102 protein-coding genes and 1 tRNA gene (2 of these 103 cut by a window edge) are annotated in these 115,343 nt (G+C 30.9%); 59 read left to right on the forward strand and 44 right to left on the reverse strand.

All coding sequences use genetic code 11. The annotated features are described in order from the left end of the window. The 9 genes from MED152_RS05120 to MED152_RS05160 all read right to left on the reverse strand — a co-directional run. On the reverse strand, positions 1-1,052 hold the 5' portion of the coding sequence (locus MED152_RS05120; RefSeq protein WP_015480795.1) for a VCBS repeat-containing protein. Its footprint begins 2,212 nt before the window's first position; the window shows 1,052 of its 3,264 coding nt (coding positions 1-1,052); it begins with the start codon at positions 1,050-1,052; the stop codon falls past the left edge of the window. 191 nt (positions 1,053-1,243) lie between these two features. Beyond that, complete coding sequence (locus MED152_RS05125; protein ID WP_015480796.1) at positions 1,244-2,851, reverse strand: RagB/SusD family nutrient uptake outer membrane protein; 1,608 nt, start codon at positions 2,849-2,851, stop codon at positions 1,244-1,246. Positions 2,852-2,863: 12 nt separating this feature from the next. Next, on the reverse strand, positions 2,864-5,848 hold the full coding sequence (locus MED152_RS05130) for a SusC/RagA family TonB-linked outer membrane protein (protein ID WP_015480797.1): 2,985 nt from the start codon (positions 5,846-5,848) through the stop codon (positions 2,864-2,866). A 164-nt stretch (positions 5,849-6,012) separates the two neighbouring features. Then, positions 6,013-6,795, reverse strand: a complete 783-nt coding sequence (locus MED152_RS05135; protein WP_015480798.1) for a DUF1080 domain-containing protein — start codon at positions 6,793-6,795, stop codon at positions 6,013-6,015. A gap of 25 nt (positions 6,796-6,820) precedes the next feature. Continuing rightward, complete coding sequence (locus MED152_RS05140; RefSeq protein ID WP_015480799.1) at positions 6,821-7,879, reverse strand: sugar phosphate isomerase/epimerase; 1,059 nt, start codon at positions 7,877-7,879, stop codon at positions 6,821-6,823. A gap of 20 nt (positions 7,880-7,899) precedes the next feature. Next, positions 7,900-9,042, reverse strand: a complete 1,143-nt coding sequence (locus MED152_RS05145; RefSeq protein ID WP_148284799.1) for a Gfo/Idh/MocA family protein — start codon at positions 9,040-9,042, stop codon at positions 7,900-7,902. 3 nt (positions 9,043-9,045) lie between these two features. Then, a complete protein-coding gene (locus MED152_RS05150; RefSeq protein WP_015480801.1) occupies positions 9,046-10,275 on the reverse strand; it encodes a nucleoside permease in 1,230 nt (409 codons plus the stop codon). Between the two features lie 17 nt (positions 10,276-10,292). Beyond that, entirely contained in the window at positions 10,293-11,288 is a 996-nt protein-coding gene (locus MED152_RS05155; protein WP_015480802.1) for a sugar phosphate isomerase/epimerase, read from the reverse strand. 84 nt (positions 11,289-11,372) lie between these two features. Beyond that, positions 11,373-12,392: an AraC family transcriptional regulator gene (locus MED152_RS05160; protein WP_015480803.1), complete on the reverse strand. Its 1,020-nt coding sequence runs from the start codon at positions 12,390-12,392 to the stop codon at positions 11,373-11,375. Positions 12,393-12,510: 118 nt separating this feature from the next. Here MED152_RS05160 and MED152_RS05165 point away from each other — a divergent pair, with 118 nt between their 5' ends. Genes MED152_RS05165 through MED152_RS05175 form a run of 3 tightly spaced genes read left to right on the forward strand, consistent with a single transcriptional unit; the run spans position 12,511 to position 15,672 of the window. After that, positions 12,511-14,226 (forward strand): GMC oxidoreductase, encoded by a 1,716-nt coding sequence (locus MED152_RS05165; RefSeq protein WP_015480804.1) that lies wholly within the window; start codon positions 12,511-12,513, stop codon positions 14,224-14,226. A gap of 10 nt (positions 14,227-14,236) precedes the next feature. Then, positions 14,237-14,833 carry a gluconate 2-dehydrogenase subunit 3 family protein gene (locus MED152_RS05170; protein ID WP_015480805.1) on the forward strand — a complete coding sequence of 199 codons (597 nt, stop codon included), beginning with the start codon at positions 14,237-14,239 and terminating at the stop codon, positions 14,831-14,833. A gap of 47 nt (positions 14,834-14,880) precedes the next feature. Next, positions 14,881-15,672 carry a DUF1080 domain-containing protein gene (locus MED152_RS05175; protein WP_015480806.1) on the forward strand — a complete coding sequence of 264 codons (792 nt, stop codon included), beginning with the start codon at positions 14,881-14,883 and terminating at the stop codon, positions 15,670-15,672. 14 nt (positions 15,673-15,686) lie between these two features. On the opposite strand, the gene azu is transcribed toward MED152_RS05175, so the two are convergent. Continuing rightward, positions 15,687-16,223, reverse strand: coding sequence for an azurin (azu, locus tag MED152_RS05180; protein WP_015480807.1), 537 nt, complete (start codon positions 16,221-16,223; stop codon positions 15,687-15,689). A 120-nt stretch (positions 16,224-16,343) separates the two neighbouring features. Here azu and MED152_RS05185 point away from each other — a divergent pair, with 120 nt between their 5' ends. The 4 genes from MED152_RS05185 (at position 16,344) to MED152_RS05195 (ending at position 18,892) form a co-directional block, all read left to right on the forward strand. Then, positions 16,344-17,387: a LacI family DNA-binding transcriptional regulator gene (locus MED152_RS05185; protein WP_015480808.1), complete on the forward strand. Its 1,044-nt coding sequence runs from the start codon at positions 16,344-16,346 to the stop codon at positions 17,385-17,387. Positions 17,388-17,463: 76 nt separating this feature from the next. After that, a complete protein-coding gene (locus MED152_RS13720; RefSeq protein WP_015480809.1) occupies positions 17,464-17,625 on the forward strand; it encodes a hypothetical protein in 162 nt (53 codons plus the stop codon). Then, positions 17,622-18,410 carry an SGNH/GDSL hydrolase family protein gene (locus tag MED152_RS05190; RefSeq protein ID WP_015480810.1) on the forward strand — a complete coding sequence of 263 codons (789 nt, stop codon included), beginning with the start codon at positions 17,622-17,624 and terminating at the stop codon, positions 18,408-18,410. The genes MED152_RS13720 and MED152_RS05190 overlap by 4 nt, the downstream gene beginning before the upstream one ends. Continuing rightward, complete coding sequence (locus tag MED152_RS05195; protein ID WP_015480811.1) at positions 18,392-18,892, forward strand: cupin domain-containing protein; 501 nt, start codon at positions 18,392-18,394, stop codon at positions 18,890-18,892. Before MED152_RS05190 ends, MED152_RS05195 begins: the two co-directional genes overlap by 19 nt. Before the next feature lie 59 nt (positions 18,893-18,951). On the opposite strand, the gene MED152_RS05200 is transcribed toward MED152_RS05195, so the two are convergent. The 3 genes from MED152_RS05200 to MED152_RS05210 all read right to left on the reverse strand — a co-directional run bounded on the left by MED152_RS05200 (position 18,952) and on the right by MED152_RS05210 (position 20,225). Further along, positions 18,952-19,209 (reverse strand): hypothetical protein, encoded by a 258-nt coding sequence (locus MED152_RS05200; protein WP_015480812.1) that lies wholly within the window; start codon positions 19,207-19,209, stop codon positions 18,952-18,954. Between the two features lie 3 nt (positions 19,210-19,212). Next, positions 19,213-19,521 carry a co-chaperone YbbN gene (locus tag MED152_RS05205; protein ID WP_015480813.1) on the reverse strand — a complete coding sequence of 103 codons (309 nt, stop codon included), beginning with the start codon at positions 19,519-19,521 and terminating at the stop codon, positions 19,213-19,215. A gap of 62 nt (positions 19,522-19,583) precedes the next feature. Then, positions 19,584-20,225, reverse strand: a complete 642-nt coding sequence (locus MED152_RS05210) for a peroxiredoxin (RefSeq protein ID WP_015480814.1) — start codon at positions 20,223-20,225, stop codon at positions 19,584-19,586. Between the two features lie 231 nt (positions 20,226-20,456). On the opposite strand from MED152_RS05210, the gene katG reads away from it, so the two are divergent. Continuing rightward, positions 20,457-22,661, forward strand: a complete 2,205-nt coding sequence (gene katG / locus MED152_RS05215) for a catalase/peroxidase HPI (RefSeq protein ID WP_015480815.1) — start codon at positions 20,457-20,459, stop codon at positions 22,659-22,661. Positions 22,662-22,716: 55 nt separating this feature from the next. Here the strand turns inward: katG and MED152_RS05220 are convergent, their stop codons facing one another. Genes MED152_RS05220 through MED152_RS05245 form a run of 6 tightly spaced genes read right to left on the reverse strand, consistent with a single transcriptional unit; the run spans position 22,717 to position 28,439 of the window. Next, positions 22,717-23,271, reverse strand: a complete 555-nt coding sequence (locus MED152_RS05220; RefSeq protein WP_015480816.1) for a hypothetical protein — start codon at positions 23,269-23,271, stop codon at positions 22,717-22,719. After that, on the reverse strand, positions 23,271-24,434 hold the full coding sequence (locus tag MED152_RS05225) for a sigma-54 dependent transcriptional regulator (RefSeq protein WP_015480817.1): 1,164 nt from the start codon (positions 24,432-24,434) through the stop codon (positions 23,271-23,273). Before MED152_RS05225 ends, MED152_RS05220 begins: the two co-directional genes overlap by 1 nt. Then, entirely contained in the window at positions 24,435-25,307 is an 873-nt protein-coding gene (locus MED152_RS05230; protein ID WP_015480818.1) for a DUF6268 family outer membrane beta-barrel protein, read from the reverse strand. 5 nt (positions 25,308-25,312) lie between these two features. After that, positions 25,313-26,179, reverse strand: coding sequence for a mechanosensitive ion channel family protein (locus MED152_RS05235; RefSeq protein WP_015480819.1), 867 nt, complete (start codon positions 26,177-26,179; stop codon positions 25,313-25,315). Next, the gene (locus MED152_RS05240; protein ID WP_015480820.1) at positions 26,180-27,505 is read right to left on the reverse strand and encodes an ABC transporter permease; all 1,326 of its coding nucleotides are present in this window, start codon (positions 27,503-27,505) and stop codon (positions 26,180-26,182) included. It abuts the gene before it with no gap. Between the two features lie 4 nt (positions 27,506-27,509). Next, positions 27,510-28,439 carry an ABC transporter ATP-binding protein gene (locus tag MED152_RS05245; RefSeq protein WP_015480821.1) on the reverse strand — a complete coding sequence of 310 codons (930 nt, stop codon included), beginning with the start codon at positions 28,437-28,439 and terminating at the stop codon, positions 27,510-27,512. A gap of 178 nt (positions 28,440-28,617) precedes the next feature. Here MED152_RS05245 and MED152_RS05250 point away from each other — a divergent pair, with 178 nt between their 5' ends. From MED152_RS05250 to MED152_RS05280, 7 genes are all read left to right on the forward strand, one after another. Next, positions 28,618-29,073, forward strand: a complete 456-nt coding sequence (locus MED152_RS05250; RefSeq protein ID WP_015480822.1) for a MarR family winged helix-turn-helix transcriptional regulator — start codon at positions 28,618-28,620, stop codon at positions 29,071-29,073. 17 nt (positions 29,074-29,090) lie between these two features. Then, on the forward strand, positions 29,091-31,496 hold the full coding sequence (locus MED152_RS05255) for a 3-hydroxyacyl-CoA dehydrogenase/enoyl-CoA hydratase family protein (protein ID WP_015480823.1): 2,406 nt from the start codon (positions 29,091-29,093) through the stop codon (positions 31,494-31,496). A 4-nt stretch (positions 31,497-31,500) separates the two neighbouring features. Beyond that, positions 31,501-32,691 carry an acetyl-CoA C-acyltransferase gene (locus MED152_RS05260; protein ID WP_015480824.1) on the forward strand — a complete coding sequence of 397 codons (1,191 nt, stop codon included), beginning with the start codon at positions 31,501-31,503 and terminating at the stop codon, positions 32,689-32,691. Positions 32,692-32,712: 21 nt separating this feature from the next. Then, positions 32,713-34,521 carry an acyl-CoA dehydrogenase family protein gene (locus MED152_RS05265; RefSeq protein ID WP_015480825.1) on the forward strand — a complete coding sequence of 603 codons (1,809 nt, stop codon included), beginning with the start codon at positions 32,713-32,715 and terminating at the stop codon, positions 34,519-34,521. 104 nt (positions 34,522-34,625) lie between these two features. Beyond that, positions 34,626-35,597, forward strand: coding sequence for a M20/M25/M40 family metallo-hydrolase (locus tag MED152_RS05270; RefSeq protein WP_041383886.1), 972 nt, complete (start codon positions 34,626-34,628; stop codon positions 35,595-35,597). A 132-nt stretch (positions 35,598-35,729) separates the two neighbouring features. Next, positions 35,730-36,176 (forward strand): KTSC domain-containing protein, encoded by a 447-nt coding sequence (locus MED152_RS05275; protein WP_015480827.1) that lies wholly within the window; start codon positions 35,730-35,732, stop codon positions 36,174-36,176. A 111-nt stretch (positions 36,177-36,287) separates the two neighbouring features. Beyond that, entirely contained in the window at positions 36,288-37,196 is a 909-nt protein-coding gene (locus MED152_RS05280) for a hypothetical protein (protein ID WP_015480828.1), read from the forward strand. A 55-nt stretch (positions 37,197-37,251) separates the two neighbouring features. Here the strand turns inward: MED152_RS05280 and trxB are convergent, their stop codons facing one another. Together trxB and MED152_RS05290 are read right to left on the reverse strand one after the other, a co-directional pair. Next, positions 37,252-38,199 carry a thioredoxin-disulfide reductase gene (gene trxB, locus MED152_RS05285; RefSeq protein WP_015480829.1) on the reverse strand — a complete coding sequence of 316 codons (948 nt, stop codon included), beginning with the start codon at positions 38,197-38,199 and terminating at the stop codon, positions 37,252-37,254. A 119-nt stretch (positions 38,200-38,318) separates the two neighbouring features. Then, positions 38,319-39,401 carry a PQQ-dependent sugar dehydrogenase gene (locus tag MED152_RS05290; protein WP_015480830.1) on the reverse strand — a complete coding sequence of 361 codons (1,083 nt, stop codon included), beginning with the start codon at positions 39,399-39,401 and terminating at the stop codon, positions 38,319-38,321. Between the two features lie 79 nt (positions 39,402-39,480). Between MED152_RS05290 and MED152_RS05295 the strand changes: the two genes are divergently transcribed. The 36 genes from MED152_RS05295 to MED152_RS05465 all read left to right on the forward strand — a co-directional run bounded on the left by MED152_RS05295 (position 39,481) and on the right by MED152_RS05465 (position 73,751). After that, a tRNA-Pro gene (locus MED152_RS05295) sits at positions 39,481-39,555 on the forward strand. 134 nt (positions 39,556-39,689) lie between these two features. Continuing rightward, positions 39,690-40,316, forward strand: coding sequence for a flavin reductase family protein (locus tag MED152_RS05300; protein WP_015480831.1), 627 nt, complete (start codon positions 39,690-39,692; stop codon positions 40,314-40,316). Between the two features lie 2 nt (positions 40,317-40,318). After that, the gene (locus MED152_RS05305; protein WP_015480832.1) at positions 40,319-41,743 is read left to right on the forward strand and encodes an SDR family oxidoreductase; all 1,425 of its coding nucleotides are present in this window, start codon (positions 40,319-40,321) and stop codon (positions 41,741-41,743) included. A 4-nt stretch (positions 41,744-41,747) separates the two neighbouring features. Then, on the forward strand, positions 41,748-41,888 hold the full coding sequence (locus MED152_RS13510) for a DUF2256 domain-containing protein (RefSeq protein ID WP_083903265.1): 141 nt from the start codon (positions 41,748-41,750) through the stop codon (positions 41,886-41,888). Further along, on the forward strand, positions 41,858-43,168 hold the full coding sequence (locus tag MED152_RS05310; protein WP_015480833.1) for a DASH family cryptochrome: 1,311 nt from the start codon (positions 41,858-41,860) through the stop codon (positions 43,166-43,168). The genes MED152_RS13510 and MED152_RS05310 overlap by 31 nt, the downstream gene beginning before the upstream one ends. Before the next feature lies 1 nt (position 43,169). Next, a complete protein-coding gene (locus tag MED152_RS05315; protein WP_015480834.1) occupies positions 43,170-44,702 on the forward strand; it encodes a cryptochrome/photolyase family protein in 1,533 nt (510 codons plus the stop codon). Then, positions 44,692-46,182: a cryptochrome/deoxyribodipyrimidine photo-lyase family protein gene (locus MED152_RS05320; RefSeq protein WP_015480835.1), complete on the forward strand. Its 1,491-nt coding sequence runs from the start codon at positions 44,692-44,694 to the stop codon at positions 46,180-46,182. The genes MED152_RS05315 and MED152_RS05320 overlap by 11 nt, the downstream gene beginning before the upstream one ends. 96 nt (positions 46,183-46,278) lie before the next feature. Then, positions 46,279-46,710 carry a hypothetical protein gene (locus MED152_RS05325; RefSeq protein WP_015480836.1) on the forward strand — a complete coding sequence of 144 codons (432 nt, stop codon included), beginning with the start codon at positions 46,279-46,281 and terminating at the stop codon, positions 46,708-46,710. Between the two features lie 7 nt (positions 46,711-46,717). Beyond that, positions 46,718-46,993, forward strand: coding sequence for a TIGR03643 family protein (locus MED152_RS05330; protein WP_015480837.1), 276 nt, complete (start codon positions 46,718-46,720; stop codon positions 46,991-46,993). A gap of 62 nt (positions 46,994-47,055) precedes the next feature. After that, positions 47,056-47,754, forward strand: a complete 699-nt coding sequence (folE, locus tag MED152_RS05335; RefSeq protein ID WP_015480838.1) for a GTP cyclohydrolase I FolE — start codon at positions 47,056-47,058, stop codon at positions 47,752-47,754. A gap of 2 nt (positions 47,755-47,756) precedes the next feature. Beyond that, positions 47,757-47,984, forward strand: coding sequence for a hypothetical protein (locus MED152_RS05340; protein WP_015480839.1), 228 nt, complete (start codon positions 47,757-47,759; stop codon positions 47,982-47,984). A 74-nt stretch (positions 47,985-48,058) separates the two neighbouring features. After that, on the forward strand, positions 48,059-48,274 hold the full coding sequence (locus tag MED152_RS05345) for a hypothetical protein (protein ID WP_015480840.1): 216 nt from the start codon (positions 48,059-48,061) through the stop codon (positions 48,272-48,274). Positions 48,275-48,278: 4 nt separating this feature from the next. Continuing rightward, positions 48,279-48,962 carry an SDR family NAD(P)-dependent oxidoreductase gene (locus MED152_RS05350; RefSeq protein WP_015480841.1) on the forward strand — a complete coding sequence of 228 codons (684 nt, stop codon included), beginning with the start codon at positions 48,279-48,281 and terminating at the stop codon, positions 48,960-48,962. Positions 48,963-48,975: 13 nt separating this feature from the next. Then, positions 48,976-49,449 (forward strand): glutathione peroxidase, encoded by a 474-nt coding sequence (locus MED152_RS05355; protein WP_015480842.1) that lies wholly within the window; start codon positions 48,976-48,978, stop codon positions 49,447-49,449. Between the two features lie 2 nt (positions 49,450-49,451). Beyond that, on the forward strand, positions 49,452-49,619 hold the full coding sequence (locus MED152_RS13675) for a Lacal_2735 family protein (protein ID WP_015480843.1): 168 nt from the start codon (positions 49,452-49,454) through the stop codon (positions 49,617-49,619). Positions 49,620-49,777: 158 nt separating this feature from the next. Then, positions 49,778-50,560 carry a DUF3050 domain-containing protein gene (locus MED152_RS05365; RefSeq protein ID WP_015480844.1) on the forward strand — a complete coding sequence of 261 codons (783 nt, stop codon included), beginning with the start codon at positions 49,778-49,780 and terminating at the stop codon, positions 50,558-50,560. Between the two features lie 8 nt (positions 50,561-50,568). Next, entirely contained in the window at positions 50,569-51,033 is a 465-nt protein-coding gene (locus tag MED152_RS05370) for an SRPBCC family protein (RefSeq protein ID WP_015480845.1), read from the forward strand. Positions 51,034-51,035: 2 nt separating this feature from the next. Next, positions 51,036-52,340, forward strand: coding sequence for a deoxyribodipyrimidine photo-lyase (locus MED152_RS05375; RefSeq protein ID WP_015480846.1), 1,305 nt, complete (start codon positions 51,036-51,038; stop codon positions 52,338-52,340). 170 nt (positions 52,341-52,510) lie between these two features. Further along, complete coding sequence (locus MED152_RS05380; protein ID WP_015480847.1) at positions 52,511-54,349, forward strand: wax ester/triacylglycerol synthase family O-acyltransferase; 1,839 nt, start codon at positions 52,511-52,513, stop codon at positions 54,347-54,349. Next, positions 54,349-55,290, forward strand: coding sequence for an alpha/beta hydrolase (locus MED152_RS05385; RefSeq protein ID WP_015480848.1), 942 nt, complete (start codon positions 54,349-54,351; stop codon positions 55,288-55,290). Before MED152_RS05380 ends, MED152_RS05385 begins: the two co-directional genes overlap by 1 nt. A gap of 3 nt (positions 55,291-55,293) precedes the next feature. Then, positions 55,294-56,454 carry an alpha/beta fold hydrolase gene (locus MED152_RS05390; protein ID WP_015480849.1) on the forward strand — a complete coding sequence of 387 codons (1,161 nt, stop codon included), beginning with the start codon at positions 55,294-55,296 and terminating at the stop codon, positions 56,452-56,454. Positions 56,455-56,456: 2 nt separating this feature from the next. Beyond that, positions 56,457-59,696: an HAD-IB family hydrolase gene (locus tag MED152_RS05395; protein ID WP_015480850.1), complete on the forward strand. Its 3,240-nt coding sequence runs from the start codon at positions 56,457-56,459 to the stop codon at positions 59,694-59,696. Positions 59,697-59,713: 17 nt separating this feature from the next. Then, on the forward strand, positions 59,714-60,715 hold the full coding sequence (locus MED152_RS05400; protein WP_015480851.1) for an NAD(P)H-dependent glycerol-3-phosphate dehydrogenase: 1,002 nt from the start codon (positions 59,714-59,716) through the stop codon (positions 60,713-60,715). Between the two features lie 10 nt (positions 60,716-60,725). Further along, positions 60,726-61,238, forward strand: coding sequence for a hypothetical protein (locus MED152_RS05405; RefSeq protein ID WP_015480852.1), 513 nt, complete (start codon positions 60,726-60,728; stop codon positions 61,236-61,238). Between the two features lie 6 nt (positions 61,239-61,244). Next, positions 61,245-62,048, forward strand: a complete 804-nt coding sequence (locus MED152_RS05410) for a bacterial transcriptional activator domain-containing protein (protein WP_015480853.1) — start codon at positions 61,245-61,247, stop codon at positions 62,046-62,048. Positions 62,049-62,228: 180 nt separating this feature from the next. After that, positions 62,229-63,074: a hypothetical protein gene (locus tag MED152_RS05415; protein ID WP_015480854.1), complete on the forward strand. Its 846-nt coding sequence runs from the start codon at positions 62,229-62,231 to the stop codon at positions 63,072-63,074. 18 nt (positions 63,075-63,092) lie between these two features. Next, entirely contained in the window at positions 63,093-63,383 is a 291-nt protein-coding gene (locus MED152_RS05420; RefSeq protein WP_015480855.1) for a hypothetical protein, read from the forward strand. Positions 63,384-63,502: 119 nt separating this feature from the next. Beyond that, positions 63,503-64,165: a TetR family transcriptional regulator C-terminal domain-containing protein gene (locus MED152_RS05425; protein WP_041383890.1), complete on the forward strand. Its 663-nt coding sequence runs from the start codon at positions 63,503-63,505 to the stop codon at positions 64,163-64,165. Positions 64,166-64,168: 3 nt separating this feature from the next. Continuing rightward, the gene (locus MED152_RS05430; protein ID WP_015480857.1) at positions 64,169-65,479 is read left to right on the forward strand and encodes an AarF/ABC1/UbiB kinase family protein; all 1,311 of its coding nucleotides are present in this window, start codon (positions 64,169-64,171) and stop codon (positions 65,477-65,479) included. Positions 65,480-65,527: 48 nt separating this feature from the next. Continuing rightward, complete coding sequence (udk, locus tag MED152_RS05435) at positions 65,528-66,133, forward strand: uridine kinase (RefSeq protein ID WP_015480858.1); 606 nt, start codon at positions 65,528-65,530, stop codon at positions 66,131-66,133. After that, on the forward strand, positions 66,134-66,454 hold the full coding sequence (locus MED152_RS05440; protein WP_015480859.1) for a septum formation initiator family protein: 321 nt from the start codon (positions 66,134-66,136) through the stop codon (positions 66,452-66,454). After that, a complete protein-coding gene (locus MED152_RS05445) occupies positions 66,454-67,800 on the forward strand; it encodes a methylmalonyl-CoA mutase subunit beta (RefSeq protein ID WP_015480860.1) in 1,347 nt (448 codons plus the stop codon). Before MED152_RS05440 ends, MED152_RS05445 begins: the two co-directional genes overlap by 1 nt. After that, a complete protein-coding gene (scpA, locus tag MED152_RS05450; protein ID WP_015480861.1) occupies positions 67,793-69,856 on the forward strand; it encodes a methylmalonyl-CoA mutase in 2,064 nt (687 codons plus the stop codon). The genes MED152_RS05445 and scpA overlap by 8 nt, the downstream gene beginning before the upstream one ends. A gap of 86 nt (positions 69,857-69,942) precedes the next feature. Continuing rightward, positions 69,943-71,463: a GH3 auxin-responsive promoter family protein gene (locus tag MED152_RS05455; protein ID WP_015480862.1), complete on the forward strand. Its 1,521-nt coding sequence runs from the start codon at positions 69,943-69,945 to the stop codon at positions 71,461-71,463. A 248-nt stretch (positions 71,464-71,711) separates the two neighbouring features. Continuing rightward, on the forward strand, positions 71,712-72,974 hold the full coding sequence (locus tag MED152_RS05460) for a putative DNA modification/repair radical SAM protein (RefSeq protein WP_015480863.1): 1,263 nt from the start codon (positions 71,712-71,714) through the stop codon (positions 72,972-72,974). Then, positions 72,975-73,751, forward strand: a complete 777-nt coding sequence (locus tag MED152_RS05465; RefSeq protein WP_015480864.1) for a TIGR03915 family putative DNA repair protein — start codon at positions 72,975-72,977, stop codon at positions 73,749-73,751. It abuts the gene before it with no gap. Here MED152_RS05465 and MED152_RS05470 read toward each other — a convergent pair. After that, positions 73,746-75,467: an FAD/NAD(P)-binding protein gene (locus tag MED152_RS05470; protein ID WP_015480865.1), complete on the reverse strand. Its 1,722-nt coding sequence runs from the start codon at positions 75,465-75,467 to the stop codon at positions 73,746-73,748. The two genes, MED152_RS05465 and MED152_RS05470, sit on opposite strands and share 6 nt — an antisense overlap. A 190-nt stretch (positions 75,468-75,657) precedes the next feature. Between MED152_RS05470 and MED152_RS05475 the strand changes: the two genes are divergently transcribed. Both MED152_RS05475 and MED152_RS05480 read left to right on the forward strand, forming a co-directional pair. Continuing rightward, positions 75,658-77,313, forward strand: a complete 1,656-nt coding sequence (locus MED152_RS05475) for an acetolactate synthase large subunit (protein ID WP_238559161.1) — start codon at positions 75,658-75,660, stop codon at positions 77,311-77,313. Between the two features lie 4 nt (positions 77,314-77,317). Then, positions 77,318-78,685: an NAD-dependent succinate-semialdehyde dehydrogenase gene (locus MED152_RS05480; RefSeq protein WP_015480867.1), complete on the forward strand. Its 1,368-nt coding sequence runs from the start codon at positions 77,318-77,320 to the stop codon at positions 78,683-78,685. Between the two features lie 59 nt (positions 78,686-78,744). On the opposite strand, the gene MED152_RS05485 is transcribed toward MED152_RS05480, so the two are convergent. Further along, positions 78,745-79,320, reverse strand: a complete 576-nt coding sequence (locus tag MED152_RS05485) for a hypothetical protein (RefSeq protein WP_015480868.1) — start codon at positions 79,318-79,320, stop codon at positions 78,745-78,747. 102 nt (positions 79,321-79,422) lie between these two features. Between MED152_RS05485 and ccsA the strand changes: the two genes are divergently transcribed. Together ccsA and MED152_RS05495 are read left to right on the forward strand one after the other, a co-directional pair. Continuing rightward, positions 79,423-82,626 (forward strand): cytochrome c biogenesis protein CcsA, encoded by a 3,204-nt coding sequence (gene ccsA, locus MED152_RS05490; protein ID WP_015480869.1) that lies wholly within the window; start codon positions 79,423-79,425, stop codon positions 82,624-82,626. Between the two features lie 58 nt (positions 82,627-82,684). After that, positions 82,685-83,200 carry a hypothetical protein gene (locus MED152_RS05495; RefSeq protein WP_015480870.1) on the forward strand — a complete coding sequence of 172 codons (516 nt, stop codon included), beginning with the start codon at positions 82,685-82,687 and terminating at the stop codon, positions 83,198-83,200. Between the two features lie 67 nt (positions 83,201-83,267). Here MED152_RS05495 and MED152_RS05500 read toward each other — a convergent pair whose 3' ends face one another. The 7 genes from MED152_RS05500 to porU form a co-directional block, all read right to left on the reverse strand. Continuing rightward, a complete protein-coding gene (locus MED152_RS05500; protein WP_238559162.1) occupies positions 83,268-84,776 on the reverse strand; it encodes a LysM domain-containing protein in 1,509 nt (502 codons plus the stop codon). A gap of 110 nt (positions 84,777-84,886) precedes the next feature. Then, complete coding sequence (gene guaA / locus MED152_RS05505; protein WP_015480872.1) at positions 84,887-86,422, reverse strand: glutamine-hydrolyzing GMP synthase; 1,536 nt, start codon at positions 86,420-86,422, stop codon at positions 84,887-84,889. Positions 86,423-86,505: 83 nt separating this feature from the next. Next, on the reverse strand, positions 86,506-87,570 hold the full coding sequence (locus tag MED152_RS05510) for a 3-oxoacyl-ACP synthase III family protein (protein WP_015480873.1): 1,065 nt from the start codon (positions 87,568-87,570) through the stop codon (positions 86,506-86,508). A gap of 124 nt (positions 87,571-87,694) precedes the next feature. Then, positions 87,695-88,075, reverse strand: a complete 381-nt coding sequence (locus MED152_RS05515; protein WP_015480874.1) for a group III truncated hemoglobin — start codon at positions 88,073-88,075, stop codon at positions 87,695-87,697. Next, a complete protein-coding gene (gene cdd, locus MED152_RS05520; RefSeq protein WP_015480875.1) occupies positions 88,075-88,557 on the reverse strand; it encodes a cytidine deaminase in 483 nt (160 codons plus the stop codon). Before cdd ends, MED152_RS05515 begins: the two co-directional genes overlap by 1 nt. A 75-nt stretch (positions 88,558-88,632) precedes the next feature. After that, complete coding sequence (porV, locus tag MED152_RS05525; protein ID WP_015480876.1) at positions 88,633-89,760, reverse strand: type IX secretion system outer membrane channel protein PorV; 1,128 nt, start codon at positions 89,758-89,760, stop codon at positions 88,633-88,635. Positions 89,761-89,797: 37 nt separating this feature from the next. Then, entirely contained in the window at positions 89,798-93,154 is a 3,357-nt protein-coding gene (gene porU, locus MED152_RS05530; RefSeq protein WP_238559163.1) for a type IX secretion system sortase PorU, read from the reverse strand. 244 nt (positions 93,155-93,398) lie between these two features. On the opposite strand from porU, the gene gldJ reads away from it, so the two are divergent. Both gldJ and murF read left to right on the forward strand, forming a co-directional pair. Then, positions 93,399-95,081, forward strand: a complete 1,683-nt coding sequence (gene gldJ / locus MED152_RS05535) for a gliding motility lipoprotein GldJ (protein ID WP_015480878.1) — start codon at positions 93,399-93,401, stop codon at positions 95,079-95,081. Positions 95,082-95,149: 68 nt separating this feature from the next. Then, positions 95,150-96,406 carry a UDP-N-acetylmuramoyl-tripeptide--D-alanyl-D-alanine ligase gene (murF, locus tag MED152_RS05540; RefSeq protein ID WP_015480879.1) on the forward strand — a complete coding sequence of 419 codons (1,257 nt, stop codon included), beginning with the start codon at positions 95,150-95,152 and terminating at the stop codon, positions 96,404-96,406. Here the strand turns inward: murF and MED152_RS05545 are convergent. After that, positions 96,399-97,250 (reverse strand): hypothetical protein, encoded by an 852-nt coding sequence (locus MED152_RS05545; RefSeq protein ID WP_015480880.1) that lies wholly within the window; start codon positions 97,248-97,250, stop codon positions 96,399-96,401. The genes murF and MED152_RS05545 overlap by 8 nt on opposite strands. 136 nt (positions 97,251-97,386) lie before the next feature. Between MED152_RS05545 and MED152_RS05550 the strand changes: the two genes are divergently transcribed. Both MED152_RS05550 and MED152_RS05555 read left to right on the forward strand, forming a co-directional pair. Beyond that, positions 97,387-98,127, forward strand: a complete 741-nt coding sequence (locus tag MED152_RS05550; protein ID WP_041383406.1) for a tyrosine-protein phosphatase — start codon at positions 97,387-97,389, stop codon at positions 98,125-98,127. 239 nt (positions 98,128-98,366) lie between these two features. Next, on the forward strand, positions 98,367-98,609 hold the full coding sequence (locus tag MED152_RS05555) for a GIY-YIG nuclease family protein (RefSeq protein ID WP_015480882.1): 243 nt from the start codon (positions 98,367-98,369) through the stop codon (positions 98,607-98,609). Between the two features lie 1,261 nt (positions 98,610-99,870). On the opposite strand, the gene MED152_RS05560 is transcribed toward MED152_RS05555, so the two are convergent. From MED152_RS05560 to MED152_RS05620, 13 genes are all read right to left on the reverse strand, one after another. Next, the gene (locus tag MED152_RS05560) at positions 99,871-102,243 is read right to left on the reverse strand and encodes a polysaccharide biosynthesis tyrosine autokinase (protein WP_015480883.1); all 2,373 of its coding nucleotides are present in this window, start codon (positions 102,241-102,243) and stop codon (positions 99,871-99,873) included. 1 nt (position 102,244) lies between these two features. After that, positions 102,245-103,009, reverse strand: coding sequence for a polysaccharide biosynthesis/export family protein (locus tag MED152_RS05565; RefSeq protein WP_015480884.1), 765 nt, complete (start codon positions 103,007-103,009; stop codon positions 102,245-102,247). Between the two features lie 43 nt (positions 103,010-103,052). Continuing rightward, on the reverse strand, positions 103,053-104,942 hold the full coding sequence (locus tag MED152_RS05570) for a nucleoside-diphosphate sugar epimerase/dehydratase (protein WP_015480885.1): 1,890 nt from the start codon (positions 104,940-104,942) through the stop codon (positions 103,053-103,055). Between the two features lie 77 nt (positions 104,943-105,019). Then, positions 105,020-105,979 (reverse strand): glycosyltransferase family 4 protein, encoded by a 960-nt coding sequence (locus tag MED152_RS05575; protein ID WP_015480886.1) that lies wholly within the window; start codon positions 105,977-105,979, stop codon positions 105,020-105,022. A gap of 2 nt (positions 105,980-105,981) precedes the next feature. Next, positions 105,982-106,866 carry an NAD(P)-dependent oxidoreductase gene (locus tag MED152_RS05580; RefSeq protein WP_015480887.1) on the reverse strand — a complete coding sequence of 295 codons (885 nt, stop codon included), beginning with the start codon at positions 106,864-106,866 and terminating at the stop codon, positions 105,982-105,984. Further along, positions 106,866-107,612, reverse strand: coding sequence for a glycosyltransferase family 2 protein (locus tag MED152_RS05585; RefSeq protein WP_015480888.1), 747 nt, complete (start codon positions 107,610-107,612; stop codon positions 106,866-106,868). The genes MED152_RS05580 and MED152_RS05585 overlap by 1 nt, the downstream gene beginning before the upstream one ends. Before the next feature lie 42 nt (positions 107,613-107,654). Then, positions 107,655-108,269, reverse strand: a complete 615-nt coding sequence (locus MED152_RS05590) for an HAD family hydrolase (protein WP_015480889.1) — start codon at positions 108,267-108,269, stop codon at positions 107,655-107,657. Further along, entirely contained in the window at positions 108,266-109,018 is a 753-nt protein-coding gene (locus tag MED152_RS05595) for a 3-deoxy-manno-octulosonate cytidylyltransferase (protein ID WP_015480890.1), read from the reverse strand. Before MED152_RS05595 ends, MED152_RS05590 begins: the two co-directional genes overlap by 4 nt. Beyond that, entirely contained in the window at positions 109,015-110,565 is a 1,551-nt protein-coding gene (locus MED152_RS05600; protein WP_015480891.1) for an aldolase catalytic domain-containing protein, read from the reverse strand. Before MED152_RS05600 ends, MED152_RS05595 begins: the two co-directional genes overlap by 4 nt. Next, positions 110,558-111,940, reverse strand: a complete 1,383-nt coding sequence (locus MED152_RS05605) for a hypothetical protein (protein ID WP_015480892.1) — start codon at positions 111,938-111,940, stop codon at positions 110,558-110,560. Before MED152_RS05605 ends, MED152_RS05600 begins: the two co-directional genes overlap by 8 nt. Further along, positions 111,937-113,172, reverse strand: a complete 1,236-nt coding sequence (locus tag MED152_RS05610) for a lipopolysaccharide biosynthesis protein (protein WP_015480893.1) — start codon at positions 113,170-113,172, stop codon at positions 111,937-111,939. The genes MED152_RS05605 and MED152_RS05610 overlap by 4 nt, the downstream gene beginning before the upstream one ends. Next, the gene (locus MED152_RS05615; protein WP_015480894.1) at positions 113,162-114,697 is read right to left on the reverse strand and encodes a hypothetical protein; all 1,536 of its coding nucleotides are present in this window, start codon (positions 114,695-114,697) and stop codon (positions 113,162-113,164) included. The genes MED152_RS05610 and MED152_RS05615 overlap by 11 nt, the downstream gene beginning before the upstream one ends. 5 nt (positions 114,698-114,702) lie before the next feature. Beyond that, positions 114,703-115,343: the 3' portion of an O-antigen polymerase gene (locus tag MED152_RS05620; RefSeq protein WP_238559164.1), read on the reverse strand. The gene runs 535 nt beyond the window's last position; the window shows 641 of its 1,176 coding nt (coding positions 536-1,176); its start codon lies beyond the right edge, outside the window; the stop codon is at positions 114,703-114,705.

The raw sequence follows: 115,343 nt of genomic DNA on the forward strand, positions 1-115,343 counted from the left end.
TGATGTAAGGCATTTCTACTAAACTGTTGATGATAGCCATTTTTTACAGCTGCATCATATTTGTTCCAAGACTCAAAAATTGTTTTGGTACGTTGTCTTTCTAAATTTTTAGGCAACATTTCTGTAACCATAATATCTATGAAAGAATCATTATTTAAATCTGCAGCGTCTGCACCCATAGAACCCATAGAAATAGATTCCATTTGATTGGTTAATTCTTCTTTAAATTTTCCGTTTTTTTGGTTGATATATAAATAATCGCGCTCAAAGAAATCATTAGAAATGAAAATATCAGGCCAAGAATCATTGTTATAATCGCTTACAGTAATTCCTAAACCAAAACCAATTGCACTTGAATAAATGTTAGATTCCTTAGTAACATCTGTAAAAAAACCATCATCATTTCTTAAAAGTTTATTCCCATTTGCAGAAGGTATATTTCGTTGGTTTTTAATTAAATCATAATTACCCACAGAACGAATTGAGTTATTTAACAAATAACAGTCTAAATCACCATCTTTATCATAATCAAAAAAATTGGCTTGTACAGCTAAACCTGTAATATCTAATCCATATTTTGCAGACTGCTCTGTAAAAGTTAAATCGCCATTATTAATATACAGTTCATTATGTCTATTTTGTTCTCTTGGAGGCCCAGCTTTACAAACATAAATATCTAGAAAGCCATCATTATTAATGTCTACAAAACTTACACCTGAGCACCAACTATCTTTAGAATTAACTTTAGCTATATCAGTAATATTTTCGAATTTAAAATTACCTTTATTTAAGTATAGTTGATTATCAACCAAGTTACCTGTAAAAAAAACATCTTCTAAACCGTCATTATTAATATCTCCTAAAGCAACTCCACCTCCATTGTAAAAATTCTTATAAGTATATGGATTTAAAGCTTCTGTAACCTTTAAATCATTAAAAAAAGTAATGCCAGAATTGGTTTGCTCTAAAAAGAGCGATTTATCATTTTTAACATCTTTACAAGAGGCAAAAATTATTAGAAGTATTAGATAAATTCTATAATTAATAGTCATTAAATGATAAAAATAAATTGATATATGAAAGATATAAAAATCGATTATTTGATTGAAATATAAAAATATGACGAGGGTAAATTTTAGATAATTTCAGCTTTTTGTTACCAAAAATTTAGAATTATAAAAAAGTAAAACGGGTTGCTAATAATTAAGCAACCCGTTCTTGATATTAAACAAAGTTTAGTAAATTAATATCCAGGATTTTGAGTTAAAGTTCCTCCACTTGCATCAATCTGCTCTTGTGGAATTGGGAACAATGTTTTGTGAGCATCGCTATTGGTTTTCTCCCACCAAGAATCTCCCCATTTTCCAAAACGGATTAAATCTTGACGACGAGTAACCTCCATAAACATCTCTCTACCTCTTTCTGCTAAAAATTCATCAGCAGTTAAAGAACCTAAAGGAGTTGTTAAACCAGCTCTATTTCTTATTGTATTTACATCTGGTAAAGCCATGTTCCAGTCTCCTGCAGCTCTTGCTAAACCTTCTGCTCTAATTAAATATAAATCACCTAAACGAATAATTGGGTAATCGTTATCCATGTTATCTTGTCCTCCTTGTCTGAAGCTAAACTTACCTAAACGTGCACCACCTTCTCTAGAAGCATTTGGCTCTAATTCATTTATTTCTGCAGTATATGTCAACTCTAAATCAGAAGATTCTGCATAATCTACAATTACTGAACCTTGGTAATCTAATTGAGTACCAATAATAAAGTTTGCTTTCTTACGAACATCAGAATCATCATAAGAATTATAAAATTCTTCTAAAGCTGAATACCCATTCCAAGGCTGAGATGATAAGTTGTAAGTAAACTGATTTGCATAGTGCAAAGTCATACGTGCAAAGTTCATATTTGGACCTGAAACATTGTCATAAGGAATAGACCAAACCATTTCTGGATTGCTTTCGTTGTTTGGAGCAAATATTGTTGCATAACCACTTAACATATCTGGGTCTGATGCTACTGCAGGTCTTTTACCAGGGTTTTCTACTTGATAACCACTATCTACTAACATATAACCACCATTGTCAATTACATAACCTGCAGCCATTGCAGCTTCTGAATATCTTGGAGTACCTGTGTAAACTTCTGCATTTAAGTATAATTTAGCTAATAAACCTAAAGCCGCAAATTGGTTAATTCTATAAACCTCTTGATTTGTAGTTAACGGACTTGCTGATAAATCCATACTAGAAGTAATTGAAGGCACACCTAAAGCAGCTAACAATTCTGTTTCTACGAAATTGAAAACTTGTGCTCTAGTTGATTGAGGAGCATCTACACCTGGAGTTGTAACAATTTTTACGTTACCCCACATATCTAATAATCTGTAGTAGAAAAATGCTCTTAATGCTCTAACTTGAGCAGTTTGATTAGCATCTAAACTACCTGCTAATAGGTTATTACACTCACCAATTGCACTATACTGCTGACCCCATGCACCGTTAATTGGTCCATTAGTAGAAGTATACGTATGTCTGTGCATGTCTATCCAAATTCCACCATCAAACCAGTCACCACCTTTTTGTGTAATAGCCATTTCATCTGAAGATACAGATTGTACTGACCAATATCCACCATGGTTTGCAGATCCTGATTCTCTCAATTGAGCGAAAGCTGAATTTATTGCGTCTGAAGGTCCTGCACCTCCACCATCAAAACTACCAAAAGATGGTTCTGAGCCGTTAAATGATTCTGTTTGTTCACCAACGAGTACCTCATCTAAATCTGTACAAGCGTTGAATGATATCAGAACACAAGAAACTGTAAATAATAAAAGTATTTTTTTCATTTTTATGTGTTGTTAAAAATTAATGTTAATTCCTAATGTAACTGTTCTAGAAGCAAAGTAATTATATCTTCTATCAATACCAGGAGTTAATGGATCTGCACCAGCAGTTAAGAAACCTCCATTGTCAACTGAACCTCTATCCGTAAATGCAGGTTCTGGATCTGCACCTGAATAGTTAGTGATCGTAAATAAATTTTGTCCTGTTAAAGATACTCTAATATCTTTAAAATATTTGCTATCTTCAGAGATATCGAATGAATATCCTAAAGAAATGTTATCTAATTTAAGGAAATCTGCTTTCTCAACATATAAAGAACTAAACTTCGCATTTGTGATGTTTGGATCTGCATATTCTGTGTTGATAAAGTTATAAGAACCTTGAGAACCAACTCTTGGCTCATAAAACACCCTAAAGTTGTTTACTAAACTGTGACCAAATGCTCCTCTAAAGAATGCGTTTAAATCCCAATTTTTATATCTAACAGTGTGTGTCCATCCTAATTCGAAATCTGGAATACCTTTACCTAATTTCGTTAAATCTCCGTCAATAACTCCATCTCCATCAGAATCAACTGCATTACCAAATTCTTGGTTTACATCGATACTACCATCTCCATTTACATCAACAAAGTTCTGGCTACCATTAGTCACAGTACCATCCCATAAAGCTCCATAAATTTGACCAATTTCTTGACCTTCTGCAACTAAGATTACATTAGTATCATTTTGTCCTGGTGCTCCTAAATTACCTCTTAAACCAGGAAGGTTATAAGAATCTAAAGTAGTTTTGTAGCTAGATAAGATTATTCCTGAATTATAAGTTAAATCGTTGTTTTTAATGATATCATAGTTTACTGCTAATTCAAAACCATTAGTAGATAAATCTCCTCCATTTTCAACTCTTCTTCCTGAAGGATATACAGCAATATCTACTGCTCTTTCTAAAATAAAGTCAGATACTTTTCTTGTATATAAATCTAAAGTAGCATTTAATCTACCAGACGTAAATTCAAAACCTAAGTTAGTTTCTGCTTTTTCTTCCCATTTTAAATCTGGGTTAGCATCTGTTAATCTTTGGTTACTTAATAAATCTGAAGTTGGCTCAAATTTAGAGTAAGCTAAACCATAATCAGATGGTAAAGATCCTGTAACCCCATAACCTAAACGTACTTTGAATAAATCTACGTTGTCTAACTGTAAATATTTATTAAGATCTGCACCAATACCTAATGCTGGGAATAAACCCCATTTGTTGTTTTCTCCTAACTTACTAGATCCTTCTCTTCTTATAGAAGCATTAAAATAAATAGCGTCATCAAAAGTTACATTTAGTCTTGTAAAGAATGCTATAATCTTCTGATCTGGAGATTTGTTACTATTAACTTCAATAAAACCACCATTTAATTGATCTTGAGACCATTCTAAAGCGTTGATATACGCTAAATCATCATTTGGAAAATCTCCTGCAGCTAAGAAATAGTTAAAGAAATTTTCTTGTTGCCAAGAGTAACCAGCAGTAAGTTTAAAGTCTAATTTGTCTGTTGGCTTAAAATTATAGTCTCCATAAACTTCAAATAATTTAAAGTCTCTGTCTTCTGTATATAATCTTGCTAAACCTTTACGAAATGGGTTATCTGCACCACCTCTAAACAAAGAAGTAGTTTTATAGTACTCACCATTTGTTAAGTTTGTTGATTGTTGAGAGTATAATGCATTTAAGCTAATATCATCTGTAACAGTATATTTGAAGTTTGCAGAATAAGTAAACTCACTTCTCTCTCCATAATTCTGATTTTGATCTTGAATTGATACTGGATTAAAACTATCAAATAAACCTAAAGTTTCGAAGTAACCTCCATAAGGATCTCCATTATAAGGATAAGGTGAATCTGCACCTAAAACTGGAGCAGTTGGATTATACAATACTGCATATCTTAAAGCTTCATTAAATCCGAAATCAGATTCTCTTTGCGTATAAGATGCATTAAAATCAACTTTTAATTTATCATTTAATAATTTTGTACTTGCTTGAAATCTAGTGTTAAATTGATCGAAGCCAGAATTCTTTAAAATACCTTCTGCATTTCTAAAGTTAGCCGAAACTCTAAAACTAGTATCATCATAACCACCAGTAATAGCAACATTATTTACTGTAGTTACAGCATTTCTTGTTACTAAGTCTAACCAGTCTGTTCTACTTCCTAAATCTGTACCACCTGCAGCAACAAATTCATCACCAGTCATATTCTGAACTTGATTTTGAATTGATGACATTGCAACAGATCCATTATAAGAAACTTGTGTTTCACCTGCTCTACCTCTTTTAGTAGTTACAATAATTACACCACTTGAACCACGAGAACCGTAGATTGCAGCAGCAGAACCATCTTTTAACACTGTCATACTAGCAATATCACTTGGATCGATATTGTTTAAAGAAGCACCAATAACACCATCAATAACAATTAATGGTTGTGAGTTAGAACCTACAGTAGAAATACCTCTTAATCGAATAACTGCGTCTGTGTTTGGGTCTCCACCTTTATTATAGATACTTAAACCAGATACCTTACCTTGAAGTAATTCTGAAGCACTGTTTACAGTACCCTTGTTAAAAGACTCTTCATCTACCTTAGTAACCGAAGATGTAATTTCTTTTTTGGTAGTACTACCATAACCAACAACGATAATTTCGTCTAATTGGTTACTTTCTTCTACCATTGTTAAATTAATTGTTGAAGATGTACCAACTGTTCTCTCTTCAGTTTTGAATCCTAAAGATCTAAAAACTAACACATCTCCTTGATTTGCTTTAATAGAATATTTTCCATCAAAGTCTGTCTGAGTACCTGTGCTAGTGCCTTTTATATTTACACTTACACCAGGTAAACCACCTGTGGCATCAGAAACAACACCAGTAATAGTTTGACCATACATAATACCACCAACCAAAAAGAGGAATGGTAGAATTAATTTTTTAAGTAACTTGTTTTTCATTTAAAGATTGGGTTTTAGTTAATTTTTTTCAAAAACTACATATTATGCTATTGATGAAAACTGATTAAATTTAATGTAATATTAACAAATTTTTATGATTACGTTATGAAATTAATAAAATTTTACCGAAAAAATTATCTAAAACGTTTTCGGCAATGTGGTTTTTAGAGTCTTCTTACCCATATATTTCTATAGCTAACACCACTATTATCTTGATGATCCTGCAATTTTATAGGTTGCTCACCATGAGCATTATACTTAGGCCAGCCAATATATTCTGTTGTACCCTCTAATGTAAAATTATCTTGAACTAGAACTCCATTATGCAAAACTGTAATTGTTGCTTTTTGCTCAATTTGACCATTTTTATCGAAAATGGGTTGATGATAAATAATATCATAGGTATTCCAGTTTCCTGTTTTTGATGAAGCTTTAACTAACGGAATTGATTGCTTATAAATGGAACCAACTTGACCATTTACATAGGTTTCGTTATCATTATTATCTAGTATTTGAACTTCGTATCTATTTTGAAGAAAAACGCCACTATTGCTCCTATTTTGCCCATCTGCTCTAACCTCTTCAGAAGATTTCCATTCTAAATGCAATTGTACAGAACCAAAGTTTTGTTTTGTTTGAATATCACCCGCTTTATTTTTAACGGTCATACTTTTATCTTCATTCAAAATCCATTGTACCTCTGTAGAATCTTTAGAGGAAATCCATTCGTTGAAATCTGAACCGTCAAAAAGAATTATAGCATCTGAAGGTATTCCAGTTTCAGAATCTACACTTACAGTTGGTGGTTTAGGTTCCCAAATTTCTGTTTCTTCTGGCTTGGTTGGTTCTTCTACTTGTTGCTCTAATATTGCTGGTTCTTTTTCTGTACTTTGCTTACAACTAAGCACAAAAAACCCTATTGAAAAAAGTAATATGATTTTTTTCATTCTATTTTATTTATAAATTTTGTTTTTAAATTCCTAAAATTCTATTCAAGTGATTTTGATCAATTTCATCTTTACTACCAGCAAAATCATCAAATCTTTTGGTAGTAACTTCTATAATATGATCTTTTATAAACTGTACACCTTCTCTTGCTCCTTGTTCTGGACTTTTAATGATACATTCCCATTCCAACACAGCCCATAAATCACATCCATACTCAGTAAGCTTAGAGAAAACTTTCTTAAAATCGACCTGACCATCTCCTGGAGACCTATATCTACCTGCTCTATCCTTCCAATCATTATAACCACCAAACATTCCTTTTTTGCCTGAAGGATTAAACTCTGAGTCTTTAACATGAAAGGCCTTAATAAATTCATGGTAATGATCTATATACCTTATGTAATCTAACTGTTGTAACACAAAGTGAGAAGGATCATATAAAATATTTACAGCTGAATGATTATTTGTAGCTGCTAAAAATCGCTCAAAAGTATCACCATCATGAATATCTTCTACAGGATGTACTTCATAGCAAACATTTACATCATTGTCTTTAAAAGTATCCAAAATAGGTAGCCATCTGTTAGCTAATTCTTTAAAACCTGTTTCTACTAAACCTTTAGGTTGTTGTGGCCAAGGATGCATTACTGGCCATAATAAAGATCCTGAAAAAGTTGCATGGTTATTTAGACCTAATCTTCTGCTCACAATACCTGCTTTTTTCAATTGATCAATTGCCCACAAAGTTCTTTCTTTAGGTTTGCCTTGCAATTCTTTAGGTGCAAAGACATCAAACATTAAATCATGTGCTGGATGCACTGCCACTAATTGGCCTTGAATATGGGTTGATAATTCTGTAATTTCTAAACCAAAAGAATTTATTTTCCCTTTAAATTCATCACAGTAAGTCTGACTTTCTGCTGCTACATCTAAATCTATAATAGACTTGTCTAATGTAGGTATCTGTATACCTTTATAACCTAAGTTGGCAGCCCATTTGCACAAGCCCTCTAAAGAATTAAATGGTTCGTTATCTCCCATAAACTGCGCTAAGAAAACTGCAGGTCCTTTAATTGTAGTCATATTTCTAAATAGCTTACTTATTAATAATTATGGATATCTACCCAAACATTTCCTTTTTTATGAGATTCTACGGCTTTTTCAATAAAGCTCATGCCTCTTACACCATCTATAATTGTTGGGAACTCAGCTGAATCATAAGACTCTTTTAAAATTGCTTTAGCCACACCCTTATAAATATTACCCATAGAATCAAATATTCCTTCAGGATGACCTGGAGGCAATTTTGTACCATCTAAAGACAAATCTGAATTGTAATCATGGCCAGGCTTTAGTACCTGCAAAGGTTTACCATCTTGCATTAAATACAAGTAATTTGGGTTTTCTTGCTCCCATTTTAAACCTGCCTTCTTTCCGTAAACCTTAACCACAAAACTATTTTCTTCTCCTGTTGCAATTTGGCTAGCGCAGATTACTCCTTTTACATTATTTGAACATCTTAATAAAACTGTTCCATCAATATCCATTTGATTGTCTGAATATAGGTAATTTAAATCGGCTAAAATGGATTCTATTTTTAATCCTGACACATATTCTAACATGTCAAAAGCATGCGTTCCAATATCTCCTATACAACAACTAATACCTGATTTCTCTGGATTTAACCTCCAAGTTGAAGACCTTTGCTCCTTATCATGAATAATTGGATTGATCCAACCTTGATAATATTGTGCATCTACTTTTTGTATTTCTCCTAGCTCTCCATTTTTGATCATCTGTTTCATTTGACGAATCATAGGATAACCTGTATACGTATAGGTTACTGCAAAAACAGTTTGTGCTTTTTTTAATGTTTGATATAATATTTCAGCTTCTGCAAAAGTGGTAGTCATTGGTTTTTCACAGATAACATTAAAACCATTTTCCAAAAGACTTTTAGCCATTGGGAAATGCAAAAAATTAGGAGTTAATATCGAAATTACCTGCATTCTTTCAGCCTCTGGCAAAGCCAACTCTTGCTCAATTAGCGTATCTAAATCTTTATATACTCTATTTGATGATAAATCTAATTGCTCAGCAAACTTTAAGTTTTCTTGATAATCTGCATTAAAAACACCGCCAATTAACTCAAACTTATCAAACATTGATGATGCTACTCTGTGCAAAACACCAATTAATGAGTCTGAACCTCCTCCTAGGATACCTAATTTAATTTTACCCATTATTTATTAAGATTTATATTCTACTTTCTCGTTTTTGAATAAAAAACCAAATATTAGCATCACTACAACAGCAAAAATTGCTGGGAACATCCAAATATTCTGCCATCCATGAACGCCATCAGCAATAATGTTTTGATCTACAATTTTACCTGCAACCCAAAAACCGACTAACATTCCTACTCCATAAGTTGCTAAGGTTATTAAACCTTGAGCTGCACTTTTAATTTTATCACCAGCTTTAGAATCTGTATAAATTTGACCAGAAACAAAGAAGAAATCATAACATATACCATGTAATGCAATTCCAATAATCAGCATAAAAAATAAATCGCCACTATTACCATAAGCAAACAGTAAGTAACGAATTACCCAAGCCAACATTCCAAACAGAACCGTTTTTTTAAAGCCGTATTTTTTGAAAAAGAAAGGCAATAATAACATAAATGCAACTTCTGATATTTGACCCAAAGAAGCCCAAGCTGTAGAATTATCAACCTTATATTCTGTTAAGAACAAACTAATATTTTGATAATAAAAAGCTAGTGGAATACATATTAAAAACGATGAGATAAAAAACACAAAGAAGTTTTTGTCTTTAAATAATTTTAAAGCTTCTAAACCTAGAATATCTGATAAAGATGCTTTTTCATCTTTATTAGCAGAAGGTGGCGTTTTTGGTAAAGAGAAACTAAATACACCTAAAATTGCTGATGCAATAGCAACCATCAAAAAAGTATTCGACAACATTCCTGCTGCAATATTTGCTTCAGAATCCCATTTAAAGACAAAGCTAATAGCCAAACCTGCAATAATCCAACCAATTGTACCCCAAACTCTAACCATTGGAAACTGTTTTGCTGGATCTTTCATTTGATTAAATGAAACCGAATTTACTAAAGCTAATGTTGGCATGTAAGCTATCATATACCCTAAAACATAAGGGTAAAAGACTGCAAATTCTGTAGCTTGCGCCATTAAATACATTAATGCTGCGCCTATTAAATGAAGAATTGCTAAAATCTTTTCTGCATTGATATACCTATCTGCAATTAAACCAATTATAAAAGGTGCTATAATTGCTCCCCAAGATTGGGTAGAATAAGCCATACCTGTTTCTGCACCAGTAGCACCTAAATTATTTCCTAAGAATGTACCCATAGTTACAAACCATCCTCCCCAAATAAAAAACTCGAGGAACATCATAAATGATAGTTGATATTGAATTGATTTTTTCATTATTATCTTTTTCTTTTTTAATTCTTAAGTTGCGTTGATGCTTTTAACAATAAATCCTTAATAGCAATTATTCCCTCTTTTTCAGACAATCTATCACCTTCATATTCCACACCTATAAAACCAGAATAACCAGCATTCTTAACATTATTTAAGATCCTTACAAAATCTAGAGTCGTTTCATTTCCATTTTCATCAAAATCATAAGCTTTAGCACTAACAGCTTTGGCCTCTGGCATCATTAGCTCAATTCCTTTGTATTTATCTTTATACTCCTCTTCGCATTCACCCCATTTTGCACCATCCTTTCTTTTTACACACCAATTACCAAAATCAGGCAATGTTCCGCAATTTTCCATGTTTACCTCATTAATAGCTTCCATTAATAAATCTGCATCCGAAGATAACCAGCCATGATTTTCACAAAGTACATTTATGTTTTTTGTTGCAGCATAAGCTGACAATTTTTTCAAACCATCTACAACAGCGTTTTTCCAAATTGCAGGGTCATTGGTACCAAATGTATTTACACGTATTGAATGGCAACCAAGTTTTGCAGCAGCATCAATCCATTTTTTATGACTCTCTACAGCCATGTTTCTTACATCTTCACTTGGATCTGCTAAATCACCTTCACCATCTACCATAATTAGCACATTCTCTACTGCATATTTTTTGCTTAACGTATTTAACGAATCTATAACAGCATCAAAACCCATTTCTTGAATTTGATTCATGTATAAATGGTTCACATACTCTAAACCTTCAAAACCCATGTTTTTAGACATTTCTGCAAACTTAAAAGGACTCACACCTTCATCATTAAAAGTTCTATGCAAAGACCATTGAGCTAAAGACAATTTAAAAAATGGCTCTGAGCTTTCATTAGTTGAAGTAATTCCACTTTCGACATCTTTTAAACCTTTCTTTGCTTCATTTTTACAACTGAAAAAGAATAAAGAAAATACAATGAGTAAAATTGGAAATTTTAATTTTTTAGTGAAAATAATGTTCATTTTCTAGGATATTTTTGGTTGATTGAGAACTAAAATTATAAAACTGAGTTTATTTTAGTGTCTATAATTATTCAGTGAAAAATTTTAAACACTTTCTAAAACCCTTTTTCTAAAGATTATTGGCGTGCATTTTTCCTGTTTTTTAAACATAGTTGCAAAGTACTGACTTGTAGAAAATCCGCATAAATATGCAACGTCACTTATATTGATATCAGGCTGCTCAATTAAGATATTTTTAGACATTTCTATACGCTTTAGCATTAAAAATTTCATAGGAGTTAAATTGGTTAATTGCTTGCAATGATGTGTAAATCTTGTTAAACCAACTCCAGATGATCTTGCCATTTTTTCAACAGTCCAATTCTCTGTTAGGTTTAACTCTAACTCCTTTAAAAACAACTTTACACTTCTTGAACTATTGGTTAAATTTTCGTTTAAAGATACTTCATCAACAATTAAAAGATCTAATAAAAGCAAGAGTAAATTATTAACCAAAATTCTAATTTTAGAAGCCTTATCTCCTTCATTATCAGAATCTACAGCTTTCCCTATTTTCTGAAAACACTCACGAATTCTCTTATCTGCTTTCCAACAAATCTTTTCATTGTGCCTTAAAATAGTAGTTAATTTCTCTAAATCTTTATCAGCTAAACATATCCAGTCTGGCCATTTCCAATTTTGATGTGGCCTTCTAACATTCAAATCTAAAATTAGCCAATAGAATTTACCCATACCAATAGCTGGGCTGCCTACTTTGTGCATTTCCCAAGGCCTAGTAATGGTTAAACTGTTTGGTACCAACTCCATTTCCTCTCCTTGTTGAGCATAAGGCATTGTACCAGATTCAAGGAAATGAATTTCTATGCCTTCGTTTCTATGCCAATCTAAACCCCAATCTTGTGGCTTATTAGCATCCCAATAACCAATACTATTTATACCTAATGTATCGTCTGTTAATCGATCTCCAGGATAGGTATATCTAGCTAATGCTTTAAACTTTAATTTATTTCTATTTACGGCATCTATTAAAGGTAAACAAGTGTCTGCATGATACTCAATTTCACCTACTTTAAATGGTGTTATATTTTGTACATTTAATTTCATTGAAAAATATTGAACATTATAAAAGTGCAAAATAAGTAATATTGAATTATGAATTATTAAAATTTCTTAATTTTAATTTTTGAAATTCATAATTAATCAACGTAAAAAGCTATATATCATGAATGATAACAATAAGAATTTGGAAGATCAGCAATATGATGCCATTGTAGTTGGTACTGGAATTTCTGGTGGCTGGGCTGCTAAAGAACTTTGTGAAAATGGTTTAAAGACATTAGTTTTAGAAAGAGGAAGAATGGTAGAACATGGAGATTATCCTACTGCTTATTTAGATCCATGGGATATGCCAAATGGAGGTAAAGCTACTCAAGAAATTATAAATCGTAAACCAAAACAACATAGAACAGGCTACACCACTCAAGCTGCTAGAGAACACTTTTTTGTTGATGATGTAAAACATCCATATAATGAAGATAAAAGATTTGATTGGATAAGAGGATATCATGTTGGAGGAAGATCTTTAATGTGGGGTAGACAAAGTTATAGGTTAAGCGATATTGATTTTGAAGCAAATAAAAAAGACGGAGTTGCTGTAGATTGGCCAGTTCGTTATAAAGATATAGAGCCTTGGTACGATAAGGTTGAAGAGTTTATAGGTGTTAGTGGACAAAACTTAGGCCTTAAACAATTGCCAGACCAAAAGCTTTTAAAGCCAATGAATTTGAATTGTGTAGAACAACACCTACAAGCAAAAATTGAAGAAAATTTTGATGATGATAGGGTTTTAACCATTGGTAGAACTGCACATATCACAGAAGGAACTAAAGAAGGAATGGGTAGAAGTACCTGCCAATTCAGAAATCGATGCATGAGAGGATGTCCTTTTGGTGCTTATTTTAGTAGTAACTCATCTACTTTACCAACTGCAGCTGCAACTGGTAATATGACACTTAGACCAAACTCAATTGTACACGAAGTTATTTATGATGATGTTACAAAGAAAGCCACTGGAGTAAGAGTTATTGATGCAGAAACTAAAGAAACACACGTATATAATGCTAAGGTTATCTTTTTATGTGCTTCTGCTATTGCATCAGCCTCAATCTTATTGCAATCAAAATCAGAACGTTTTCCAAATGGTTTAGGGAATGATAGTGGAGAATTAGGCCATAATATTATGGATCATCATTTTCATGTTGGAGCCTCTGCAAAAGTTGATGGTTTTGAAGATAAATACGTTAAAGGTAGAAGACCTAATGGTTTATATATTCCAAGATTTAGAAATTTGGGAGGGAAAACAAATGTAGATTCCTTTATTAGAGGTTATGGTTATCAAGGTGGAGCAAGCAGATCTTCTACTTCAGAAATGGTAGCAGAATTAAAGTATGGACCTAAATTAGCAGAAGAAATTTTAAAGCCTGGAGAATGGAGAGTTAACCTTTTAGCTTTTGGAGAAACTTTACCAGATCATAAAAATAGAATGTATTTAGATGAGAGCAAAAAAGATGAATGGGGCTTACCAACTATAACTTTTGATGCTGAATTTGGTAAGAATGAATTTGCAATGCGTAAAGACATGCAAGAGCAAGCAATAAAAATGTTAGAATCTGCAGGCTACAAAGATGTTCAAGGTTATGATAATGGTGGAATGGCTATGGGATTAGGTATTCATGAAATGGGAACTGCAAGAATGGGGAGAGACCCAAAGACCTCAGTATTGAATGAAAATAATCAAATTCATGCCTGTACAAATGTATATGTTACAGATGGTGCATTTATGACTTCTTCTGGTTGTCAAAACCCTTCTTTAACTTATATGGCTTTTACAGCAAGAGCAGCAAATCATGCAGCTAACGAATTAAAAAAGAACTCATAAAACTAGAAATATGAAACGTAGAGAAGCCATAAAGAATATAGGATTTGCAGCTGGATTTGCAGTAATTGCTCCGAGTTTTTTGAGTATGTTACAAAGCTGTACTACAGAAAAACTTTGGACACCTAAATTTCTAAAGGAAGATGAACAAAAAGCATTAATTAATATTGTAGATATTATTCTGCCTAAAACAGAAAATACACCTTCTGCAACAGAAATGAATGTACCTCAATTTATAGATAAATATATTGATGAAGTTCTAGAATTAGAAGATCAAGAAATTACAAGAGCTGGCTTTGCCAACATTATTTCAAAATCAAAAAGCAATCCAGAAGACTCTATAGATGATGTAACTACTGAACAATACACAGCATTACTAGATAAATACATTCTTCTAAAAGGAGAAGATGATGCTGAAAGATTGGCTAATCCAGAAGGTGAATTGATGACAACATCTGAATTTTTAGGACAAATAAAGTGGATGACGATCAATGCCTTTTTGACTTCTGAATATGTAGGAGAAAACATTTTGGTTTACGAACCAATACCTACTGCATATTATTGTGGAGATCTTCAAGAATTAACAGGAGGAAAATCGTACTCTTTATAAGACACAAAACAAAAAAATCAACTAACCATTATTTTTTACAGCAAGAAATGAAACAACATTATCTATTAATATTCGTTTTATTTTTTGCTGTTTTTTTTAGCTGTAAAAATCAAAAAGCAACTTCAGAAAAAGCTGAATGGAAATCTATTTTTAACGGTAAAAATCTAGATGGGTGGACACCTAAGATAGCAGGCTATGCATTAGGTAACAATTATAAAAATACCTTTAGAGTTGAAAACGGAATTTTAAAAGTTTCCTATGATAATTACGACACGTTTACCAAGCAATTTGGCCATCTATTTTATGAAAAATCGTATCAAAACTATAGACTAAAACTTCAATATCGATTTGCGGGCAAGCAAGTTAATGGTGGCGAATCTTGGGCCACAAAAAACAGTGGAATAATGTTGTATTGCCAAGAACCAAAAACCATGCTTTTGCAGCAGGAATTCCCTATTTCTTTGGAAGCACAATTGTTAGGTGGCACTAACGTAAATATTAAAAGACCTTCAGGAAACCTTTGCACGCCAGGAACTCATGTAGAAATCAATAATGAAAAAATTATAGATCATTGTATAATTTCTGATAGTGAAACTTTTTATGATGATAAATGGATAGATGCAGAAATAATAGTAACAGATACTATCATTGAGCATTACATCAATAATAAATTGGTAATTTCTTACAACAACCCCACTATTGGTGGCCAGTTTTTAGAAACAGCATCAAACGATATTCAAGCTAGAAGTGGTGAAAAATTAAAAGGTGGCTTCATCTCTTTACAAAGCGAAAGCCACCCAATTGAATTTAAAAATATTCAAATTATGGAATTGCAATAATTCCAATTTCTAATTTACTTCACAATAAACTTACCTTTCATCATTGCAAAATGTGCAGGAAAACTGCAAATAAAATCGTACTCTCCAGCTGCTGGTGCTGTAAATTCTATAGTTGTAGATTCACCTCCACCAATCATTTTAGTATGTACAATAACATCATCAGAAGATTCAGGAATATAATCATTTTCTTTAGAGGCTGCTGCAGCTGCTGCAAAAGTAGACATTTTTACACCTTGTTTTAAAATCACCACATTATGACCCATTATTTTTTTATCTAATTTACCTGTATGGGTTAAGGTTAATTTTACTTTTTGATTCGGTTTTACATTAATTTCTTTAGTACTAAATTTCATTTTATCACTCGTAGAAATAAATACATTTGCAACACCATTTTCATCTACAATTACGGTTGGTTTTTTCTCTTTCTTTTGCTTCTTTACCACTGTCTTTTTTGTAACCTTTTTTTCTGCAGATTTCTCTTCTTCTTTCTTACTTTCTCCACAACTAAAAAAGAGGGTAGCTCCTATTAATACTAGTAAAATTCGTTTCATTCTATGTTAATTTGATTATTTAATAAATATATAAATTTTTGTCCTAAAAGCATATAGTTTACGCTCTAAATTTTTCTAAATAAAGAATAAAAATGGTACCTTTCTAAAAAGTTTTAAAAGATGCATAAGACTAATTTAAAAGAGATTGCAAAAACGCTTGGATTTTCTGTTGCTACAGTTTCTAAAGCATTAAATGGCTACTCTGATGTTAGTGAAAAAACGAAAAAACTAGTCTTAGATTTAGCTGAAGAATTAAATTATACACCAAATTCTTTTGCTGTTAATTTAAGAACTAATGAATCTAAAACCATTGGTGTTATTATACCAACAATGGTGCATTATTTTTTTTCTAATATTATAGATAGTATTTTAAAAGAATGTGAAGAGCGAGGTTACATGGTTATTATCATGCAATCGAATGAAAATTATGAACTTGAAAAAAAACAAGTAGATCTATTATTAAGTAAGGGTGTAGATGGTATTTTAATTTCTTTATCTAATAAAACAAGAGATACTTCTCACTTAAAAAAAATCAAAAATTCAGGAATTCCACTTATTCTTTTTGATAAAATTGATAAAACTGTACAATGTTCTAAAATTATAAATGACGATAGAAAAGCGGCGTATGAAGCTGTAAGTCATTTAATTAAAAATGGAAATAAAAGGATTGCACATTTTAGAGGAGCATTGAATCCTCAAAATTCTATAGATCGATTTTTGGGTTACAAAAAAGCCTTAACAGATCATAATATTGAATATGATCCTTCTTTAGTATATGAATGCAAGAACAACAATAGAGATGATTTTGTTGAAGGTGCAGAAATTGCAAAGCAATTAATGGAAGATCATAAAAATAATGTAGATGCAATTTTTACTGTAAACGATCTAATTTCTATTGGAACCTTAAACTATTTTAACAAAAACAACATTAAAGTGCCTGATGAAATTGAACTTTTTGGTTTTAGTAATTGGTTTATGACCAATGTTACAACACCATCAATCTCATCAGTAGAACAAAACGCAAACAAAATAGGTAAAAAGGCTGCAGAAATTCTATTTAGAGAGTTAGAACAAAAAGCTAAGGAAGAAGAAATTACCTACGAAACACATATTATAGAAACTGAATTAATTTTTAGAGATTCAACCAGTAATAAAATAAAATAAATTACTTTAGAAGTTTAAAATCAGTTGGGAAACCGATTTTTTAAACGCAGCTTGTCCCTACCAAAACCTAAGAAATATGCCAAAAAAAGGGAAAGAAAAAAACACTCTTAATAAAGCAAAACATTCTAAACTGATGCAACAAAAAATCAGTAAAGTGAAGTTAAAAAAACAACTTCATAAAGAACGTTTAAAAGCTATTATTCAAAAAGTTAATCAAGAAAAGAAGAGCGAAGAATGAGTTTAAAATATTACTTAGGTAGTATTGTTTCTCTACCGCTTTTACCCATTTTAATTTTTCAAGGAAAAAAAATTAGAGCATCTGTACCAAAACTACCAGAAGCAAAAAATCCTAAAGGATATATTAAAAAAACATCGTCAAAAACATTAAAAATGTTAGTTATTGGCGAAAGTACAATTGCAGGAGTTGGAGTTGATTTTCATGAAAATGGATTTACAGGAATTTTAGCAAAAACACTTGCTGGTCAAAATGAGGTTTCTGTTTTATGGCGTGTTTATGCAAAAAGTGGTTACACTGCAAAAATGGTTAGAAGAAGACTTCTACCAAAAATAGAAGACACTACAGCAGATTTAATTGTAATTGGTTTGGGTGGTAATGATGCGTTTAAATTAAATTCACCCGATGTTTGGATTATTCAAATTAATAAACTGATTAAAGATTTAAAGAGAAAATACCCTAAAACTCCTATTTATTTCACGAATATGCCTCCAATAAAGGAGTTTCCTGCCTTTACAAAAACCATAAAATTTATTATTGGTAATTTGGGTGAACTGCTTGGAAAACGTTTGCACAATAGAGTTAAAAACAAGGAAAACGTTTACTATAATAACGAATTAATCACCTTAGAAAGTTGGCAAAAAAAATACAATCTAGGAGATGATGTAACTGCTTTTTTTAGTGATGGTGTGCATCCTTCGAAACTAACTTATCAACTTTGGGGAAAAGATATGGCTAATTTTATCATGAAAACCAAAAGCTTTCAAACATGGTTGCAAAAGAAATAATTAAACATTTTCAATTACAAGAACATCCAGAAGGTGGCTTTTATAAAGAAACGTATAGAAGTGATATTATAGCAAAATCAAAAAACTTGGCTAATGAATTTGATGGAGATAGAAATTTATGTACCAGCATTTTATTCTTATTGACATCAGAAAAATTCTCTGCTTTCCATAAAATTAAACAAGATGAAATCTGGCATTTTTATAAAGGAACTACACTAAAACTGCATCTAATTTCTCCTGAAGGAAATTACAGTTTTCAACTTATTGGAACAAATTTTAACTTGGGTGAAATACCACAATTTACAGTGCCAGCTCATTGGTATTTTGCTGCAGAAGTTTTACAACAAAATTCATTTTCGTTTGTAGGTTGCACAGTTTCACCTGGTTTCGATTTTAGAGACTTTACTTTACCTTCTTGCAAAGAATTAGTAAAAGAATTTCCTCAGCACCAATCAATTATTAAAAAACTTACACATCATTAAAATAAAAAAGCTCTGAATTATAATAATTCAGAGCTTTTTTATTGATAGATTTTAGGATTCTATTTATCTATAGACCCCAAAACACGTTTCATAAAATTATTCAATGCATCTTTTTTTGGAGTACCTTCCTTTATCATTTTATCAACTTCAATAGCTCCATACATATTAGAAATTAATTCACCAATAACATCTAATTCTTCATCTTTTAAAGAAGGAACTTCTGTTAAAGCTTCTAAGGTTTCAATAGTTTCTAAGACGTAGTCTTGATCGTTTTCTTCAATAAAACTAGTTAAATGTTTAATTACTGGTAATTTCATAACTTATTGAATTTCAGAAACTAATTCTTTTAAAACATCAAACTTATTGGTTTGTGTTTGATTTTTTTTCTCTCCACCTACAAAAGTTGCAAAAGTTGGTAAGTTGCTTACATCTGCTAATTTTCTACTTTCAGGAAATTTTTCAGCATCTACCATTACAAATTTTATATTGTCATTTTCATTAGCCAATTTTTTAAATTTTGGCTTCATAATTCTACAGTTACCACACCAAGTAGCAGAATACTGTACAATTACTTTTTCATTACCTTCTACAATAATTTGTAAATTATCTTCTGTTAATTCTTGTACCATAATAATTTTGTTAGAATTATGGGTTGTAGAATAAATTCTACAACCCACAACTTATATTAAATTTAGTGACTAGCTAAATACTCTTTTGTTCCTTTCGCATTTGCTTGCATTGCATCTTTACCTTCTTCCCAGTTTGCAGGACAAACTTCTCCGTTTTTCTGTACGTGAGAATAAGCATCAATTAAACGTAAGAACTCATTTACATTTCTACCTACTGGCATGTGGTTAATACCTTCATGAAATACTGTACCTTCTTCATCGATTAAATATGTAGCTCTGTAAGTTACATTATCACCCTCTACCTGTACTGTACCAGTTTCTTCATCGTATACTTCGTTAGAAATGTCTAAAATTCCTAATATTGAAGATAAATTTCTATTACTATCTGCTAAAATTGGGTAAGTAACACCTTCTATACCTCCATTATCTTTAGAAGTACTTAACCAAGCAAAGTGAACTTCTGCAGTATCACAAGATGCACCAATTACTACAGTGTTTCTTTTTTCAAATTCTGGTAATGCCTCTTGAAAAGCATGTAACTCTGTAGGACATACAAAAGTAAAGTCTTTTGGATACCAAAATAACAATACCTTCTTGTTATTGTTTACTGCCTCTTCTAATACATTTAATTTAAATGTATCACCCAAATCATTCATTGCGTTTACATGAAGATCTGGAAATTTTTTACCAACTGCTGTTGCCATATTAATTATTGTTTATAATTATTCTATTTTACAGGCGCAAAGATATTTGGATTATTCTCATTTTAAATGGCATCCTGAATTAATTAATTTATAGTAGAATAAGCTTTGATTATTTTGTTTTTTACAAAACATCACCATCATTTATTCTTATGATAAAATAATAATTATAGATAAAAATTATTTAAAAAAATATTGTAGCTTTGAACTATCAAATTTTAAAAACCAAATCTTATGAGCAACACAGACAATTTTGATATTAATAAAGATACTGGTAAATGCCCTTTTTTACATGGTACACCAACAAAAACTGCTGGAGGTGGAACTACGAATCGTGATTGGTGGCCAAATGAATTAAAATTAAACGTTTTACGTCAGCATGCTTCTAAATCCAATCCTTTAGGTGAAGATTTTGATTATGCAGCTGCTTTTAATAGCTTAGATTTTAACGAGTTAAAGCAAGATGTACTTAATTTAATGACAGACTCACAAGATTGGTGGCCTGCAGATTATGGACATTATGGAGGATTTATGATCAGAATGGCTTGGCATAGTGCAGGTACCTATAGAGTAATTGATGGTAGAGGTGGGGCAGGCTCTGGAACACAAAGATTTGCTCCTTTAAATAGCTGGCCTGATAATGGTAACTTAGATAAAGCAAGATTATTACTATGGCCAATAAAACAGAAATATGGCAATAAAATTTCTTGGGCAGATTTAATGATTTTAGCCGGAAATTGCGCGTTGGAATCAATGGGTTTTCCTACAAAAGGTTTTGCTGGTGGTAGAGAAGATGTTTGGGAACCTGAACAAGATATTTATTGGGGAAGTGAGACAGAATGGGGTGCAAATGAAAAAAGATATGAAGATGGTGAATTAGAATCTCCTTTAGGGGCTGTTATGATGGGTTGGATTTACGTAAATCCAGAAGGTCCTAATGGTAATCCTGATCCTTTAGGTTCTGCCAAAAATGTAAGAGAAACATTTGAGAGAATGGCTATGAATGATGAAGAAACTGTAGCTTTAGTTGCAGGAGGTCATACTTTTGGAAAAGCGCATGGGGCAGCAGACCCAGATAAATATGTAGGTAACGAACCTCATAGAGGTAAAATTGAAGAAATGAGTACTGGATGGAAAAACTCTTTTAAATCTGGAGTTTTAGATGATACCATTACCAGTGGTATAGAAGGTGCCTGGACACCAAATCCTACTCAATGGGATGCTGACTATTTTGATGTGTTATTAAACTATGAATGGGAATTAACTAAAAGTCCTGCAGGTGCTTATCAATGGACACCAACAGCAGAGTCTAAAGCTAAAATGGCTCCAACTGCTGGAGATCCTAATAAGAAACAGGCGTTAATGATGACTACTGCAGATATTGCACTAAGAATGGACCCTAAATACTTAGAAATTTCCCAACGTTTTCATAAAGACCATAAAGCATTTGAAGAAGCTTTTGCAAATGCATGGTACAAACTAACTCATAGAGATATGGGACCTACAGATCGTTATTTAGGCCCAGAAGTACCTAGTGAGGAATTATTGTGGCAAGACCCAATACCTAAAGTAAATTACACATTATCAGATGATGACATTAACACCTTAAAAGCCCTTATTTCAGAAAGTGGTTTAACTGTTTCTGAATTAGTAAAAACGGCTTGGGCATCTGCATCGACTTTTAGAGGTTCAGATAAACGTGGAGGAGCTAATGGAGGTAGAATTCGATTAGAGCCTCAAAGAAATTGGGAAGTAAATAATCCTGAAGAATTAGAAAAAGTTTTAACAACTTATAAAGCAATTCAGAAAAAATTTGAGGGTGAAATTTCAATAGCAGATTTAATTGTTTTAGGAGGTTCTGTTGGTGTAGAAAAAGCAGTTAAAAATGCTGGATACAATTTTAATGTAGCTTTTACAGAAGGAAGAGGAGATGCAACTCAAGAACAAACAGACTTAAAATCATTTAGCTATTTAGAACCAATTGCAGACGGATTCAGAAACTATATAAATTCTGATTTAAAAATGGCTGCTGAAGATTTATTGATTGATAAAGCAAACTTACTAACGTTATCAATACCTGAAATGACTGTCTTGGTTGGTGGGTTACGTATGTTAAGTGCAAATTATGATGGATCTAATCATGGAGTTTTTACTGATAAGAAAGAGACTTTAAGTAACGATTTCTTTAAGAACATTTTAGACTTCTCATATACTTGGAAAGCCACAAATTCAGATGAAAAAGAATTTATTGGTAGGGATAGAAAAACCAATGCCTTGAAGTTTACAGGAACTAGAGCTGATTTAATTTTTGGATCTAATACTGAACTTAGAGCAGTTTGCGAAGTTTATGGTGCAGCAGATGCTGAAGAAAAATTTGTTAAAGATTTTATTGCTGCTTGGACGAAAGTGATGAACTTAGATCGTTTTGATTTAAAATAGAAACCAATTATTATAAAGTTAAAAAGAGGAAATATTTTAAATATTTCCTCTTTTTTTATTCTTCATTTTGTTCATCATCACTTTGAATTAAAGGATGATCCTCTATATCTAAACCTACCACTTTAATAATACTAACTACAGCATTAAACAGCATTAAAACAACGCTAATCAATCCTCCACTTAAAATTGATGAAATAATTAAAGTAGCGTAATAAATATAGGTATACCATTCACTAGGAACATTATCTGCCTCAGTAACTGGTAAATTAAAAAACTGGAATATAATCATAGCTGCCACAAATACAACTGTATCAATCTTAGCAATTAGAATTATATGCTTATAATGACTTTTATTCAACTTAGATTTAGACCCAGAACTCACACTAATTAATGTTAGTAAAAGCGCTAAAATTGTAGCTGATGCTAAAACAATAGTATTACAAAGCGTATTAAAACCTGGTAAGGATGATCGTATTAATTCCTTTGCTTCATAACCGCTTAAATTACCTAATGCAAAAGCACCAATTCCTGTAAAAATAGTAGCAATTACACCACCTATTAAAGCGCGTTTATTGTAATTTGAAAGATTTAAGAACTTAAATACAGCCATTACTTACTAGCAAATAATTTAATATCATTTGCAGAAACCTCTTTTTCACCTAAAATAATTAAACGTTCTACAACATTTCTAAGTTCTCTAATATTACCTGTCCAATCGTATTTCTGTAACAAGACAATTGCTTCTTCAGAAAAAACTTTTCTTGGGGTACCTTGTTCTTCAGAAATTTTTGTTGCAAAAAAGTCTACCAATAAAGGGATGTCTTCCCTCCTATCATTCAAAGCTGGTACTTGAATTAAAATTACAGCCAATCTATGATACAAATCTTCTCTAAATCTGCCCTCTGCAATTTCTTTTTTTAAGTTTTTATTGGTTGCTGCAACTACTCTTACATTAACCTTAATGTCTTTATCTGAACCTACTCTACTAATTTTATTTTCTTGCAGAGCACGTAATACTTTTGCTTGTGCAGACAAACTCATATCCCCTATTTCATCTAAGAAAATGGTTCCTCCATTTGCAGCTTCAAACTTACCTGCCCTATCCTTATTCGCGCCTGTAAAAGAACCTTTTACATGACCAAACAGTTCGCTCTCTATTAATTCAGAAGGAATTGCAGCACAATTAACTTCGATCATCTGCGCTTTAGAACGTGAAGATTTTTCATGCAACCAATGTGCAACTAGTTCTTTACCTGTACCATTAGGCCCAGTAATTAGAACTCTAGCATCTGTATCAGCCACCTTTTCTATAATATCTTTTATGTGAGAAATTGCATCACTCTCACCCACCATTTCATAATTCTTGCTTACCTTTTTCTTAAGCCTTTTATTTTCTACAACTAAAACTTTTTTATCTAAAGCATTTCTTACTGTATTTAAAAGACGGTTTAAATCTGGTGGTTTAGAAATATAATCAAATGCGCCTAAACGCATTGTATTTACTGCTGTATCTAAATCTCCATGACCAGAAATCATTACAATAGGTACTTCTGGTTTTATCTTTTTTGCTTTTTCTAAAACCTCAACACCATCCATTTTTGGCATTTTAATATCACAAAGAACTAAATCATAATCATTATTCTTAATCATTTCCATTCCTTGTAAACCATCTTCTGCCTCTTCTACATTATATGCATCATTTTCTTCAGAAATAATTTTCTTTAGTACTCTGCGAATTGCAGCTTCATCTTCTATAATTAATATTTTTGACATCTATATTTTAAATTTTATTCCTGTTCTTAAATAAAAGGCATTTACTCTATCTAAAGTAAATACATTCTCTCTGTCTTTATCTCTTAAAACATTGTTCATTCTAAGAGTATACCCTGTATAGGCGTACAAAACTAAATGCTTGTTTAGTAAATATTCATAACCTAAACCAGAAACCACAACCGATAAAGAAACATTATCTACTTGCTTATTTAACACTGCAGTAGGCCTTTGTAAATGGGCAAAATAACCATCTATGCTTACAAATGCTTGTACTGTATTTTTTTCTTTAAAGTAATATTTTACATTCGATTTTGGAACCCCTGCATTAAAAGACCAAGATTTATTTACTTGCCTAAAGTAACTTACAAATGGTAATGGAAAAGGTATACCTGTTGTTGTGTTATAGGTTAAACCTAAAATTAGTCTGTAAGGTCTTTTTATAGTTGTGGCCTTTGTTCTATCATTCACAAAAAATATACCACCATTTAAAAAAAGATCATCTCCTGATATTTTTTCTGTTAAAGTTGATGCTAATCTTGGTGTAATTTTAAAACCTGTTCTCCACCTTTCATTAATTTTAAAAGTGTATCCTAAATTAATATCTAGTACAGTTAATGTTTCTAAAAGTGATTTATCAAAAGGATAACTATCATTTAAATTTAAAAAAATTCTATTGTATTCTGCACCAACAAAAATATACCTATCTTTTTTTAATTCTATAGGATAATTAAGTAGTGCTCTAATTCTAGTGTATTGATCTTCTGAATTACTTTTAGGAATAAAAGAGTATTCTAGCCTTGCTAAATCTGTTAACTGGGCATTAGTAATACCTGCTGATAATACAAACAGCAGCACTAAAAAACTCTTTTTCATAGTTCTTATTTTTCGCTAAACATATGCACATCTCTTTGAGGAAAAGGAATGGTTATGTTGTTTTCTCTAAAAGCTTTATCAATTTCAAAACGAATATTGCTTTGGGTAAATCTTACTTCGAAACTATTATTTAATGTAAATGCAACTTTAAAATTTAGACTACTGTCTGCAAAATCTGTAAATAATACCACTGGTGCAGGATTTTCTAAAACAGTAGGTTGTGCCTCTGCAACCTCTAGCAATATTTTTTTCACCAACTGAACATCTGAGCCATAGGCTACTCCAACATCAACACTTTCTCTAGTTTCTGTTCCGTTTTCTGTCCAATTAAATAAAATGTTGGTTAAATATAAATGATTTGGAATTACTAGTACCTTATTGTCTATGGTTACAGCTCTAGTAGTACGTAATCTAATATCTAAAACACGCCCAACTTTACCCTCTAACTCTATAATATCACCTACATGAACAGATTGATCTACTAAAATTATAATTCCAGAAAAAATGTCTTGAAACAACGTTTGCAAAGCCAAACCAACACCAATTAAAAGTGCTGCTGACGCTGCAAAAACAGCAGTAACATTTACTCCTGAAGTATGCATTGCAATTAAGAAAATAATTAAAAAGACAATCCATCTAATATAGCCAAACACACTAACAAACTTCAGCTTGTCATTATTAGGCATTTTTCTAGTAATAAATTTTCTAATCAAGTTTAGAATAAATGAGGTAACCAATAAGGCCACTACCACAAATAACAAACCTCTTACTGTAATACTTATCTCATCACTAAAAACAAATGTAAAGTCTAAAATTGAGGTGGTCTCATCTACAATTGTATCCTTAACTTTTTCTAACGTTTCTTGCTGCATTTATCCTTTATATTTTAACCATTTGTATAAATCTTTATAAGTTGGTTTCTTACCATACATTAAAATACCTACTCTGTAAATTTTTGCAGCTAACCAAACCATAAAAACAAATGTAACTAAAAGTAGGGTCATAGAAATTGCCAATTCATACCAAGAAACTCCAAAAGGAACTCTCATTAACATTACAATAGGACTAGTTAATGGTATGTATGAAAAGGCTACTGAAATTGGACCATGGGGATCGCTTATTACTGTCGCAAAACCAACGTAAACCGCCAAAATTAAAGGCAACATAATTGGTAACATAAATTGCTGAGTATCTGTTTCATTATCGACAGCTGCTCCAACTGCCGCAAATAATGAACTGTAAAGCATGTAACCCCCTAAGAAGTAAAAGATAAATAATAGAAATAATTTTAAAATTGGTAATCTTAAGATTTCTTGAACTACTACTTGCATTTTGTCTGCTCCTGCAGCCTGTTTAGCAGCCTCTAATTGTTCTGGGGATATATTTTCGGTTTGCATTTCAACCATATCTACACCGAATATAGAAGAAGCTACAGTTGTAATTATAAAAATTATGATACCCCAAATAAAGAATTGCAATAAACCTGCAGAGGCATTACCTATAATTTTACCCAGCATTAACTGAAAAGGTTTTACAGAGGAAACTATAACTTCTATAATTCTACTTGTTTTTTCTTCAATTACACTTCTCATTACAGAAGTACCATAAACCATTACAAAAACCATGAGTAAATAACCTGCAATAGCTCCTACTCCAATTTTTAAACCGTTAATTAATTTAGAAGATTCTTCACCCGAAAAATTATACATCTTAATATCCGATTGCACTCTTGATGCATTAATCTTGTCAATATCAATACCAAAGTTATTTAATTTTTCATTTCGAATTTTAGATTCTACCTTGCTTTCTAAGGAATTCATTACAGACATTCCTGGTGAATCTTTTGAGTAAAATTCAATAGATTTGGCAAGTATTTCTAAACTGTCTTGCTGTGGAATAATTAATGCTCCGTAAAAATCACCCTCTTCAACTTTCTTTTTGGTTTCCTCTATACCATAAGATGTAAAATCTTTATAGTGTAATGTTTTGGTATTTTTAAAATCATCTTGAGAGAACAAACCAGAATTATCTACATAAACAATTTGTTTCACTTTTTCATCGTTCTTTTTCATTAAGAAAAAGACCAAAGCACCCATCCCTACCATAATTAGAGGACTTAAAAAAGTCATCACTATAAACGATTTATTACGAACCTTAGCAATAAATTCTCTTTGTATAATTAGTTTTAACTTGCTCATTTTCTTATTGATTTTTGCTTACAGCTTGAATAAAAATATCGTTTGCACTAGGTATTAACTCAACAAAGTGTTGCACTTGACCTTTGCTTGTTAAAAATGATAATAAATCATTAGAAGTATCACTGGCTCCTAATTTTACATTCATAGTAAGTTCATTACCTAACAGTTTAAAATCTGCAGGAAATACTGTGAAATTTTCTTTTAAACTTGCCTCTACTTCTTTTGGATTAGCAGTATGCAAACCCACTTGAAAGGTATTAGTTCTAAATTCACGTTTTATATCAGATAGTTTACCATCTAATATTTTATTAGATCTATTAATAAGTGCGATTTCATCACACATCTCCTCTACAGATTCCATTCTATGCGTCGAAAAAATAATAGTAGCACCTTCATCTCTTAATTGCAAAATTTCTTTGGCTATAATTTGAGCGTTTATAGGATCGAATCCAGAAAAAGGTTCATCAAAAATCAACAACTTAGGATTGTGCATTACAGTAACAATAAATTGTACTTTTTGAGCCATACCTTTAGAAAGTTCTTCAATTTTCTTATTCCACCAAGCCATAATATCAAACTTCTCAAACCAATATTTTAAGCGTTTTTTGGCTTCAGCTTTACTCAAACCTTTTAATTGAGCTAAATACAAAGCTTGTTCACCTACTTTCATAGATTTATACAAACCACGTTCTTCTGGCAAATAACCAATATCTGCTGTATGTTTTGGTGCCAAAAGCTCACCATCTAAATAAACAGAACCAGAATCTGCCATAGTAATTTGGTTAATAATTCTAATTAAAGAGGTTTTACCAGCTCCATTTGGTCCTAATAAACCATAAACACTTCCTTTAGGTATGTGGAGAGACACATCATTTAATGCTCTAAAATCCCCATAATTTTTTACAACATTATTAATTTCTAATAAATTACTCATTGGCTTTTTTATTAATTGTATTTCAAAATAAGAACGCTTCTTACAAACTTACATATTTTAATTAGTAAAGAAAACATAGATAATGTTACAAATAAATAAAATGTTAAATTTACTATGCATGCATAACTTTTTTTAAATTTACTATGCATGCATAGTAAATTTTTATATCTTTGATGTCATGGATAAAAATAAATCTATAGATCATCAATTAAGAGCAACTTGGCAAGCAGTTGCAAAAATGTATAACGAACAAGCTACAAATTACAGTAGCACAATGTCTATGGCATTTGTTCTACTTACTATAGATAAAGAAAAAGGCACACCAAGTACTGCTTTAGGCCCTTTAATGGGGATGGAACCTACTAGTCTTTCTAGAATATTAAAATCTATGGAAGAAAAAGGGGCTATCTCCAGAGAAAAAAACCCTGAAGATGGTAGAAGTGTAATTATTAAGCTTACAGATTATGGTTTAGAAATGCGTAAATTTTCTAAAAGCCATGTGTACCAATTTAATAATGTAGTAAGAGAATATGTTACAGAAGACGAATTAGAATCTTTCTTTAAAGTTATGGTTACTATCAACAAACTTATTGCTGAAAAGAAAATTTTTGAACCTATAAATCAAGATAAATAAAATCAAACTATAAACAAATGACAAGAAGAATTAAAAAAGTAGCCATTATTGGATCTGGAATTATGGGATCTGGTATTGCATGTCACTTTGCGAATATTGGTGTAGAAGTTCTTTTATTGGATATTGTTCCAAGAGAATTAACTGATAAAGAAAAAGCGAAGGGACTTACGTTAGAAGACAAAGTAGTTCGTAATCGTTTAGTAAATGATGCTTTAGCAGCTTCTTTAAAATCAAAACCATCACCTATTTATAGTCAGAAATTTGCAAGTAGAATTACTACTGGTAATATTGATGATGATTTACATTTAGTTAAAGATGTAGATTGGGTAATGGAAGTTGTTGTAGAACGATTAGATATTAAAAAATCTGTTTTTGAAAAAATTGAAGAGCACAGAACACCTGGTACTTTAATTACTTCAAATACTTCTGGTATTCCTATCAAATTTATGAATGAAGGCAGAAGTGAAGATTTTCAAAAACACTTTGCTGTAACTCACTTTTTTAATCCACCAAGATATTTAAAACTTTTCGAGGTTGTTCCTGGTCCTAATTGTAAACAAGAAGTTACAGACTTCTTAATGATGTATGGTGATAAGTTTTTGGGTAAAACATCTGTTTTAGCAAAAGATACTCCAGCATTCATTGGAAATAGAATTGGTATTTTCGGTATTATGAGTTTATTTCATGTAGTTAAAGAAATGGACTTAACTATAGAAGAAGTAGATAAATTGACAGGTCCAGTAATTGGGCGTCCAAAATCTGCAACTTTTAGAACTATAGATGTTGTTGGTTTAGATACTTTGGTGCATACTGCAAACGGAGTGAAAGACAATTGTCCTGAGGATGAAATGAGAGACCAGTTTGTTATTCCTGATTTTGTTAATCATATGATGGAAAACAAAATGTTAGGTAGTAAAACCAAACAAGGTTTTTATAAAATGACAAAAGACGCTAATGGTAAAAAGAACATTTTATCATTAGACTTAAATACGTTAGAATACAGAGAAAAGAAACGTGCAAAGTTTGCAACTCTTGAGTTAACCAAAACCATAGATAATGTTGCTGATCGTTTTAAAGTACTTGTAGCAGGTAAAGATAAAGCTGGTGAATTCTACAGAAAATCATTTGCAGCAATGTTTGCCTACGTACAAAACAGAATTCCTGAAATCTCTGACGAATTGTATAGAATAGATGATGGTTTAAGAGCAGGTTTTGGTTGGGAGCATGGACCATTCCAAATTTGGGATGCTATTGGTGTAGCCAAAGGTGTAGAAATCATGAAAGCAGAAGGTTATGAAATTGCATCTTGGGTAGAAGAAATGTTATTAAACAATAACGATGCTTTCTATACAGTAAAAGATGGAGCAACATATTACTATGATGTTGTTACTAAAACGCAAACTAAAAAGCCAGGTCAAGATTCATTCATCATTCTAGATAACATTAGAAAATCAAACGAGGTTTGGAAAAACTCAGGTGCTGTAATTGAAGATTTAGGAGATGGAATTTTAAATTTAGAATTCCAATCTAAAATGAATACAATTGGTGGCGATGTTTTAGCTGCAGTAAATAAAGCAATAGACTTAGCTGAAAAAAATTACCAAGGCTTAGTAGTTGGTAATCAAGCAGCAAACTTTTCTGTTGGTGCCAACATTGGTATGATTTTTATGATGGCTGCAGAACAAGAATATGATGAGCTTAATATGGCTATCAAATATTTCCAAGACACAATGATGCGTATGCGTTATTCTGCAATTCCAACTATTTCTGCTCCTCATGGAATGGCTTTAGGTGGTGGTTGTGAAATTTCTTTACATGCAGATAAAGTTGTTGCAGCTGCAGAAACTTACATGGGTCTTGTAGAGTTTGGAGTTGGAGTAATTCCTGGTGGAGGTGGTTCTAAAGAAATGGCTTTAAGAGCTTCTGATAAGTTTGATAAAGGTGATGTACAATTAAACGTACTGCAAGAGCACTTTTTAACTATTGGTATGGCTAAAGTAGCAACCTCTGCTTATGAAGCTTTCGATTTAGGATTATTACAAAAAGGAAAAGATGTAGTTGTTGTAAACAAAGACAGACAAATTGCACAAGCTAAAAAGCACGCAGTATTAATGGCTGAAGCTGGTTATACACAACCTGTAAAACGTAAAGATGTTTTAGTTTTAGGTAAGCAAGCATTAGGAATGTTCTTAGTAGGTACAGATTCTATGGAAGCAAGCAACTACATTTCTGCTCACGATCAAAAAATAGCTAACAAATTAGCTTATGTAATGGCTGGTGGAGATTTATCTGAACCAACTAAAGTATCAGAGCAATATTTATTAGACATCGAACGTGAAGCATTCTTAAGTTTATGTACAGAGCGTAAAACTTTAGAAAGAATCCAACACATGTTAAAAACAGGTAAACCTTTAAGAAACTAAGAAAATGAAAACAGCATATATAGTAAAAGCATATAGAACAGCAGTTGGTAAAGCACCAAAAGGACTGTTTAGATTTAAAAGAGCAGATGAATTAGCTGCAGAAACCATTCAATATATGATGAATGAACTGCCTGATTTTGATAAAAAAAGAATTGATGATGTAATTGTAGGTAATGCAATGCCAGAAGGTTCTCAAGGTTTAAATATGGCACGTTTAATTTCTTTAATGGGGTTAGATATTGTTGATGTACCTGGAGTAACTGTAAATCGTTTTTGTTCTTCAGGATTAGAAACAATTGGTATGGCTGTTGCAAAAATTCAAGCAGGAATGGCCGACTGTATTATTGCAGGTGGTGCAGAGAGCATGAGTTCAGTTCCTATGACAGGTTTTAAACCAGAATTAAACTATGATACAGTTGCATCTGGTCATGAAGAATATTATTGGGGTATGGGTAATACTGCAGAAGCAGTTGCCAATGAATTTAATGTTTCTAGAAAAGATCAAGATGAATTTGCTTTAAACTCACATTTAAAAGCTTTAAGAGCCTTAGAGGAAAATAGATTCCAAGATCAAATTGTACCTATTGATGTAGAGCAAACTTATGTTGATGCTAATGGTAAAAAAGCAACTAAAAAGTATACAGTAAACAAAGACGAAGGTCCACGTAAGGGTTCAAACATTGAAGGTTTAGCTAGATTACGTCCTGTTTTTGCAGCAAATGGTAGTGTAACTGCAGGTAACTCATCTCAAATGAGTGATGGTGCTGCTTTTGCCATGATTATGAGCGAAGACATGGTTAAAGAACTAAATCTAGAACCAATTGCAAGAATGGTAAGTTATGCTGCTGCAGGTGTACCTCCAAGAATTATGGGTATTGGTCCTGTTGCTGCAATTCCGAAAGCATTAAAACAAGCAGGCTTAAATCAAAATGATATAGGGCTTATTGAATTGAATGAAGCTTTTGCTTCTCAATCTTTAGCTGTAATTCGTGAATTAGGCTTAGATAAAGACATCATTAATGTAAATGGTGGTGCAATTGCTTTAGGACATCCTTTAGGTTGTACAGGTGCAAAATTATCTGTTCAATTATTTGATGAAATGCGTAAAAGAGAAATGAATAACAAATACGGAATGGTAACCATGTGTGTTGGAACAGGACAAGGTGCAGCAGGTATTTTTGAATTTTTAAATTAAACTTCCCAAAAAAACAAAATTATGGAAACAACAAATAAAGAAATTTTAAGAGGAGGTCAATTCCTTGTAAAAGAATCAAAGTGCGAAGACATATTTACTCCAGAAGATTTTTCTGAAGAGCAAATAATGATGAAAGAAGCTGTAAAAGAATTTACAGATAGAGAAATTGTAGCTCACAGAGATCGTTTTGAAGCTAAAGATTATGCTTTAACAGAAGAAGTGATGAAAAAAGCTGGAGAACTTGGCTTTTTAGGTGTAGCTGTTCCTGAAGAATATGGAGGAATGGGTATGGGCTTTGTATCTACTATGATTACTTGTGAATACATTTCTAGTGGAAATGGTTCTTTAAGTACTGCTTTTGGTGCGCATACAGGTATTGGTACTATGCCAATTACATTATATGGTACAGAAGAGCAAAAACAAAAATACGTACCTAAATTAGCTTCTGGTGAGTGGATGGGTGCCTACTGTTTAACTGAACCAGGTGCTGGTTCTGATGCAAACTCTGGTAAAACTACTGCTGAGTTATCAGAAGATGGTAAATCGTATAAGATTAACGGACAAAAAATGTGGATTTCAAATGCAGGTTTCTGTAATTTGATGATTGTTTTTGCACGTATTGAAGATGATAAAAACATTACTGGTTTTATTGTGGAATATGATGCAGCAAATCCAAATGGAATTACCTTAGGTGAAGAAGAGCACAAATTAGGTATTAGAGCAAGTTCTACAAGACAAGTATTTTTTAACGATACTGTTGTACCAGCAGAAAATATGTTATCTGTTAGAGGTGGTGGATTCAAGATTGCTGTAAATGCATTAAACGTTGGTCGTATTAAATTGGCTGCAGCTTGTATTGATTCTCAAAGAAGAGTATTAACAACTGCCTTACAATATGCTAACGAAAGAAAACAATTTAAAACTCCTATTGCAGACTTTGGAGCTATAAAAGCAAAATTAGCAGAAATGGCTACTAACTGTTACGCAGGTGAATCTGCCAGTTATAGAGCTGCTAAAGATATAGAAGACAGAATCGAAATGAGAATGGCTGCAGGTAACTCTCATCAAGAAGCAGAATTAAAAGGTGTAGAAGAATATGCAATTGAATGTTCTATCTTAAAAGTTACTGTATCTGAAGATGTTCAAGCCTGTGCAGATGAAGGTATCCAAATTTTTGGAGGAATGGGATTCTCTGAAGAAACACCTATGGAAGCTGCTTGGAGAGATGCAAGAATTGCTCGTATTTACGAAGGTACAAACGAAATTAACAGAATGCTTTCAGTAGGAATGTTAATTAAAAAAGCAATGAAAGGTCATGTAGATTTATTAGGCCCTGCAACTGCAGTTGCTGATGAATTAATGGGAATACCATCTTTTGATACTCCAGATTATTCTGAATTATTTGCAGAAGAAAAAGAAATGATTGCTAAACTTAAGAAAGTATTTTTAATGGTTGCAGGTTCTGCAATTCAAAAATACGGACCAGATTTAGAACAACATCAACAGTTATTATTAGCTGCTGCTGAAATTTTAAATGAAGTGTATATGGCAGAATCAACTTTATTACGTACAGAGAAAAATGCTAAACGTTTTGGAGAAGATGCACAAGCAGGACAAATTGCAATGGCTAAATTATACTTATACAATGCAGTAGAAATTGTTGCTAAAAATGGTAGAGAAGGTATTGTTTCTTTTGCTGAAGGAGATGAACAACGTATGTTATTGATGGGATTAAAGCGTTTTACTAAATACGCAAACTATCCTAATGTAGTTGCTCTACGTAACCAAATAGCAGACATTATGAAAGCTGAAAACAAATATTCTTTTTAAATAAAATTCAAATTATTTACTTGCTAAAAAGGCCATTTTTATTAATGGTCTTTTTTATTATATTTGCAAGGATTTTCCCCGATTTTATTAGAGTCATGAAGCCAATGAAAACAAAACTATTTACTGTTTTTACTATTATTATTCTATTAATGGGTTGTAGCGAACCTAGAGTTATAGATATTGATAGTGATAAATTATTATCTGATTTAAAAATCTTAGCAGATGATTCTCTACAAGGAAGAGCATTTTCTAAGGAAGGGAATCTGAAAACTCAAAAAATCATTATAGACGAATTTAATAAAATTGGTTTGCAGCCAGTTATTGGTGGTAACTTATTACACAAATTCGATCATAATTTTACAGGTAAAGTTAGGCAAGAAGTTTTTCCTATAGAAAAACCATTAGAAGACTTATCTAACGTAAAAGACACTGTTGTATCTGGAGCAAACATTGTTGGTATGCTTAAAGGGCAAACCAATAAAACTTTTGTTATTACTGCTCACTATGATCATTTAGGTGTTAGGAAAGGCAGAATTTACAATGGCGCAGATGATAATGCATCTGGTACTGCTGCTCTTTTTACAATTGCCAAATATTTTAAAGACAAACCAACAAAGCATAATTTAATTTTTGCTGCTGTAGATGGTGAAGAAATTGGCTCTATTGGAGCAGAATACTTTTTAAAAGATTATCTAAATAAAGATAAAATTAGCTTAAACATCAATATGGATATGATTGCACATAGCGATTACGATCCTGAGTTATTTGCAAGTGGTTTACACCATTATCCAGATTTAAGAGATCCATTAGAGGAAATTGAATCTGAAAAGATTATTTTATTATTTGGGCATGATGATCCTGATAATAAGGAACAATCAGATTGGACCTTTTCTTCTGATCATAGGGTTTTTCATAGAGAAAAAATTCCTTTTATATACTTTGGTGTTCCAGATCATAGAGACTATCACAGACACACAGATACCTATGGTACTATAAACCAAGAATTTTATATAGAAGCTGTTAAGATAGTGATACAAGCTATTGAAAACTTTGATGAAGAATTAGCTGAAGACTAAAATTTAAAAAAGGTTACAATTTGTAATCTTTTTTTTGCTTTATAAATCTCCTTTCTTAAAAATAAAGATTCGAAAACAAATCTCTTTAATTCATTTATTATGAATACTTTTGCGCGAAATTTGAAACAATAAATGAAACGAATTAAAGAATATAAAAAACTTTTTAATGTAGAAGGTGAAATAGACCTTAAAGAATTAAAAAGCACCTATAGAGGATTGGTCAAAGAATGGCATCCTGATAAATTTACAGATCCTGAAAAAAAAGCTGAAGCTGAAATTATAAGTACCAGAATTATTGATGGTTATCATTTCTTGGTTAGTATAGCTCCAGAAACAAAAGAAGCGAACTTAGAAGCTTATAAAACTACCATTACTGAATACCAAGTTGCAGACTGGCACCATAAAAGTATGTTGTTAGAAGTTACTTTTACAGATGGCAATACTTATGAATATTTTGGAGTTAATAAAATTTTGTTTGGCAAGTTTATCAATGCAAAATCTATCAACAACTTTGGTAAAAGAAACATTTTTAACAAGTTCCTATACAGAAAGTCTAAAAAGGCTGCAGCTATGGCCTAAAAAAATTTTTATATTATAATTAAAGAGATTACTATTCCAAGTAATCTCTTTTTTTATGCCAAGAACTTCACTTTAAAAAGTTGTAAATTAGTGCTTATTAAATTGATTTAAATGAAGAAATTTATGAACTTTTACACTCCAATTATCCTTAGTTTATTTTTTGTGTTTTGCTCTGAGACCAAAAATTCAAAAAAAGAAGAAGTTAATACTACTATAAAAGTTGTTCAGAAGAACAAAAACTTTAATAACTATTGGTATCAAGGAAAAGCAGAAATCACTTCTTATAAACTTTTGCAAGCAAGATATGGTGAATTACATGAAGGCACTGCTGTACTAATTTTTGTAACGGAAGATTTTCTACCTGAAAAACAAGTAAAAGCAGACTATAAAAATGATAAAAATGTACCTATATTAAAACTAAATAGTACCAAGAAATTTACAACAGGTATTTATCCATATTCATTAATGACAAGTACTTTTACACCTATTGATTTAGAGAAAGAAACTATCAAAATCTCTTTTTCAGCCCAAGAATGGTGTGGAAATACATTTGTACAACTGAATAATAGATCGAACTACGAAATTAAATTTTTCTCATATTTTGAAAGCGATGCTGATAAAGAAATAACCTTAGAAAAAAACAAGTTGGAAAATGAAATTTGGAATACCTTAAGAATAAATCCTAATGCTATTAAAACAGGAAATTACAAAATGATACCTTCTTTTGATTATTTAGCTTTAAAACATAAGAAGATTAAAGCTTATGATGCTATTGTAAACCTAAATTCGTCTGACGGTTTTATCTTTTGTACCATAAATTATCCTTCTTTAAACAGAAAATTATCTATACAACTTACCAAAGATTTCCCATATACTATTGAAGGTTGGGAAGAAACCATTTTAGAAAGAGGTAAAAAACTAACTACCACTGCTCAAAAAATAAAAACAATACAATCTGCTTATTGGAGTAAAAATGGTAAAGCAGATACACAAGAGCGTAGGGCACTAGGATTAGATTAATAAAAAAAGGAGATTTCTACATAGAAATCTCCTTTTTTATTATTTTGAATTTTTGTTATTCTAATGCACCTAAATAACGTTCTGCATCTAAAGCAGCCATACATCCAGTACCTGCAGCTGTTACAGCCTGTCTGTATTCTTTATCCTGTATGTCTCCAGCAGCAAAAACACCTGGCATATTTGTTTTAGTGGTTTTACCTTGAGTAATTAAATACCCTGTTTCATCCATATCTAAAACACCTTTAAATAAATCTGAGTTTGGTGTATGTCCAATAGCTATAAAAACTCCTGTAACCGGAATTTCTTTAGTCTCTTTTGTTTGATTATTAATAGCCTTTACTCCTGTTACCACATTTGTACCTAAAACCTCTTCTACTTCTGTATTATACAGAACTTCAATATTTTCAGTTTTATCTACTCTATGTTGCATTGCTTTAGAAGCTTTCATGTAGTCTTTACGAACTAAAAGATACACTTTAGAACAAATATTAGCTAAATAAGTAGCCTCTTCAGCTGCAGTATCTCCACCACCTACTACAACAACTTCTTGACCTTTATAGAAAAAACCATCACATGTTGCACAAGCAGAAACACCTCCACCAATTAATCTCATTTCGCTCTCTAAACCTAAATATTTAGCAGTTGCTCCTGTAGAAATGATAATTGTATTTGCTTCAATTTCCTTATCCTCGTCAATAGTAACTTTATGTATACCACCAACTTCGTTACTTAAATTAACTGCAGTTACCATACCAAATCTTACATCTGTTCCAAATCTTTCAGATTGCTTTTTAAGATCTTCCATCATTGCAGTACCATCTGTTCCTTCTGGATATCCAGGAAAATTATCAACCTCTGTAGTTGTTGTAAGCTGACCTCCCATTTGCATTCCAGTATACATTACTGGTTTCATATCTGCTCTTGCTGCATATATAGCTGCAGTATAACCTGCAGGACCAGATCCTATAATTAAACATTTTATTCTCTCAGTAGTTTCTGACATAATTAAATTCTCTTTTTTGAACAGTAAAAATATAGATTTTTATCACCTTATATAATGATTGTTTATAAGTTTTAATAATGAAAAAATAGAGGTTTAAAATAGCTATTCATTAACCAAATCTATTGTGGTAAAAGTTTTATAATTCCTAAATTTTCTACGCCCACATAAATAAAACCATCTAAGCCTTGTTCTATAGATCGAACTCTACCTATGCCTTCTAAAAGCTTAACTTCTTTAAAAACTTTATCTTTCTTTACTATACATCTACTCAAATATTGAAATTTTAAAGAACCAACCAATAAATTACCTTTCCAATTACCATAAACATCACTATTAATAAAGGCCATACCACTTGGAGCGATTGAAGGAGTCCAATAATGAATAGGGCTTTCCATACCTTTCATATAAGTTTTATCTGTAAATTTTGTACCACTATAATTTACACCATAACTTACTTTTGGCCAACCGTAATTTTTAGCTTTATTAATTATGTTGATTTCATCTCCTCCTTTTGGTCCATGCTCATGAGACCATATTTCATTGGTAAAAGGATTCATGACTAAGCCTTGAGGATTCCTGTGTCCATAACTATAAATTGCTTTTTTAGCATTTTTTACTGAAACAAATGGGTTATCTGAAGGAATACTTCCATCATCCTTTAAGCGATAAATCTTTCCACAATCTCTGGTCAAGTCTTGAGGATTTACATCTCTATTTCCCCTATCTCCAACACTAAAATAAACGTGATTGTCTGAGTCAAAAACAATTCTTGACCCAAAATGCTGACCTCTGTTTGAGTTAGGAGAAGCCTTGTAAAGCACTTCTTGGTTGATTAAAGCAAAATCTTTAAGTTGTGCTCTCATTAAAGTTGTATTACCTCCTCTACCTTCACCAATACTCGAAGCGTATGTAAAATAGATCCATCCGTTTTCGGTAAAATTTGGATGTAATTCAATATCTAATAAACCTCCTTGCCCTCTCAAGTAAATTTCTGGCCCATTTTTAATTGTAGTTTTTACGCCATTTTTAAAATGAATAATTTTTCCAGATTTTTCGTTGATAAGCATTGAATTATCTGGTAAGAATACAAAACCCCAAGGATTTTTTAATTCGGGCACAATTACCTCATATTCCTTACTCTGAGCACTTAAAGCAATTGAAATAATACAAGAAATAATTACAAGTGATTTTTTTAAAAACATATCTAGAAATTTCAAGAATTTTAAATACAATATATAAATATTATTCTATATTTGCAGTCCTAAATTGATGACTAAGTTTCGGGGTGTAGCGTAGCCCGGTCATCGCGCCTCGTTTGGGACGAGGAGGTCGCAGGTTCGAATCCTGCCACCCCGACTTTTAAGCCTTTAGATATATTCTAGAGGCTTTTTTTTGTGCCTGAAACAAACTTTAACGTAAGTTTTTGTTTAACTTAAATTAAAATCCTTTAAACAATTTGTATCTTTGTTTAAATCAACTAAAACAAAGTAATGCAAGTATTTAATCAAGAAGATATATTTAAACTGAATAAAATCTACAGAATCAATTTAATTAACAGTTGTTCTGGTTTTAAATCAGCTAATTTATTAGGAACAATTTCTGAAGAAGGCATCACAAATGTGGCTGTATTTAGTTCAGTTACTCACCTAGGTTCTAGCCCTCCAACCTTAGGTTTTATTTTAAGACCAACAACGGTTCCAAGAAATACACACAAAAATTTAAAAGATTTAGGGTATTTCACCATAAACCATATCTGGGAAGATGTTATTGAAGACGCACACCATACGTCTGCTAAATATCCTGATGAAGTTTCAGAATTTGACATGACTGATTTAGAACCCGAATTTAAAGGAGACTTTAAAGCTCCGTTTGTTAAAGGAGCTCCTGTACAAATGAGTATGAAATTCATAGAGGAAATCTATGTACCCTCTAATGATGTTATGTTAATCGTAGCACAAATTCAAGAATTATATGTACAAGATGAATTATTAGAAAGTGATGGGTTAATCAATTTATCTAAAGGAAATGTTGCCACAATAAATGGATTAGACACGTATGCTATTCCTAAATTTAAGAAGCAACTTAGCTACCAAAGACCTAAAGAAACAAAACTATAAAAATGAAAATATTAGTAACAGGCGCAACTGGTTATATTGGCAAACGTTTAATTCCGTTATTATTAAACGATGGTCATAAAATCGTGTGTCCTGTTCGTGATAAAATTAGAGCAGAAAACTACTATAAAGATCAAACTAATGTTGAATTAATTGAGGCTGATTTTCTAAACAGACATACACTAGAAGCAATACCTAAAGATATTGATGCTGCCTACTATTTAATTCATTCCATGTCTAATTCTGCAAGAGAGTTTCACATATTAGAAGAGAAGTGTGCAACCAATTTTAAAACTTTTGCAGAAACTACTTCTATTAAACAAGTTATTTATTTAAGTGGAATTACCAACGACACTAAACTGTCTAAACATTTATTATCTAGAAAAAATGTTGAAAAAACTTTAGCTTCTGGAAATTACGCATTAACCACATTTAAAGCAGGAATTATAGTTGGTTCTGGAAGTTCATCTTTCGAAATTATAAGAGACTTGGTAGAAAAACTACCAGTAATGGTTGCTCCTAAATGGTTAAATACAAAAACACAACCTCTATCAATAAGAGATGTGCTTTCATTTTTATACAAGGCACTAGGTAAAAAAGAATTATTTAATACTTCTTATGACATTTTTGGACCTGAAGTTTTAACCTACAAAACAATGCTTTTGCAATTTGCAGAAGTTAGAAAACTTAAAAGAAGTATTCTTACAGTTCCAGTAATGACTCCAAAACTATCATCTTATTGGCTTTATTTTGTAACCTCTACTTCTTACAAACTTGCAAGTTCATTGGTAAATTCTATGGGCGTTGAAGTTATTGGAGAAAAAAGCGACATCAACAAAATACTTGATGTAAACCCAATGTCCTATAAAGATGCTGTAAAACTAGCTTTTAAAAAGATAGAGCAAAACAGTATTATTTCTAGTTGGAAAGACTCGTACATAAGCAGTGGAAAGTTAAAAAACTATGTGCACGAATTTATAAATGTACCTGAGTATGGTTGCTTTAAAGATTATAAAAAAAGAAAAATTACCAATCGTGAAAAAGCCTTAAATAAAATTTGGGCAATTGGTGGGGAAACAGGTTGGTATTATGGAACTGTTTTATGGAAAATAAGAGGATTTATAGATCAGTTTTTTGGTGGAGCAGGTTTGCGAAGAGGAAGAAGACACCCAACCGAACTAAATGCGGGTGATGCCCTTGACTTTTGGAGAGTTATTTATGCTGATAAAGAAAAAGGTAAACTTTTACTCTATGCTGAAATGATTTTACCTGGAGAAGCTTGGCTAGAATTTAAAATTAAAGACGGCACATTATACCAAACAGCAACATTTAGACCTCATGGAATTGCAGGTAGATTATATTGGTACTCAGTAGTTCCTTTTCATTGGTTTATTTTTAATGGAATGATAAATAAAATTGCTAAAGTTTAAACTTTTGAAAAAACAACAGTTACCCACAAAAGATTGCCCTGTTTGTAATAGACCATTTACTTGGCGCAAAAAATGGGAGAAAAACTGGGCAAACGTAAAATATTGTAGCGAAAAATGCAGAAGAAACAAAACACAACAGGCTTAATATGGTTTCGTAATAATTTACGAACTCAAGACAATACATCAATTCAAAAAGCAATACAAAATCACGATAAGGTAATTGCAATCTATTTTTTTGACCCAAAATATTTTAAAGAAGATGAATTTGGGTTTCAAAAAACTGCAAAATTCAGAGCACAGTTTTTATTAGAAACTATAACTGATTTAAAACAGCAACTAAAAGATTTAAACATAACACTTCTTACCTATTTTGATGCTCCTGAAAATCAGTTGTTAAATATTACAGAAACTTATAAAGTTGATACAATTTACACCCAAAAAGAATGGACAAAAGAAGAATTAGATACCAATAAATTAGTTTTAAAAACAATGTCGGATACTGTAAATTTTGTTGAAGACTATGATCAATTTTTATACCATCCAGAAACTGTTTCAAATAACTTTAGTAACATTCCAAATGTATTTACTCAGTTTAGAAAAAAGCTAGAGAAATACGTAAAAATTCAAGAAGAAATTTTAATAGACAAGCATGACGATTCTAATTTAATACATAATCCTACAGAAATACCTTCGCTTAAAGAGTTAGGCTTTAATGATTTTGTCATGCCTAAAAAATCAGCATTTCCTTTTAAAGGAGGAGAAACTGCTGCTTTAGAACGATTAAATTATTACCTTTTTGAAAGTAAAAAAGTAGGTTTCTACAAGAAAACAAGAAATGGTTTGGTAGGCACAGATTACTCAACAAAATTCTCTCCTTGGTTAGCAAATGGCAGCTTATCTGCTAGAACTATATATTATCAAATTAAAAAATACGAAGCTGAATTTGGATCAAATCAATCTACGTATTGGGTAATTTTTGAATTAATCTGGAGAGATTATTTCAAGTACATTTCTTTAAAATATGGTTATGAAATATTTAAAATAGGTGGAATTTTAGAAAGAAATTATCAATGGAATGTAGATAAGAATTGTATACAAGATTGGATCAATGGAAACACAAAAGATGATTTTGTGAATGCTAACATGATTGAGTTAAAAGAAACTGGATGGATGAGTAACAGAGGTAGGCAAAATGTTGCTTCTTACTTTGCCAAAGAATTATTACAAGACTGGAGAATTGGAGCTGCCTATTTCGAATCACTTTTACTAGATTATGATGTGCATAGTAACTATGGTAATTGGATGTATGTTGCTGGTGTTGGAAACGATCCTAGAGATAGAAAATTCAATACTCAATTACAGGCAGAAAGATATGACGCAAACCATAAATTCAGAAAATTGTGGTTAGAAAAAACCTTATTTTAAGATGAAGACCTTACGTTTAATTTTAGGAGATCAACTAAACAGCAAGCATTCTTGGTTTACAAACGATGATGACAATAGTACTTATTGTTTATTTGAAATGCGTCAAGAAACCGATTATGTAAAACATCATATTCAAAAGGTAGCAGGTTTTTTTGCTGCCATGAGAAATTTTGCAGAAGAGCTTAATACTCAAAACAAAAAGGTTATCTATTTTAAATTAAATGATGAATTAAATACTCAAAATTTAACTGAAAATATTAATTACTTACTTGAGCAACATCACTTCGAAAAATTTGAATATTTAACCCCAGATGAATACAGATTAGATCATCAACTTAAAGAATTCTGTGATTTATTAACCATAGAAAGCAAAGTATATACTACTGAACATTTTTATACTGACAGGAATGATTTAGCCTCTTTTTTCAAAGGCAAAAAACAATTTTTGATGGAAAGTTTTTACAGAAACATGCGTAAAAAACATCAAATATTAATGGTTAATGAGCAACCTGAAGGAGGAAAATGGAACTATGATGCTAGGAATAGAAAAAAGTGGAAAGGAGAAACTTTAATTCCGTCTGCTAAAAATTTTGATAATGATGTTTCTGAAATTGTAACTGAAATTGAAAAAGCTGGGGTTGAAACAATAGGTAAAATCAATGCTAAATATTTTGAATATCCTATTTCTAGAAAGCAAGCGCTAACTCAACTTTCTTATTTCTGCGGACATTTGTTAGTTCATTTTGGCGATTATCAAGATGCCATGCATACAGACCAAGTTTTTCTTTTTCATTCAAAAATATCATTTGCAATGAACACGAAAATGATATCTCCTAAAGAAATTGTAGAAACAACATTAGCTACTTACAGAAAAAGAAAAGATGAAATAGATATTTCACAGGTAGAAGGTTTTATAAGACAAATAATTGGTTGGCGAGAATACATGAGAGGCATGTATTGGATGTTAATGCCAGACTACAAAAAAGAGAATTTTCTAAATAATAAAAACAAATTACCAGATTTCTTTTGGACAGGGAAAACAAAAATGAATTGTCTAAAAAATGCCATTCACAATTCATTAGATAATGGGTATGCGCATCACATTCAAAGACTAATGATTACTGGTAATTTTGCGCTATTAACTCAAATAGATCCTGATGAAATTGATGCTTGGTATTTAGGGATTTATGTAGATGCTATAGAATGGGTTCAACTGCCAAACACAAGAGGTATGAGCCAATTTGCAGATGGTGGAAAAATAGCAACAAAACCTTATGTTTCTAGTGGTAGTTATATAAGTAAAATGAGCAATTATTGTGATTCTTGTAGTTATAAAAAAACAAAGAAATTTGGTGATGATGCATGCCCATTTAACAGTTTATACTGGAATTTTCTTGACGAAAAACAAGATAAGCTTAGCACCAACTTTAGAATAAAAATGATGTATAGCTTATTGAATAAAATGTCTGCAGAAGACAGAACCAAAATAAAAGAGAAAGCAAATCATATTATCGAAAATTTAGATGAATATTAGAAGAGAAGAAATTAATGTAGTTTGGTTTAAACGTGATTTACGTTTGCAAGATAATGAGGCTATTCAAAATGCCTTATTAACTAAAAAACCTGTGCTATTTCTTTATGTTTTCGAAAATTCACTTTTAGAAGACCCTCATTATAATATTCGTCATTGGAATTTTATTAAAGAATCTATACAAGAGCTAAATGATGATTTAACCGCATTTAACACTAAAATTTTAACAGTAACATCAGAAGTAATTACCGTTTTTAATCAGCTACAAAATTTCTATAAAATTGATACTGTATTTTCTCATCAAGAAACCGGCTTACTTAAAACATACAATAGAGATAAAGACTTTGCAAGATACTGCAGAAACAACTCAATAAATTGGGTAGAGAATAACAACAATGGCGTTTTAAGAGGACTTTTAAACAGACATGATTGGTTAGAAAAGTGGGAAAATTTTATGTATAAACCACAAATCAAAAATGATTTTAAAAACAGAAATCTAATTTCTGAAGATGAAATAACAACCATAGAAAACCATTTTATTGTTACAGATCTAGAAACGCCCAAAGAGGCCAAATTTCAAAAAGGAGGATCAAAAATGGGCTGGAGATATGCCAATAGTTTTTTTGAAGAACGTTACAAAAACTATATGAACCATATTTCTAAACCAGCTTTATCTAGAAAAAGTTGCAGTAGGCTATCACCTTACATAGCTTGGGGGAATTTGTCTATTAGACAGGTTTATCAAAAAGCTATAATGCTCAAAAACGATGAAAACAAAAGACAACTAGGTGCTTTTGTTAGTAGGTTAAGATGGCAAGCGCACTTCATTCAAAAATTTGAAATGGAGCATACTATGGAAGAAGCAAGTATCAATAAAGGATATCATAAATTAAAAAAGAACATTTCTACTAAATATCAAAAAGCATGGAGAGAGGGTAAAACTGGTTTCCCAATTATTGATGCTTCTATGCGTTGTTTATCAGAAACTGGTTATTTAAATTTTAGAATGCGTTCTATGCTAGCCTCTTTTTTTACGCATATTTTATGGCAGCCTTGGCAAGACTCTTCTCATCACTTATCGCAGTTGTTTCTAGATTTCGAACCTGGAATTCATTTTCCTCAACTAAACATGCAATCAGGAGAAACTGGCATTAACGAAATAAGAGTTTACAACCCAATTAAAAATAGTTTAGAACATGATGAAGATGCGAATTTCATAAAAGAATGGGTGCCTGAATTGGCAAACTTACCTACAGCATTTATTCATCAACCCTATTTAATGACACCATTAGATGAGCAATTTAACAACTTTAAATTGGGTGTAGATTACCCTAAACCTATTGTAGATTTTAAATCTGCAAGAAAAAGAGCAACACAAACTCTTTGGGACATGAAAAAAGATCCTGATGTTCTTAAAGAGAATTATAGAATACTAAAAACACATACTCTTTTAGACAGAAAGAAATTACTTCAAAACCAATAAATTATTAAAATATACAAATCAAAATATTTTGTTAATTTTTGTTTAACTAATTAAATAATATATTAAACAAAACATTTTTTTGCGTATCTTTGATATGTGATATTTAATACAACACATAATAATAAGGATACTGAGAAAGCAATTAACAATTTGTTAGGTGCACCTTATTCTTTTTTTCAATCTATAAAATTAAAAGGCACAGGCTCTAAAAGAATGATTATTGATGAAGTAAGTATTGGCTTCAAAAATATGATGAATACTGTTGCTGATATTAATTACGGTAATATAGAATTACGAGAAAAAGGCTTGTTGGTTCACATTAACAAAGGATTAAAGAATTTTAGCTGGGCCATACCATTTTATCAATTACACATTTATAAAACTAGCGGATTTAGCATTCATGCTCAAGGTAATTTTGTTCGATTTAAAAACAACAAATTGTTGAAAGAAAACAAGAAGTTTATCGACAAATTAATTGATTTAAAAATTAAAAATGACGAACAGTTTGATTTTCAAAATGTTCAATAATAATAACATGACAACTTTAAACAACATACAAATTGACAGAATTATTGAAATGGCTTGGGAAGACAGAACCACCTTTGAAGCTATTCAATTTCAATTTGGATTAAAAGAACAAGAGGTTATTAATTTAATGAGAAAAGAAATGAAGCCTAGCAGCTTTAGAATGTGGAGAAAAAGGGTTCAAGGAAGAAAAACAAAACACGAAAAGCTAAGAACATTTGAAAAAGGCAGGTTTAAATGTTCTAGACAGAAATCAATATCTAATAACTCTATTGCCAAAAGATAACTAACAGTGCTTTGCTTTTAAGTTTAGGGTACTTAAAGACAGCACATTAAAAAGATACTATTATGATTACAGATGTAATACTTAAAGAAAAGCAAACAGACCAAAAATTAAATGGTTTTTCATTCGAAGAAGTAGGTGATGATCATCTATTTACAGGTTTAGAAACCCCAATGAAAAAAGATGCTTTTAAACTTTCTGATCAAGAAAAGAAAGAAAAAATTGCTATCCTTTTTGAAGAAATTATGGATGTAATGGGCCTAGACCTTACAGACGATTCTTTACAAGGCACTCCAAAAAGAGTTGCAAAAATGTATATTGATGAAATTTTTTCTGGCTTAAACCCTGCAAACAAGCCAAAAGTTGCCTTATTTGATAACAAATACAAATACAACCAAATGTTGGTTGAAAAGAATATAACTTTTTACTCTAACTGTGAGCATCACTTTGTACCAATTATTGGTAAAGCACATGTAGCTTACATTTCTTCTGGTAAAGTTATTGGTTTATCTAAATTAAACAGAATTGTACAGTATTATGCAAAAAGACCTCAAGTGCAAGAAAGGTTAACAAACCAAATTGCAGAAGAGCTAAAAGGCATTTTAGGTACAGAAGATGTTGCTGTTATTATAGATGCTAAGCATTTATGTGTATCTTCTAGAGGAATTAAAGACGATACCTCAGCTACAGTTACCTCATACTTTGGAGGTAAATTCAACAATCAAGAAAAAATAGCAGAATTACAAAACACTTTAAATTATTAGTTATGGATTTAATTCAAAAAGCAATCGAGTTCGAAAACAGAAAAAAAAGATTCCCAACTACTAGCGATCGTATTTTGGCATCTAGAGAAGCAAAGTCTTTAATATTGGAGCTGAATGAAGTTTACAAACAAACTAAAGACAGCAATATTATGGATATAATGAAACGCTTAACTGTTATAAAACAAAAAATTGAAAAGCGTTTAAAAGGTAAACCTTTAACAGCAGCATAATAAACCTAGATTTTGCTTGATTTTCTAACAAATATATTTATATTGCCAAATTAGAAAATTACCAAAATTACATAATGGAATTATTAGAAAGAGCTACTGAGTTCGAAAACAGAAAATTTTCGTTTAAAACAACTAGCGACAGAATTTTAGCTTCAAGAGAAGTTAAAGCACTTATACTAGAATTAAACGAAGTATATAAACTAGAAAAAGATCCTGAAATTATGGATCAAATGAAGCGCCTTACAGCAGTTAAACAAAAAATTGAAAAGCGCTTGAAAGGAAGACGATAAAAAGATGAAAAACATTATAGTTATTGGAGGTAGTAAAGGAATAGGAAACGCAATTTTAACCTCTTTGCTAGAAAACAACAAGGTTTATAATATCAGCAGATCAAAACCAGAAATAGACCACAATAACTTAATACATCACTCCTTAGATATTTTGCAAGATGATTTGCCAAATATCGAAAGTGTAGACACCTTAATCTACTGCCCAGGAAGTATAAATCTAAAACCTATTTCTAGATTAAAATTAGACGATTTTAGAAGTGACTTCGAAATTAACGTTATTGGTGCAGTAAAAGCAATACAACATTATTTACCTTCTCTTAAAAAAGGTAACAAACCATCTATATTATTATTCAGTACAGTTGCTGCAAAATTAGGTATGCCTTTTCATGCCAGTGTTGCAGCAGCAAAATCTGCTGTAGAAGGAATTACAAAATCTTTAGGAGCAGAATTTGCACCTAATATTCGTGTAAACGCCATTGCACCAACTGTTACAGACACAGATTTAGCCTCTAAGTTGTTAAGAAATGACAGAATGATAGAAAATATCACAGAACGTCATCCTTTAAAAAAATACCTACAACCTAATGAAGTTGCAGATCTTGCAAACTTTTTAATCTCAGAAAAAGCAGCCTCTATATCAGGACAAATTTTTGAATTAGATTGTGGTATTGTAAGCTTCAAAATATAAAACTTTACATTTTATGACTAATATCTACGATATTAAAATTGATAGTTTACAAGGTAAACCTATCAATCTTGGTGATTTTAAAAACAAACACATTCTTTTTGTGAATGTAGCTTCAAAGTGTGGCTTTACGCCACAATATAAAGATTTAGAAAAGTTACATCAACAATACAAAGACGAACTTATTGTAATAGGCGTTCCTTGCAATCAATTTGGAAGTCAAGAACCTGGTAATGCAAATGAAATTGAAGAATTTTGCGAGGTGAATTATGGCGTAACTTTCTTAATTACTGAAAAGATAGACGTGAAAGGTGTAAATCAACATCCTTTGTATACTTGGTTAACGTCTAAAGATTTTAATGGTAAAAAGAGTTCTTCAGTAAAATGGAATTTTCAAAAATATTTAGTTTCACCAGAAGGCAAATTGATTGATTATTATTTTTCTATTACAAAACCATTAAGTTCTAAAATAACAAAACACATTTCATAATTATGTTTGGACTATTCAAAAAGAAATCAGAAGAGCAAAAGCTTCAAGAAAAATATAAGAAATTAATGGAAGAAGGTTACAAACTGCAATCTATTAATAGAAGTGATAGTGATCAGAAATACTTAGAAGCTGATGCTGTTTTAAAACAGATAGAAGCTTTAAAAGCATAATTTATTGTAAACTAATAAACCAATTTGCAACCAAACAAAAAATTAGCGCTAATTTCGATTGCCTTTAGGCTTGTACTTTAATTAACGAATTCAAAATTAATTTCTACTGAATTTTATTGCATTAAGTACACCTAAGGTTCTAACTTTTAACCTAACTAATGACGAAAATACAGTATTTAGAAAATGGATTATCAGATTTAAGAAATCAACTTAAACACCATAAATTATATAATAATCTTCATGAAATTGAAGATATTAAAATTTTTATGGAACATCATGTTTATGCTGTTTGGGATTTTATGTCTCTTTTAAAAAGTCTACAAAACCATCTTACCACCACTCAAGTACCTTGGACACCATCTAAAACGCCACAATTAGCAAGATTTATAAATGAAATTGTATTTGCTGAAGAAAGTGATGTAAATGAATTAGGTGAAGCAAAAAGTCATTTTGAAATGTACTTAGATGCAATGATTCAATTAGGTGCAAACACCACTAAAATTGACAACTTTCTATCATTTATAAATCATGGTAGCTCAGTAAAATTAGCCATAGAAAAAACAGATTTACCTCAAAAAATTGCAGACTTTATCAACTTTACGTTTTCCGTAATTAATACACATCAACCTCATGTAATTGCTGCTGCATTTACATACGGTAGAGAAGACATTATACCAGACATGTTTTTGAGTATCATTAATAATTCAGAAAATCATCAGCAAAAAACAGAAAAACTAAAGTATTATTTAGAACGTCATATAGAATTAGATGGTGATGAGCATGGACCATTATCTTTACAAATGATTGAACAACTTTGTGGAGATGATGATATAAAATGGAATGAAACTCTATTTATTGCTAAAGAATCTTTAACTCAAAGAATTGAATTATGGAATACTATTAATGAACTAATTCTGGAAAAAAAATACGTTGAACATTAGAAACTGCTATGAAAATATACACTCTTCACAAATCACAGAAACTACCAATTACTTTAGATGAAGCTTGGAATTTTCTTTCAAACCCTAAAAACTTAAAGATAATCACTCCAGATTATATGTCTTTTGATATTGTATCAAAAATAGACAGACCTCTTTATACAGGCCAAATAATTCAATATATTGTAACACCCTTATTAGGAATTAAAACAAAATGGGTTTCAGAAATTACACATATAGAAGACAAGAAGTATTTTGTAGACGAACAAATGTATGGTCCATATTCTCTATGGCATCACAAACATTTCATTAAGGAAATTGAAGGTGGTGTAGAAATGGAAGATATTATAGATTATAAAGTTCCATTAGGTTTTTTAGGTCAACTTGTGCATCCCATTTTGGTTAAGCCAAAATTAGAAGAGATTTTTAATTACAGACAAAAAAAGTTATTAGAACTTTTTGGAGAATATAAATAAGCATGAAAGATACAGTTACTGTTTTTTGGTTTAGAAGAGATTTACGTTTAGATGACAACATTGGTTTTTACAATGCTTTAAAATCTGAACACAAAGTTTTACCTATTTTTATTTTTGATAAAGAAATTTTATCAAAATTACCAAAGGATGATGCTAGAGTAACTTTTATTTATGATACGCTTCAAGAAATGAGAGGCGAATTACAAGATAATTATGGAAGCAGCATTGCTATGTTTCATGGCAATCCTGAATCAGTTTTTTCAGAATTAATTAAAAATTATACTATTGATGCTGTTTTTACCAATCGTGACTATGAACCATATGCAACAAAAAGAGATGAGTCTATTGAACAATTGTTAAGTGAGAATGACATTGAATTTAAAACGTTTAAAGATCAAGTAATTTTTGAAAAAGATGAAGTTGTAAAAAAAGATGGAGACCCCTACAAAGTCTACACACCGTACATGAAGCTTTGGAAAGAACAGTTTAAAAAAGAAGATTTAAAAATTTATTATACTAATGATGTTTTAGATAATCTTATCCAAAATTCAAGATTACCAAATTTAAGTCTATCAGATATTGGGTTTACAAAATCTAATCAAGAAATAACACCATACACAGTTACTCCTACCTTAATTAAGGAGTATGAAGATACACGTAATTTTCCTGCTCAAGACGCAACTTCACATTTAGGACCACATTTAAGATTTGGAACAGTAAGCGTAAGAAAAATGGTGAAAAAAGCCATGGCAGAATCGAATGAAGTTTTTTGGCAGGAATTAATTTGGAGAGAGTTTTTCATGCAAATTCTTTGGCATTTTCCACATACAAAAGACGAAGCCTTTAAAAGCAAGTACGATAGAATTGAATGGAGAAATAATGAAAGGGAATTTAAAGCCTGGTGTAAAGGAGAAACTGGTTATCCTTTAGTAGATGCTGGAATGCGTCAATTAAACGAAACTGGTTTTATGCACAACAGAATTAGAATGTTAGTAGGTAGTTTTTTATGCAAACATTTATTGATTGATTGGAGATGGGGTGAAGCCTATTTTGCAGAAAAACTGCACGATTATGAAATGGCTAGTAATGTTGGTAATTGGCAATGGGTAGCTGGTTCAGGAGTAGATGCATCTCCTTATTTTAGAATATTCAATCCAACCACACAAATTAAGAAGTTTGACAAGGATTTAAAATATATTAAAAAATGGGTAAAAGATTATGAAAAATCTAGTTATCCTAAAGAAATTATAGATCATAAATCGGCTAGAGAACGATGTTTAACCGTTTATAAGGCAGCAGTAAGTTAATCTTTTTAAGCACTTAATTTACACACAAATACATCAGTATATTATCAACAATTTCTTGAGTTTGTAATTACTAATTGTAGTCAAAATTAATTATATTGCAGAGTTGCGAAAATTTTGATACTTTTTACAAATTATTCGTATTTTTTAAATCTGTAATAGTAGTATAAAATATGCCTACAAAAGCAATTCAAGATTTTTTAGATAATACTTTAGACGATTCTGTACAACAAATATCTGGTTCAGATGCTGCTTTCTTATATGCAGACTCTCCAACCAGCCCAATGCACATTGCAACTTTAACCATTGTTGAAGGTTCATTAGAATATCAAGACTTTAAAGATATTGTTGCTTCTAAATTGCATTTAATACCAAAATTTAGAAAAAGGTTACTTAATGTACCTATGAATTTAGATTATCCTTATTGGGTAGACGATCCTAATTTTGATATCGATTTGCATGTAAATCGTTTAAAACTTCCAGAACCAGCAGATTGGAGCACACTTAGAGAGTTAACCTCATCTATATTCAGCAGCTCATTAGATTTAAGAAGGCCTTTATGGTCTATGAGTTTTATAGAAGGCTTAGACAATGTATCTCAAGTGCCAAAAGGCTCTGTAGCCATTGTGTCTAAAGTACACCATGTAATGATTGATGGTAGTTCTGGAGTAGGAATTATGGGTATTTTATTTGATAAAAATTTAGATGATAAAAACAAAAAAATACCTAAACCAAAACCTTTTGAACCTAATCCATTACCAGATGAATTAAATTTATTGCTTAAAAGTTCGGTTGGCTTTTTGAAAAATCCATTAAAAATTCCGAAACTTTTAGGAGAAACTGCATTTTCTTTTATAAAAGGAAATATTAAAACTCAGGTTGGTTTAAAAAAGCCTTTAAAAAGTTCTTTATTCACACCAAATACAATCTTTAATAAATCTGTATCACCAAAAAGAACTTGGGGTACAGCTATATTATCTTTTGATAGAATAAATACACTAAGAAAAATAATGAACGTTAGCATTAACGACATTATTTTAAGTATTTGTGCTGGTGCCATTCGAAAATATTTACAAGAAAAAGAAAAACTACCTGTTCAACCACTTGTAGCAAATGTTCCTATTTCCATACGTGTAAAAGGAGAAAAGCAAGAGATGGACAATCAAATTTCTAACATGTTGGTTAGAATTGCGACACATATAGATAACCCTATAGAAAGGTTAGAATATATTCAAGAACAAACTAGTTTAGGTAAATCAAGACATAAAGCTATTGGTGCTAAAGCACTTTCTAAAATGGCAGATGCTGTGCCTTTTGGCTTAGCCAATTTAGCAGCTGGCTTGTATAGCAAGTACAATATTAAAGAATTTCACAGGCCACCATTTAATGTAACTATTACCAATGTGCCTGGCCCACAAATTCCATTGTATTTAAGAGGCCATAAAATATTATCAATTTTTGGTTTAACCCCAGTTTTAGATGGTTTTGGGTTAATAATTGCGGCTTTCAGTTATAATGGTTTAGTATCTTTAACTACAACTTCTGATGCTAAAACAATGCCTGATGCAGATGTTTTTGCAAGATATATTAGAGAGTCTGCAAATGAATTAGAAGAACTAATATTAGCCAAACAAAAATTAGGCACTGATGACAAAATTCCATCAGTAAAACTAAAAAGCAGGGTGTTTTTTACGGCTTTTAAAAAGTATTTAAAAAGCAATCCAAAATTGATCAAACAACATGCTGGTTTGTATGATTTTGAATTAAGTAATTCAATCGAAAAAATAAATTATCAGTTAGAAATTTCCGAGAAAAAACTATCATTTCGAAAAAAGAGTACAGCCAAACCTTTAGTAAAAATTAGCATTGATGATGATATACTTTATCAACTTTATAAGAAAAACTTACTTTTAGATGAAGTTATGATTCAAGACAGGCTAAAGCTAAAGGGTACTAAAAAGAACACAGATAAGTTATTTAAATTATTCATTAATTTCTTTGATAAAAATTAATGGCAGTTATTACAAGTACGTTTACTTCTTTGGGTAATGAAGAAATATTTTATTATAGATGGAAACCCAAAGATGCACAAAATATTAAGGGAGTTGTTCAAATCTCACATGGAGTTGGCGAACATGCAGCAAGATATAAATCTATAGCCAAGGTTCTCAAAAAGCAGGGTTATGAAGTGTATGCCAATGATCATAGAGTACATGGTAAATCTGTAAAAACCAATGCTCATTTGGGTTTTTATGATGGTGATGATTATTTTTCTGATGCCATTTTTGACATGAGAAAGCTTACTGAAATTATAAAAGCCGAGCATCCTAATAAAAAAATTATTTTGTTAGGTCATAGTATGGGGTCTTTATTATCTAGAGCCTATGCAACCAAATATGGTAATGATTTGGAGGCATTAATACTTTCTGGAACTGCGAGTTTTATGAAAGGAATTGGCACTTTTGGTTTAATTAGTGCCAAAATTTTTACCAAACTAAATGGCAAACACAGAAGTAATGAAATTTTAAAAAATATATTTTTTAATCAATTTAATAAAGAATTTAAACCAAATAGAACCAAAGTAGATTGGATTAGTAGCGATAAAAATCAAATTGATAAATTTGAAGCAGATCCACTAAGAGTAGAGGACTTTTCTTTAAGCGTATTTTTAGATATTTTAAAAGGTAGCAAAGAAATTAACGAAAGTGCTACTTTTGAAAATACCCCAAAAGAATTGCCTATTTATATTTTTTCTGGAGATAAAGATCCTGTAGGAGAAATGGGGAAAGGTGTTAGAAAAGTTGCCAAAAACTATAAAAAATATGGCAGCAAAGACGTAACCCTTAAAATCTACAAAGATGGCAGACATGAAATGTTGAATGAAGTAAATCGAAAAGTGGTTCAAAAAGATTTACTAGAGTGGCTTAACAGTAAAATTGAAGCCAAAAATTAAATTATGGAAAACAATAGAATTGTATATAAATCATTTGCAAAATTAGCAGTAGCTATTGCTGTTGCTCAAGGTGCAAGCCTTAATAAGGCAAAAAAACTTATTATTAAAAGTTTTGACAGACACCCTTACCAAGAAGATATTTCTAAAATTGTAAAAAAAGTAAAGCTAGAAAAAGAAAACTTAAACATATTAAGCAATAACTGTATTTCAATTTGTGAAGATTTTGGTCCTGACAGAGACTATATTACACTCGTTTCTTTGCTAGAAAACATCTATCAGATTGAAGAATTTGAAGAAATTGAAAAAGATACCATTTCAAATATCATTAATACTTTTAAAACAGAAATAGAAAGAATTAATGCAAACATACCTCCTCCTCCACTTTATAATGTACTATTAGAAACAAGAGCAGTAGCAGAATGGACGTCTATGCTTTGGCTTTATCCTTTTATTCCAAAACATAAAAGCAAAAAAAACAAGCCAGTACTATTAATGCCTCCTTATTTAGGGAATGATAATTCTACAACTTTTGTTCGAAAATATTTAAAATCTTTAGGGTTCAAAACCTATAAGTGGGATCTTGGTGTAAATATGATTAACTCCAAATCGCTCCCAAAACTCATAGAAAAACTAGATGAAATTTACGATAAGCATCAAGAAAAAGTAAGTCTTGTTGGTTGGAGTGGAGGTGGAATATTTGCTAAAATTATTGCAAATCGATATCCAGAAAAAGTAGAGCAATTAATTACAATTGGTTCTCCTGTTTGGGGTGTTAAAAATATGAAAACACCAATAATTAGAAGTTTAGAATTTATTAGAGGTACTAAACTAAAAGAACGAAATGATAAATTCATTAAAGAATTAGAAGAAATTCCTTTAGTACCAATAACCTGTATTTACACCAAAACAGATGGTTTAATTCCATGGAAAAATTGTACTGAAGCAGAAACATATAGAGATGACATTAAAAATGTTGAAGTTTTTGGCAGTCATTGTGGCATGGGTGCAAATGCAACTGTTTTACTTACGGTTGCAAACGCATTGAACGCGAACATAGAAAAATCGTCTAAAAAATCTATCATAGAAAAATTTGAAACCTTATTCTTTCCTCATTTTTGGGAAGAGAAAGGATTCTCGAAATTCACCAATCTTTTTTTTAATTGATTATGGAAAACAATTTAAAGAATATTACCAATCACCCTAAGTATCAAGCAAGTTTGTTAGAAATTGCGAAATCAGAAAAAATTGATATTAGTGAAGTACAACAAAAAGGTGAAGAATATATTCAAGAATTGTATTCACAACAACATCCTATAGCAAATTTATTATCGGTAAAAGGCTTTCAATTTATGATGTCTAAAGCCTACAATAATAAAATTGATGTAGATCCTCAAGAAATAAAAAAACTAATGAAATTAATGCGTCAAAACTCTGTCGCATTTATTTTAACACATAAAACCTATTTAGATACTGTTGTTTTGGTTACAACCTTAGCACAATATGGTATGCCTATACCTTTCACTTTTGGAGGTATCAACTTGGCATTTCCTGGTTTAAAACAATTAGGTAAAAAATCTGGATTAATTTTTATTAGAAGAAGCTTTAAAGACGATTTAATTTACAAAGCTTCTCTAAGACACTACATTTCTTGTCTCATTGAAAATGGAGATCATCTTACTTGGAACATAGAAGGTACAAGATCTAGAACAGGAAAAATTGTGTATCCACAAATGGGTATTTTAAAATACATTATGGAAGGTGCTAAAGAAAGCACCAGAAAAATCAAATATGTGCCTGTATCTATTGTGTACGATTTAATTCCGGATGTAAAACAGATGACAGAGGAAGGTAGAGGTTTAGAAAAACAATCTGAAGACATTAAAGGTTTTGTAAAATATTTTAGGAAATTAGGCAATGAATATGGTAAAGCTGCTATTCGTTTTGGAGAACCTGTAGAAGCAAATGAGCATCAAAATGCGATTATTCCAGATATAGAGGAAGACAGCTATTCAGATAAAAACACCTTACCACGTTTTGCTTTTGAGTTAATTCATAAAGCAAACATGATTACGCCTGTAACAACAGTTTCTTTAGTATGTAACGTTTTACTGAACAACTTTGCTTTAACCAAAAAAGAGATAGAATTTAGTGTTCTTAAGTTAATGAACTATATAGAACAACGAAAGAATGATGTTCTTATTGAACGTGGAAAAAGCATAAGTGCATCTGTTCAAAAAGCATTGAACCTTCTAAAGAGTTCAGGAATCATTCAAAAAAATAAAGCCGGTTATAAAACTAAATACACTTTAGAAACAAGAGAATTTTTACCTGCAACCTACTATGCAAATATGGCTTCTGCTCATTTGTATCATAGAGCATTTATAGAAATTGCTTTGGTTAAAATCAAAGATGAAAAATCGAATCGAATATTATCTTTTTGGGAAGAAATTATGCGTCTTCGAGATATTTTTAAATTCGAATTCTTTTACACCAACAAGCCTCAATTTAGTTCAGAAATTGAAAGTGAATTAGAGTTATTTGATAAAAACTGGCGTAAAACGATTAGTGACAAAGATGCAGATCTAACGAAATTACTGGCAAAACAAGAACTTTTTGTATCTAAAGGTTTATTACTAATCTATTTAGAGGCTAATAAAATAGTTTGTAAAACACTACAATCTTGGGATTTAGAAGATGATTTTTCTGATGAAGATTTTATTGAGCTTTGTTTATTTAAAGGAAAGGAATTGCATTGGAAAAATAGAATAAGCAGGCTTGAAAGTGCATCAAAACCATTTTTAATTAGTGCTTTACGTTTAGCAAAAAACAAGAACTTAACTCCTATTGATAGAAAGCTAGAGTTTAAGAAATTAGAGGTCTGGATGTCTGAATTAGAGGAATTAACAGCCCGTTTACAATTCTTACAGAACTTAGAATCTGAATCTTTAAAGAAAATAAAAAAGCAAAAAGACGATACTAGAAAAGTACCTGGAGCAGAAATTATAAGTATTGCAGAAGAAGTCTTAGAAGATGAAGAAGGGCCACATATAGCAGCCTTTTTTGATTTAGACAGAACCTTAATTAATGATTTTTCTGCTAAGCAATTTGTAAAGTCTAGGTTTTTAAGTGGAAAATCTACTCCCAAAGAATTATTATCACAATTTGCGACTTTAGTTGCTTATGCTATAGGTAATAGAGATTTTGAAATTCTTACTAAAATATCGGCATTAGGTGTTAAAGGAATCTCAGAAAAACAGTTTAAAGAATTAGGAGAAGAAATTTATAAAGATCATTTGATCTCTACCATTTATCCAGAATCTAAAACACTAATAGCCTCTCACCTTGAAAAAGGCCATAAAGTTGTTATTGTTTCTGCTGCAACTCGTTATCAAGTTACACCAATCGCAAACGGATTAGGTATTACTGATATTTATTGTACAGAAATGGAGGTTAAAAAAGGCAAATTTACTGGCCTAATTTCAGAAATGTGTTGGGCAGAAGGAAAAGCCAGAGCAGGTAGAAAATTTGCCAAGGAAAACAATATAGATTTATCAAAAAGTTTCTTTTATACAGATAGTATAGATGATTATCCTTTATTAGAAATTGTGGGAAAACCTGTAGCTACAAATCCGGATAATAAATTATCTCAATTGGCTTTCGAGAATAACTGGAAGATTTTGAGATTTAAGAAAAATACTAAAAAGCCTGTTGTTAATGGCTTAAGAACTGGCTTAGCAGCAGCAAGTTTATATCCATCTGCACTTAAGGGTATAGTAAAGGGTACTTTATCGATGTCTCAAAGAGAGGGCATTAATGCAACTATTACAAGTATTGGAGACTTAGGTACAAAATTAGCAGGTTTAGATATTAATGTTAAAAACAAACATAATTTAGAAGATCATAGACCTGCTGTGTTCTGTTTTAACCATCAATCTTCAGCAGATTTCTTCGTGATTTTAAAATTACTACAAAAGGATGTTACAGGTATTGCTAAAAAGGAATTAGAGTTTACTCCTTTTGGCCCAATATTTAAAGCAATGGGTGCCATCTTTATAGACAGGTCTAATAAGAAAAAAGCATTAGCCTCAATGAAGAATGCTGCAAACGTACTTAAAAACGGAACCTCTGTTGCTATTGCTCCAGAAGGTACAAGAAGTGGAAGTAAAAAACTTGGTGCATTTAAAAAAGGGGCTTTTCATTTAGCTATGAAAGCAGGTGTACCAATTGTACCTATTGTTATTAAAAATGCATATATGGCTATGCCTAAGGGAAGTAATATCTTTAGTCCAACTCATATAGAAGTAGTGGTTCTAGATCCTGTAGATACTGCAGAATGGAAACCAAAGCATATAGAAACTTACATTGAGGAAGTAAGAGATTTATTTGTAAAAGAATTAGAAAATTAATCATCCAAACCAATAATATGAAACTACAAGTTGGCTTATTAGGTGGTGGTTCTTGGGGAACTACTGTTGCATCTTTAACAGCAAAAAATAGTAAAACAATACTTTGGGCTAGAAATCAAGATACTGTAGATGAAATAAATAATGATCATACCAATGAAAAATATCTACCTCATGCAAAATTAACACATAGCTTAATTGCATCTACCTCTATAAAAGAAACTGTAGAAGAAGCAGATGTTATTGTAATGGGTGTTCCTGCACAAAGCTTTAGAGAAGTTCTAGAAGAAGCAAAACCACATATTAGACCTTGGGTTCCTATAATTAATCTTGCAAAAGGATTAGAGATTAGTACAAAAAAAAGAATGACAGAAATTATTGAAGAAATAATGCCTGGTCATCCTGCAGGAGTTTTAACTGGCCCTAATTTGGCAAAAGAAATTCATTTTGGTAATGCAGCAGCTGCTGTAATTGCTATGGTTGATAAAACAATAGCTTCAAAATTACAAGATGTTTTTAGCTCAGGTTTATTTAGAGTTTACACAAATACCGATGTTATTGGCTGTGAATTAGGAGGTGCCTTAAAAAATATTATTGCAATTGCTTCAGGTATGGGTGATGGTGCAGATGCAGGAGAAAATACAAGAGCTGCAATAATTACAAGAGGTTTAGCAGAACTTACAAGACTTGGAATTGCAATGGGTGGAAAAAAACAAACCTTTTATGGTCTAGCAGGTATGGGTGATTTGGTTGCCACTTGTTCTTCTACCCAAAGTAGAAATCATCATGTAGGTTATGAATTGGGGAAAGGTAAAAATCTTGACCAAATTGTAAATGAAATGAACGAAGTGGCTGAAGGCGTAAAAACGGCTAAAGTAGTTATGGAACTCGCAAAAACTTACAAAGTAGACATGCCTATTTCTGAACAAATTTATAAAGTACTTTACGAAGGAAGCACTGTAAATGAAGCCTTTAAAGGATTATTAAGATATGAAGTAGGTTCTGAAAAAGAACCAGGATAAAATTTTAGATATGAAAAACAAACAAGAACAAAATGCCTCTTTCATGGTGCGTTTTCAACAGCAAATCTTTGAAGAGAATGGAGAATCTAAAATTCAATGGAGAGGTAAAATAACTCATGTCCAGGATGGATCTGAACAACGCTTTTCAGATTTTAAAGACGCTTTAGATTTTATGCAAAACACTTTAGCGGAATTAACTCACGAAGCTACTAAAGATGAAAAATCAGAAAAAAGAGAAAATCTAATAAACAAAAGTCTTTCTATGTGGAAAACCATAAAAGATGTTGGCCCAAAAGTTATTAGAGACACCATAAAAGATCCTAAAAAACAATTCGAAAATTTTCAAGATCAGATTCAAGATCAAATTTCAAACATTGGTGAGGAAATTTCAGAAAAAGTTCAAATTAATGAATGGAGAAATGCATCTAGATCTGACTTTAACAAAATTCAAAATCAGATAGACACCTTAACCTCAGAAATAAAAAAATTGAGTACTAAATTGGACTCTATGAATAAGAGCTAACCTTAAATGTCAAATTTTCAGCAAGAACTTAATGATTTAGAAAACTTCCAAACGAATGCCATTATTCGTATTGAAACTCTAGGCAATTTTGTAGTTTGGAGAAACAACATCAAAGTTGAAAGTAAAAGCTGGGGAAGAGATAAAACCATACAACTATTGCAATATTTAGTTTCCTATAGACAAAGAAATGCACTTCATAAAGAAAAAATTATGGACAATCTTTGGGAAGACTGGAATGATAGAGATTTTAAAGTTGCACTTCATGGCATTAATAAAGCACTAGAGCCAGAAAGACCTTCTAGAACCGAGCCTCAATTTATTGTAAGACAAGGAGTAAGTTATCAAATAGATTTAGAAAAAGTTTGGATAGATGTAGAAATTTTAGAGAAATACATTGTTATAGGTAATCAAAATTTTGGAATTGATAATAGCATTGCAAAAGAGGCCTATCAAAAAGCAATAGTATTGTACAAAGGAAGCTTTTTACCTAACAGAATTTATGAAGATTGGTCTTCAGAAGAACGAGAAAAGTCACAACTTTTAGTATTGGGAGCATACATAACTCTTGCTGATATTTTATTAGAAGAGAATCCTTTAGAAAGTATTCGTTTGGCACAAAATGCCTTGAACATAGATGCAACTTGGGAAGATGCCTACAGAATTCAGATGCAAGCATACATCAACAAAGGCAACAGACCACAAGCCATAAAGACCTATATGAAATGTGAAGCTATTCTAGAAGAAGAATATGGCATATCTCCACTTCCAGAAACGAAGAAACTACTCAAAAAGATAGAAGAAATCAACTAGCTATCAAATACTTAACTTTACTGTAACTCATTTGTAACTCCAAATATTTATTTTTGCTTAAAATTATTTAATTTAGAGTTTCACTAAAATTATTGGTAAATACTTTATTGCAACTCATCTGTAACTCTCATATTGTAAGTTTGTTACATAAATTTTAAAATACATTAAAAAAAATATATTATGGCAACAAAAAAGTCTAAAAAACAAGAAGACAAATTAGGTAAAGCAAAAGCAATCGTTAAAAGAATTAATAGCGATTTAATTGATGCTTCATTTAATGCTATTGAAACTACTGTAAAAACAGGAGAAAAATGGCAAAAATTAACGGCTAAATTAGTTAAGAAAGCAGAGCCTTTAACAAAACAACAAATCAATATGGTTGTTGAAACTGCAGAATCTATTAAAGGTCAGTTAGAAAATAGTACTGAGCGTTTAAAAACATTAGTGGGTTACGATCCTAAAATGTTAGAAGATGCAAAGAAAATGGTAAAAGAAAATCCGTTAGTTGAGAAAGCTGAAGAAGTAAAAGAAAAAATAGAAAAAGAAGTAGCTAACAACAAGTACGTTAAAAAAGCAGAAAAAATGTCTGAACAGTTAAAGAAAAACATTTCTGAAACTATAGATGACGTAAAAGGTAAAATCGAAGATTATACAGAAGATGCTTTAAACAACGTAAACGAAAAGTTAGAAGATATTAAGCCTGTAAAAACAAAGAAAACTCCTGCAAAGAAAAAAGTAGTTAAAAAAGAAGTTGCAGTAGAAGAAAAAATCGTTGTTAAAAAAACAGATGTTAAAGACGATTTAAAAGTGATTAAAGGAATTGGGCCAGTATTAGAAAAATCTTTAAACGATTTAGATGTTACTGCTTACGATCAGATTGCGAAAATGACAATTAAAAACATGACAAAATTGTTAACTGATGCAGGGATCAATGCAAAAATTTACGATTTATCTGGTTGGAAAGCACAAGCCAAATTAGCTCTTAAAGGAGATATGGAAGCTGTTAAAAATTGGGAAAGAAAATAATTGATAAAATTTTAAGAGATGAAAACAAAGAAAATAGATACGAAGAAGATCACTAAAAAAGTAGAAAAGACTTTTAATAACGTAAAAACTGCAGGTGAAAAAGCAAACAATTATGCTTTAAACACAACAGAAAAAGTAGTTACTGAAACTATAGATCTTGCAAGTCAATTACAAAAGATTACAGATAAAGCATTAAAAAGAAGAATTGAACTTTTAGGTAACAAACAAAACTTAATGTTCGATACTTTAGAAGCTTATAAAAAGCAACTTCTAAAAGGAAAAAAGAAGTTAAGAAAAGCATTTGCTTAACAGCAGAATACTCCTAAATAAAACCAAGTTAAAATTTAACTTGGTTTTTTGTTTTTATAACGTTTGTTATGCGTTTATCGAGCAAACGTTTCGTATTTTTGTTTAAAGTTTTAGCCAAAATGAAAAACAAAAAGCAAAGTTCAAAATTAGACATCTTAACGCTTTATATGGATTTGGTTTCTGAGCATCAAGCAAAACCAGACAGTGTTGAAGATTTTTGTGAGCAAACCAATTTAGACGAAGCCAATTTCTACGAACATTTTAAATCTCTAAATAAAGTAGAGAAAACCATTTTTAAAGAATTATTTAAAAATTCTTTAGAGGTGCTAAATGAAAGTGAGGAGTTTTTGTCTTTTGATGCTAAAAATAAACTTATTAGTTTATACTTTACTTTCTTTGAAAATTTAACTTTAAATAGAGCCTATTTAGAAGTTGTTTTAAAAGGTTGCAGAAACAAACTACAATCTTACAAAACGCTTTCTGGCTTAAAGAAGAGCTTTATTCATTTTATAGATAGTTTAGAACTTACAGACAGTATCTTACCTATAGATGGTTTAGAAAAAATTCAGAATAACGTTATTAGTCATTCTGCATGGATTCAATTATTAATCACCATTAAATTTTGGTTAGAAGATACCTCTGACTCTTTTGAAAAGACAGATATTTTTATAGAAAAATCAATCAATACCAGTTTCGAATTAATAGAAAACAAGTTCCTAAAAAATGTATTTGATTTAGGAAAGTTTGTTTACAAAGAAAAGTTTCAAAGAAATACGGATTAAGGTATGAAAAAAGCGAGTAAAATTCCGATTACAAAAATTCAACGTGCTTCTAAACTTGTAAAAACAGGTGCTAAAGTAGGCGTGAATTATTTAAAATATTATGGTGATAAAATTACCAAAACTGAAGAAGATGCAAGAGAGCAGTTGAATAAAAACAACGCAGAAGACATTTACGACAGTTTAAAAGATTTAAAAGGAAGCCCTTTAAAAGTGGCACAAATGCTTAGTATGGAAAAAAGCATTTTACCTAGAGCCTATGTAGAGAAGTTTTCTTTAGCCCAGTTTTCTGTACCACCACTATCAGAAGCTTTAGTTTTAAAGACGTTCAAAAAAAGCTTTGGTAAATTCCCTTCAGAAATCTATGACAAGTTCGATGTAAAAGCATACAATGCAGCAAGTATTGGGCAAGTGCATAAAGCAGAGAAGGATGGTAAAAACTTAGCAGTTAAAATCCAATATCCAGGAGTTTCAGATAGCATAAAATCTGATTTAGCCATGTTAAAACCTTTTGTTATTAGAATGTTTAACATGAAAGGTAAAACTTCTGATGAATACTTTTTTGAAGTACAAGACAAACTTTTAGAGGAAACAGATTATGTTTTAGAAGTGCAACAAAGTCAAGAAATTGTAGATAGTTGTAGTCATATACCAAACTTGGCTTTTCCTACTTACTATCCAGATTTATCTTCTAAACAGATTATAACTATGGATTGGATGCAAGGTGTGCATTTATCAGAATTCACTGCAGTAAATACCAATCAAGAAAAGGCGAATGCAATAGGTCAAGCTTTGTGGGATTTTTACATGTTTCAAATCCATATTCTAAAAAAGGTACACGCAGATCCACATCCAGGAAATTTCTTAGTCTCTAAAAAAGGTGAATTGATTGCTTTAGATTTTGGTTGTATGAAAACTATTCCTTTAGATTTTTACAATCCGTATTTTGTTTTAGCAAGAAAAGAGACCTTATCAGATAGAAAATTGTTCGAAGAAAAAATGTTCGAGCTAGATATTCTTAGAAAAGAAGATAGTAAAGAGGAATTCGATTTCTTCAATGAGATGTTTCATGAAATGCTATCAATCTTTACTCAACCTTTTCACGAAGAAGTTTTTGATTTCTCAGATGCCGATTTTTTTGGTAAAATTTCTGAATTTGGTGATCGCTATTCAAAGAATGTAGAACTAAGATCTTATAACGCAAGTAGAGGTTCTAAACACTTTATTTATATGAATAGAACCTTTTTTGGATTGTACAATTTAATGTTCGATTTAAAGGCACAAGATATTAAGATTAATAATTTTATGAATTTGTAAAATCTTTACTACTTTCGTAGAATAAAGAAGAACAAATCAAATAAATTTATGCTAATTATTGGAATTGCAGGTGGAACTGGAAGTGGAAAAACTACGGTTGTAAATCAAATTGTAAAAGAACTTCCTACAGATGAAGTTTGTGTAATTTCACAAGATTCATATTACAAGGCAACAGATAATTTGTCTTATGAAGAACGTACAAAAATCAATTTCGATCATCCAAGAGCAATAGATTTTGAGCTTCTTATTAAGCATTTAAAAGATTTAAAAAAAGGCAAAACAGTAAATCAGCCTGTATACTCATTTGTTACGCACAATAGAACCAAAGATATTTTTAAAACCCACCCAAGAAAAGTGGTTATTGTAGAAGGTATTTTAATTTTTAATAGCGAAGAATTAAGAGATTTATTCGATATTAAAATCTTTGTACATGCAGAAACAGACGAACGTTTAATAAGAAGAGTTCGTAGAGATATTACAGATAGAGGTAGAGATATTGATGAAGTACTAAATCGTTATCAAAATACGTTAAAACCTATGCATCAGCAATTTATAGAGCCAACTAAAAACTTTGCGGATATCATCATACCTAATGATAGATACAATACTGTAGCCATAGATATTGTTAGAAGTGTAATTAACGAACGTTTGTAAATGAGCTTTTTTCAAAAATTAAAAAATAACGCCATCTTTAAATTCTTTACAAATATTTTTGTAATAATTTTAATTCCGTTTATCATTTGGATGTTATTTTTTGATGAAAATTCTTATTTAATTCATCGTAAATTTAATAACGAAATCGAAGATTTAGAAAGTACCATTTCTTTTTATCAAGATAAAATTGCAAAAGACAAAGAAACTATTAAAAAGCTTCAAGATTCTTTAGAGTTAGAACGTTTTGCAAGAGAAAAATATTTGATGAAAAAAGAAAATGAAGATATTTATATTATTGAATTTGATACCATAAAAGAATAATGAGTAAATTTCTATTTGATGAATTTGAACCTGTATCAGCAGCTACTTGGAAACAAAAAATTCAGGTAGATTTAAAAGGTGCAGATTATAATAAAACATTACTATCTAAAACTGATGAAGGGATAACGATAAAACCTTTCTACACCAAAGAAGATAGAAGCAACACAAACATAGCTTTACCTAAAAATGGGTTTAATATTTGTCAAACTATTTTTATTGATGACGAAAAAATAGCCAACTCTTTAGCTTTAGATGCGTTGAAAAGAGGTGCAAATACTATTCAATTTAAAGCAACAAAACCATTCAATCCAAAACCTCTACTTAAAGGTTTTCCAGGTAAAACTATATTATACTTTAAGTTAAACTTTTTAGATGCTGACTTTATAAACCAACTTTCTGAATTTTGTGATGATAACAACACTTATATTCAAACAGATATTATTGGTAATTTAGCTGAAACTGGCAATTGGTTTACAAACTTAAATGACGATCATAAAAAATTAGAGGCAATTGCTATAAATGCAAAGAATTGCATTACTGTTTCTGCAGATTTATATCAAAATGCAGGTGCAAATTGCACCCAGCAACTAGCATATGCATTAGCACATGCAAATGAGTATTTGAATCATTTAGGTAAAGATGCAGCCAGTAAAATTAATTTCAGTTTTGCAGTAGGTAGTAATTATTTTTTCGAAATCGCCAAATTAAGAGCTTTTCGAATTTTATGGAGCGCCCTTCTTAACGAGTATGATGCAGCCAACCAAACAGCACACATTTTTACACAACCTAGCTTGCGCAATAAAACATTATACGATTATAATGTAAATATGCTAAGAACAACCTCTGAATGCATGAGTGCAATTTTAGGTGGTTCAAATACCATTTCTAACGTTTCTTATGATGAAATATATCATAAATCTAATGAGTTTGGAGAGCGTATTTCTAGAAATCAACTGTTAATTTTACAGCAAGAAAGCTACTTTAAAGAAGCACAAAGTTTTGCAAATGGTGCTTATTATATAGATTCAATTACGAATCAACTAGCAGAAAAAGCTCTTGATATTTTTAAAAATATAGAAAAAACAGGTGGATTTTTAAAACAGTTAAAAGAAGGCACCATCCAAAGAAAAATAAATGAAATCGCTGCTAAAGAAGAAGAAAATTTTAGTACTAATAAAACTGTTTTATTAGGTACAAATTTACAAATCAATGCAGATGATAAGATGAAGCACGATTTAGAATTGTACCCTTTTGTAAAGCAAAGAAATATAAAAACATTAATCACTCCAATTGTTCGAAAACGGCTTTCTGAAACAGTTGAAAAAGAACGCTTAAACAATGAGTAGAAAAGATGTTTCAAATATAAAAATACCAGAGAGCAACAAAACAAATTCTGATGGTTACAAACATGAAGATTTTGTGGCTGGAATTGCTCCTAACTTAAGAGGCCCATATTCTACAATGTATGTTCGCAGGCCATGGACTATTAGACAATATGCAGGTTTTTCTACTGCAGAAGAAAGCAATGCTTTCTATAGAAGAAATTTAGAAGCAGGTCAAAAAGGGCTATCAGTCGCTTTTGATTTAGCTACACATAGAGGTTACGATTCAGATCATGAACGTGTGCAAGGAGATGTAGGTAAAGCTGGTGTTGCTATTGATTCTGTAGAAGACATGAAGGTTTTGTTTGATAAAATTCCATTAGATAAAATGTCTGTTTCTATGACAATGAATGGAGCAGTTTTACCAATTTTGGCTTTCTATATTGTAGCTGCAGAAGAACAAGGTGTAGCTCCAGAATTATTATCAGGTACAATCCAGAATGATATTCTAAAGGAGTTTATGGTAAGAAACACATACATCTACCCTCCTTCTCCTTCTATGAAAATTATTGCTGATATTTTTAAATATACCAGTAGTAATATGCCGAAATTCAACTCGATTTCTATTTCTGGCTATCACATGCAAGAAGCAGGTGCTACTGCAGAAATTGAATTGGCATACACTCTAGCTGATGGTTTAGAGTACATTAAGAAAGGAATTGAAGCAGGTATGGATATAGATACTTTTGCGCCAAGGTTATCTTTCTTTTGGGCAATTGGTATGGATCATTTTACAGAAATTGCTAAACTAAGAGCTGCAAGAATGCTTTGGGCTAAAATTGTAAAACAGTTTAATCCAAAAAACCCAAAATCTTTAGCACTAAGAACTCACTGTCAAACAAGTGGTTGGTCTTTAACAGAACAAGATCCGTTTAACAATGTAGCCAGAACCACAATAGAAGCAATGGCTGCAGCATTTGGTGGCACACAAAGTTTACATACAAATGCACTGGATGAAGCAATTGCGTTACCAACTGATTTTTCAGCTAGAATTGCTAGAAACACGCAAATATATCTACAACAAGAAACTCAGATTACCCAAACTGTAGATCCTTGGGCTGGTAGTTATCACGTTGAAAAACTAACAGAAGAAATTGCAAACAAAGCATGGAACCTAATTCAAGAGGTAGAAGAATTAGGAGGCATGACTAAAGCTATTGAAAAAGGAATTCCTAAATTAAGAATTGAAGAAGCTGCTGCTCAAAAACAAGCAAAAATTGATAGTGGACAAGATGTAATAGTTGGGGTAAATAAATATCAACTAAAGCAAGAAGATCCTTTGCATATCTTAGAGGTAGATAATGAAGCTGTGCGTAAATCTCAAGTAGAAAGATTAACAACCTTAAAAGCAAATAGAGATACAAAAAAGGTTGAAAACTGTTTAAAAGATTTAACTCAGGCAGCGAAAACTAATGAAGGTAATTTATTAGATTTAGCTGTAAAAGCCGCAAAAAACAGAGCTACTTTAGGTGAAATTTCTGATGCTTTAGAAGAAGTTTTTGGCAGACACAAAGCTGTAACTAAAACCATATCTGGTGTGTATAGTAAAGAAATAAAAGACGATAAACTTTTTAAAGAAGCTGCAGATTTAGCGAATAAATTTGCAGAATTAGAAGGTAGGCGTCCAAGAATAATGATTGCTAAATTAGGGCAAGATGGACATGATAGAGGCGCAAAAGTAGTGGCTACTGGATATGCAGATTTAGGTTTTGATGTAGATATTGGACCATTATTTCAAACACCTCAAGAAGCAACAAAACAAGCTGTTGAAAATGATGTACATATACTAGGAATATCATCTTTAGCTGCAGGTCATAAAACGTTAGTTCCGCAAGTTATTGCAGAGTTAAAAAAATATGGTAGAGAAGATATTATGGTAATTGTTGGTGGAGTAATACCTGCACAAGATTATCAATATTTATTTGATGCAGGTGCAGTAGGCGTATTTGGTCCTGGTACTAAAATTGCACAAGCTGCCATTGATTTAATTAAAATACTAATGGATAGTATTGCAGAGTAAGTAAAAACTGAAATGAATTAACTTTATTTCTTTTTACGTTAATTCAGGTTGTAAATAATTACCAAATTTGTTAAAAATCATTCATTATGGCTATTTTAGGAAACATCATTAAAGGAGTAATTAATTTAACAGACAGTTTATCATCTGAAGTTGATCATGTAGAAGCTCAAGAGAAAATGTTAAGAACTTTACTTGAAACTGCGAAAGACACTCAATTTGGTAAAAAATACAATTTTAAAACTATTCTTTTAAGTGATGACATTTGCGAATCTTTTGCAGATGTAGTTCCTTATTTCGATTATAATAAAATTAACGAAAAATGGTGGCATAAATTACACGAAGGTCAAGTAGATGTAACTTGGCCAGGAACACCTTCTTACTTTGCCTTAAGTTCTGGAACTACAGGAAAAAGCAGTAAAAGAATTCCGGTTACAGATGCAATGATTGATGCCATAAAAAGCTCTGGAATTAAACAAGTACTTTCTTTAAATCATTTTAATTTACCATCAGACTTTTTCGAAAAAGAAATAATGATGCTGGGCAGTTCTACTGATTTAAAAGAAAAAGACGATCATTTAGAAGGAGAGATTAGCGGAATTAGTGCAAGTAATATTCCATTTTGGTTTAAAGGATATTATAAACCAGGAGAAGAAATTGCAAAAATTGATGATTGGGATGATCGCGTTTTACATATCGCCCAAAATGCTAAAAGTTGGGATATTGGAGCTTTAAGTGGAATACCTGCTTGGATTGAATTAATGTTACAAGAAGTTATTAAATATCACAATCTAAATAACATTCATGAAATTTGGCCTAATTTGCAAGTGTACACATCAGGTGGAGTTGCATTTAGTCCTTATGAAAAAAGTTTTAAAGCGCTATTAGGTAAACCTGTAACTGTTATAGATACTTACCTAGCATCTGAAGGATATATAGCTACACAAACCAGACCAGAAACTGATGCTATGCAGTTGAATACCGAGAATGGTATATATTTTGAGTTTGTACCCATGAATCCTGATTATATTAAAGCGGATGGTTCAATAAAGAAAAATGCGCCTTCATTAACCTTAAAGGATGTTGAATTAGACCAAGATTATATTTTAATTATCAGCACAGTTAGTGGTGCTTGGCGTTATTTAATTGGCGACACAATTGCATTTACAAATATCGAAAAGGCCGAGATTAAAATTACAGGTAGAACAAAATTCTTCTTAAACACAGTAGGTTCTCAACTATCTGTAAATAAGATGGATGATGCCATGAAAAATCTAGAAGAAAAATTCAACACAAAAATCACAGAATATACCATTTGTGCAAAACGTTTTGAAGATGGCGAATTTTATCATTCTTGGTATATAGGTGCAGACATTAACGCTAATGATGAAGAAATTGCAAATTCATTAGATGAATTTTTAAAAGACGCGAATAAGAACTACAGAGTTGCCAGAAGCAAAGCTTTAAAAGGCGTTAAAGTAACTGTAATACCTGTAGACAAGTTTTATGCTTGGAGCGATTTAAACAAGAAAAAAGGTGGCCAAGTAAAAATGGCGCGTGTAATGAAAGAAGATAAATTTAAAGAATGGGAAGAATTTGTAAACAACTAATTTAGAACCAAAATATAACGTAGATGAGCAATTGGGTGAATTAGCAAAAAAAAGAATTAATGAGGAAGCCCTAGCTTAATCATTAATTTAATCTTAAGAAAAGCGACCTTAAATAGGTCGCTTTTTTTATCCGTTTTTGTTATTCAATTAAAGAATTGTATCATTAAAAAGCTGTATTTTTAACTACACCACCAAATTAGTTTTAATCATTTTAAATTAAAACCTAAATCACTCAAAAATAGTAATTTATGTCTTTTGAACGCACTTTAGAGAAACTAAAAATACTAGCAGACGCTGCAAAATATGATGTTTCTTGTTCTTCAAGTGGTAGCAAAAGATCTAATAAAAATAAAGGTTTAGGAGATTCTACAGGAATGGGTATTTGCCATTCTTATACAGAAGATGGCAGATGCGTTTCTTTACTAAAAATTCTATTAACCAATTACTGTATTTTCGATTGCGCTTATTGCGTTACTCGAAAAAGTAACGATGTAAAAAGAGCCGCTTTTAAAGTTCAAGAATTGGTTGATTTAACTATTAATTTCTATCGAAGAAATTATATTGAGGGTCTTTTTTTAAGTTCAGGTATTTTTAAAAGTGCAGATTATACCATGGAACGTTTGGTAGCAGTTGCCAAAAAGTTAAGATTAGAAGAAAATTTCAATGGTTATATTCATTTAAAATCCATTCCTGGTGCTTCAGATGAATTAATGCGTGAAGCAGGGTTGTACGCAGATAGATTAAGCGTAAATATTGAAATCCCTACAAAAAGCGGCTTAAAATTATTAGCTCCAGACAAGAATTTTGATGATTTTATAAAACCTATGGAAAAGGTTAAAAATGAAATTATTCAATATAAAAGTGAAAAGAAAATTATAAAAAGTACACCCAAATATGCTCCTGCAGGCCAAAGTACACAAATGATTGTAGGTGCAAGTGGAGAGAATGATTTTCAAATTTTAAAAACGGCAGAACATTATTATAAAAACTTCAACTTAAAAAGAGTCTATTATTCTGGCTATGTGCCAATTTCTTATGATGATAGATTACCTTCTATTGGAAGTAAAGTACCTATGTTGCGTGAAAATAGATTATATCAATCAGATTGGCTAACCCGTTTTTACGGATTTCAAACTAATGAAATTGTAAATCAAAATCACCAGCAATTAGACTTAGATATCGATCCTAAATTGAGTTGGGCTCTGCGCAATTTGCACGAGTTTCCTGTGGATGTAAATAAGGCTGATAAAAGAATGTTGGCTAGAATTCCTGGAGTTGGTATGAAATCTGTATCTAAAATTTTAATGGCAAGAAAATACAGAAGGTTAAATTGGGATCATCTCAAAAAAATAGGAATTGCATTTAACAGAGCGCAATATTTTTTAGTTTGTGATAGCAATCTATTTGAACGAAGAGATTTAACCGCAGAAAAAATTAAAGCAAATATTTTAAGAAATTCTAACAGTAAATACGATAAGTTACTTAGCCCTCAATTAAATCTTTTTAGCTAAATGCAACCTAAAACTTTAATTTACGATGGTAGTTTTGAAGGTTTTTTATCTTGTGTTTTTTACGTTTTTGAATACAAATTACAACATGTAACCATTCAAAATGAGTTTGTACAACAAAATGATTTGTTTGCTGAACAGGAAATTATTAGTACAGATAAACAAAAGTCAGATCGTGTTTGGAAAGGCTTAAAAAGTAAAGCATCAATAAAATCATCTACTAAAATCTATTACGCGTTTTTAAGTGAACTACCTAAAGTAGAAAATGTATTGCTAGACTATATTCAATATATTTTTAACAGTACACAAAAAGTAGATACCGATTTTACGCAGCCCAGTGTTTTAAAAACCTCGCAAATTGCAAAAAATGTAAGCAGAGAAAAGCATAGAATGGAAGCTTTTGTTCGTTTTAAACTCACTAAAGACAACATTTATTTTGCAAATATTGAGCCCGATTTTAATGTTTTACCATTAATTGCAAAGCATTTTAAAAGCAGATATGCAGATCAAAAATGGGTTATTTACGATATTAAAAGAAATTATGGTTTGCATTACGATTTAAAATCCTTAGAGTTTATGAATATGGAATTCCCTAAGAATTTCGATTTTACGAAAACTGATACAGACTTTTTTAGTGATGAAGAATTTGATTTTCAAAAATTATGGCAAGACTATTTTGACAGCACAAATATTAAAGAACGTAAAAACATGAAATTGCATGTAAGACACGTTCCTAAACGTTATTGGAAATATTTAAGTGAAAAACAACCTAACTTATAATCTATCAACAAATCCCTTAGCCCAATCTTTAATTCTTGGCCCAAAGCATTCTAAGATAGCATCTACTCCAATAACACTTCCTTTTGCCAATCTTCCTAAAACAGCAATGGGAATTTCTCTATTTTCATCATCTAAAACAATAGTAGCATCTGAATTTGTTTCTATACCCAACTTAGAATGCACAGGCTGTAATAGGTCATCATTTAATAAATTCATGATTAATGGTGTTGTAACTTCTAGCAATTTAGGTGCACTTAAAACACTGTTTATAACAACCTCGCAATTTAATCTAGCATCACCTTTTTCAAACCTCCAATAATCTTTATGTGCAGTAATTTTTGGATCATCTACAAACCTAAAGTCTAAAATTTGAGCTTCATACAAGGCAATTAACTGCTGCATACTTTTTATGGGTGGCCCATAAGAATACCTTTTCATCAATTCATCAAACTGAATGACATCTGCAAAAAGCGAGTCTTCCACTGCTGCATGCGAAAAAGCTGCATATAAAGTGGGCTGTAAATGCCTAATTACTTGGCCAACACAAAAATCTAGAGAAATTTCAATTTCGTTGGCAGCCATGCTTACATAATTAGTTAGTAACGAAATAGTATTTCTTTCTGTATTTAACAAACACTCATGTTTATGCTTTTGATTTTCAAACCACATCAACAAGGTTTTTATTAAGTTTTCTGAAGAATCAGAACATTCAATCTTATTTTCTAATCTATTATAAACGGCCACTCCTATTTCAGCAAATAGTTCTTTTAAGAAGTTTGCATTTTCTGCTTTCAATTTTCCATTAGCATATTTTAATACAACATTTTTAAATCTTTCTTTTTGCTTTTTTGATGGGATAAATTGATGATCTATTTCTTCATTTAAAGGCTTAGGAACCATTGGCAAACCATCTAAAGAATAAGGTATAATTTTTTCAGCAACATTCTTAGAAGTAATGAATTTTGATGCAAATGTATTTTTATTCGAAATTTCAAACCTCCCTCCTTTTTCTATAGTTAAAGCTCTTACAGCATCTATCATTGCCAAACCAAAACCTCTAATTGCAATGTTTTTAGATTTACTTGTAGCATCTGATTTAATTATTTTATAAATCGGATACGTTTCAGAAAAGAAAGTTTTATTGCTTTCCAAACTATCCACTTCAAAAGATGTCAGGTCTTCAGAAAGTTTTGTTGGTTGATGACCTATGGTTAACAAAACCTCATCACTTTTATAGGTAGCTCCAGTCAAATCTACTAACTCAAAAATAGTATCTACACATTTAATTTGAGTTACAAAGGTTTTATGCAGTTTTACCAATTTGTGCTTTTGCAATATTTCTACAATTGATTGCGCTCTTTCTTTTAAATACTTTCCTATGTCTCTTCTTGGAGGGAATTGGTCTGGCAAATGTTTTAATGCTTCTTGTTCTTCTGCAGATAGTGAGTTGATGTAAGAAGGAAAAGCTGGTATTGTTAGGTTTTCAAAATTTATTTCTGGTCTTCCTTCCAAATTTCTAAGTGCTCTAACTGTAATATTGGTCCAGTTTACTGTAGATTGTTTTGTATTCCAAACTTGTCCTGCACCCAATTCATCTTCATTTTCAAATATGTGAACCTCTATATCTGATTTATTTTTTTTAGATAGCTCTAAAAAAAGCATTTCTAGAGCATGTAATCCTCTAGGTCCAAAACCAATTATCGCTAACTTTTTCATGAATTTATTTTAAGGAAAATTAATCAAAAATAGCTGATACATTGTTAAGAAATTAACTCAATTCAGAATTAAATGAACGCATCTAAAAAAAAACCAAAATCCTCTGTAATCCTTTAAAATTAACACTTTTTTGTACTTCCTAATAAAATTTTTGAGCTCAAATTTTCTTAAATTAGAGGAAAATTTACACATGAAAATGAAAACATCAGACTTTATAATTCAGGCTTTAGAAAATGAAGGCGTAGAATATATTTTTGGATTACCAGGAGAAGAAAATTTAGATTTGTTAGAGTCCATAAGAAAATCAGATCAAATAAAATTAATATTAACGAGACACGAACAAGGTGCAGGTTTTATGGCAGCCACTTATGGAAGGTTAACTGGTAAATCTGGAGTTTGTATGTCTACATTAGGCCCAGGAGCAACAAATTTAATGACACCTGCTGCTTATGCGCAATTAGGTGCAATGCCAATGGTGATGCTTACAGGCCAAAAACCAATTAAAGAAAGTAAACAAGGTAAGTTTCAGATTGTAGATATTTTAGAAATGATGCAACCTTTAACCAAGTTCTCTAAGCAAATTACTTATGGTAAAAATTCTGGAGCTATTATAAGAGAGGCTTTTAGATTATCTCAAGAAGAAAGACCTGGTGGAGTTCATATAGAAATTCCTGAAGATGTTTGTAAAGAAGAAGTAGCAAAACCTCACTTTTTCAATATTGTACATTCTAAAATACCATCTGCAAACTTAGCATCTATTTCTAATGCAGAAAAAATGATTAGTGCAGCCAAAAAACCTTTATTGCTTATTGGTGCAAGCGCTAACAGAAAGAGGGCAAGTGAAGCACTTACCAAATTTGTAAACACCTTAAAAATTCCGTTTTTTAATACACAAATGGGTAAAGGAATTATTGATGAACGAAATGAATTGTATTTAGGAACTGCTGCACTTTCATCTAACGATTTTATACATGAAGCCATAGAAGAGGCTGATTTAATTATAAATGTTGGTCATGACACAATAGAAAAGCCACCTTTTATTATGGATGCCAATGATAAAAGAAAAGTAATTCACATTAACTTTTTTGCAGCCGAAATTAACGAAGTGTATTTTCCTCAACTAAATGTTATTGGTGATATTGCTTATAGTATTGAAAAGCTGATAAATGAATTAAAACCTTGTGCTGGTCAATGGAACACAGATTTCTATTTAAACGTAAAGAAAAATGTTGCCAATCATTTATCAAAATATGAAGAGGATAATCGTTTTCCTATTTTACCTCAACGTTTGGTAAAAATTACAAGAGATATTTTAAAGGATGAAGATATTGTTACCCTAGATAATGGAATTTATAAAATTTGGTTCTCAAGAAATTATCCTGCTTACGCTCAAAATACGCTTTTGTTAGACAATGCTTTAGCAACAATGGGTGCTGGTTTTGCTTCTGCAATTATGGCCAAAGAATTATACCCAAATAAAAAGGTAGTTTCTGTAAATGGAGATGGTGGCTTTATGATGAATTCACAAGAACTAGAAACTGCCATTAGAATGCAATTAGATCTTGTAGTTATCATTTTAAATGATAACGCTTATGGAATGATTGAATGGAAACAAGAAGGAGAAGGTTTCCCAAAATACGGGTTGGAATATCAAAATCCAGATTTTATAAAGTATGCAGAAAGTTTTGGTGCCCATGGTTACAGACCAAAATCTGTAAAAGACTTTCAAGATATTTTTGAAAAAACTTTGAATACAAAAGGTGTTCATGTAATTGATTTGGCTGTAGATTACTCTTTAAATCATAAAATTTTAAACGTACTATTAAAAGAAAAAACTAAAAACTAGACTTATGAAAAAAGTAACCACAATAAACCCTGCAACTGAAGAAGAGATTGCAAGCTATAATAGATTAAATACAGAAGTAGCTTTAGCAAAAGTTAATAAAGCAAATGAGGCATATAAAAGTTGGAAGAAAACCTCTTTTGAAGAACGCTCTAGACTAATGAGCAAATTGGCTGATATCTTTGAAGAAAATAAAGAAGAATATGCGCAATTAGCAACTCAAGAAATGGGAAAAATGATAGGGCAATCTAGAAGTGAAATTGAAAAATGTGCAAGAATTTGTAGATATTATTCAGAAAATATTGATGAATTATTGGCTGATGAACCTATAGAAACTGAAGCTAAAAAGAGCTATGTTACTTATCAATCATTAGGAGTTGTATTGGCTGTAATGCCTTGGAACTTTCCATTTTATCAAGTAATTCGTTTTGCTGCACCAGCAGTAATGACAGGTAATACAGGTGTTTTAAAACACGCTTCTAATGTGCAAGGTTGTGCATTTGCTTTAGAGGACGCTTTTAAAAAGGCTGGTTTTCCAGAGGGAGTTTTTACCAACTTAAATGTAGAATCAGATGATATTAAAGCCATTATAGAAGATAAAAATATTGTAGCTGTTACATTAACAGGTAGTGAACCTGCAGGAAGGTCTGTAGCAAAAATTGCAGGAGAAAACTTAAAGAAAACAGTATTGGAATTAGGAGGTAGTGATGCTTACATCATTTTAGACGATGCAGATTTAGAAAAAGCAACTGATTTAGCAACTTATGGTAGGCTTCAAAACAATGGTCAAACGTGTATTGCTGCAAAACGTTTTATAGTTTTAGAAGAAATTTATGATGATTTTCTAGCGCTTTTTACAAAAAAGATGAAAGAAGCTAAAATGGATGACCCCACCAATGAAGAGGCTTATTATGGGCCAATGGCTAGAGTAGATTTAAGAGACGAAATACATGAACAAGTAGAAAAAACAATCAAAGAAGGTGGTAAGCTAATATTGGGTGGTAAAGTCCCAAACCTAAAAGGTGCTTACTATCCTGCAACCATATTAGCCGATTTAAAGCCTGGAATGACTGCTTTTGATGAAGAATTATTTGGCCCTGTTGCTTCTGTAATTAAAGCAAAAAATGAAAAGGAAGCCATTGAATTAGCTAACAACTCAACCTTTGGTTTGGGTTCTGGAGTTGTAACTGGTAATTCTGAACGTGGAGAAAAAATTGCACTACAATTAGAGGCAGGAAATAGTTTTGTAAATAAACTAGTAGCTTCAGATCCAAGATTACCTTTTGGTGGAATTAAAAATAGTGGATATGGACGAGAATTATCAGACTTCGGAATTAAAGAATTTGTGAATACCAAATCCATTTGGATTGACTAATAACCATAAAAAAACCTTTGCAATTGCAAAGGTTTTTTTCTTTCTTAAATTTTAAAACATTATAGTGCTTTTTCAATTTTTTCAGCCATTTTATCTCTGTCTTCAACTAAGAACATAATTTCTTCAGGAGATAAATAATATTTACGCATTCGCTCTTTATATACCTCAGAAATTTCAGCATGATTCAAAATAAAGTTTTTTGTTTTTAAAATATATGATTCCATTTTATGTTTTACAGCAAAACTATCTGCAGCTCTCTCTGCTTCTACAATATGATTTTCAGAAAACAAATATTTTAATCCAAACCAAATTAAGTTCAATTTACTTCGATCTTGGTAATCCATTATATGACCCAACTCATGACCTATCCAACCAATAAAAATATCATCTGGTATATCTAGTGTTGAGAATTCTTTATCAGAAATTTTAAATTTTTTACTAATTAAAATTAAAAATTTACGTTTCTCTTTAGGTTTAAAAAAGCTATCAAAAGTAGGTCTAGCCTGCATTGTAGATTTTTTAATATTCTTCTTTATTTTAAACTCTATATATATATCATCCAGTTGAGGATAGTATTGCAAAGCCACTTCTACTCGCGTTCTAATTTCCTCAGGAATTATATGATTTTTATTCATAATTTAAATTCATTTTTAATACTTAAATATAGGGTTATCTAGCCCTTTTTTTGTGCTTTTATGCTTAAATTTGTAACTCTTATAAAAGCTTAATTTTTTCTTATGAAAAACTTTTTAAACTTCCTTTATTCTACACGTTTAATGGCAATTTTATTCATCTTATTTGCAGTAGCAATGGGTGTTGCCACTTTTATTGAAAACGATTATGGAACGCAAACTTCTAAAGCCTTAGTTTATAATGCATGGTGGTTTGAAGTAATAATGGTGCTATTTGTCATTAACTTTTTTGGTAATATTTTTAGATACAGGTTATATAAAAAAGAAAAGTGGGCAACCTTAATGTTTCACATTGCCTTTTTATTTGTAATTATTGGTGCTGCTGTAACCAGATATATAGGTTACGAAGGTATTATGCTAATTGATGAAGGTGAAACTACAAACACGTTTTTATCTGAAACGACTTACGTAAATGTTATTGTTGATAATAATGAAGTTCAAAAAAATGTACATGAACCTATTTTATTAAGTGCTTGGGGTTCTAATTCTTGGTCTTATTCAGACGATTTTAAGGGTACAGATTATTCAATTGATTTGGTAGACTATATTCCTTGGGCAGAGCAAAAATTAGTAGATGATGAAAATGGTGTTGAGTATTTATTCTTGGTAGAGTCTTCTAGTGGAAATAGACATGAACACTACATAAAATCTGGAACAGTTTCCAATATCCACAATATTTTAGTGGGTTATAATGCTAAGGATGACAATGCTTCTATAAACATTTTTAAAAGGAATGATTCTTTAAAAATTAAAACAAAATTTGATGGTAATTATAAAATAATGGCCACTTTAACAGATGGTGTTGTTAAAAAGGATAGTGTACAGGAATTTAATTTACGTTCATTGTACAATGTTGCAGAATTGCCATTTGTAGTGCCAGAATTGCCTAAAAAAGGAATCATGAAAACCTTAAGTGGTGCTAAAGACGATGAAAAATTGGATGTTATTGTGGTTGATGTAACTACAAATGACCAAACCAAAAGAGTAGAATTAACTGGTGGTAAATTTAATGTAGACAATTCACAAGAATTTACGTTAGAGGGTTTAAATTTTAGAATGTGGTATGGGGCCAAAATTTTAAATGCACCATTTAGCATTAAATTAAACGACTTTCAGTTAGAAAAATATCCAGGTTCAGAAAGTGCAGCCTCTTACGCAAGTGAAGTAACTGTCATAGACAATGAAGAATCTTTTGATTACCGTATTTTCATGAATCATATTTTAGATCATAAAGGGTATAAGTTTTTTCAATCGAGCTATGATTTATCAGGAGAAAGAGAGCAAACACACTTATCTGTAAATCACGATTGGTGGGGTACATTCATTACCTATTTAGGATATTCTTTACTGTATACAGGTATGATTTGTATTTTCTTTGCTAAACATACTCGTTTTGATACCTTAAAAAAATCACTAAAGAAGATTAGAACTAAAAAAACAACAATGTCTTTAATTACTGCATTGTTTATTTCTTCTTTTGCCATTGCTCAAGATGCAGATCATGATCATTCAGATCCAAATCATGTGCATGAGCCAGCCAAAACAGAGGTTGTTACTCAAAAAGCAGATCCTCATAAGGTAAATAGAATTACTAATGCACAAATTGATTCTATTTTACAAGCCAATAAAATATCTTTAGAACATGCAGAGGAGTTTAATAAACTTGTAATTCAAGATGCAGGAGGTAGAATGAAACCTGCACATACATTTGCTTCAGAATTAGTTCGTAAAGTAAGTCAGGCAGAAACGTTGCATGGCATGCAACCAAGTCAGGTTTTACTATCAATTATAGAAAACTCTAGACTTTGGTATGAAGTTCCTTCTGTCTATTTAGAAGAAGAAAACATGAAAATTCGTGAGCAATTAGGTCTTGCTGATACTACAACCTATGCTCGTTTATCGGACTTTTTTACAAATAGAGGTGAATATTTAATTCGTGAGCAAGTGGCTGAAGCTCAGAAAAAAAATGTGCAAAATAAATTTGAAAAAGATTTAATTAAAATTGATAGAAGAGTTGGTTTATTGTATTCGGCTATTGGAGGTGGAATTTTAAAAATTTACCCTATTCCAGGTGACGAAAACAACAAATGGATTTCTCAACCAGAAACTTTGATGGAAAAAGGTTTTAAGGCTGCAGACACCATTTTTGTACGTAAATCGCTTCCATTATATGTTCAGTTATTACAAACTGCAAAAAAAACAAACGATTATACAAAAGCAAATCAAGTTTTAGATGGAATTAAAAAATTCCAAAAAACCTATGGTGCAGAAGTTTATCCTTCAGAAGATAAAATTGAACTTGAAATTGCCTACAATAAATACAACATCTTTAAAAAGTTAGTTCGTTATTATGGCTTTATGAGTTTATTACTTATTGGTTTTGTAGTTGCACAAATTTTTAGTTCTAAAAAATGGATTAATTATGTAGTAAAGGTTCTTATTGGACTAACAATTGGATTCTTTTTATTACATACTGGAGGTTTAATTGCAAGATGGTATATTAGTGGAAATGCACCTTGGAGTAATGCCTATGAATCTATTATTTATGTAGCCTGGACAACCATGCTTTTCGGATTTTATTTAGGAAGAAAATCAGCATTAACCATTGCAGCAACCACTTTTATTACCTCAATTATATTATTTACAGCAAGTATGAACTGGTTAGATCCAGAAATTGCAAACCTACAACCTGTACTTAATTCATGGTGGTTATTGGTGCATGTATCTATCATTGTAGCAAGTTATGGGCCTTTAACTTTAGGTATGATTCTTGGAATTTTCTCTTTGTTTTTAATTCTATTCACCAATAAAAACAACAAGAAAAAAATGGATCTTAATATTAAAGAGATTACCATTATTAATGAAATGGCTGTTACTGTTGGTTTGGTAATGCTAACTATAGGAAACTTTTTAGGTGGTATGTGGGCCAATGAAAGTTGGGGTCGTTATTGGGGTTGGGATCCTAAAGAAACTTGGGCTCTAATTTCAATTATGGTATATGCTTTTGTATTACATATGCGTTTAATTCCTGGTTTAAGAGGTAGATATACCTTTAACTTATGGACGATTATCGCCTATGCATCTATTATGATGACATACTTTGGAGTAAACTTTTATTTATCTGGATTACACTCTTATGCAAGTGGAGATCGTGTAATTACACCAGGTTCTGTTTACTATTCTGTAGGTTTTGTAATCATTTTAGGCACACTTTCTTGGTTTAAATACAAGAAATACTATAAGAAGTAAGGCTATTTCTTATAAAAATGTATTTTTGCATTTCAATTTTAATCACTAAAAACAGACAATGTTTAATAAAAATATAAAGTTAGTATTAGCAGTCCTTATTTCTGTATGGGCAGTTTATGAATTTTCGCAAGGAAATATTTTAAATGGAATTTCAATTCTTTTATTGGCAGGTATTTTTGTATTGCTATATTTTAAGAATGAGTTTATTTTATTGGCGTTTTTACAATTGCGTAAACAAAACTTTCCTGCAGCTCAAAAATGGTTGAGGTACATTAAAAATCCTGAGGCTGCTTTAACTACAAAGCAACAAGGTTACTATAACTATTTACATGGTATTATGCTTAGTCAAACTAACATGACTCAAGCTGAAAAATATTTAAGAAAAGCAGTACGTTTAGGTTTGGCTATGGATCATGATTTAGCCATGGCAAAATTGCAGTTAGCAGGTATAGCTATGACCAAAAGAAGAAAGCGTGAAGCAACTAATTTAATGGCAGAAGCTAAAAAATTAGACAAACATGGAATGCTTAAAGAACAAATGACCATGATGAAACAGCAGATGAAGAAAATCTAAGTTTCATATTTTAAAACATAAAAAAAATCCGCTTATAGCGGATTTTTTTTATGTTTTACTATTAAGATTATTTTAATCTTGTTAGTGTTAAATCTGGATTGTATTGCACAATATACAAACCTCTATTTTCGGTATTGCTATCTCTATAATCGAATCGTGTATCAACTCGTTGAGAAACACCTTCATCAAATGTTTTCTTTAAATCTTTACCAGAAGCCAATCGCATTAAAATATCAAAAGTAATGTCAAAACCTTTTGTTGCATAATAAGAAGGTAATGTATTATTTTTTCTCTTAAACTGCTTGTTAAAAACTCTAGAAGCTAAAGACGAGGTATCATCAAAATCATCACTTACAAAGGTAAATCCTAATTTTGCTAATTTTCTGTTATCCACATTATCGTAAACTCTACCTTTATTAAAGGTAAACACCTTTGCTGTAGTTTCTTCTGGCAAACTAATTAGGCTGTTAATTACATCCGAAACTACAATATTTTTGTCTGTAGCAATGACAACCCAGTTATTTGTGTTTGGTTGTAATACTTCTAAAAATCGATCTTTTTGAATGAATCCTTCTGTTGGAGATAATACATGCACATTGCTAATAAATGCCCCAGATAATAAAGAAGCTTTCATTTTGTTTGCTGTTAGTATGGAAGAAGCTTTCTCATCGCTTACAATAATAACATTACCTACAATTAAATTTTCTTTGATATATCTTTCTAGTTCTTCTCTAAAAACCTTTTTGTCTGGAGAAGTTTTAATGATATTAGAAGCATAGAAATTGACTTGATCATCTGAATAAACAGGATACACAATTGGAGTGCTAACATTAGAAGCCAAAGTTTTTACCTCTTCTGAATATAAAGGACCAATGATTACATCATTCTTATTTAAGTTCTCTTGGGTAATGATGCTATTAAATTGATTACTTCTTCTGTTTCCAGTATCGTAGACATTCAATTCAACAGCTACACCTCTACTTCTTAAAGAATCTACTGCTATTTCTGCACCTAAATAAAAATCGGTTGCAATGTTTACGAGCGTAGCATTTTTGGCAAATATGTCTTTTAATTCAAGCGTATCTGCCTCAAACTTATTGGCTCTAAAAGGTAAAAGCAAAGCTGCTTTTATTTCTTGTCTTGGTTTAATGTAATCTAAATACATAAACTCATCAGCATTTACAACCTTAGAGATTCGCTTAATTTTTAAACTCATTCCTTCTTTTAAACCCTCTTTTAATTCAGGGTTTAAAACTAAAAGTTGCTCTTTACTTACGTCGTACAAATTGGTTAAACTGTAAAAAGTATCGCCTTTTTGAACTTCATAAATTACAAACATCTTTTTTAAATCGTCTGTAAGCTCATTATTTACGTTTAAACTATCTAAGGTAATTTCTGTATCTAAAGAAATATCAGTAATATCCTCTTCGTTAGCCTCTACCTTATTTTTAAAATTGTTTAGCTTGTTTTCTGGAACAACAATAAAAGTATTTGGTTTGGGTTCATTCACAACATCCGGATTTAAACGAATTAAATCTTTAGTTTGCATATTTAACTTCTGAGCAATTTTGCTCATAGTGTCACCACTTTTAACCTTATACTGTATGTATTTTTTTTGTTGTCCACAAGAAACTGTAAACGTTAAAATACATAAGAAAACAAAAAACTTTAAATGCTTCATATATGTTATTCCCATTCTATAGTTGCAGGTGGTTTAGAGCTAATATCATACACTACTCTATTTACACCTTTTACTTGATTGATTATTTTGTTTGATGTTTTTTGCAAGAATTTATAAGGTAAATCTACCCAATCTGCAGTCATTCCATCAGTACTTTCTACGGCTCTTAATGCTACTACTTTTTCATAGGTTCTTTCATCACCCATAACTCCAACTGAGTTTACAGGTAATAACATTGCTCCTGCTTGCCATACTTTATCGTATAAACCATCTTCTCTTAAACCATTAATGAAGATTGCATCTACTTCTTGCAAAATACGAACTTTTTCTGCAGTCACATCTCCTAAAATACGAATGGCCAAACCAGGCCCTGGAAAAGGATGTCTGCCTAACAATTGCTTATCAATTCCCATTGATGCACCTACTCTTCTTACCTCATCTTTAAAAATCATTCTTAATGGCTCCACAATTTTTAACTTCATAAAATCTGGCAAACCACCAACATTATGATGACTTTTTATGGTTGCTGAAGGTCCTCCGTTTACAGATACAGATTCAATAACATCTGGATAAATAGTTCCTTGAGCTAACCATTTTACATCTTTTATTTGATGCGCTTCATCATCAAAAACATCAATAAATGTATTACCAATGGCTTTTCTCTTTGCTTCAGGATCACTTAAGCCTGCTAATTTGGTTAAGAAACGTTCTGAGGCATCTACACCTTTAACGTTTAATCCCATTCCTTCGTATTGTTTTAGTACACTTTCGAACTCATTTTTTCTTAAAAGTCCGTTATTTACAAAAATACAATACAAGTTTTTGCCAATAGCTTTGTGCAATAAAACAGCTGCTACAGAAGAATCTACACCACCTGAAAGCCCTAAAACTACTTTATCATTACCTACTTTTTCTTTGATAGCATCTACTGTACTTTCTACAAAAGAATCTGGTGTCCAGTTTTGTGCTAGACCTGCTATATCAACTAAAAAATTTGCTAATAATTGTTTACCATCTGTAGAATGATACACTTCTGGGTGAAATTGAATTCCGTAAGTAGTTTCACCCTCTATTTTATACGCAGCATTTTCTACATCTGAAGTACTTGCTAATAAAACTGCATTGGTTGGTAATTCTTTAATTGTATCTGAATGGCTCATCCAAACCTGGCTACCTTCTACTATATTTCTAAAAAAACTTTCGTCTTTTTTAATGTAAGATAAGTTTGCTCTACCATATTCTCTAGTATTAGATTCTGCAACTTTTCCTCCAGAAAAGTGAGCCAAATACTGAGCTCCATAACAAACTGCCAACATTGGCTTTTTACCTCTAATTGCAGATAAATCTGGATGTAATACTAGCTCGCCTCTAACTGAATTAGGGCTACCTGATAGTATTACCGCTTTAAAATTATCTACATTGTCTGGTAAATGGTTGTAAGGATGAATTTCACAATAGATGTTTAATTCTCTAACTCTTCTCGCAATTAATTGAGTGTATTGCGAACCGAAATCTAAAATAAGTACGTTGTGTTGTTGCATGCGCAAAAATAATATTTTGATATTAGATTTAGCATATATACATATTAGAATTTTACAAACTTTTAGAATTTGCTAATGATTGCCTAGAATTTGTAGACAATAGCATTGATATTCATACCTGCACCAACAGAAGCTAAGATTACAACATCGCCTTTCTTTACTTCTTGATTTTCTATTTGCCCTTTTAAAACCAAATCTAATAAAGTAGGTACAGTAGCTACAGAGCTATTACCCAATTTATGAATACTCATAGGCATTACACCTTCTGGAATTGGTGTTTTAAACAGTCTGTAAAAACGTTTAATAATGGCTTCATCCATTTTTTCATTGGCCTGATGAATGAATACTTTCTTAACATCATCAATTTGTAAACCACTTTTATCTAAGGCCAATTTCATTGCTTTTGGTACATGCGTAATTGCAAATTCATAAATTTTACGACCATGCATTTTTATATAACGTACATCCCTATCATTCTGTGGATTGTAAGAACCTCCAAAAAATAAGTAATTTGCCTCTTCTTTTGCAAAAGTTTGTGAAGCATGACTTAAAATTCCTGAATCTTTCTCTGTAGTTTGTTCCACAATACAGGCACCTGCTCCATCACTATAAATCATAGAATCTCTATCATGTTTGTCTACAACTCTAGATAATGTTTCTGCACCTATAACTAAACATTTTTTAGCAATACCTGCTTTTATAAACGCTTGAGCCTGAATTACACCTTCTATCCAACCAGGGCAACCAAAAAGCACATCATATGCTACACAATTAGGATTGGCAATTTGCAATTTTGCTTTCACTCTGGTAGCTAAACTTGGTAGTGTATCACCTTGAATAGCTCCTGGTTTTACATCACCAAAATTATGAGCAAAAATGATATAATCTAATTCCTCTGGATTTACTTTTGCATCTGCTATTGCTTTCTCTGCAGCAAAAAATGCCAAATCTGAAGTGTTGTAAGTTTGCTTTGCATACCTTCTTTCTTCAATACCTGTAATTCCTTTAAATTTCTCAATGATCACAGTATTGGTAGCCTCAAATTTTGAACCATCATTATTCAAAAAATCAAAATCTAAAAAGTCGTTATTTGCCTTTTTTAATGAAGGAATAAAAGTACCTGTTCCAGTAATTTTTGATGAAATCATTTTGTTTTTATTTTTCTAGGTCGAATTTACAACAATGAACCTACAATTATTTACTATGCATGCATAGTAATGGAAAAGTCAAAAAAGGCTTTTAAAAAAATAGTATTTATAAAAAATAGCCTAATTATTTAAACATATTCATCTTAAGCTTCATCACTGTTGCAATTGAGCTTGCCCTATTTTTCATTAGCCTAGCTTTAGCACCATTAAAATTGGCATCAATTACCTCAAAAAAATACGATATCCAAATGTCAAAATGCGCCTTTTTAAATGCCATTTTTGCATTCAATTTAAGATGTTTTTGCATCACATTTTCTTGATAACTTAACGAATCAAAAAGAATATCATTCCAAAATTTAGTGATAGATTCAAGATGGACATCCAATTGATTTTCAGTTACAATTTCCTTGAAAAATGGACTCATAGATGCATCACTCAACAATTTCTTATAAAAGGAGGTTATGATGAAATGAATATCCGCTTTTGATGATATATCAGGCTTCATTATAAGTAAGAACTGTCAAAAGAAAACGGAAGTAAAGAAGCAAGAGAATTGGTTTTAATTACTTCACCTATTTCTCCCATAAACAGAATTGAAAAGGATTGTTTTTGTTTCATTTCATATTCAGATAATGATTGTCTGCAAGCACCACAAGGACCTACAGGTTTATCTACTTTAGAAATAGCGGAACTAGCAGAAATAGCCAACTTTAATACTTTCATTTCTGGATATTCAGATCCAGCTCTCCAAATAGCCACTCTTTCTGCACACATACCTGAAGGATAAGCTGCATTTTCTTGGTTATTTCCCAAAACAACAACTCCATTATCTAACAACAAGGCTGCACCAACACTAAATTTAGAATAAGGAGCATAGGCTTTTTTTCTTGCCTCAATTGCTTTATCCATAAGCTGTTTGTCTTCCTTGTCTAACTCAGAAATGTCATTATATACTATTGCAGAAGATTTTATTTCGATATTTTTCATATGTGTAAAAGTCAAAAAAAGCAGCCTGATTAGACTGCTTTATTATTTTTTAAATCTACTAAAAAAAACTGAATTCTAGTAGTTGTCGTAAATTTCTCCTAAATCGAAAGATAAAGTAAAGCGTAATGAGTTTTCTAATGGATTATTCACATCAGAAGAATTTATCAAATAGGATAAATCTACGTTTAAAGCATTGGTTTTAAAGCCAGCACCTAAAGTAAAATATTGTCTGTTTCCTTTATCTTGACTTTCATGAAAGTAACCAGCTCTTAAGGCAAATGCATTGTTGTATAAATATTCTGCACCTAGTGCATAAGTAATTTCACTTAATTCTTCACTAAAGCCTCCTGGAGCATCTCCAAAAGAACCAAAAATACCCTGAATCCAACCTTTTTCTTCATCAGAACCATCAGGTTGTGGAGTTGGTACTAATAGTTTGGTAAACTCTACATTGGTAGAAATGATATTATAATCGTCTAAAATAAAATCAAAACCACCCCCTACTTTTAAATTTGTAGGTATAAAATCTTCTTCACCAGGTGTATAAGAAACTTTAGGACCGATGTTTGCAATGTTAAATCCTAAACGATATCTACCATTAAAATTCCCATAGTTTTCTTCATAAGATTGATAGTAACCAGAAACATCTACTGCAAATGAATTTACGGGTTGTAAAGTATTACCAGCTGTACCATTAAAAGCGAGGTTAGATCTTATATATTTTAAACCAACTCCCATAGAGAATGTTTCACTTAACTTTAAAGCATAAGATCCTGAGAATACAAATTCATTAGGATTTATGGTTCCATTTGGGTTACCTTGATTATCTGTCAAATCAATTTGGCCAAGACTAAAATATCTAAATTCTGCACCCCAAGCTGCATTTTCACTAAACCTATTGATGTAAGAAGCTGCACCTACAAAAATATCATCAGTTAAATTACGTAACCAAGGTGAGTAGGATAAGCCTGTTTTTATTTGTCTGTCTCCAAAAGCAGTTTTTGCAGGGTTATGAAATAATGACCAAGCATCTGCAGAAGTGGCAACACCCATATCTCCCATACCTCCTGCTCTTGCATCTGGCACAATTAATAAAAACGGAGTTGCAGTTGTAATACCACCTGTTTGTTGTGTGTTGGTTTGTGCACCCACTTTAACCCCTACTAAAGCACAAAGTGCAATACAAATACTTAATTTTTTCATTTTCTTCTTTTGACGATTGATTACAAATATCTAATTTTTATTGAAGTATTACTAATTTTTCATATTTCTCTGACACCAAATTACTTGCTGTAGCTTTTACAGTAAGTTTATAAACGTACACACCTTTACCTATTTTGTTTCCAAAATCATCCAAGCCATTCCAAGTAATATTTCTAGATAAATTACCTGTTGTTTGTACATTTCTGTTGATGGTTTTCACCAATTTTCCAGAAACCGTAAATATCTGAACTTGAACTTCTAAAGGCTCATTAGGTTTGTTATGATTGAACCAGAACTCTGTGTAATTTACAAAAGGATTTGGATAGTTTAAAACATTTTCTAAATTTAATATGGCATCACTAACAACCACAAAGTTTAACGTGGTTTCAGAAGAGTTATTGTATGTATCCCAAGCTTTAATTTTTAACGTATGAGGGCCAGTTTCTAAATCTCTCAAAGTATAATTTACCTTTCCTGTTGTAAAATCATTCAGTTCTGTTTGATAAAAATCATTTAGAATTATTGGGTTAGCAGTATCACCATCTAAAATGGCAACAATATCATGATCTACTGCTGTAATTGAAGTATTGATACCATTAGCATCAGACAAAACCGCAATTAAATTGGGTGATGCATTTGTGTTACCACCATCAATAAAAGACTCATCGTTCATAAATAAAGAAATCTCTGGCCCAATTGTATCTTCAGGGGCATTCTCATTTATGCCACCAACAGTAACATCAAAATTGGCTCCTGCTTTTTCTACTTCTCCATCTTCAGCATAAAAACTCAACTTACTTTTACCATAAGCAATTTTAATATCTTTTGGCACTACAAAATCGAAGCTAAATACACCATTTTCTACAGTTGCTTTTCCTCTAAATAGCTTACTGTCTTGTGTATCAAAAACCATTGTTACTCCAAAACCATCATTATCTAAGGTGTTTTTTTCAATTACCTTATCAAAAACAGTCGTAGATAATGTTCCATTATAATTGGTTAAAACCGAATTCGTATCGTCTGTAACCACACCTTCAAACTTAATTTTTGACAATGCTTTAATAGTGTCTAAAGATTGGGTAATTGGCACATCGTTCATTTTAGTAATTCTTACATTAGGCTTAGGGATTGCCAATTTCATGGCAGGATCTCCAAAAGAATAAATAAAGAATTTTTGTGTACTATTAAATTGATTTTTGGTTGTTGCTAAGGCTTCTGCAATTGAGTAATCTTCTCCGTTAAAAGAGAGTAAAACACGAATTAACTGCTCATTAAATCGCTGACCAGTAGAAATAAAAACCTCCCTAGTAGTTGTAATCATACTTGCAGCACCACCATCCGATTTTTTAAAAGTAATTTCACCTGCTGTAATTCTATTTGGATTGTCAAATCTTGAAAAGTCGCAAGTAACTGTAATTAATAAAGGAAGTGTATTTAAATTGTTAAAAGATTGAATTTGAGAAACATCTAAAATACGCTCTGAAGCAAAACCATCTTCTCCTCCATGACCAAAATAATCGAAAACTAATGTTCCTTTTTCAATGGCATTGGTTATGGCTTCATTCACTTCTGGATAACGTTCACCTCCTGAAGAGTTTTCTTGGACAAAAGCATCTGCATAAATTTTATTGACATTAAATACAGGCTTGTTATCCTTAATTTCATCAGCAATAGACTCAACACCTTGCTCAATAACTTCCTCTCCAACTACATCAATATCATCTGCCAATAACGTAATTGTATTTCGCCAATCACCAATGGCATCTTTACTGTAATAAGACAAAATTTTATCTACCACAACAGATGCCTCTGCAATTGTAGAAACAGGAATTCTACTGGATGCCACATCCACAGTATGTGAAGTAGACATTGTACCTTCATTGTCATCTAACATCACAAAGAAATCATCAGTAACATAAGAACTCGCCAAATTAAAACTTATGGTTGATAATTTAACTGGTACAATATTATTGTTCGCTGCAATTCGATCTTTATAATCGTAAGACGAATCACCAAAAAAACAAACGTATTTTAGTTGAGTTGAGGGTGATGAATTTGTGGTGTATAAATGCTTGATGAAATCTCTAATTCCTGTAATGTCTTTAGAACCCGATGAAAATTCATTGTAAATTTCATCTAACAACACCACTTTACCAACCAAATTAGAATTTGTTTGATGATAGTCTACCAATCTTTGTGCTTCATTTGCCAAATCTGAATTGGTAATTACCAAATAGTTGATGTCTTTTAAACCATGTAAATCTTGATTGGTTACTCTAGCATTTTCTACTGTTTCAGGGGTGTAAAAGTCATTAGCATCCAAAACAACATATTCTTTCAATTCACCTGCATTTGCATTAAAAGTAAAATTGTTTCCTGATGAAGTATTCTGAATCCTTTTTGGAGTAATAGAATTGGAAACATCCCAAACTTGAAAAGCATTCGCTCCATTTGTAATTTCATAAGATATAGTTCCTGAAGCAGTTGCCTGGTCAAAATTTCGAAACGAGAACTGAAAGTCAGAATAGCTTAAATTTTTGGTTCCTAGTACTTCTATATAATCTAAAAATGCATTTGCTGACGGATTTCCATTACTGTTATAGGTAATTGAAACCGTAATATTTTCGGAAGTATTGTTCAATGATGCACTTCTTTCTAAGGCAAATGCTTTGGTTAATGAAGAAGGATTTGTAGCTGGGTAATTTATGCTATATGCATCTTGCCCATTTACAACAACATCCATGGTAGAAGCCACTACCGAATTTGATACTCCTCTAGTTCTTACTGTAATGTTTTCTCCAGAAACTGCATTGGTAAAAGGAATTGTAAATGATTGGGTATTCTCAATATTAAAATCTTCGTTAAAAAACCATTGCGTACCTACTGCCAAAATACTTCGTTCTTCTCTTTCAAAAAAAGTATAATCGTCAAAAGTGGTAAAAGCATTGGTAGCCACTGATGAAATTGGAGTTTCTGCCTGAATTCTTTTTCCATCAGTTTCATTAACGGTTATAAAATAGTATGCTTTATCAGAATAGATATTCTGTCTATGTCTTGCTGTTTCATTGGCAAGATCCACTTCCCAATCATGAGGGCCTTTTGCATAAAATAGAATAAAATCATTAGTATCAAAAGAACCATCCTGTTCACCATCTATATAAATAGCATTTTCTTGCAGATCATCGTATCTAAAATCACTATTCAAAACAGGCAATAATTGGCCTCCATTACCATAAATATGAATTTTCTTCGGATCTAAATTATTGGTAGAAATCCCTATCTGCTGCAATAAATTTCTATCAATCTTAAAAACACCAGTAGTATCCACAGAAAATTTATACCAATCTCCACTAGCTAGTACAGAACTACTAACTTGAGCTATTGATTTTTGCATTAAAAACATGCAACTTAATAATAGGAATCCTTTTTTAATCATTCTAGATTTAAAAATAACGCAATTATATCTTAGTTATTTTAATAGTAACAAAGATAAATTATACTAAAGTAAAAATGCAATCGTTTATAAGATTATATGCAGAAAATGCATGCGTTAAAAATGTATATTTGCTTGTATAAAAGTATTTTTTTATTGTAAATTGCATCATTATATTAAAACCCTATCAATTTTAAATTAGATAATGAAAAACATATTTAAAATAACATTCATAGTTTTTGTCAGTTTACTTTTTGTGAATTGTAAAAGTTCTTCATCCAATAAATCTAGGTTAACAGGTTTATCTTTTAACGATCCTAAAAATGGTAATTATATTAGAGCCAATTCTTTTGATGGCCAAGAAACTCCATTAGGAATGGTTGGTGTAGAAGGTGGTTCTTTTACTATGGGACAAGTGCAAGATGATGTAATGTTTGACTGGAACACTACCCCAAATAAAATACACGTTCGTTCTTTTTACATGGATGAAGCAGAGGTTACAAACTCTGAATATTTTTTATATGTACAATATATGAAAGATGTTTTTCCTCCTTCTGAAGCGAAATACAAAAACATTTACAGCTCTATTTTACCAGACACTTTAGTTTGGAGAAAAAGTTTAGGAAATACAGATATCTTATCTGAAAACTATTTTCGTCATCCTGCTTATGCAGACTATCCTGTTGTGGGTGTTAGCTGGTTACAGGCTAACGAATATTGTAAATGGAGAACAAATGCAGTAAACTTAAAAACCTTAATTGACAAAGGGAACATTAAAAATATTTTTGATATTGATACCATAAGTAACTTTTTTGATACGGATGTTTTCTTAGTTGATGATTCTAAGTTATTTGACGGTGACACCACTGTTTATAAAAGAGGTATTGGAAGAACTGTAAGAAAACGTGGAGAAGCAAGACCTGCAAAAGATGCTTTTCAAGGAAGAAAAATTACAAATGCAGATGGTGTTTTAACACAACGTTTTCGTTTGCCTACAGAAGCTGAGTGGGAATTTGCAGCAAAAGCAAATGTAGAAAACAGAGAATACAATAACATTAGAGGTAGAAAAAAATATGCTTGGAATGGTAAATATACCAGAGCTAAAAATAAAAGAAACAGGGGTGATCAACTAGCCAACTTTAAACAAGGAAAAGGAGATTATAGTGGACCTTCTGGTTGGAGCTCTGATGGAGCAGATATACCAAATGAAATTAAATCTTATCCTCCAAACGGATTTGGTTTATATGACATGTCTGGTAATGTTGCAGAATGGGTTGCTGATGTTTATAGACCTATTATAGACAATGAAGCAAACGACTTTAACTATTTTAGAGGTAATTTATTTACTAAAAAAATGATAGATAGTAAAGGGAATGTAGTTTTTGCAGGCGAACAAGGTGGAGCTGAAATAGAATATGACACCTTACCAAATGGTAAAGTAGTACCAAGATATTTACCTGGTTCTATTAAATATGTACCAATTACCAAAAATGATGCTACTTTAAGAAGAAACTTCTCAAAAGCAGATAATGCCAATATTGGAGATGGAGATGCAAACTCAACCCGTTTTTACGAAGATGATGAAGATGAAATTGCTAGAAGACCTAGTATGTATAACTCACCAAAATCGCCTACTGTTGAAATAGATCCTGTTACAGGAAGAGAAGTTTTAGTAAACGATGATAAAAAGAGAACTACTTTAATTAGTGATAGAACTCGTGTTTACAAAGGTGGTTCATGGTCTGATAGAGAATACTGGTTAGATCCAGCACAAAGAAGATATTTACCTGAATATATGGCTACAAACTATATTGGGTTTAGATGTGTTACAGATAAATTAGGACCACTTTCTAACGGAAAAAGAAAAGCAAGAAATCCTAGTAGATAATTAATACAATATCAAAGAATTCAAACCTCATTGTTTTTAAATAATGAGGTTTTTTTTACCTTTATTTTATGGAAATAGCACAGCTTTACAACCTTTATACACAGCATTATTTAGTAAACACAGATACTAGAAACATTCGTAAAAACACAATTTTTTTCGCCTTGAAAGGTGATAATTTTAATGGAAATAGTTTTGCAGAAGAAGCACTAAAATTAGGAGCTAATTATGCAATTGTTGATGAAGAGGTTTATCAAACACAAGATGCCATTATATTAGTGCCAAATGTTTTAGAAACACTACAGCAATTGGCCAATTATCATCGAAAACAACTTAAAGCTACAATTATTGGTTTAACAGGTAGTAATGGTAAAACTACAACCAAAGAGTTGATATTTGCTGTACTCTCTAAAAAATACAAAACCATAGCCACTAAAGGAAACCTTAACAATCATATAGGAGTACCTTTAACCCTACTTTCAATGCCTATAGATACTGAAATGGGTATTGTAGAAATGGGTGCAAACCATCAAAAAGAAATCGAATTTCTTAGCAGTATTTGTGAACCAGATTTCGGTTACATCACTAATTTTGGAAAAGCACACTTAGAAGGTTTTGGCGGAGTTGAAGGTGTCATTAAAGGGAAAAGTGAGTTGTACCACTTTTTAGAGCAGAATAATAAAATTGCGTTTATAAATCCTGATGATAAAATTCAGGTTGATAAAACTAAAAATATCACAACAATTCCTTTTCTACCTAGTATAGCCTTAAAAGAAGCAAATCCTTTTGTGCAGTTATCCTATGATAATCTGGTTATAAATAGTAATTTAATTGGGACCTACAATTACACGAATATTGCAATTGCAATTACTATAGGAAATTATTTTAAAGTTAAGGATGATGTTATTAAAGAAGCTATAGAAGGTTATGAATCTACTAACAATCGATCTCAAATCATCAATCAAAACTCTAATGTAATTATTCTAGACGCTTACAATGCAAATCCATCAAGTATGAAAGTTGCCTTAGAGAATTTTCACGCTTTAAAGGCAGATCACAAAATTGTTATTTTAGGTGATATGTTTGAGCTCGGTGATGCTCGCTTAGAAGAACATCAACAGATTGTGAATATGGCTACCCAAATGAACTTTAATGGCTATTATTTTGTTGGAGAACATTTTTATCAAACTAAAGAAAATGAAAATCTCTTTAAGACTTTTGATGACTTTAAGAATGACTTTGAAAATAATATACCTAGTAATTCCTCTATTCTAATTAAGGGTTCTAGAGGAATGCGCTTAGAACGTGTTGTAGAGTTACTTAAATAATATTATTTTTATGATATTCCAATAGATTATCAATGGGTCTTTGAATAACTCCAGTTATTTGAAGGTTGTTTTTTTGAGCTACTTTCTCTAAAGTTTCTCTAAAATAATGGGCTATTGAACCAATGAAGTACAAAGGGGTAGTTGCATCTTTCTCAAAAGGTAGTATTCTATATTTAAAGAATTCCTGAAAGCCTCTTTTAATAATCTTTTTAATGTACTTCTCCTCTTTAAATTCAAACATAAACTTCGCAAAAGAAGCTAAATACATATTCGGATTTGGCATTCTGTAAAGATTCTGTTTGATGTAATCTGCATCTAAATTGAATTCATTTTCAAAACGCTCTGCCATAGGTTTAGGCATTTTGTTATAGTAATATTCTCTTAAAAGCACTTTTCCAAAATAATTACCACTAGCCTCATCCATTAAAACATAGCCTAAAGAAGGAGTATTCATTTGAACAGTTTTTCCATCAAAATAACAACTGTTAGAGCCTGTTCCTAAAATACAAACTAATGCAGGTTTTTTACCTGATGCAGCATACACTGCTGCTAACATATCTTCTGCTACATGTACTTTAGCATTAATAAAAATAGCTTCCATTACATCTTGTAAAATTTTAGATGGCTTAGGTGTTCCACATCCAGCTCCATAAAAATGAATTTCAGTAACCTCATCTTTAATATTGATAAGTTGAAACATATTTACAATTCTGTTGTTCAATTCCTCTTGCTCTACAACAGCCGGATTTAAACCAAGGGTTCTTACACGAAATACTTCATTTTTATTCGTATCCAATGCTATCCAATCTGCTTTTGTAGATCCTCCGTCTGCAATTAAAATCATAATACTGCTATTTTTGTCAAATATATTGCAAGTTATTTTAGTGAGCAATAGTATTAAAAACTTCAATCGTTTTCGTTATTATTTAACACAATTAGAACCTTCTAATATTGTAAATTTGCACTATAATTTGATATTTATGTTATTTTTTAAAAAGAAAGAAATTCCGTTAACCGAATTTTTCCCTACTAATTTTATTGATATACATTCCCACTTACTTCCAGGTATTGATGATGGTGCAAAAGACATTGAACAGTCTGTATCTTTAATACAAAAAATGGCCTCTTATGGAATTAAAAATTTTATAACTACTCCACATGTTTTAGGAGATGTATACCCTAATTCTTCTGAAACTATTTTAAAGAAATTAGAAGAAGTAAGAGCAGCCTTAAAAGATGAAGGTTTAACTGATATCAAAATGAATGCTGCTGCAGAATACATGATGGATGAACAATTTTCAGCACTATTAGAAAAAGATGATATTTTAACTTTAAAGGATAATTACATTTTAGTAGAAATGTCTTATTTCAGTCCGCCCTTAAATCTATTTGACATACTTTTTCAAATTCAACTAAAAGGATACAAGCCTGTACTTGCTCATCCTGAAAGATACAATAGCTACCACAACAACTTCGAAATTTATTACAAACTTAAAAAAGCAGGATGTTTGTTTCAGTTAAACTTACTTTCCCTAACACCTCAATATGGGGATGGTGTTACCAAAACCGCAGATCGTTTACTAAAAGAAAATTTATATGATTTTGTCGGCACTGATACCCATCATAAAAATCATTTGCATTTATTAAAAAGTATAAGTATTAAAAAGAACTTTAAAAAAATTAATCATTTATTAGAAAATAATCTAAAGTTTTTAAAGTAAGAAGTTATTTACTAAACACATTAGCTTTGAGACTTAAAATAGATTTCTCAATTCCGCTTGCACTATACTCGAATGAAAAGTAGTTTTATGTACACAGTTCTATAATTAAATCAATACCTAGCTGTCATCTCGACCTTGTGGAGAGATCCCTTCTGTTTCACTATTTTTATAATATTTAAAAAACAATAGGCACTCATAACTACTGTGTTTATATACTTACAAATCGAACAAAGAAAGTATTGTATATAGGTGTAACAAATCATCTGAAAAGAAGAATAGAAGAGCATTCAGTTCCAATTGAAAGTTCTAGGCAATTTACTAATAAATATAATTGTAAGTATTTAATTTATCATGAACACTATAACAGCATAGAAACTGCAATAAAAAGAGAGAAACAATTGAAGAAATGGAGTAGAGTAAAAAAGGAAACTTTAATTAAATCCTTAAATCCAGAATGGAACTTTCTTAATGATACTATTTGATTTATATATGTAGATTTCTCCATTCCGCTAAAAAGCTACAGTCGAAATGACAGGGCGTTTTATGTATCCAATTCTATAATTTAAATAATACCTAGCTGTCATCTAGACCTTGTGGAGAGATCTCAAAATTATACTTAATACTTACAAAGAGATTGCTCGACTCCGCTTGCGCTATGCTCGAAATGACAAGTAGTTTTATGTATATATTTCTATAATTTAATTAATACCTAAATGTCATCTCGACCTAGTGGAGAGATCTCAAAATTATACTTAATACTTACAAAGAGATTTCTCCATTCCGCTAAAAAGCTACAGTCGAAATAACAGGGAGTTTTTTTATTAAAATTTTAAAAAAGAATCTATATGTCATCTCGACCTTGTGGAGAGATCTCAAAACTATCATTTGACTCCTTTATTTGCCTGACCTAAATTTAATTCGAAGTAAGATTTATAAATTTACCTTTTTCGACATACTTTTATCATCTGTAGAAATTCAAAATTTATAGAATGTTTAGCGTCCAAAGAGCGCAGTGGTCTGGACGCGTTAATGGAATAAATTGTAGAATTTAAAAATGATAAAATAAGTCTAGATTTTTTTGATTCTTTTTTCATCAATGAAAAAAGACATGAAAATATTTAATTTTCTCTTTTACCTTGTTGCAAAAGAGACAAAAGAACAAGAGAATCCCTATGAAATTGCAAAGCACCATTCTTTTTCAGATTTCCATGCGTAGTGCTTGCGCACCGCAATTCCAATCTTTCACTCATTATTTCTTGGGATTTTCGAAGATTCTAATAATATTGTAAATCCCTTTCTTAGTAAGTACTATCTATCATCTCGACCTTGTGGAAAGATCTCAAAATTATCATTTAATTCTACTATTTGACTTGACTGAGTTTAATTTGAAGTAGGATTTATGAAATTACCTTTTTCGACATATTTTTATCATCTGTAGAAATTCAAAATTTATAGAATGGTAAGCGTCCAAAGAACGCAGTGGTCTGGACGCGTTAATGGAATAAATTGTAGAATTTAAAAATGATAAAATAAGTCTAGATTTTTTTGGTTCTTTTTTCATCAATGGAAAAAAGAAGAGAGTTAAAAAAAAATCTATCCATTCCACTAAACTGAGCTTCTCTCACTACTTTCAATTAAAATATCTTTTAATCTCAGTAATACTCGAAATGACATATAGTTTCTTCTTTAAAAGTGTTTCACTAAAAAAAGGGAAGCAATAATGCTTCCCTTTTTTTTATTCAATTAAGAACTAAATATTCTTTTATACCAAGGTTTGGTTACTTCTTCCAAATAACCATTCCCATAGCCATAACCATAGCCATAACCATAGCCACGTTTCATGTCTGTATCATTTAAAACAAAAGCCATATTTGGTAATTTTTTCTCTTCATATAATTTCTGTGGAACCACTAACATTCTCTTGTCTAAGTAGTTTGCCCTAGAAACATATAATACCATATCCGCATATTTGGAAATTAATAAAGTATCTGTAACTAAGTTTACAGGTGCTGTATCCACAACAATATAATCATAATCTCTCTTTACTTCTTCCATTAATTGTTTTACACGATCTGTCAATAACAATTCAGCTGGATTTGGTGGAATCACACCAGAGGCAATAATATCTAAGCCTTTGATCTCAGGTATAGAAAACTTTAAATCATCTAAAGTAAGTTGGCTATTCGTTATATAATTGGTAATTCCCTTGCGTTCGGGTAATCCTAAGTATTCTGTTACTTTCGGAGCTCTTAAATCCATTCCTAACAATAAAACTTTTTTATTCGACAAGGATAATGCTGCAGATAAATTAATAGAGATGAACGACTTTCCTTCACCACTAGTGGTAGAGGTAATAAAAATAGTTTTCCCCAGATTATTTGTATTTTCAGGCAACATGAACGCTAAATTGGTTCTAATTAAACGGAATGCCTCTGCAGTACTTGTTCTAGCATTATCACTAATTACAATTTTCTGCTCAGTTTCCGAATGCGGTACATCACCTATAAAAGGTACTGTTGTCAGTTGTTCAATATCCTTACGAGTATGTAATTTTGTATCTAATAAATTTTTGATATAGATAATAATAAAAGGTACAATAACACCCAATAATAAAGCCGCAAGAAAAATAATTTTCTTTTTGGGTGCAACCGGAATATCTGAACCATAGGCATAATCAATAATTTTTGCATTCGGCACAGTTACCGCCAATGAAATGGCAGTTTCTTCTTTTTTCTTTAACAAATACGAATACAATTCAGAGTAAATCTCTTTTTGGCGCTCAATGTCAATAATCCCTCTTTCAATTAAAGGAATGTTTGCAATTTTAGCATTTACTTTTCTCGCTTCTGCGTTTATTTGCGATAATTGTATTTCTAAAGAATTCTTTAAATTCGCAATGCTGGACAATAAGTTTTGTTGTAAGGTATTTATTTGATTTTGAATTTCAATCAAACGTGGATTTTTAATACCTGCAGTAGTTAATAAGGTGTTTTTTTGTAACACTAAGTCATTATAGGATTGAATGGCAGTAGAAATACTTTCATCTGTAAACCCTAAATTAGTAGGTAACACGTCATTGTCCTGCGCTTGAACCTGTAATTTTTTCTGTATCCAATCCGCCAAACTCAATTGACTTTTTAAAGTAACAATTTGTTGGTTATTTCGAGTTACCTCGCCTAAAGCCAACTCACCCTCTGTTGATAATCCAGTGATCCCAAATTTCGTTTTGTAATTCTTAACATTATCTTGTATCAAAGCCAAATCATTTCCTACACTGATTAATCGTTCTTCTATAAACTGTTTGGTTTTCTCAGAAACAATATTTTTATCAGCAATTGCATCCAAATTGTATTGAATGACCAATTCGTTTAATATATCCACCGCTTTCTGCTTCACAGGATCTGTTAACCTCAAATTTAATACACTCGAATTTTTATCTGCAGGAGAAACAATTATTTTTTCACGATATTCATCTATTACCTCATCTCTAATTAAAAATGAAACAAAAACTTCCGATTTAAAATCGAAATTTTCTTCAAACAAAATAATCCTAAAAGTACCAATTTTGTTGGAAACTGATTCACCAAATTGAAAAGTTGATTTGACTGATTTGTCCAAATTAAACAAGTTAAAATTAGACTTATCTAAAATCTGAACAATGAATGTTGTATCCCTTAATTCAAAATCTTGATTTCTATTTACAAATTCAACTCGAACTGGAGAATTCAAATATACTTCTGTTTGTTTCACTCTGCCTTCCGTATAAAACTTAGTTGTTAATTCCAAAGAATCAATAACAGTACCAATGATTTTACGGGATTTGATAATAAATATTTCATTATCTGTATTATTTGTCGAACCCGTACCCACAATCCCTAAATCGGCTACAGCTTTTAGCTCGTCAGAAATCCCTGACTTCTGATTGTCCTTAATCATTATAGTAGAAGAGACCTTATAGGAAGGTGTGCTGTAGCGTAGATACAAAAAGGCAACAGCAATTGCAACTATTGCTCCTAGCAAAAACCAGCGCCAATAGCGTAAATATTTTTCAACCTCCTCACGAATATTTACAGTATCCTCGTTTTCATTTTGAAAACTATTCAAATTATCTTGCATATTATCGGGTAATTAATGTAACTAAGGTGATTATGACACTAGTAATCGAGATAAATAATGAGGTATTTGAATTAGCGGAAGCCGACTGAATACGCGCATAATTTTGCTTTACATACACCACATCATTTTGTTGTAAGTAATAAACAGGAGATGTAAAAATATCTTTAGATAACAAATCAATTTTATATTGCACCTTTTTCCCTGCCTCTTCCCGAGTAATTAAAATATCATTACGTTGGCCTGAAATATTTAAATCTCCAGCCAAGGCTAACGCATCTAAAATGGTTATACGTTCATTCGGAATATTGTAACTTCCTGGTCGTTGCACATCGCCTAGAACAGCTATTTTGTAATTGACAATACGAATGTTAATATTTGGGTCTTTTACATAATCAGGATCCAATTTATTTCTAAGCAAGGCAATAACTTCATCTCTAGTCAAGCCTCCAATATTTATTTTTCCTAAAACAGGAAAATCAATCTCACCTTTAGTATCCACCAAATACATTTGTTGTTGAGCAACCCCTACTGCCGAATTCGTAGAAGTGGCGTATGCCACAGCTGATAAATTGAAAGGCTGAACTGCCTTTAAATCTTGGGCGGTAATATTAATTTGTAATAAATCGTCTGGTTTAATAATGGTTTTATAACTGTTAGAAACCTTTGATTGGTCTATTTCATCATTTTGAAAGTAGATGATTTCTTTTTTAGAAACACAAGAGCTTATTAGTAATACCGATACTAGTGCTATGATACTTTTCTTCATTAAATAGTTTTTGGCGAAAATAACAAATTTTGAAGTGATAGACCTAATTAATATCTAACTTTTCAAACTCGGAGTTATTAGAAATGTATTCAGGAACTATGGTTTTAATTAAACTTACAATTTCAGTATTTGACAAACTATTCTTATGCTTCTGTAAATTCTCAATAACATGTTGCACCCCTTCTTTATGAAATGATTGTGTTTTCGCAATCATAATTTTTTCATGATAGGTTTTTACGGTATTCTCTCCATTCGCGAGTAATTCCTCATATAATTTTTCTCCCGGTCGCAACCCCGTAATTTGTATGTCAATATCATCTGGATATGTCAAACCAGATAAAGAAATCATTCGTTTCGCCATATCAAATATTTTTACAGATTTCCCCATGTCAAAAATATATACTTCACCTCCCTGCCCCATTGTGGCCGCCTCAAGCACTAATCGACATGCCTCAGGGATTGTCATAAAATAACGCGTAATATCTTTATGCGTAACCGTTAAAGGACCACCTTTTTCAATTTGTTTTTTAAATAGGGGTATGACAGACCCATTTGAACCTAGCACATTTCCAAAACGTGTTGTTGTGAATTTTGTATCCGATTGTTGTTTGCTTAAACAGCTAATATACATTTCAGCAACTCTTTTAGTAGCTCCCATAACATTTGTTGGATTAACTGCCTTGTCCGTAGAAATCATAACAAAGCGCTCTACTTTATATCGAACCGCTAAATCTGCAACTTTTTTGGTTCCTAAAACATTAATTTTTATGGCTTCATAAGGGCTCTTCTCCATTAATGGAACATGTTTATATGCTGCTGCATGGAAGACGTTATGTGGTTGATATTTTTTAAAAACCTCTCGCATTCTCTTTTTGTCTCTTACATCTGCTACTAAAGCAGAAAAATTAAGAACACCATTTAATTGCAGTTCTTGTTGTAAGTCATATAAGGCAGATTCTGCTTGATCTAACAAAATTAAGTGTTTTAAATTATAACGACTTAACTGCCTAGAGATTTCGGATCCTATAGAACCAGCTGCCCCAGTTACCAAAACCACTTTATTATCTACATCTCGTTTTACAATAGGATTATTAATTTCAATTTTATCTCTCCCTAGTAAATCATCAATATTAATTTGTTTGATTTGATTTGCCTGTAAATCACCATCAATCCAAGTGACCAATGGAGGCACTATCTTTACCTCAACTTCTAAAGCTAACAAGCGATCTGTAATTTCCAATAGACGAGAAGGTCTTATTTTTTGGGTGGATATAATGACTTCTGTCAACTCATTTTTTTGAACAAACTCCTTGTTAATTTTGTCAAAGCTGAAAATCTTAATACGATCAATTTTTTTATTAATTTTATTAGGATCATCATCAATAAAACCTAAAATATCATAATTGTATTTTTTATCTCTATTTAACGCTCCGTAGGTAATAATTCCAGCTTCACCCGCACCATATATTAAAACATTTTTAATCGTATTTACTTCAGTTGAAATTACATCATAGAAGGCTTTAAAAACATATCTGCTGATAATTAAAATAAATACAGACACCAAATAGTGAATCACAATAATAGAATTTGGCACTGTAAAATAATTCAACTTAAAAAGTGAATTTAAAGCAACCAGAAACCCTAAAGAAATGCTGGCAATCGTTACCCCCAAAAAAACATTAAATGCGTCTTTCGTTCCTGTGTGACGAATAATTCCTTTGTAGGAACCTACAATGAGAAAACTAATAAAAGCTACAAAAGCTACAACAGGTATTTGAATTAGAAAGGTATCTGTATTAAAGTCTAAACTAATATTAAAACGAATAGTGTAGGCCAACAAAAAAGAGATACAAACTAGGATAACATCAATACATAATACCAACCACCTGGAAGCATATTTATTTAATGTTTTTAATAAGAAACTTCTTAGCATAATAGAAAATTGGCAAAATAACCTAAAGTGCGAATTTACAATATTTTTTAATATATACTTACGAGTGATACAAGGATTTAGCCTACTATTTTCTGTAATTTCCTGAAAATTATTATATAAGCGATTATAAAAACCAAAATCAATCCGAAAAATAATAACCACTGAACTTCTAAGGAAAGCTTATATGTTTTTAATATGATTAAACTAATACCAAATTGAAGAATAGCATATAAAAATGAAACTTGTAAATGTGTAAACCTAGTTTTATCTACTAATTTTTGATAGATATGATGACGATGTGCTTCAAATATACTTTCTTGAGTAAAAAATTTACGATACAAAAGGGTGTTACCTGCATCCGCTCCATAAACAATAACAAAAAGTAATATTAACGGAGATTCTAAGTAATACATGAAATACAATCCCGTAAAAAACACCAGAGCACCAATGGCGATACTACCTATATCTCCAGCAAAAAATAAAGCTTTCGTTCTAAAATTGTAAAATCCAAAAATCAAAAGTGCTATAATCGAATAAATTATTAAATCACTTTGAAGTAATTGCTCATTTTCATTTAAAAAATAGAATCCCAATAGGACTGATAAACTATACAACCCAGTTATACCATTAATACCATCCATAAAATTAAACATATTTATAATGCCAACACCAAAGAGTAGTGCTGCGCAATACATATAAATGGGTGAATAAGGTAAACCAATTTCTAGCAAAATAAGAAATACAGCAATGAATTGAAATGGAAATCTTATTTTAGAAGAAAGTGTATATATATCGTCTAAAAAACTAACAATCGCAATTAAGAAAATACCCAAGGTAAAATACGAATAAGTAAAATCATGAATAATATAAAAAAGTAAAATAGCAATTGGAAAAATAATTCCTCCACCTCGAACTGTGATCTTCGTGTGTGAGCTTCTTTGATTAGGCTTATCGATTATATTAAATTTAATTGCTAATTTTAAATAGACATAAGATAATACTCCCAAGGTTAATATAATGAATATGTATGCTTTCATGATTACAAAATATCTCTCATGCCTCTAACAGGACGATAATCTATCACACTTAAAATTTTACGATTAGAAAATGTTAAAGTGCTTGTTAATTTTTTGAATTTATTTGAATTGAAAGGAAAGATAGGGACTATATCACCAAATTTAGCCACTACACTAAGTAAATTTTTAGGTAATTTTCTTATATGTTTATTGTATTTATCTGCTATAATTGAATCTATTTCAGCTATGTCTGGATGATGACAATCAGTATAATTAAATACTCCACTTATTTGCATTAAATGTGGAATAACATTAGCAACATCCAATGCCGATATCAAAGAACGTTTCGCTTCTCCTTCTCCTATTCTAAAATAATATCCTTTTTGTATAGCCTTAATTATACTACTTAAATTACCAACTGGATTTTTTCCTGTTATTAAGGGCAATCTTAATATTACGATTTTAATATTATTTCTTTTTCCAAAATCAATCAGAAGTTCTTCCGCTTTAATTTTACTAAGTGCATAAGGAGTATCTCCTTTAAGTGGATGGTTTTCTTCAATTAATTCACCTGAATCGACACCATAAACAGCAACTGTGCTAATAAAAATAAAAGTTTTTAGCTTTTTTAAATTTAATCCATCTATCAAATTTCTTGTCCCTATAAAGTTTACTTTAAAAAAAGCTTCTTTTTCAAGCTCGGTTTTAGGGATGACATGTGCTTTTCCGGCAACATGTATGACATATTCTACATCAACTTTTGGTAATGTATCTTTTAGCAAATTAAACTGTATGTCCGACTCTTTATTGCGACCAGCCTTAATAATTTCATAATTTTCACTTTCTAAAAAGTTTAAAATAGTACTTCCTAAAAAACCTGAAAAACCAGTTAATAATACTTTTTCCATTATCCTTTAAATTGAAAAAACTTGGGTATAAGTCTGAAAAATGGATATAAAAACTTGTTGACTTTTAAATCATTTTTTTTAAAAGCTCTTATACATTCTACATTTTGATTATAAATATTTTTAAAGCTTTTATTTGTTTCACCACCTAGACGCATTTTCACCAATGGTTCCTGTAAATAAATAGCACTAATCTTATGCTTGTCAAGGAAACGTAACATGATTTCAAAATCTGCTGCTAATTTAAAGCTTAAGTCAAATAAGCCAAATTTATCATAAACACTTTTTTTAATATAAAAGGTAGGGTGGGCAGGGTGCCATCCATTTTTAAAAGGTTTTTGATTACCTGTAACCCATCTTCTAACAATCTTATTTATGTTGAATTGCGATACATAAAATAAATCTGCATAAACAGAATCTAAATTTTGATTTTTATTAAAGACATCAATAACCTTTTCTAAAGCATTCTGGTCACAAAACAAATCATCTGAATTTATTATTCCTATCACATCACCAGTTGCTAACTTTATCCCTTTGTTCATGGCATCATAGAGACCATTATCTTTCTCTGAAACAATTTTAGTAATTATATGATTATATTTCTTAGCAATGGATAATGTGTTATCTTGTGATCCGCCGTCTATTAAAATATACTCAACGTTTTTATATTTTTGAATAGCTACTGACTTAAAAGTAGTTTCTATAGTAGATTCACTATTATAACTAACGGTTATTATTGAAATTTTCATTAATATCTATAAAGTTTTATTAAGATTTGATAGACAGCATTACTAAAAGTTCGTTAAGGACGTCAAATAAGCTTTACCCAAATGTTTTATCATATTATTATTATATCCATAAAAAATTATTTTATTAGATTTAGCTGCTTGATAATCATTTATAGAATCTCCAATCAAACAAGTTTTCTCAACATTATAATTATACCTTTTCATTAATTTACTAACGAGATCTTTTTTTGGTGTAGGAGATCCATGTATAGAAATAAAATATTGATCCATACCCAACTCTCTATTTAAAAATCTCAACTCTTCTTGATCTGAACCAGAAACAACATGAAAATTATACTTTTTATGATTATTTTTTATAAACTCAACAGAATCTTTAATTAAGTTTTTTTTGTTAGTTAATTCTTTTTTCATTAAAATTGAAAATTTATTTGCATATTCTAGCACTGCTTCTTCCGTAATGGATTGTCCTAATAATTCTTCAAAAAAGTATCGAATCTTAACATACCTAGAAAGACCCCCATTTATTCTATGATAGTCTAATAATTGATCGACTAAAAGACGATCGTATTCTTTGAATATTTCTTCAAAACCCCAATCTCTTACATTCATGGAATCTAAAATAACTCCATCAAAATCCCATAATATTGTTTTAATCATACTCTCAATTTACCTTCTATATTAATTAATACTGCCTCTACCTTTGCTACATCTTCTAAAATATCAACAGCCAAAGAACTTCCTGAGGTCTCAACCATCTTTATAGGAATATTCAAATCGAAGAAGCGTAAAATTTCAATATCTTCAAATCCTTCAAAAACCGACTTTTCTTTTTGACTTCCGTATGCTTGGAGTTCCTCTTGGCTAAAAGCGTAAATACAAACTTGCTTTTTGTAATCTGGCTGAACGTTATTCTTAAAGTTTTTAATTCCTGGCACTGCCAATCTAGACATGTACAACAAATCATTGAACTTATTGGTTACCACTTTTGGAATATTCACATTATGTGGATTTTCATCAGAGGTTAAAGAACACATCCCATTAATCACAGACTTCATGTTGATTTTCTTAGTATTAATAATTTTCTGAATGTCTTTGTGGTTCAACAAAGGCTCATCTCCTTGAACATTCACATAAATATCAGCTTTGATCTGTTTAGAAAAGTCATAAACTCTGTCTGTTCCTGTAAGGCAATCAGAAGATGTCATTATAGCTTTGAATCCATGAAACTCTACAACCTCTTTTATTCGATTATCATCAGTAGCTACATAAGTATTGTCTTTACCTAAACATTTTTCTACAATATTAGCAACACGAATAATCATAGGAACTCCATTCAAATCTACTAAAGGTTTACCTGGAAATCTTGATGACTGATATCTAGCGGGTATAACTCCTACAATTTTCATTTTAGCAAGCTATAAATAGATGAGTGTTTTAACTTTTCATATTTTGAGGGAGTGAGTGAAAGTACATTAATCTCTTTAATACTTATTAAATCCAAAAATACATTTTGATTTTCTTGCACTAGTTTAAATTGACCTTTATTAATGTTGGTGTCATAACCATCAAAACCCACAAAATATATATTTTCTGCTTTTAAATTTATTGCTAACTGAATTGCTATGGCCAATGGTGAATCTTCCGAAGCTTTTGTAAAATCAATACTTGATAATTCGTAAGAATATGATTTAGTTTTTTTTGTAATTAAAGTTCCCATTTTTCTTGGATGTGGTGGATAAATAAATTTCTTATTTGATACATCAATTTCTTCTATAGCATCTAATAATTTACCTCCTTCAAATCCAACTAGGGCATAGTATTGATCATTTTCCACTTCCTTAAAGTTTGAAATGTATTTCAACCCTGTATGTATTACTTTTACGTCTTTATTTTGCTGTAAATAAACTTTTAAGGCTTGGTTATTTTCAAAAACCGAATTTCCTCCACCAACAATTAAAACATCTTTCCATTTTTCTTTACTTTCTAAGTTTGGGAGACTCAAGTTATCATCAACAAAACTTTTCTTATTATGCAGTGCATTTACGATAGAAGCTATTGGATACCTGTTCATTCCAACCCATTCCATCACTTGTTTTTGAGGCAAAGAATAAGCTCCTGAAAACATATATGGTAGATTAGTACCCCAGCCATATTCTTTTTTCATTTCTTCAAATAATGTAACTGTTTGACTTAAATCGCCAAAAGGGATACCATCATATCCTTTACTGTTTAAGAACGTAATAAGTAGTTCTGTCCTTAGGTTTCCTGCACCTCTTCCCATTCCTGTTATCGTTGCATCAACAATCTCACAACCTTCATTTATTGCAGTGATGGTATTAGCCAATGCCATTTCTAAATTATTATGACCATGGAAACCTAATTGAACATTGGTTTTTGACTTTACTAACCTGATAATATCTTTTACATCATCTTGAAAAACTCCTCCAAATGAATCTACCATATAGAAATAATCAATTATGCTATCCAAATCTTCTAACAAATCTAAAAAAGAATTATCTTCTTTCCATTCTGACATGTACATAACATTGAAAGCCACTTCAAAACCCATAACTTTAATTGCTTTTGCCAATTCAATTGCTCTTTCAAAATTTGCAGGATCAACAGCAATCCTGATCATTGAAATATACCCTTGACAAGGCTTTAACAATTCAGGTACATGTGATGCTCTGATGTCTTTTTCATTTAAAATAATAACCAATTTTTTGGAAGGCATCATTTGTTTCAATTCTTTCATCACAAAATCAGGGCAATAGAAATATTCACCTAAATAACCCTCTAAAGGAATACTCCTATAACCAACCTCTACATAGTCTATAGGCAGTGACTCCATTGAACTGCAGTAAGTCTTTACAAGTTCTCTGTCAAAATCCCAATTCGTATAGTAACCACCATCCCTCAGGGTACAATCTAAAATTTTAAAGGTTTTATTCATAATTATTTTTTTTATATTCTATTTTAATCCAATTATATAATTGATCTATAGTAAAAGCTCGATTTAATTTTCTAGTTGTCAAAGATGGAAAACTAAAAAAAAGTGTTTTGTCTTTTGTATTTAATAAGATTGATGAAGCTGATGAATTATTGTACAACGCTTCTATTAATATTGTCGATTTTCTAGCAAAACAAATATTGCCACAAATTGCTTCATTAAAATCCTTTATAATATTAACACCTTCATAATTATAATCTTTTATATCATCGTAAGGATGGAGCTTTATATGTAGTTTTAAATTATCTTTATTCAGTAATGGAATTAAATCTTTTATAATTTGATGATTCACCCATTTTTCTCTCGGTTCAGAAAAAAATACTATTCTAGCATTATCTGATTTTTTCGTTTCTAATTTAAATATAGTTTTTAATAAAGGAAAATCGAATTCAAATTTAGTTGTATTATATAACTTATTCAAATAATCTCTTGCTATTTTACTAGTGGCAAAAAACGTATCTCCTGTAAAGCATTTTGGAAATTTAAAACCATACTCTAATCCATGAGGTATACAAATTAGATCTAAATTATACTCCTTTGCAATTTTTTCTTCTATAAAAGCAAAGCGATCCAAATTATTTCCTGTGTAAAATTTTGAATAATTATTTAACTTGAAAAATAAATTTAATACATTTTTATATAACATAGTATGAACAATTCTTTTACCATAAAAGGAATTTATTAAATATTTAGATTCTTTACCCATATATCTTGTTATTAAAATTTTCATTTCTTTCAGTTGAAAAAATGATTCTTTTATTGATATTAAGACTAATTTTACTCTTGTAAGTGTAGGAATATACTTATATATAGAGTTAATATCATATGGATCTTCAACTATAGTGTTAATATTTAATTTTGTCATTCTATTTAAGCAAGAATTCCTTCTTGTTATAGCAATTGCACCAGTCATCTCATTACTTTCTTCAAAAGAAATTTTTAACATTAAGTATATTAAATAAACACTTGAGCTGAAAATATAATAATAAAAACAACCTAAATTTATAAGCTTATGGATATTCCTGCTGCCATTAAAATTTAAGTTGTGTTTTTTTGCGACCTCTTTAATCAAATAATAGAGATTAGGAGAACTTTTAGTAAGTTTTATTGATAGAATATTATTTTCTATTATAAAAAATTCAATTGCTAAAAAATTCTGTATAAAATTTATAAATAATTCATTCACAAAAAAGGAATTATTGTAATACTTATGCGAAATTTCATTTGAAAATTCATGAAATTCATGAGTATGCAAATCATCCAAAGAAAACTCCATATTATTCCATAAAAATTTGTCTTTAATAATAACTAACTTCATGATGTACTATTTATATATTTAAATTCTAATCTATATGAGAAAATAACAAATAGAGCCGTCATCAATATATTAGAAATTAATATAGAATAAGCAGCCATATTAATTCCTTGTGTATTCAAAAAATAATGTAGTACTATTAAATTTAATAAAGCACCTGAAGTATATATTAGTAATGCATATTGTGTTTTTAATGCATAGGATAAGTAAACACCATATAAGCCACCTAAAACAAACATAAACTCTGAAACTACTAAAATACTAAATAAATTAGTGAATTCTATATATTTTGACGCACCCATTAGAGTATAAATTAATTCTCTATAATAAATAGCAAAAGCAATAATTATAAGCATGGAAAAAGAAATTAAGAACCTTAATTTATTTATAAATTTACCATTTTTCTTTTTAATTTCTCTAAAATAAATCACAGGAAAAAACATCATAAAAAGACTTGAAAATACTTTAACGCTTAGCAAAACTCTAGTTGCGATAGCGTATTTTGACAGTTCTAAAGGATTAAAATTATCCTTGATTAAATATTGAGAAACAATATCCAAAGATAGCTTTACTAGCATTGAACCTAAAACAGGCAGTGTATAAAGTAAAATTGTTTTCCATCTTATTTCTTCTGTATCAAGTTTTTTATAGTTGCTATTTTTAAAAAAAAGTGACAAAAAGAATCCTATTCCATAACAAAAGAAAATATAGTTAGGATTTAAATGGTCAGTAAATACAAGAATACTTATTAAAATTAAAGTGATTAACGAAACAGTAATTTTTAGAAAATTGACTTTTTTTACTAACATTAATGATCTAAAGAGATAAAGCCTTTCTTCAAAAAATACAAAAAAAGCAAAGAATAAGGAGAAAATACTTTCAGTTAGATAATACGCTACAAGGGAAATTAAAATAAAAGCTAAGTAATTTATTTTTTTGACTTTACTTTTTAAAGATACATTCAGACCTGTAATATTAAACCTTATGTAACTTCTATACATTACTAAAGTAAAAACATAAGTCAAAAATTCTAAAACACTTTTATTATAATTAAAAAGACCCAATTCTTCTTTGGGCAATCCTTTATTTACAAGAATTGAGATAATTAAACCAATAAATGATGAAATAAAAAAACCTAAACCAAAAATAACGAAATCATAAAAATATCTTATTTTATCTTTATTATAACTTTGCAATAGTTTTTTATGAAGTCTATACTTCATTTTATTCTTCATTAATTGGTAATTTGTATTTATTACTTGTTAGATATAAACTTAGTAATTTTATAATTGCTACAACTATTGCTTTTAGTTTTATAGAACCTAATAATTTTTGGTAATTATACCCAAAAATTTCGTTACCAAAAATAGTACAGATTGTTATATTAAAATCTACATATTTAAAAATGGTTTCCCTGTCGATATATGTTGCATTCCTATGGTAAAAGAACAAACCTAGTTTTAAAAAATTTTCTTCATTTTTTATTGGTTGTAAATCTTTAGTTAGCAAATCATTTAGCTCTTCTAAACTTTTTGGTATATAGCAAACATTCTCATAATAATACCAAGAACATCCCAATAAAATTACTGGTTTACCCCAATACGAGGCTTCAAGCCCTATTGTAGAACCAAAAATAATTACTTTATCTGAAACATCTAATAAATCATACGAATTGATATCTTCAGAAGGGCTAATCACTGTCACGTTATTATAATCCTCTTGAAAATTATATAATTTTGTATGGTATTTATATTTTACGTTTTTTAAATTAGGGTGCACTCTTAAATAGAAATGAATTTCATTATTATCTTTATGTTGATTAAATATGTATTTCAATCCTTCATATTGACTTTCAAATAGTGCTAAATCTTCCCATTCTTTACCAATAGAGACATACTCATCTTCGGAAGAATTAAAAAGAATAATATTTTTCTTTTTCTCATCCCAATTATTAGGTAATTTTCCCGTTGTAGTTCCTTTAACGTATATTTTATCTCCAGCAGCTATACCGTTTCGTTTATTGTAATAAAATTCTTTTGCTAATTCTATTTTTTTGGATTTTAATAAATTTGGATCATTCCATAAATAATCAAATTTCCACCTATTTCCTTTAATACTATGTGGTAAGGTATTCTTAAATACTACTTTAGCATATTTCTTATATCCTATATTTTCAAATTCATAGAGATTTACTTGTATATTTTTTTTAATACCTAACTCAAAAACAGGTTTAATTTCATTAAACCTACCATTAAAACTAGATATTTCGTCAGGTTTTATGTCATCAATAACATTTTCAAAGGCATCAATTAATTGTTTAGACTGTAAAATTTGGTTTTGGAAATACTTAATTGAGTCATTGTTAATTTCCGGAAGTTGATTTCTTGTAAGATGAATGTAACTTGAGATAACGCCATAACCAATCTCTATATCCTTATACACATATTTTTTTACATCTTGCGCTTTTTTCAAAATAATATCTTCCTTCTTGTGACTTCCTTTATAATAATCTGAAAGCTGTAAAAATGTTATATCTTTACTTAAATTTTCAAAGATAATTTTTCTTGATTGGGATTTGCATAACTTACAAATTCCTATATTTCCTTTTGGATTTGACAAACAATGAGAAAAAAAACCTTCACACATCACAAAATAAACCTTTTTCCCTTCATCAATCATTGCCTTTTTTGCCTGATCTAATAAAACACCCAACATAGCTCCAGGTAAAGAAGAATAGAAGAAATAAATTTCTTTTTTCATTTTATTTAGTTTTTTGAGATTTTCATTAAAAAATTAATAATTATTAGATAAATAATCGCCAAATTTAAAGCTATATAAGAATAGGCGTTGTTTGTAAAAAACATTAAAGGCAAAGGTATTAAAACTCCGAAAGAAACAAAATGATGTAACTTCACCATTCCTTTTTTGGGTCCACGCTTTGCTACTATTTTATAAAAAATAACGGCAAAAATCAATGTAAAAAAGTACCCAAAGTCATATAATAGAGTTGCTACGACACCATTAAAAGTGCCATCATATTTATCTCCTAAATTTTTATAACGTAAATCTGCTAAGGAGGTAAAGCTTAAACCAATTCTATTACCTAAAAAAGAGATAATTGGAAAAGTGGACCTACCATACATCAATTTATCCACAGAATAATTCTTAAGAACTTCAAATCCGTTAAGGTTCCATTGGGAACCATAATCTAAGGTTGAGTATAAAACAGGATCTTGTATTGGACTACTTGAAGGTATGTAATAATATTTACTGAATCTGGATTCGGATATAATATTTAACAATAAAAACGATGTAGTAAAAATAACAGCAGTATATACCAACATTTTTCTTCTTATTTTTTTACCTAATGCACTGTAGCTGTATAAAAAAAAAGCAATATACATGA

Source organism: Polaribacter sp. MED152 (assembly GCF_000152945.2).
GTDB lineage: Bacteria > Bacteroidota > Bacteroidia > Flavobacteriales > Flavobacteriaceae > Polaribacter.

What these genes read in the sequence shown, in the direction of transcription:
- MED152_RS05125 (WP_015480796.1), bottom strand. Translation starts at nt 2,851, where the DNA reads ATGAAAAAAATACTTTTATTATTTACAGTTTCTTGTGTTCTGATATCA.
- MED152_RS05130 (WP_015480797.1), bottom strand. Translation starts at nt 5,848, where the DNA reads ATGAAAAACAAGTTACTTAAAAAATTAATTCTACCATTCCTCTTTTTG.
- MED152_RS05135 (WP_015480798.1), bottom strand. Translation starts at nt 6,795, where the DNA reads ATGAAAAAAATCATATTACTTTTTTCAATAGGGTTTTTTGTGCTTAGT.
- MED152_RS05140 (WP_015480799.1), bottom strand. Translation starts at nt 7,879, where the DNA reads ATGACTACAATTAAAGGACCTGCAGTTTTCTTAGCGCAGTTTATGGGA.
- MED152_RS05150 (WP_015480801.1), bottom strand. Translation starts at nt 10,275, where the DNA reads ATGAAAAAATCAATTCAATATCAACTATCATTTATGATGTTCCTCGAG.
- MED152_RS05155 (WP_015480802.1), bottom strand. Translation starts at nt 11,288, where the DNA reads ATGAACATTATTTTCACTAAAAAATTAAAATTTCCAATTTTACTCATT.
- MED152_RS05160 (WP_015480803.1), bottom strand. Translation starts at nt 12,392, where the DNA reads ATGAAATTAAATGTACAAAATATAACACCATTTAAAGTAGGTGAAATT.
- MED152_RS05165 (WP_015480804.1), top strand. Translation starts at nt 12,511, where the DNA reads ATGAATGATAACAATAAGAATTTGGAAGATCAGCAATATGATGCCATT.
- MED152_RS05170 (WP_015480805.1), top strand. Translation starts at nt 14,237, where the DNA reads ATGAAACGTAGAGAAGCCATAAAGAATATAGGATTTGCAGCTGGATTT.
- MED152_RS05175 (WP_015480806.1), top strand. Translation starts at nt 14,881, where the DNA reads ATGAAACAACATTATCTATTAATATTCGTTTTATTTTTTGCTGTTTTT.
- azu (WP_015480807.1), bottom strand. Translation starts at nt 16,223, where the DNA reads ATGAAACGAATTTTACTAGTATTAATAGGAGCTACCCTCTTTTTTAGT.
- MED152_RS05185 (WP_015480808.1), top strand. Translation starts at nt 16,344, where the DNA reads ATGCATAAGACTAATTTAAAAGAGATTGCAAAAACGCTTGGATTTTCT.
- MED152_RS13720 (WP_015480809.1), top strand. Translation starts at nt 17,464, where the DNA reads ATGCCAAAAAAAGGGAAAGAAAAAAACACTCTTAATAAAGCAAAACAT.
- MED152_RS05190 (WP_015480810.1), top strand. Translation starts at nt 17,622, where the DNA reads ATGAGTTTAAAATATTACTTAGGTAGTATTGTTTCTCTACCGCTTTTA.
- MED152_RS05195 (WP_015480811.1), top strand. Translation starts at nt 18,392, where the DNA reads ATGGTTGCAAAAGAAATAATTAAACATTTTCAATTACAAGAACATCCA.
- MED152_RS05200 (WP_015480812.1), bottom strand. Translation starts at nt 19,209, where the DNA reads ATGAAATTACCAGTAATTAAACATTTAACTAGTTTTATTGAAGAAAAC.
- MED152_RS05205 (WP_015480813.1), bottom strand. Translation starts at nt 19,521, where the DNA reads ATGGTACAAGAATTAACAGAAGATAATTTACAAATTATTGTAGAAGGT.
- MED152_RS05210 (WP_015480814.1), bottom strand. Translation starts at nt 20,225, where the DNA reads ATGGCAACAGCAGTTGGTAAAAAATTTCCAGATCTTCATGTAAACGCA.
- katG (WP_015480815.1), top strand. Translation starts at nt 20,457, where the DNA reads ATGAGCAACACAGACAATTTTGATATTAATAAAGATACTGGTAAATGC.
- MED152_RS05220 (WP_015480816.1), bottom strand. Translation starts at nt 23,271, where the DNA reads ATGGCTGTATTTAAGTTCTTAAATCTTTCAAATTACAATAAACGCGCT.
- MED152_RS05225 (WP_015480817.1), bottom strand. Translation starts at nt 24,434, where the DNA reads ATGTCAAAAATATTAATTATAGAAGATGAAGCTGCAATTCGCAGAGTA.
- MED152_RS05230 (WP_015480818.1), bottom strand. Translation starts at nt 25,307, where the DNA reads ATGAAAAAGAGTTTTTTAGTGCTGCTGTTTGTATTATCAGCAGGTATT.
- MED152_RS05235 (WP_015480819.1), bottom strand. Translation starts at nt 26,179, where the DNA reads ATGCAGCAAGAAACGTTAGAAAAAGTTAAGGATACAATTGTAGATGAG.
- MED152_RS05240 (WP_015480820.1), bottom strand. Translation starts at nt 27,505, where the DNA reads ATGAGCAAGTTAAAACTAATTATACAAAGAGAATTTATTGCTAAGGTT.
- MED152_RS05245 (WP_015480821.1), bottom strand. Translation starts at nt 28,439, where the DNA reads ATGAGTAATTTATTAGAAATTAATAATGTTGTAAAAAATTATGGGGAT.
- MED152_RS05250 (WP_015480822.1), top strand. Translation starts at nt 28,618, where the DNA reads ATGGATAAAAATAAATCTATAGATCATCAATTAAGAGCAACTTGGCAA.
- MED152_RS05255 (WP_015480823.1), top strand. Translation starts at nt 29,091, where the DNA reads ATGACAAGAAGAATTAAAAAAGTAGCCATTATTGGATCTGGAATTATG.
- MED152_RS05260 (WP_015480824.1), top strand. Translation starts at nt 31,501, where the DNA reads ATGAAAACAGCATATATAGTAAAAGCATATAGAACAGCAGTTGGTAAA.
- MED152_RS05265 (WP_015480825.1), top strand. Translation starts at nt 32,713, where the DNA reads ATGGAAACAACAAATAAAGAAATTTTAAGAGGAGGTCAATTCCTTGTA.
- MED152_RS05270 (WP_041383886.1), top strand. Translation starts at nt 34,626, where the DNA reads ATGAAAACAAAACTATTTACTGTTTTTACTATTATTATTCTATTAATG.
- MED152_RS05275 (WP_015480827.1), top strand. Translation starts at nt 35,730, where the DNA reads ATGAAACGAATTAAAGAATATAAAAAACTTTTTAATGTAGAAGGTGAA.
- MED152_RS05280 (WP_015480828.1), top strand. Translation starts at nt 36,288, where the DNA reads ATGAAGAAATTTATGAACTTTTACACTCCAATTATCCTTAGTTTATTT.
- trxB (WP_015480829.1), bottom strand. Translation starts at nt 38,199, where the DNA reads ATGTCAGAAACTACTGAGAGAATAAAATGTTTAATTATAGGATCTGGT.
- MED152_RS05290 (WP_015480830.1), bottom strand. Translation starts at nt 39,401, where the DNA reads ATGTTTTTAAAAAAATCACTTGTAATTATTTCTTGTATTATTTCAATT.
- MED152_RS05300 (WP_015480831.1), top strand. Translation starts at nt 39,690, where the DNA reads ATGCAAGTATTTAATCAAGAAGATATATTTAAACTGAATAAAATCTAC.
- MED152_RS05305 (WP_015480832.1), top strand. Translation starts at nt 40,319, where the DNA reads ATGAAAATATTAGTAACAGGCGCAACTGGTTATATTGGCAAACGTTTA.
- MED152_RS05310 (WP_015480833.1), top strand. Translation starts at nt 41,858, where the DNA reads ATGCAGAAGAAACAAAACACAACAGGCTTAATATGGTTTCGTAATAAT.
- MED152_RS05315 (WP_015480834.1), top strand. Translation starts at nt 43,170, where the DNA reads ATGAAGACCTTACGTTTAATTTTAGGAGATCAACTAAACAGCAAGCAT.
- MED152_RS05320 (WP_015480835.1), top strand. Translation starts at nt 44,692, where the DNA reads ATGAATATTAGAAGAGAAGAAATTAATGTAGTTTGGTTTAAACGTGAT.
- MED152_RS05330 (WP_015480837.1), top strand. Translation starts at nt 46,718, where the DNA reads ATGACAACTTTAAACAACATACAAATTGACAGAATTATTGAAATGGCT.
- folE (WP_015480838.1), top strand. Translation starts at nt 47,056, where the DNA reads ATGATTACAGATGTAATACTTAAAGAAAAGCAAACAGACCAAAAATTA.
- MED152_RS05340 (WP_015480839.1), top strand. Translation starts at nt 47,757, where the DNA reads ATGGATTTAATTCAAAAAGCAATCGAGTTCGAAAACAGAAAAAAAAGA.
- MED152_RS05345 (WP_015480840.1), top strand. Translation starts at nt 48,059, where the DNA reads ATGGAATTATTAGAAAGAGCTACTGAGTTCGAAAACAGAAAATTTTCG.
- MED152_RS05350 (WP_015480841.1), top strand. Translation starts at nt 48,279, where the DNA reads ATGAAAAACATTATAGTTATTGGAGGTAGTAAAGGAATAGGAAACGCA.
- MED152_RS05355 (WP_015480842.1), top strand. Translation starts at nt 48,976, where the DNA reads ATGACTAATATCTACGATATTAAAATTGATAGTTTACAAGGTAAACCT.
- MED152_RS13675 (WP_015480843.1), top strand. Translation starts at nt 49,452, where the DNA reads ATGTTTGGACTATTCAAAAAGAAATCAGAAGAGCAAAAGCTTCAAGAA.
- MED152_RS05365 (WP_015480844.1), top strand. Translation starts at nt 49,778, where the DNA reads ATGACGAAAATACAGTATTTAGAAAATGGATTATCAGATTTAAGAAAT.
- MED152_RS05370 (WP_015480845.1), top strand. Translation starts at nt 50,569, where the DNA reads ATGAAAATATACACTCTTCACAAATCACAGAAACTACCAATTACTTTA.
- MED152_RS05375 (WP_015480846.1), top strand. Translation starts at nt 51,036, where the DNA reads ATGAAAGATACAGTTACTGTTTTTTGGTTTAGAAGAGATTTACGTTTA.
- MED152_RS05380 (WP_015480847.1), top strand. Translation starts at nt 52,511, where the DNA reads ATGCCTACAAAAGCAATTCAAGATTTTTTAGATAATACTTTAGACGAT.
- MED152_RS05385 (WP_015480848.1), top strand. Translation starts at nt 54,349, where the DNA reads ATGGCAGTTATTACAAGTACGTTTACTTCTTTGGGTAATGAAGAAATA.
- MED152_RS05390 (WP_015480849.1), top strand. Translation starts at nt 55,294, where the DNA reads ATGGAAAACAATAGAATTGTATATAAATCATTTGCAAAATTAGCAGTA.
- MED152_RS05395 (WP_015480850.1), top strand. Translation starts at nt 56,457, where the DNA reads ATGGAAAACAATTTAAAGAATATTACCAATCACCCTAAGTATCAAGCA.
- MED152_RS05400 (WP_015480851.1), top strand. Translation starts at nt 59,714, where the DNA reads ATGAAACTACAAGTTGGCTTATTAGGTGGTGGTTCTTGGGGAACTACT.
- MED152_RS05405 (WP_015480852.1), top strand. Translation starts at nt 60,726, where the DNA reads ATGAAAAACAAACAAGAACAAAATGCCTCTTTCATGGTGCGTTTTCAA.
- MED152_RS05410 (WP_015480853.1), top strand. Translation starts at nt 61,245, where the DNA reads ATGTCAAATTTTCAGCAAGAACTTAATGATTTAGAAAACTTCCAAACG.
- MED152_RS05415 (WP_015480854.1), top strand. Translation starts at nt 62,229, where the DNA reads ATGGCAACAAAAAAGTCTAAAAAACAAGAAGACAAATTAGGTAAAGCA.
- MED152_RS05420 (WP_015480855.1), top strand. Translation starts at nt 63,093, where the DNA reads ATGAAAACAAAGAAAATAGATACGAAGAAGATCACTAAAAAAGTAGAA.
- MED152_RS05425 (WP_041383890.1), top strand. Translation starts at nt 63,503, where the DNA reads ATGAAAAACAAAAAGCAAAGTTCAAAATTAGACATCTTAACGCTTTAT.
- MED152_RS05430 (WP_015480857.1), top strand. Translation starts at nt 64,169, where the DNA reads ATGAAAAAAGCGAGTAAAATTCCGATTACAAAAATTCAACGTGCTTCT.
- udk (WP_015480858.1), top strand. Translation starts at nt 65,528, where the DNA reads ATGCTAATTATTGGAATTGCAGGTGGAACTGGAAGTGGAAAAACTACG.
- MED152_RS05440 (WP_015480859.1), top strand. Translation starts at nt 66,134, where the DNA reads ATGAGCTTTTTTCAAAAATTAAAAAATAACGCCATCTTTAAATTCTTT.
- MED152_RS05445 (WP_015480860.1), top strand. Translation starts at nt 66,454, where the DNA reads ATGAGTAAATTTCTATTTGATGAATTTGAACCTGTATCAGCAGCTACT.
- scpA (WP_015480861.1), top strand. Translation starts at nt 67,793, where the DNA reads ATGAGTAGAAAAGATGTTTCAAATATAAAAATACCAGAGAGCAACAAA.
- MED152_RS05455 (WP_015480862.1), top strand. Translation starts at nt 69,943, where the DNA reads ATGGCTATTTTAGGAAACATCATTAAAGGAGTAATTAATTTAACAGAC.
- MED152_RS05460 (WP_015480863.1), top strand. Translation starts at nt 71,712, where the DNA reads ATGTCTTTTGAACGCACTTTAGAGAAACTAAAAATACTAGCAGACGCT.
- MED152_RS05465 (WP_015480864.1), top strand. Translation starts at nt 72,975, where the DNA reads ATGCAACCTAAAACTTTAATTTACGATGGTAGTTTTGAAGGTTTTTTA.
- MED152_RS05470 (WP_015480865.1), bottom strand. Translation starts at nt 75,467, where the DNA reads ATGAAAAAGTTAGCGATAATTGGTTTTGGACCTAGAGGATTACATGCT.
- MED152_RS05475 (WP_238559161.1), top strand. Translation starts at nt 75,658, where the DNA reads ATGAAAATGAAAACATCAGACTTTATAATTCAGGCTTTAGAAAATGAA.
- MED152_RS05480 (WP_015480867.1), top strand. Translation starts at nt 77,318, where the DNA reads ATGAAAAAAGTAACCACAATAAACCCTGCAACTGAAGAAGAGATTGCA.
- MED152_RS05485 (WP_015480868.1), bottom strand. Translation starts at nt 79,320, where the DNA reads ATGAATAAAAATCATATAATTCCTGAGGAAATTAGAACGCGAGTAGAA.
- ccsA (WP_015480869.1), top strand. Translation starts at nt 79,423, where the DNA reads ATGAAAAACTTTTTAAACTTCCTTTATTCTACACGTTTAATGGCAATT.
- MED152_RS05495 (WP_015480870.1), top strand. Translation starts at nt 82,685, where the DNA reads ATGTTTAATAAAAATATAAAGTTAGTATTAGCAGTCCTTATTTCTGTA.
- MED152_RS05500 (WP_238559162.1), bottom strand. Translation starts at nt 84,776, where the DNA reads ATGAGCAAAATTGCTCAGAAGTTAAATATGCAAACTAAAGATTTAATT.
- guaA (WP_015480872.1), bottom strand. Translation starts at nt 86,422, where the DNA reads ATGCAACAACACAACGTACTTATTTTAGATTTCGGTTCGCAATACACT.
- MED152_RS05510 (WP_015480873.1), bottom strand. Translation starts at nt 87,570, where the DNA reads ATGATTTCATCAAAAATTACTGGAACAGGTACTTTTATTCCTTCATTA.
- MED152_RS05515 (WP_015480874.1), bottom strand. Translation starts at nt 88,075, where the DNA reads ATGAAGCCTGATATATCATCAAAAGCGGATATTCATTTCATCATAACC.
- cdd (WP_015480875.1), bottom strand. Translation starts at nt 88,557, where the DNA reads ATGAAAAATATCGAAATAAAATCTTCTGCAATAGTATATAATGACATT.
- porV (WP_015480876.1), bottom strand. Translation starts at nt 89,760, where the DNA reads ATGAAAAAATTAAGTATTTGTATTGCACTTTGTGCTTTAGTAGGGGTT.
- porU (WP_238559163.1), bottom strand. Translation starts at nt 93,154, where the DNA reads ATGCAAAAATCAATAGCTCAAGTTAGTAGTTCTGTACTAGCTAGTGGA.
- gldJ (WP_015480878.1), top strand. Translation starts at nt 93,399, where the DNA reads ATGAAAAACATATTTAAAATAACATTCATAGTTTTTGTCAGTTTACTT.
- murF (WP_015480879.1), top strand. Translation starts at nt 95,150, where the DNA reads ATGGAAATAGCACAGCTTTACAACCTTTATACACAGCATTATTTAGTA.
- MED152_RS05545 (WP_015480880.1), bottom strand. Translation starts at nt 97,250, where the DNA reads ATGATTTTAATTGCAGACGGAGGATCTACAAAAGCAGATTGGATAGCA.
- MED152_RS05550 (WP_041383406.1), top strand. Translation starts at nt 97,387, where the DNA reads ATGTTATTTTTTAAAAAGAAAGAAATTCCGTTAACCGAATTTTTCCCT.
- MED152_RS05560 (WP_015480883.1), bottom strand. Translation starts at nt 102,243, where the DNA reads ATGCAAGATAATTTGAATAGTTTTCAAAATGAAAACGAGGATACTGTA.
- MED152_RS05565 (WP_015480884.1), bottom strand. Translation starts at nt 103,009, where the DNA reads ATGAAGAAAAGTATCATAGCACTAGTATCGGTATTACTAATAAGCTCT.
- MED152_RS05570 (WP_015480885.1), bottom strand. Translation starts at nt 104,942, where the DNA reads ATGCTAAGAAGTTTCTTATTAAAAACATTAAATAAATATGCTTCCAGG.
- MED152_RS05575 (WP_015480886.1), bottom strand. Translation starts at nt 105,979, where the DNA reads ATGAAAGCATACATATTCATTATATTAACCTTGGGAGTATTATCTTAT.
- MED152_RS05580 (WP_015480887.1), bottom strand. Translation starts at nt 106,866, where the DNA reads ATGGAAAAAGTATTATTAACTGGTTTTTCAGGTTTTTTAGGAAGTACT.
- MED152_RS05585 (WP_015480888.1), bottom strand. Translation starts at nt 107,612, where the DNA reads ATGAAAATTTCAATAATAACCGTTAGTTATAATAGTGAATCTACTATA.
- MED152_RS05590 (WP_015480889.1), bottom strand. Translation starts at nt 108,269, where the DNA reads ATGATTAAAACAATATTATGGGATTTTGATGGAGTTATTTTAGATTCC.
- MED152_RS05595 (WP_015480890.1), bottom strand. Translation starts at nt 109,018, where the DNA reads ATGAAAATTGTAGGAGTTATACCCGCTAGATATCAGTCATCAAGATTT.
- MED152_RS05600 (WP_015480891.1), bottom strand. Translation starts at nt 110,565, where the DNA reads ATGAATAAAACCTTTAAAATTTTAGATTGTACCCTGAGGGATGGTGGT.
- MED152_RS05605 (WP_015480892.1), bottom strand. Translation starts at nt 111,940, where the DNA reads ATGAAGTTAGTTATTATTAAAGACAAATTTTTATGGAATAATATGGAG.
- MED152_RS05610 (WP_015480893.1), bottom strand. Translation starts at nt 113,172, where the DNA reads ATGAAGAATAAAATGAAGTATAGACTTCATAAAAAACTATTGCAAAGT.
- MED152_RS05615 (WP_015480894.1), bottom strand. Translation starts at nt 114,697, where the DNA reads ATGAAAAAAGAAATTTATTTCTTCTATTCTTCTTTACCTGGAGCTATG.